General features: G+C 65.6%; 94 protein-coding genes. 44 read left to right on the top strand and 50 right to left on the bottom strand.

Going from position 1 to position 95,595, the window contains the following annotated elements; genetic code table 11:
* Window positions 1-150 precede the first annotated feature (150 nt).
* From MJ122_RS14445 to MJ122_RS14415, 7 genes are all read left to right on the top strand, one after another.
* On the top strand, window positions 151-786 hold the full coding sequence (locus tag MJ122_RS14445) for an SCO family protein (RefSeq protein ID WP_239744623.1): 636 nt from the start codon (window positions 151-153) through the stop codon (window positions 784-786).
* A 614-nt stretch (window positions 787-1,400) separates the two neighbouring features.
* Window positions 1,401-2,519, top strand: coding sequence for a Re/Si-specific NAD(P)(+) transhydrogenase subunit alpha (locus MJ122_RS14440; protein WP_088420510.1), 1,119 nt, complete (start codon window positions 1,401-1,403; stop codon window positions 2,517-2,519).
* 61 nt (window positions 2,520-2,580) lie between these two features.
* Window positions 2,581-2,895: an NAD(P) transhydrogenase subunit alpha gene (locus tag MJ122_RS14435; RefSeq protein ID WP_015474896.1), complete on the top strand. Its 315-nt coding sequence runs from the start codon at window positions 2,581-2,583 to the stop codon at window positions 2,893-2,895.
* 1 nt (window position 2,896) lies between these two features.
* Complete coding sequence (locus MJ122_RS14430) at window positions 2,897-4,333, top strand: NAD(P)(+) transhydrogenase (Re/Si-specific) subunit beta (protein WP_239744622.1); 1,437 nt, start codon at window positions 2,897-2,899, stop codon at window positions 4,331-4,333.
* A gap of 185 nt (window positions 4,334-4,518) precedes the next feature.
* Window positions 4,519-6,015 carry an acetyl-CoA hydrolase/transferase family protein gene (locus tag MJ122_RS14425; protein ID WP_239744621.1) on the top strand — a complete coding sequence of 499 codons (1,497 nt, stop codon included), beginning with the start codon at window positions 4,519-4,521 and terminating at the stop codon, window positions 6,013-6,015.
* A 32-nt stretch (window positions 6,016-6,047) separates the two neighbouring features.
* Entirely contained in the window at window positions 6,048-6,341 is a 294-nt protein-coding gene (locus tag MJ122_RS14420) for a hypothetical protein (RefSeq protein WP_239744620.1), read from the top strand.
* Between the two features lie 31 nt (window positions 6,342-6,372).
* Window positions 6,373-6,579: a DUF1127 domain-containing protein gene (locus tag MJ122_RS14415; RefSeq protein WP_015474893.1), complete on the top strand. Its 207-nt coding sequence runs from the start codon at window positions 6,373-6,375 to the stop codon at window positions 6,577-6,579.
* A gap of 72 nt (window positions 6,580-6,651) precedes the next feature.
* Here the strand turns inward: MJ122_RS14415 and MJ122_RS14410 are convergent, their stop codons facing one another.
* The 12 genes from MJ122_RS14410 to MJ122_RS14355 form a co-directional block, all read right to left on the bottom strand.
* Window positions 6,652-7,809, bottom strand: coding sequence for a glycosyltransferase family 4 protein (locus MJ122_RS14410; protein WP_239744619.1), 1,158 nt, complete (start codon window positions 7,807-7,809; stop codon window positions 6,652-6,654).
* On the bottom strand, window positions 7,810-8,940 hold the full coding sequence (locus tag MJ122_RS14405) for a glycosyltransferase family 1 protein (protein WP_239744629.1): 1,131 nt from the start codon (window positions 8,938-8,940) through the stop codon (window positions 7,810-7,812). It lies immediately after the preceding gene.
* Window positions 8,924-10,315 (bottom strand): glycosyltransferase family 1 protein, encoded by a 1,392-nt coding sequence (locus MJ122_RS14400; RefSeq protein WP_239744618.1) that lies wholly within the window; start codon window positions 10,313-10,315, stop codon window positions 8,924-8,926. The genes MJ122_RS14405 and MJ122_RS14400 overlap by 17 nt, the downstream gene beginning before the upstream one ends.
* On the bottom strand, window positions 10,312-11,574 hold the full coding sequence (locus tag MJ122_RS14395) for an ABC transporter ATP-binding protein (RefSeq protein ID WP_088420522.1): 1,263 nt from the start codon (window positions 11,572-11,574) through the stop codon (window positions 10,312-10,314). The genes MJ122_RS14400 and MJ122_RS14395 overlap by 4 nt, the downstream gene beginning before the upstream one ends.
* The gene (locus tag MJ122_RS14390; RefSeq protein WP_088420524.1) at window positions 11,574-12,371 is read right to left on the bottom strand and encodes an ABC transporter permease; all 798 of its coding nucleotides are present in this window, start codon (window positions 12,369-12,371) and stop codon (window positions 11,574-11,576) included. Before MJ122_RS14390 ends, MJ122_RS14395 begins: the two co-directional genes overlap by 1 nt.
* Window positions 12,371-13,807, bottom strand: coding sequence for a mannose-1-phosphate guanylyltransferase/mannose-6-phosphate isomerase (locus tag MJ122_RS14385; RefSeq protein ID WP_088420526.1), 1,437 nt, complete (start codon window positions 13,805-13,807; stop codon window positions 12,371-12,373). Before MJ122_RS14385 ends, MJ122_RS14390 begins: the two co-directional genes overlap by 1 nt.
* Window positions 13,808-13,810: 3 nt before the next feature.
* Window positions 13,811-14,782 (bottom strand): GDP-mannose 4,6-dehydratase, encoded by a 972-nt coding sequence (locus MJ122_RS14380; RefSeq protein WP_239744617.1) that lies wholly within the window; start codon window positions 14,780-14,782, stop codon window positions 13,811-13,813.
* A gap of 175 nt (window positions 14,783-14,957) precedes the next feature.
* Complete coding sequence (locus MJ122_RS14375; protein ID WP_239744616.1) at window positions 14,958-15,863, bottom strand: GDP-mannose 4,6-dehydratase; 906 nt, start codon at window positions 15,861-15,863, stop codon at window positions 14,958-14,960.
* A gap of 507 nt (window positions 15,864-16,370) precedes the next feature.
* On the bottom strand, window positions 16,371-17,207 hold the full coding sequence (locus tag MJ122_RS14370; protein WP_239744615.1) for a class I SAM-dependent methyltransferase: 837 nt from the start codon (window positions 17,205-17,207) through the stop codon (window positions 16,371-16,373).
* Window positions 17,208-17,228: 21 nt separating this feature from the next.
* Window positions 17,229-18,386, bottom strand: a complete 1,158-nt coding sequence (locus MJ122_RS14365; protein WP_088420534.1) for an acyltransferase — start codon at window positions 18,384-18,386, stop codon at window positions 17,229-17,231.
* The gene (locus MJ122_RS14360; protein ID WP_239744614.1) at window positions 18,383-19,987 is read right to left on the bottom strand and encodes a glycosyltransferase; all 1,605 of its coding nucleotides are present in this window, start codon (window positions 19,985-19,987) and stop codon (window positions 18,383-18,385) included. Before MJ122_RS14360 ends, MJ122_RS14365 begins: the two co-directional genes overlap by 4 nt.
* Complete coding sequence (locus MJ122_RS14355; protein WP_239744613.1) at window positions 19,984-21,507, bottom strand: glycosyltransferase; 1,524 nt, start codon at window positions 21,505-21,507, stop codon at window positions 19,984-19,986. Before MJ122_RS14355 ends, MJ122_RS14360 begins: the two co-directional genes overlap by 4 nt.
* A gap of 287 nt (window positions 21,508-21,794) precedes the next feature.
* Between MJ122_RS14355 and MJ122_RS14350 the strand changes: the two genes are divergently transcribed.
* From MJ122_RS14350 to MJ122_RS14330, 5 genes are all read left to right on the top strand, one after another.
* Window positions 21,795-21,992 carry a DUF1127 domain-containing protein gene (locus MJ122_RS14350; protein ID WP_088420540.1) on the top strand — a complete coding sequence of 66 codons (198 nt, stop codon included), beginning with the start codon at window positions 21,795-21,797 and terminating at the stop codon, window positions 21,990-21,992.
* A 92-nt stretch (window positions 21,993-22,084) separates the two neighbouring features.
* A complete protein-coding gene (locus MJ122_RS14345; protein ID WP_088420542.1) occupies window positions 22,085-22,405 on the top strand; it encodes a DUF2388 domain-containing protein in 321 nt (106 codons plus the stop codon).
* A 115-nt stretch (window positions 22,406-22,520) separates the two neighbouring features.
* Window positions 22,521-22,814 carry a DUF2388 domain-containing protein gene (locus MJ122_RS14340; RefSeq protein ID WP_088420544.1) on the top strand — a complete coding sequence of 98 codons (294 nt, stop codon included), beginning with the start codon at window positions 22,521-22,523 and terminating at the stop codon, window positions 22,812-22,814.
* A 37-nt stretch (window positions 22,815-22,851) separates the two neighbouring features.
* Window positions 22,852-23,187 (top strand): DUF2388 domain-containing protein, encoded by a 336-nt coding sequence (locus MJ122_RS14335; RefSeq protein WP_017517696.1) that lies wholly within the window; start codon window positions 22,852-22,854, stop codon window positions 23,185-23,187.
* Window positions 23,184-25,142: a DUF4105 domain-containing protein gene (locus MJ122_RS14330; protein ID WP_239744612.1), complete on the top strand. Its 1,959-nt coding sequence runs from the start codon at window positions 23,184-23,186 to the stop codon at window positions 25,140-25,142. The genes MJ122_RS14335 and MJ122_RS14330 overlap by 4 nt, the downstream gene beginning before the upstream one ends.
* A gap of 138 nt (window positions 25,143-25,280) precedes the next feature.
* On the opposite strand, the gene MJ122_RS14325 is transcribed toward MJ122_RS14330, so the two are convergent.
* From MJ122_RS14325 to speB, 4 genes are all read right to left on the bottom strand, one after another.
* Entirely contained in the window at window positions 25,281-25,682 is a 402-nt protein-coding gene (locus MJ122_RS14325) for a GFA family protein (RefSeq protein ID WP_239744611.1), read from the bottom strand.
* Window positions 25,683-25,698: 16 nt separating this feature from the next.
* The gene (locus MJ122_RS14320) at window positions 25,699-26,421 is read right to left on the bottom strand and encodes a phytanoyl-CoA dioxygenase family protein (RefSeq protein WP_239744610.1); all 723 of its coding nucleotides are present in this window, start codon (window positions 26,419-26,421) and stop codon (window positions 25,699-25,701) included.
* Entirely contained in the window at window positions 26,418-27,341 is a 924-nt protein-coding gene (locus MJ122_RS14315) for a LysR family transcriptional regulator (protein ID WP_239744609.1), read from the bottom strand. Before MJ122_RS14315 ends, MJ122_RS14320 begins: the two co-directional genes overlap by 4 nt.
* 75 nt (window positions 27,342-27,416) lie before the next feature.
* Window positions 27,417-28,373 carry an agmatinase gene (speB, locus tag MJ122_RS14310; protein ID WP_239744608.1) on the bottom strand — a complete coding sequence of 319 codons (957 nt, stop codon included), beginning with the start codon at window positions 28,371-28,373 and terminating at the stop codon, window positions 27,417-27,419.
* 250 nt (window positions 28,374-28,623) lie between these two features.
* Here speB and MJ122_RS14305 point away from each other — a divergent pair, with 250 nt between their 5' ends.
* On the top strand, window positions 28,624-28,851 hold the full coding sequence (locus tag MJ122_RS14305) for a CopG family ribbon-helix-helix protein (RefSeq protein ID WP_088420556.1): 228 nt from the start codon (window positions 28,624-28,626) through the stop codon (window positions 28,849-28,851).
* Window positions 28,848-29,129 (top strand): type II toxin-antitoxin system RelE/ParE family toxin, encoded by a 282-nt coding sequence (locus tag MJ122_RS14300; RefSeq protein ID WP_017517689.1) that lies wholly within the window; start codon window positions 28,848-28,850, stop codon window positions 29,127-29,129. Before MJ122_RS14305 ends, MJ122_RS14300 begins: the two co-directional genes overlap by 4 nt.
* Window positions 29,130-29,372: 243 nt before the next feature.
* On the opposite strand, the gene MJ122_RS14295 is transcribed toward MJ122_RS14300, so the two are convergent.
* Window positions 29,373-29,660 carry a DUF2218 domain-containing protein gene (locus MJ122_RS14295; protein ID WP_239744607.1) on the bottom strand — a complete coding sequence of 96 codons (288 nt, stop codon included), beginning with the start codon at window positions 29,658-29,660 and terminating at the stop codon, window positions 29,373-29,375.
* Between the two features lie 98 nt (window positions 29,661-29,758).
* Between MJ122_RS14295 and MJ122_RS14290 the strand changes: the two genes are divergently transcribed.
* Window positions 29,759-30,676 (top strand): LysR family transcriptional regulator, encoded by a 918-nt coding sequence (locus MJ122_RS14290; RefSeq protein WP_239744606.1) that lies wholly within the window; start codon window positions 29,759-29,761, stop codon window positions 30,674-30,676.
* 43 nt (window positions 30,677-30,719) lie between these two features.
* Entirely contained in the window at window positions 30,720-31,175 is a 456-nt protein-coding gene (locus tag MJ122_RS14285; protein WP_239744605.1) for a GNAT family N-acetyltransferase, read from the top strand.
* Window position 31,176: 1 nt separating this feature from the next.
* On the opposite strand, the gene MJ122_RS14280 is transcribed toward MJ122_RS14285, so the two are convergent.
* Complete coding sequence (locus MJ122_RS14280; RefSeq protein ID WP_239744604.1) at window positions 31,177-32,127, bottom strand: alpha/beta hydrolase; 951 nt, start codon at window positions 32,125-32,127, stop codon at window positions 31,177-31,179.
* A gap of 179 nt (window positions 32,128-32,306) precedes the next feature.
* Between MJ122_RS14280 and MJ122_RS14275 the strand changes: the two genes are divergently transcribed.
* The 4 genes from MJ122_RS14275 (at window position 32,307) to MJ122_RS14260 (ending at window position 37,228) form a co-directional block, all read left to right on the top strand.
* Entirely contained in the window at window positions 32,307-32,591 is a 285-nt protein-coding gene (locus tag MJ122_RS14275; protein WP_088420566.1) for a hypothetical protein, read from the top strand.
* A 201-nt stretch (window positions 32,592-32,792) separates the two neighbouring features.
* On the top strand, window positions 32,793-34,886 hold the full coding sequence (locus MJ122_RS14270) for a 3-hydroxyacyl-CoA dehydrogenase NAD-binding domain-containing protein (protein ID WP_239744603.1): 2,094 nt from the start codon (window positions 32,793-32,795) through the stop codon (window positions 34,884-34,886).
* Window positions 34,887-34,896: 10 nt separating this feature from the next.
* Window positions 34,897-36,087 (top strand): acyl-CoA dehydrogenase family protein, encoded by a 1,191-nt coding sequence (locus MJ122_RS14265; protein WP_239744602.1) that lies wholly within the window; start codon window positions 34,897-34,899, stop codon window positions 36,085-36,087.
* A gap of 10 nt (window positions 36,088-36,097) precedes the next feature.
* Window positions 36,098-37,228 (top strand): acyl-CoA dehydrogenase, encoded by a 1,131-nt coding sequence (locus MJ122_RS14260; RefSeq protein ID WP_239744601.1) that lies wholly within the window; start codon window positions 36,098-36,100, stop codon window positions 37,226-37,228.
* Window positions 37,229-37,711: 483 nt separating this feature from the next.
* On the opposite strand, the gene MJ122_RS14255 is transcribed toward MJ122_RS14260, so the two are convergent.
* On the bottom strand, window positions 37,712-38,497 hold the full coding sequence (locus tag MJ122_RS14255; RefSeq protein ID WP_088420576.1) for an IclR family transcriptional regulator: 786 nt from the start codon (window positions 38,495-38,497) through the stop codon (window positions 37,712-37,714).
* 209 nt (window positions 38,498-38,706) lie between these two features.
* On the opposite strand from MJ122_RS14255, the gene MJ122_RS14250 reads away from it, so the two are divergent.
* Both MJ122_RS14250 and MJ122_RS14245 read left to right on the top strand, forming a co-directional pair.
* Window positions 38,707-40,338 (top strand): AMP-binding protein, encoded by a 1,632-nt coding sequence (locus MJ122_RS14250; RefSeq protein WP_239744600.1) that lies wholly within the window; start codon window positions 38,707-38,709, stop codon window positions 40,336-40,338.
* A gap of 47 nt (window positions 40,339-40,385) precedes the next feature.
* Window positions 40,386-41,909 (top strand): 3-hydroxyacyl-CoA dehydrogenase, encoded by a 1,524-nt coding sequence (locus MJ122_RS14245; protein ID WP_239744599.1) that lies wholly within the window; start codon window positions 40,386-40,388, stop codon window positions 41,907-41,909.
* Between the two features lie 25 nt (window positions 41,910-41,934).
* On the opposite strand, the gene MJ122_RS14240 is transcribed toward MJ122_RS14245, so the two are convergent.
* Window positions 41,935-43,026 carry an aminopeptidase gene (locus MJ122_RS14240; RefSeq protein ID WP_239744598.1) on the bottom strand — a complete coding sequence of 364 codons (1,092 nt, stop codon included), beginning with the start codon at window positions 43,024-43,026 and terminating at the stop codon, window positions 41,935-41,937.
* A gap of 64 nt (window positions 43,027-43,090) precedes the next feature.
* On the opposite strand from MJ122_RS14240, the gene MJ122_RS14235 reads away from it, so the two are divergent.
* Together MJ122_RS14235 and MJ122_RS14230 are read left to right on the top strand one after the other, a co-directional pair.
* Window positions 43,091-43,507, top strand: a complete 417-nt coding sequence (locus MJ122_RS14235; protein WP_239744597.1) for a hypothetical protein — start codon at window positions 43,091-43,093, stop codon at window positions 43,505-43,507.
* 43 nt (window positions 43,508-43,550) lie between these two features.
* On the top strand, window positions 43,551-43,991 hold the full coding sequence (locus tag MJ122_RS14230; protein WP_088420582.1) for a hypothetical protein: 441 nt from the start codon (window positions 43,551-43,553) through the stop codon (window positions 43,989-43,991).
* A gap of 114 nt (window positions 43,992-44,105) precedes the next feature.
* Here the strand turns inward: MJ122_RS14230 and MJ122_RS14225 are convergent, their stop codons facing one another.
* The 5 genes from MJ122_RS14225 to MJ122_RS14205 form a co-directional block, all read right to left on the bottom strand.
* The gene (locus MJ122_RS14225) at window positions 44,106-44,342 is read right to left on the bottom strand and encodes a DUF1161 domain-containing protein (RefSeq protein WP_239744628.1); all 237 of its coding nucleotides are present in this window, start codon (window positions 44,340-44,342) and stop codon (window positions 44,106-44,108) included.
* A gap of 91 nt (window positions 44,343-44,433) precedes the next feature.
* Window positions 44,434-44,856, bottom strand: coding sequence for an OsmC family protein (locus tag MJ122_RS14220; RefSeq protein WP_239744596.1), 423 nt, complete (start codon window positions 44,854-44,856; stop codon window positions 44,434-44,436).
* Between the two features lie 217 nt (window positions 44,857-45,073).
* Window positions 45,074-45,295 carry a DUF1161 domain-containing protein gene (locus MJ122_RS14215; protein WP_017518906.1) on the bottom strand — a complete coding sequence of 74 codons (222 nt, stop codon included), beginning with the start codon at window positions 45,293-45,295 and terminating at the stop codon, window positions 45,074-45,076.
* A 133-nt stretch (window positions 45,296-45,428) separates the two neighbouring features.
* Complete coding sequence (locus MJ122_RS14210) at window positions 45,429-45,644, bottom strand: dodecin (protein ID WP_017518905.1); 216 nt, start codon at window positions 45,642-45,644, stop codon at window positions 45,429-45,431.
* A gap of 99 nt (window positions 45,645-45,743) precedes the next feature.
* On the bottom strand, window positions 45,744-46,640 hold the full coding sequence (locus MJ122_RS14205) for a LysR family transcriptional regulator (RefSeq protein ID WP_239744595.1): 897 nt from the start codon (window positions 46,638-46,640) through the stop codon (window positions 45,744-45,746).
* A 157-nt stretch (window positions 46,641-46,797) separates the two neighbouring features.
* Here MJ122_RS14205 and trpB point away from each other — a divergent pair, with 157 nt between their 5' ends.
* Window positions 46,798-48,006, top strand: coding sequence for a tryptophan synthase subunit beta (gene trpB, locus MJ122_RS14200; protein WP_088420590.1), 1,209 nt, complete (start codon window positions 46,798-46,800; stop codon window positions 48,004-48,006).
* Complete coding sequence (trpA, locus tag MJ122_RS14195) at window positions 48,003-48,809, top strand: tryptophan synthase subunit alpha (RefSeq protein WP_088420592.1); 807 nt, start codon at window positions 48,003-48,005, stop codon at window positions 48,807-48,809. Before trpB ends, trpA begins: the two co-directional genes overlap by 4 nt.
* Window positions 48,810-48,907: 98 nt before the next feature.
* Here the strand turns inward: trpA and MJ122_RS14190 are convergent, their stop codons facing one another.
* Window positions 48,908-50,416, bottom strand: a complete 1,509-nt coding sequence (locus MJ122_RS14190) for a YdgA family protein (protein WP_239744594.1) — start codon at window positions 50,414-50,416, stop codon at window positions 48,908-48,910.
* A 188-nt stretch (window positions 50,417-50,604) separates the two neighbouring features.
* On the opposite strand from MJ122_RS14190, the gene MJ122_RS14185 reads away from it, so the two are divergent.
* Window positions 50,605-50,991 (top strand): VOC family protein, encoded by a 387-nt coding sequence (locus tag MJ122_RS14185; protein WP_239744593.1) that lies wholly within the window; start codon window positions 50,605-50,607, stop codon window positions 50,989-50,991.
* Between the two features lie 135 nt (window positions 50,992-51,126).
* Here MJ122_RS14185 and MJ122_RS14180 read toward each other — a convergent pair whose 3' ends face one another.
* Window positions 51,127-52,068: an AraC family transcriptional regulator gene (locus MJ122_RS14180; protein ID WP_017518899.1), complete on the bottom strand. Its 942-nt coding sequence runs from the start codon at window positions 52,066-52,068 to the stop codon at window positions 51,127-51,129.
* A 322-nt stretch (window positions 52,069-52,390) separates the two neighbouring features.
* Between MJ122_RS14180 and MJ122_RS14175 the strand changes: the two genes are divergently transcribed.
* Window positions 52,391-52,705 carry an antibiotic biosynthesis monooxygenase gene (locus MJ122_RS14175; protein ID WP_239744592.1) on the top strand — a complete coding sequence of 105 codons (315 nt, stop codon included), beginning with the start codon at window positions 52,391-52,393 and terminating at the stop codon, window positions 52,703-52,705.
* 31 nt (window positions 52,706-52,736) lie between these two features.
* Here the strand turns inward: MJ122_RS14175 and MJ122_RS14170 are convergent, their stop codons facing one another.
* The 5 genes from MJ122_RS14170 to MJ122_RS14150 form a co-directional block, all read right to left on the bottom strand.
* Window positions 52,737-55,121: a TonB-dependent receptor gene (locus MJ122_RS14170; protein WP_239744591.1), complete on the bottom strand. Its 2,385-nt coding sequence runs from the start codon at window positions 55,119-55,121 to the stop codon at window positions 52,737-52,739.
* A gap of 206 nt (window positions 55,122-55,327) precedes the next feature.
* A complete protein-coding gene (locus MJ122_RS14165) occupies window positions 55,328-56,266 on the bottom strand; it encodes a FecR family protein (protein WP_239744590.1) in 939 nt (312 codons plus the stop codon).
* Window positions 56,263-56,784: a sigma-70 family RNA polymerase sigma factor gene (locus MJ122_RS14160; RefSeq protein ID WP_088420601.1), complete on the bottom strand. Its 522-nt coding sequence runs from the start codon at window positions 56,782-56,784 to the stop codon at window positions 56,263-56,265. Before MJ122_RS14160 ends, MJ122_RS14165 begins: the two co-directional genes overlap by 4 nt.
* Window positions 56,785-56,887: 103 nt before the next feature.
* Window positions 56,888-57,220: a DOPA 4,5-dioxygenase family protein gene (locus MJ122_RS14155; RefSeq protein WP_239744589.1), complete on the bottom strand. Its 333-nt coding sequence runs from the start codon at window positions 57,218-57,220 to the stop codon at window positions 56,888-56,890.
* Window positions 57,217-58,128, bottom strand: a complete 912-nt coding sequence (locus MJ122_RS14150) for a LysR family transcriptional regulator (RefSeq protein WP_239744588.1) — start codon at window positions 58,126-58,128, stop codon at window positions 57,217-57,219. The genes MJ122_RS14155 and MJ122_RS14150 overlap by 4 nt, the downstream gene beginning before the upstream one ends.
* Before the next feature lie 114 nt (window positions 58,129-58,242).
* Between MJ122_RS14150 and betC the strand changes: the two genes are divergently transcribed.
* Genes betC through MJ122_RS14135 form a run of 3 tightly spaced genes read left to right on the top strand, consistent with a single transcriptional unit; the run spans window position 58,243 to window position 62,299 of the window.
* Entirely contained in the window at window positions 58,243-59,760 is a 1,518-nt protein-coding gene (gene betC / locus MJ122_RS14145) for a choline-sulfatase (RefSeq protein WP_239744587.1), read from the top strand.
* Window positions 59,761-59,790: 30 nt separating this feature from the next.
* Entirely contained in the window at window positions 59,791-60,732 is a 942-nt protein-coding gene (gene choX / locus MJ122_RS14140; protein ID WP_239744586.1) for a choline ABC transporter substrate-binding protein, read from the top strand.
* 7 nt (window positions 60,733-60,739) lie between these two features.
* On the top strand, window positions 60,740-62,299 hold the full coding sequence (locus MJ122_RS14135) for a SulP family inorganic anion transporter (protein ID WP_239744585.1): 1,560 nt from the start codon (window positions 60,740-60,742) through the stop codon (window positions 62,297-62,299).
* Window positions 62,300-62,419: 120 nt separating this feature from the next.
* On the opposite strand, the gene aroE is transcribed toward MJ122_RS14135, so the two are convergent.
* On the bottom strand, window positions 62,420-63,241 hold the full coding sequence (aroE, locus tag MJ122_RS14130; RefSeq protein WP_239744584.1) for a shikimate dehydrogenase: 822 nt from the start codon (window positions 63,239-63,241) through the stop codon (window positions 62,420-62,422).
* Window positions 63,242-63,367: 126 nt separating this feature from the next.
* Window positions 63,368-64,282 carry an oxygen-dependent coproporphyrinogen oxidase gene (hemF, locus tag MJ122_RS14125; RefSeq protein WP_088420861.1) on the bottom strand — a complete coding sequence of 305 codons (915 nt, stop codon included), beginning with the start codon at window positions 64,280-64,282 and terminating at the stop codon, window positions 63,368-63,370.
* A gap of 182 nt (window positions 64,283-64,464) precedes the next feature.
* On the opposite strand from hemF, the gene MJ122_RS14120 reads away from it, so the two are divergent.
* The gene (locus MJ122_RS14120; protein WP_239744583.1) at window positions 64,465-65,442 is read left to right on the top strand and encodes an NADPH:quinone reductase; all 978 of its coding nucleotides are present in this window, start codon (window positions 64,465-64,467) and stop codon (window positions 65,440-65,442) included.
* 123 nt (window positions 65,443-65,565) lie between these two features.
* On the opposite strand, the gene MJ122_RS14115 is transcribed toward MJ122_RS14120, so the two are convergent.
* The 3 genes from MJ122_RS14115 to MJ122_RS14105 form a co-directional block, all read right to left on the bottom strand.
* Window positions 65,566-66,123: an L-threonylcarbamoyladenylate synthase gene (locus MJ122_RS14115; RefSeq protein WP_239744582.1), complete on the bottom strand. Its 558-nt coding sequence runs from the start codon at window positions 66,121-66,123 to the stop codon at window positions 65,566-65,568.
* 41 nt (window positions 66,124-66,164) lie between these two features.
* Window positions 66,165-67,265 carry a DNA-processing protein DprA gene (gene dprA, locus MJ122_RS14110; RefSeq protein WP_239744581.1) on the bottom strand — a complete coding sequence of 367 codons (1,101 nt, stop codon included), beginning with the start codon at window positions 67,263-67,265 and terminating at the stop codon, window positions 66,165-66,167.
* A 131-nt stretch (window positions 67,266-67,396) separates the two neighbouring features.
* A complete protein-coding gene (locus tag MJ122_RS14105; protein ID WP_017518884.1) occupies window positions 67,397-68,422 on the bottom strand; it encodes a LysM peptidoglycan-binding domain-containing protein in 1,026 nt (341 codons plus the stop codon).
* Between the two features lie 137 nt (window positions 68,423-68,559).
* Between MJ122_RS14105 and def the strand changes: the two genes are divergently transcribed.
* From def to MJ122_RS14075, 6 genes are all read left to right on the top strand, one after another.
* A complete protein-coding gene (gene def / locus MJ122_RS14100; RefSeq protein ID WP_017518883.1) occupies window positions 68,560-69,066 on the top strand; it encodes a peptide deformylase in 507 nt (168 codons plus the stop codon).
* 52 nt (window positions 69,067-69,118) lie between these two features.
* Window positions 69,119-70,063 (top strand): methionyl-tRNA formyltransferase, encoded by a 945-nt coding sequence (gene fmt / locus MJ122_RS14095; protein ID WP_239744580.1) that lies wholly within the window; start codon window positions 69,119-69,121, stop codon window positions 70,061-70,063.
* The gene (gene rsmB, locus MJ122_RS14090) at window positions 70,060-71,370 is read left to right on the top strand and encodes a 16S rRNA (cytosine(967)-C(5))-methyltransferase RsmB (RefSeq protein ID WP_239744579.1); all 1,311 of its coding nucleotides are present in this window, start codon (window positions 70,060-70,062) and stop codon (window positions 71,368-71,370) included. Before fmt ends, rsmB begins: the two co-directional genes overlap by 4 nt.
* 45 nt (window positions 71,371-71,415) lie before the next feature.
* Window positions 71,416-72,789 carry a Trk system potassium transporter TrkA gene (trkA, locus tag MJ122_RS14085; protein ID WP_017518880.1) on the top strand — a complete coding sequence of 458 codons (1,374 nt, stop codon included), beginning with the start codon at window positions 71,416-71,418 and terminating at the stop codon, window positions 72,787-72,789.
* Window positions 72,790-72,914: 125 nt separating this feature from the next.
* Window positions 72,915-74,366: a TrkH family potassium uptake protein gene (locus MJ122_RS14080; RefSeq protein ID WP_088420625.1), complete on the top strand. Its 1,452-nt coding sequence runs from the start codon at window positions 72,915-72,917 to the stop codon at window positions 74,364-74,366.
* A 47-nt stretch (window positions 74,367-74,413) separates the two neighbouring features.
* The gene (locus MJ122_RS14075) at window positions 74,414-74,731 is read left to right on the top strand and encodes a tetratricopeptide repeat protein (RefSeq protein WP_088420627.1); all 318 of its coding nucleotides are present in this window, start codon (window positions 74,414-74,416) and stop codon (window positions 74,729-74,731) included.
* A 129-nt stretch (window positions 74,732-74,860) separates the two neighbouring features.
* Here the strand turns inward: MJ122_RS14075 and MJ122_RS14070 are convergent, their stop codons facing one another.
* The 9 genes from MJ122_RS14070 to MJ122_RS14030 all read right to left on the bottom strand — a co-directional run bounded on the left by MJ122_RS14070 (window position 74,861) and on the right by MJ122_RS14030 (window position 85,272).
* The gene (locus MJ122_RS14070) at window positions 74,861-76,240 is read right to left on the bottom strand and encodes an aspartate aminotransferase family protein (protein WP_239744578.1); all 1,380 of its coding nucleotides are present in this window, start codon (window positions 76,238-76,240) and stop codon (window positions 74,861-74,863) included.
* A 16-nt stretch (window positions 76,241-76,256) separates the two neighbouring features.
* Window positions 76,257-77,714 (bottom strand): NAD-dependent succinate-semialdehyde dehydrogenase, encoded by a 1,458-nt coding sequence (locus MJ122_RS14065; protein ID WP_239744577.1) that lies wholly within the window; start codon window positions 77,712-77,714, stop codon window positions 76,257-76,259.
* A gap of 134 nt (window positions 77,715-77,848) precedes the next feature.
* Window positions 77,849-78,499, bottom strand: a complete 651-nt coding sequence (locus tag MJ122_RS14060) for a 7-cyano-7-deazaguanine/7-aminomethyl-7-deazaguanine transporter (RefSeq protein WP_088420633.1) — start codon at window positions 78,497-78,499, stop codon at window positions 77,849-77,851.
* A 337-nt stretch (window positions 78,500-78,836) separates the two neighbouring features.
* Window positions 78,837-79,325 carry an Lrp/AsnC family transcriptional regulator gene (locus MJ122_RS14055; RefSeq protein WP_239744576.1) on the bottom strand — a complete coding sequence of 163 codons (489 nt, stop codon included), beginning with the start codon at window positions 79,323-79,325 and terminating at the stop codon, window positions 78,837-78,839.
* 13 nt (window positions 79,326-79,338) lie between these two features.
* The gene (gene doeB / locus MJ122_RS14050) at window positions 79,339-80,355 is read right to left on the bottom strand and encodes a N(2)-acetyl-L-2,4-diaminobutanoate deacetylase DoeB (protein ID WP_239744575.1); all 1,017 of its coding nucleotides are present in this window, start codon (window positions 80,353-80,355) and stop codon (window positions 79,339-79,341) included.
* Between the two features lie 4 nt (window positions 80,356-80,359).
* Window positions 80,360-81,550 (bottom strand): ectoine hydrolase DoeA, encoded by a 1,191-nt coding sequence (doeA, locus tag MJ122_RS14045; RefSeq protein ID WP_239744574.1) that lies wholly within the window; start codon window positions 81,548-81,550, stop codon window positions 80,360-80,362.
* A gap of 186 nt (window positions 81,551-81,736) precedes the next feature.
* Window positions 81,737-82,729 carry an ectoine utilization protein EutC gene (eutC, locus tag MJ122_RS14040; RefSeq protein ID WP_239744573.1) on the bottom strand — a complete coding sequence of 331 codons (993 nt, stop codon included), beginning with the start codon at window positions 82,727-82,729 and terminating at the stop codon, window positions 81,737-81,739.
* Complete coding sequence (gene eutB / locus MJ122_RS14035; RefSeq protein ID WP_239744572.1) at window positions 82,722-83,696, bottom strand: hydroxyectoine utilization dehydratase EutB; 975 nt, start codon at window positions 83,694-83,696, stop codon at window positions 82,722-82,724. The genes eutC and eutB overlap by 8 nt, the downstream gene beginning before the upstream one ends.
* Before the next feature lie 181 nt (window positions 83,697-83,877).
* Window positions 83,878-85,272 (bottom strand): PLP-dependent aminotransferase family protein, encoded by a 1,395-nt coding sequence (locus tag MJ122_RS14030; protein WP_239744571.1) that lies wholly within the window; start codon window positions 85,270-85,272, stop codon window positions 83,878-83,880.
* A gap of 385 nt (window positions 85,273-85,657) precedes the next feature.
* Here MJ122_RS14030 and ehuB point away from each other — a divergent pair, with 385 nt between their 5' ends.
* The 4 genes from ehuB to ehuA all read left to right on the top strand — a co-directional run bounded on the left by ehuB (window position 85,658) and on the right by ehuA (window position 88,771).
* On the top strand, window positions 85,658-86,512 hold the full coding sequence (ehuB, locus tag MJ122_RS14025) for an ectoine/hydroxyectoine ABC transporter substrate-binding protein EhuB (RefSeq protein ID WP_239744570.1): 855 nt from the start codon (window positions 85,658-85,660) through the stop codon (window positions 86,510-86,512).
* 77 nt (window positions 86,513-86,589) lie between these two features.
* Window positions 86,590-87,246, top strand: coding sequence for an ectoine/hydroxyectoine ABC transporter permease subunit EhuC (gene ehuC, locus MJ122_RS14020; protein WP_239744569.1), 657 nt, complete (start codon window positions 86,590-86,592; stop codon window positions 87,244-87,246).
* Window positions 87,246-87,902, top strand: coding sequence for an ectoine/hydroxyectoine ABC transporter permease subunit EhuD (gene ehuD / locus MJ122_RS14015; RefSeq protein WP_088420651.1), 657 nt, complete (start codon window positions 87,246-87,248; stop codon window positions 87,900-87,902). The genes ehuC and ehuD overlap by 1 nt, the downstream gene beginning before the upstream one ends.
* A 56-nt stretch (window positions 87,903-87,958) precedes the next feature.
* Window positions 87,959-88,771, top strand: coding sequence for an ectoine/hydroxyectoine ABC transporter ATP-binding protein EhuA (gene ehuA / locus MJ122_RS14010; RefSeq protein ID WP_275590697.1), 813 nt, complete (start codon window positions 87,959-87,961; stop codon window positions 88,769-88,771).
* A 43-nt stretch (window positions 88,772-88,814) separates the two neighbouring features.
* Here ehuA and MJ122_RS14005 read toward each other — a convergent pair whose 3' ends face one another.
* From MJ122_RS14005 to MJ122_RS13995, 3 genes are all read right to left on the bottom strand, one after another.
* Window positions 88,815-89,081 carry a PilZ domain-containing protein gene (locus tag MJ122_RS14005; protein WP_026079032.1) on the bottom strand — a complete coding sequence of 89 codons (267 nt, stop codon included), beginning with the start codon at window positions 89,079-89,081 and terminating at the stop codon, window positions 88,815-88,817.
* A gap of 57 nt (window positions 89,082-89,138) precedes the next feature.
* Entirely contained in the window at window positions 89,139-90,452 is a 1,314-nt protein-coding gene (locus tag MJ122_RS14000) for an Nramp family divalent metal transporter (RefSeq protein ID WP_239744568.1), read from the bottom strand.
* 97 nt (window positions 90,453-90,549) lie between these two features.
* Window positions 90,550-91,437, bottom strand: coding sequence for a lysophospholipid acyltransferase (locus tag MJ122_RS13995; protein ID WP_088420863.1), 888 nt, complete (start codon window positions 91,435-91,437; stop codon window positions 90,550-90,552).
* Window positions 91,438-91,594: 157 nt separating this feature from the next.
* Here MJ122_RS13995 and MJ122_RS13990 point away from each other — a divergent pair, with 157 nt between their 5' ends.
* Window positions 91,595-93,586, top strand: coding sequence for a VIT domain-containing protein (locus MJ122_RS13990; RefSeq protein ID WP_239744567.1), 1,992 nt, complete (start codon window positions 91,595-91,597; stop codon window positions 93,584-93,586).
* Window positions 93,583-94,923 (top strand): exosortase Q, encoded by a 1,341-nt coding sequence (xrtQ, locus tag MJ122_RS13985; protein WP_239744566.1) that lies wholly within the window; start codon window positions 93,583-93,585, stop codon window positions 94,921-94,923. The genes MJ122_RS13990 and xrtQ overlap by 4 nt, the downstream gene beginning before the upstream one ends.
* Here xrtQ and MJ122_RS13980 read toward each other — a convergent pair.
* Window positions 94,920-95,474, bottom strand: a complete 555-nt coding sequence (locus MJ122_RS13980; RefSeq protein WP_088420659.1) for a DNA-3-methyladenine glycosylase I — start codon at window positions 95,472-95,474, stop codon at window positions 94,920-94,922. The genes xrtQ and MJ122_RS13980 overlap by 4 nt on opposite strands.
* Window positions 95,475-95,595 lie beyond the last annotated feature (121 nt).

Below are 95,595 nucleotides of genomic sequence, written 5' to 3'. Positions count from 1 at the left end.
CACCTGAACTACTGTGGCGGGTTCGCGAGCAAGCTCGCTCCTACAGTGGAGTTACCTGTAGGAGCGAGCTTGCTCGCGAACATCGCCGCTCCCATGCCAAAGGTAGGAACAGCAGTTCAAAGCCCAGACGTCCCGACCCACGAGAACCCCATGTCCCGAGTCAACAAGACCGTCTTCATCCTCGTCGCCATCGTCGCCCTGATCCTCGGCCTCACCGTCCAGAAGGTACTCAACCAGCGCCACCAGCTCGATCCGACCGTACTGCTCGACGCCGGCATCGTGATCCTGCCGCAGACCCGCAGCGTCCCCGACCTCGCCTTCACCGGCCAGGACGGCCAGCCGTTCCAGACCGCCAGCCTGAAGGACAAGTGGTCCCTGCTGTTCTTCGGCTACACCTTCTGCCCGGACGTCTGCCCCACCACCCTGGCGCAACTGCGCGAGCTGCAGACCAAGCTGCCGCCGGAAGTGGCGAAGAACCTGCAGGTGGTGTTCGTCAGCGTCGACCCGCACCGCGATACCGCACCGCGCATCAAGGAATACCTCGGCTTCTTCAATGCCGGCTTCAAGGGCATCACCGGGTCGGAAGAAAACGTACAGAAGCTGGCCAACGCCATGAGCATCCCCTACATCCCGGCGGATACCAGCAAGCCCAACTACACCGTCGACCACAGCGGCAACCTGGTCATCATCGGCCCGGACAATACCCAGCACGGCTTCATCCGCGCCCCGCTGCATAACGACAAGCTGGTCGCCCAGCTGCCCGGCGTGGTCAGCGCGAACCACTGAACCGCGACACCGTGTCTCACCCCTAACGGCCACCCGATAACGGTGGCCGTTGTTTTTTCCGTGTCATTCGCGCTTTACCCGGACAAATCCGAAGTTTCTGCTAAACCTCCTCTCAGGGCTCTGGCGCGGTGTAACACGCGGCCTTGAAGCTTTCCTGTGAAATTCCTGACCCCGTAGTCAATGTAAAAAATCTGCTACAGGAAGCCAGGCATCAGGAATGACTCATACTCCATATTAGAAACATTAATTAACACCTATGCCTGAGCCTGTTGCAGGATTACCGGGCCTTTCGGTGGGCATGGGGAGCCTCTGATGGGTGGTCATTCACGGCGAGGATGACATTTCCGTCCGGTCACAATAGGCAATTAGGCTAAACGCCAGGGTCCACGCGGCCTCGGTGGCGACCGGAAAACTGCGGGTCCGAATGTGACTTGTAGTTATCGCTTCGTACCACTCCAGAACTTCTTGATGCCCTCCAGGTTCGATTGCACAATGCCGCGGCCACCGGGTCACAGCCCGGACAGAGAATAAGAACTAGACCGTTGCCAGTTCGACAACCCGGGTCGCCGACGTAGTAGCCCGGACAATCCCAGGATCACGCAGGAGATTTGCAAGTGCAGATCGGTGTACCCCTCGAGACCCAAGGCGGTGAGACGCGGGTCGCAGCAACGCCGGAGACGGTCAAGAAACTGATCGGGCAGGGCCATCAGGTGGTCATTCAGAGCGGTGCGGGCGTCAGCGCCAGCCAGCCGGATGCCGCCTATGAGGCCGTTGGCGCGAAGATCGGCACTGCCGCCGATGCCTTCGGTTCGGAGCTCGTACTGAAGGTTGTCGCACCCAGCGAAAGCGAGCTGGCGCAGATGAAGCCGGGTACCGTACTGATCGGCATGCTCAATCCCTTCAATAACGAGAACATCGCGCGCATGGCCGAACGCGGCGTCACCGCCTTCGCCCTCGAGGCCGCGCCGCGTACTTCCCGCGCGCAGAGCCTGGACGTGCTCTCCTCCCAGGCCAACATCGCCGGCTACAAGGCCGTGATGCTCGCTGCCAACCACTACCCGCGCTTCATGCCCATGCTGATGACCGCCGCCGGCACCGTTAAGGCCGCCCGCGTACTGATCCTCGGCGCCGGCGTCGCCGGCCTGCAGGCCATCGCCACGGCCAAGCGCCTGGGTGCGGTGATCGAGGCGTCGGACGTTCGCCCGGCGGTGAAGGAGCAGATCGAGTCCCTGGGCGCCAAGTTCGTCGACGTACCCTACGAGACCGATGAAGAGCGCGAGTGCGCCGAAGGTGTTGGCGGTTACGCCCGCCCGATGCCGGCCTCATGGATGGAGCGCCAGGCCAAGGCCGTGCACGAGCGCGCCAAGCAGTCGGATATCGTCATCACCACTGCACTGATTCCGGGCCGCAAGGCGCCGACCCTGCTGCACGAGGCGACCGTCGCCGAAATGAAGCCGGGCTCGGTGGTCATCGACCTCGCGGCATCGCAAGGCGGCAACTGCCCGCTGACCGAAGCCGACCAGGTGGTGGTCAAGCACGGCGTCACCATCGTCGGCCTGAGCAACCTGGCCGCGCTGGTGCCGGCGGATGCCTCCGCACTCTACGCACGCAACCTGCTCGACTTCCTCAAGCTCACCCTGACCGCCGAAGGTTTCACGGTGAACCTGGAAGACGACATCGTCGCCGCGTGCCTGATGTGCCGTGACGGCCAGATCGTGCGCAAGAACGGCTGAGCCCTTCTTATATAAGAACGCGCCGGACCCCGCGTCCGGCCCTGAAGACCGGTGAGAAACTATGGAAGACATGCTGATCTCCCACGGCATCTACAACCTGATCATCTTCGTGCTGGCGATCTACGTCGGCTACCACGTGGTCTGGAACGTCACCCCTGCCCTGCACACCCCGCTGATGGCGGTGACCAACGCCATCTCGGCGATCGTGATCGTCGGCGCCATGCTGGCTGCCGCCCTGACCGTCACCCCGCTGGGCAAGGCCATGGGCACCCTGGCCGTGGCCCTCGCTGCAGTGAATGTGTTCGGTGGCTTCCTGGTCACCCGCCGCATGCTGGAAATGTTCAAGAAGAAAGCGCCGAAGGCGGAGAAGCACTGACATGAGCATGAACCTCGTCACCCTCCTCTACCTCATCGCCTCGGTCTGCTTCATCCAGGCGCTGAAAGGCCTGTCGCACCCGACCACCTCGCGCCGCGGCAACCTGTTCGGCATGATCGGCATGGCCATCGCCGCGCTGACCACCGTCGCCCTGGTGTTCAAGATCAGCAGCGAGATCGCCACCACCGGCATCGTCTACGTGATCATCGGCCTGCTGGTCGGCGGCACCGCCGGCTCGATCATGGCCAAGCGCGTCGAGATGACCAAGATGCCGGAACTGGTCGCCTTCATGCACAGCATGATCGGCCTGGCTGCCGTGTTCATCGCCATCGCTGCCGTGGTCGAACCGCAGTCGCTGGGCATCGTGCAGAACCTGGGCGACACCATCCCGACCGGTAACCGCCTGGAGCTGTTCCTCGGCGCGGCCATCGGTGCCATCACCTTCTCCGGATCGGTGATTGCCTTCGGCAAGCTGTCGGGCAAGTACAAGTTCCGCCTGTTCCAGGGCGCTCCGGTACAGTTCTCCGGCCAGCACATGCTGAACCTGGTGCTGGGCCTGACTACCCTGGGCCTGGGCCTGCTGTTCATGTTCACCGGCAACCTGACCGCCTTCGTCGTGATGCTGGCCCTGGCCTTCGTCCTCGGCGTGCTGATCATCATCCCGATCGGCGGCGCGGACATGCCGGTGGTCGTGTCGATGCTGAACTCCTACTCCGGCTGGGCCGCGGCAGGTATCGGCTTCTCGCTGAACAACTCGATGCTGATCATCGCCGGCTCCCTGGTGGGCTCCTCGGGTGCGATCCTCTCCTACATCATGTGCAAGGCGATGAACCGCTCGTTCTTCAACGTCATCCTCGGTGGCTTCGGCGCCGAAGCCGACGCTGGCGGCCCGGCGGGTGCGAAGGAAGCCCGCCCGGTGAAATCCGGTTCGGCCGACGACGCCTCCTTCCTGCTCACCAACGCCGACAGCGTGATCATCGTTCCCGGCTACGGCCTGGCGGTGGCCCGTGCCCAGCACGCGCTGATGGAACTGGCCGAGAAGCTGACCCATCGCGGCGTCAACGTGAAGTTCGCCATCCACCCGGTTGCCGGCCGTATGCCGGGCCACATGAACGTCCTGCTGGCCGAGGCCGAAGTGCCCTACGAGCAGGTGTTCGAGATGGAAGACATCAACTCCGAGTTCGGCCAGACCGACGTGGTGCTGGTATTGGGCGCCAACGACGTGGTGAACCCGGCTGCGAAGAACGATCCGAAGTCGCCGATCGCCGGCATGCCGATCCTCGAGGCCTACAAAGCCAAGACCGTGATCGTCAACAAGCGCTCGATGGCCAGCGGCTACGCCGGCCTGGACAACGAACTGTTCTACCTGGACAAGACCATGATGGTCTTCGGCGACGCCAAGAAAGTCATCGAAGACATGGTCAAGGCCGTCGAATAAGACGACCGCAGGTCCCAAGACACCGGCCTCGCGCCGGTGTCTTGCTTTCGGGCAACACGAAAATCGCTGGACATTGGTAGTAAGAAGGCCCCGGCCGGGCGATTTTTCGACCTTGGTATAAGAGCCAAAAATCGCCGAGTCCCTAGACTGGCGGCCTCGCACTTCCTACTGCCCGAGGTTTTCCCATGTTCCGTGATCGCGTGCGTATGTCCTCCCTGTTGGACAAGGTGATGACTGCCGACCAGGCCGCGGCCCTTATCAAGGACGGCATGACCGTCGGCATGAGCGGTTTCACCCGCGCCGGCGAAGCCAAGGCCGTTCCCAAGGCCCTGGCGGAGCGCGCCAAGCAGGAGCCGCTGCGCATCAGCCTGATGACCGGCGCCAGCCTGGGCAACGACCTCGACAAGCAGCTCACCGAAGCCGGCGTGCTGGCCCGTCGCATGCCCTTCCAGGTCGACAGCACCCTGCGCAAGGCGATCAACGCCGGCGAGGTGATGTTCATCGACCAGCACCTCTCCGAAACCGTCGAGCAACTGCGCAACCACCAGCTCAAGCTGCCGGACATCGCCGTCATCGAAGCCGTCGCCATTACCGAGGAAGGCCACATCGTGCCGACCACCTCGGTGGGCAACTCGGCCAGCTTCGCGATCTTCGCCAAGCAGGTGATCGTCGAGATCAACATCGCGCACAACACCAACCTGGAAGGCCTGCACGACATCTACATCCCGACCTACCGTCCTACTCGTACGCCGATCCCGCTGACCAGGGTCGATGACCGCATCGGCAGCACCGCGATCCCGATCCCGCCGGAAAAGATCGTCGCCATCGTCGTCAACGACCAGCCGGACTCCCCGTCCACCGTGCTGCCGCCGGACGACGAGACCCAGGGCATCGCCAACCACCTGATCGACTTCTTCAAGCGTGAAGTGGACGCCGGCCGCATGAGCAACAGTCTCGGCCCGCTGCAGGCCGGTATCGGCAGCATCGCCAACGCAGTGATGTGCGGCCTGATCGAGTCGCCCTTCGAGAACCTGACCATGTACTCCGAAGTACTGCAGGACTCGACCTTCGACCTGATCGACGCCGGCAAGCTGCGCTTCGCCTCGGGCAGCTCCATCACCCTGTCGAGCCGCCGCAACGCCGACGTGTTCGGCAACCTGGAGCGCTACAAGGACAAGCTGGTGCTGCGCCCGCAGGAGATCTCCAACCACCCCGAAGTGGTCCGTCGCCTGGGCATCATCGGCATCAACACGGCGCTGGAGTTCGACATCTACGGCAACGTGAACTCCACCCATGTGGGCGGCACCAAGATGATGAACGGCATCGGCGGCTCGGGCGACTTCGCCCGCAACGCGCACCTGGCCATCTTCGTCACCAAGTCCATCGCCAAGGGCGGCAACATCTCCAGCGTGGTGCCGATGGTCAGCCACGTCGACCACACCGAGCACGACGTGGACATCCTCGTCACCGAAGTGGGCCTGGCCGACCTGCGCGGCCTGGCGCCGCGCGAGCGCGCCCGGGTGATCATCGACAACTGTGTACACCCGTCCTACCGCGACGCCCTGAACAGTTACTTCGCAGCCGCCTGCGAGCGCGGCGGCCATACCCCGCACATCCTGCGCGAAGCCCTGGAGTGGCATATCAATCTGGAGGAACGCGGCCACATGCTGGCGGCGAGCTGATTCCACACGCATTGCGGGCCATTCAGCAATGAATGGCCCGCAAGGGTTTACAGCCGGAAAAAAACCACGTAAAAACACTCCTGAACAGATTTTTATCCCGCTCCAACTGTTCAGCTTCCCCCGCCGCCAGCTTGGCCGGCACCCTTGAAAAACCTCAGACGCCCGCCCTTTGTGCACCAGAATGGAGCGCAACGATACAGTTCACCCCGAAAAAGACCATTACAGTTCAAAATTACAATCGCCTGACCAGCCGCAATACCGTGCAACTGTACCTGTCATCCCTGACCAAAAAGTCAGATCATATGCTCAATCCATTCAGCAACTGACTACTCGCCACAAGCGAGAAGGATGACCACCATGGAACGTACCCTCGGTTCCGCAGCTCTGAGCACCACCCGTAGCACCTCCAGCGCCCACCGTGGCCTCGTCGGCACCGTTCGCCTGTGGCAGCGCCGCATGGAAAGCCGCCGTCAGCTGGCCCGCCTGGACTCCCGCCTGCTGGCCGACGCCGGTATCAGCGAAGCCCAGCGTTACGCCGAACTGAACAAGCCGTTCTGGCGCTGATTCAACAGTACAACTGAGCCACACTCTCCAGGCTCGCCGTAACTGTACTGGTAAGTTCGTTGCCCCGGCCGCTCAGCCAGAGCGGCCCTCGGGCAACAACCCCTCCTTCTCCGCCCTTTCGTCCAGCAGGTTGCGATACAGATCTGCCCAGACGCGCCCCATCGCCTCAGCCGTGAACAGCTCCTGATAGCGAGCTTCCGCGTGCCGCCCCATTTCCGCTGCTGCTTGCGGATTTTCCCAACACCATTTCATCGCCTGACGGAACGCCGGGGGATCGCTCGGTGGCACCACCAGGCCGGTCAGCCCGTTGGCATTGATGAAGCTGGTACCGGTGCCAATCTCGCTCGAGATCATGGGCTTGCCGTACATGGCGCCTTCCAGCAGGGAAATGCCGAAGGCTTCCGAGCGCAGGTGCGAGGGGAAGACGATCGCCCGCGACAACTGCAGCAGGGCAACCTTGTCCTCCTCGCTGACACGCCCGACGAAACGCACGTGGGACTCGACGCCCAGCGCTGCCGCCTGAGCCTTCAACTGCTGTTCCAGGGGGCCAGCACCGACAATCACCACCGGGTACCCGGTGCCCTGCACGGCTTCCAGCAGGATGTGCAGCCCCTTGTAGTAGCGCATTACGCCGACGAACAGGAAGAACTGCTCCCCTACCTCACGGCGCCAGCGTGCCGTGCACTCCTCGGACGGAACGGGGTAAGCCTGCTTGTCCAGCCCATAGGGAATGACTTCCGCCTTGTGCTGGTAACGACGCAGGGTCTCGCTGGAGCCCAGGTAGTTGGGCGAGGCGGCGACGATGCGGTCGGCGTTACCTAGGAAGCGGTGCATCAGTGGCTGATACAGTTTCACTAGATACTTCTGACGAACGATATCGGAGTGATAAGTGACCACGGTCGGCTTGTTCACTCCGGCGACCAGGTCCACCAGGTCCATGAACGGCCAGGGGAAATGGAAGTTGACGATGTCCGCCTCGGTGGCCAGCCTTCGAAATTGCGGTATGACGCTGTAGGAGAAACCGGTCGACGCCAATTGAAGATCCAGGCGCGCACGGAACACCTGGTGCCCGTCAACGATCAATTCGCCTGGCTCCGGGTTGGCGCTGAGGGTCAGCACCTGATTCTCGATGCCGTGCTTGTGCCCGGTCCGGCAGAGCTGGTTGATTACCTGCTCGATGCCGCCCACCGAGTCCGGCAGATAAGTCTTGAAGAAGTGCAGTACGCGCATTCAGCCTCCCACAGCTTTTTGGTAGGCATCGCGGGTGATATGGGCGCAACGCTGCCAGCTGAATTGCCTGGCGCGCTCGAGTCCCAGCTCCCGGCAACGCTGGTGCAACACCGGGTCTTCCACCAGTTTTCTAATGGCCTCACACATGCCCTGGGGCTCCTGGGCATCGACGTACACCCCGGCCTCTCCAGCCACTTCCGGTAGAGAGGAGGTGCGCGTCAGCACCACGGGAACGCCACTGGCCATGGCTTCGAGCACGGGCAGGCCAAAGCCTTCGTACAGTGAGGGGAACAGCAGAGCCCGAGCGCCCGCCAGCAATTTCGCCAGCGCCTCGTCGCTTTGGTAGCCCAGCACTTTTACCCAGCCCTCGCGCATAGCCGAGGCCAGGGTCTCATCCAGCGCAGCGTGCCGCCAGCCTGGCATTCCGGCTATCACCAAAGGCAGGCGGGAGCGCAGATTGCGGGGCAGCAGCGTGTGAGCGCGCAGGGCCAGTTCCAGGTTCTTGCGTGGTTCCAGGGTGCCGACGCAGATCAGGTATTGCCCGGCCACCAGATCGAGCGCGGCCAGCGTTGCATGCAGTGCCTGCTCCTCACGAGGATGAAAGCGCGGCGCGCAGCCCAGGGGCGCAACTATCACTCGTTCTGCAGGCAGGCCGAAGTGTCGGCGAATTTCCCCCGCGACATGCTCGGAGTCTGTCAGCACGCACTGCGCCCGCTCCACGCCACGGCCGACATGCCGCTCGATCTCGGCGAGTCGGTCGGCGGGCTGGGTTTGCGGGAAGTGCACATGGGTCAGGTCATGCAGGGTCATGACCATCGGGCCGTCGAACTCCAGGGGCCACAGGCTGGGCTCGTGGTACAGATCGATCGAACGTTGCCGCAGCCCACGGTCAAAGCTGCTCTGCTCCAGCCAACGGCGAATGCGGTAGGCGCCCGGCACGCGCTTGGCCAGCGCCACCGCCCGGGAGTAGCCCGGCAGGACGTTGGGCAACTCCATCCCCCAACGATCTCCCAGGAAGTACTCCACTGACAGGTCCGGTCGTTCCACCAGTGCCTGCGCCAAAGCGGCCGTGTATTGCCCGATACCGGTCCTCGGCGCTTTCAGCACCCCCGCGTTAAACGCAATCCGCATCAGCACGCTCAAGCTTCGGAAGCCCGGATCGGCGGCGAGTCACTTCCACCATGATTCGGTCAAGCAGTTGATGGCTCGCTTCGCGCCAGCCGATCCACTGCCACAGGGCCAGGTCGGCGGAGGCAGGGAAGCGGCCACTGGCTTCATATTCGTCAATCAGGCTCGCGAGGGAATCCGGGGCTTCCAGATCGAAGTAGGCCATGTAATCGCGACCGATCTCACGGAACACCGGAATATCGCTCGCCATGACCGGCAGCGAACGCTGCATGGCCTCCACCAGCGGCAGGCCGAAACCTTCGGCATGGGACGGGAAGACCAATGCTCGCGCACACGCGTAGGCATATTCCAGGCCGGCATCGTTGAGCTGGTTGAACATGAACAGGCGCTTTCCTAGCTCAGGGTGCCGGTGGATGCTGCCAATCAGGCCCTCGCTCTTCCAGCCGATCTTGCCGATGATGCACAGGCGTGCGTCCGATCCTTTGGCCCAGAGTTGTGCAAAGGCATCGAGCAGATACTGGTGATTCTTCCGCGGCTCGATGGTGCTGACCATCAGGTAGACCGGTGCCGCATCGTCGAAGAGCTTCACCAGCTTAGGATCCAGCACGCTGTCGCGGCGGCTAAGGTCCAGTTCAGAGCCCAGGTAGAAGTAGTCGAACAGGCGCTTCTCGGCTTCGGCCGGCCCCAGTCGGCGGACTACCTCGTTTCGCACTTCATCACGCACCGTCTGCGAGATGGCCATGAAGCCGTCGGCGGTGCTGGCCACCCAGCCGAACCAGCGGTCGAAGACCTTGGTCAGCCCAGCATCACAGAACTGCGAGTGCGTCAGGGGAATAAGGTCATAGATCACCGAGACAATCACTACCCCCTGCTGCTTGAGTTTGTCGGCCAGGGCGTAGAAATCCACATGCCAGGAGGAGTCCAGCATCAGGAAAACGTCGCCTGGCCTGGTCTCGAGGTCAACACTGCGTTGCCGGGTGAGACCCAGGCGACGCTCCAGCCAGAGCAGCAGGCGGATCGGCACCGTCAGGCTGAGGCCTGCGATGCGCCAGCTCCAGAACAGCGCTTTGCGCCCGACTCCCTCATCACGAATGCGCAGTAGCGCAACCACCCGCGCATAGAGTCCCCAGAACAGAAGACGGGCGTGATCCAGACGATGGATCCAGCGACGGATCGCACTGGGCTCGTCACTCCTGGCCGTTGGGATGAGCTCCAGCACGCGTCTGAGCTGGCCATCTTGCATAACCACCGGGATGCACTCCACCTTGCCTTGGCGCCCTTCAAGGTGGCGGATGACGTTGCGCACGACTCGCTGGATGCCGGAGTTGAGGTCCGGGTGCTCGTAAACGTAAGTGCATTCGATCAACAGACGCGTCATGACAGACTCCTGCTCAGGCCTGCGGGCTGAGTGTGGCCCTGCCGTTCAATGGACAACTGGGCTCCCAGCCAGGAGTAACCGATGAAGTTCTCTCGGCTGTTGTTGATGACATGGAAGATCATGGCGCAATCGCGCCACTCGTAATTGCCATCCAGGTGGGAGTCGAATCGGGAAAGACTCAGGGAGACGGAGTAGTTGCCTGACCCGAGTCGCATCGGAAACGCGTAGCGATAGATCACCAGTTCGCCAGCCCTCAGGTTTTCCTGGGCCTGTTCCAGGCGGTGCGAGTTGATGCCGTACATGGCCTGACCGAGCCGGTCCTTGAGCATGAAGCCCAGCACCAGTCGGTCGATGTCCTGCTTCACACGGATACCCACTTCGAGGACGACCGGACGGCCAACCTCCACGACATCGAGTTGCTCGCCGTCGCCCCCGACGATCCTTACGAACTCGGTCTCCGCTTCGCCGGTGCCGGAGATCGTCCGGGTCTTGCCGTTCTCCAGCATTTCCTGGCGCGCCATCTGGTTCAGGCCATTGCCCATGCGGGCGTGGTAGTAGTCCATGACCATTTCCGGCTCGCCCTGCATGATCATCCTGCCGAACTCCAGCAGTACCGCCCGATCACAGATGGACTGGATTGCATAACGGTCGTGGGACACGATCAACAGCGTGGTACCCGCCTCCCGGAAACTACGAATGCGCTCGAAGCTCTTGTGCTGGAAGTAGGCGTCACCCACCGACAGCGCTTCGTCGATGATCAGCACATCGGGGCGGCGGGCTGTGGCAACACTGAACGCCAGGCGCATCTGCATGCCGCTGGAATAGGTGCGCACGGGCCGGTCGATGGCATCGCCGATTTCCGCGAATTCCTCGATGGCCGGCATCAGCCGTTCGATCTCGTCACGTTGCAGACCCAGCAGCTGGGAAGCCATGTAGACGTTCTGGCGACCGGTGAAATCGTGGTGGAACCCCATACCCAGCTCCAGCAATGCCGAAACCAGCCCCCCCACACTGCAGGTGCCACTGGTGGGCATGGTGGTGCCAGTGATGATCTTGAGCAATGTACTTTTGCCGGCACCGTTGGATCCCACGATACCTACCGCCTCGCCCGGCCTGATATCCAGGCTGACGTCCTGCAGCACCCAGTTCTGCTGATGCCGCAGCGGGCCTCCAGGAATGATCCACTCCGCCAGACGTGACCAGCGCGTCGGGTACTGCCGATAGGCCTTGCCCAACTGTTCGATGCGTATATGTCCCATCAGAGTTCGTCCACCATCTCACCGGATCTTGCGCGGAAGAGGGCCAATGCCAGAACGCATAGAACGCAACTGACGATGACCAGCGGCAGCAGACTCGACCAGTCCGGCCAGCGCCCATTGAGGAACAGATTCTGGTAGGCCTCGATGAGCGCACTCAGCGGATTGAGCTGGACCAGTCGGCGAATCTGCTCGGGGAGAATGCTCAGCGGGTAAACGATGGGCGTAAACCAGAACCAGAACTGCAGGGCGATGCCGAAGATCTGCCCGACGTCGCGAAAAAATACGTTGAGCAGCCCCAACAACATCCCCAGCCCCATGGCAAACAGCAGCTGCAGCCCCACCAGCAGCGGGAACGCAAGCAAGGCGATGCCCGGCAAGCGGCCGGTGATGAGCAGAAAGCCGCAGAACAGGCCGAAGATGATGGCGAAGTTGATCAGCGAACTGCAGGCGCTGATCACGGGCAAACAGATACGCGGAAAGCTGAGCTTCTTCAGCAGATTGGCGTTATCGAGAAACATCGTCAGACAACGGGAAACAACTTCGGAAAACAACCCCCACGTCAGCAGACCGGAGCACAGGAAGACGCTGTAGGCCAGCTTGTCATCCACACCGGGCAGTCGGGCACGCATCACCTCGGAAAAGATCACCGTGTACACCACGATCATCGCCAGGGGATTGAGTACCGTCCAGGCCGCGCCCAGCAACGACCCCCTGTAGCGCGACTCAAACTCTCTGCGCACACTGCCTGCGATAAAGCCGCGGTAGTGCCACACACCTCTCAACATACTCAGCGACATCAAACGATCCTGCCGTAAATATCCTCAAAGCGGACGATATCGTCCTCGCCCAGGTATTCCCCGCTCTGCACCTCGATCATCACCAGATCGATCACGCCCGGATTCTCCAGGCGATGACGGTGGCCCGCAGGGATATAGGTGGACTCGTTGCTGTTCACCAGCCGCACGGATTCGCCGTTGGTGACCTTGGCCATGCCCTGCACCACGACCCAGTGCTCGCTGCGGTGGTGATGCATTTGCAGCGACAGGGCGGCACCAGCCTTGACCACGATGCGCTTGATCTTGAAGCGCGGGCCTTCTTCCAGAACGGTGTAGGTGCCCCACGGGCGGCTCACCGTCCGGTGCAGACGGTAGGCTTCGTTGTCGCTGTCCTTGAGTTGCTTGACCACCTTGCGCACGTCCTGCGCACGGTCAGCCCGCGCCACCAGAATCGCATCGGCAGTCTCGACCACGACCAACCCTTCGACGCCCACGGTGGCAATCAGCCGACCTTCGCTCTGTACGTAGTTGTCACGGCTATCGACGAATATGGCGTTGCCGGCAGCGCGGTTGTTGTCGACATCGGCATCCACCAGGGCGCTCATGGCGGTCCAGGAGCCGATGTCGCTCCAGTCGAACGCCGCCGGAATCACCGCAACGCGGTCCGAGTGCTCCATCAGCGCATAGTCGATGGAGATGTCCTCCAGAGCGCAGAAGTGATCCGAAGGCAGCTCCTGCTGCACCAGGTTGCCGAACTCGGCCGGCTGGCTGGCCATCTGGCAGGCGATGGCCATTTCCAGCATCTGCGGCGCGTGCTTTTCCAGCTCGCTGATGAAGGTGCCGACGGTGAAGCAGAACATGCCGGAATTCCACAGGAAGGTACCGGCCTGCAGGAACCCTTTGGCGGTATCCAGGTCCGGCTTCTCGACAAAGCGCTTCACTCGGCTGCCACCCTTGGCGTCGAGGGCATCGCCCATCTCGATGTAGCCGAAGCCGGTTTCCGGTGCATTGGGTACGACACCGAACGTCACCAGCTGTCCTGCCTCCGCCAGCTCCACCGCGTGCTCGACGCAACGGGAAAAAGTCTCGACATCACGGATCAGGTGATCCGCTGGCATCACCACCATGGTGACGTCATCGCCGTGCAAGGCGCGCAGTGCCAATGCAGCAACTGCAATGGCCGGAGCAGTGTTGCGGCCAGCCGGTTCGAGGATGAAATGTCCCCGCTGACGCAGCTTGGTCGACTGGAAATGGTCCTTGCTCTGGAAGTAATAGTCACGGTTGGTCACCGTGACGATGTGTCCTTCCGAGCCCAGCAAACTGGCTGCGCGGCGGTAGGTCTTGCTCAGCAGCGACTGGCCGTCGGGCATCGCCATGAACGGTTTGGGCTGGCCTTCACGGGAAACCGGCCACAAGCGGGTGCCAGCACCACCGGAAAGGATGACGGGGACGAGCATGGATCACTCCTTGTCAACGCGACGCAGGTCGGCGTCAACCATCATGTGAATGAGGTTCTCCAGACTGGTTTTCGGGCTCCAGCCCAGTACGCGCTCGGCCTTTCCAGGGTTTCCCAGCAGCACGTCCACTTCCGCCGGGCGGAAGAAGGCCGGGTCGATCACCACATGATCCTGGTACTTCAGACCTACGTAGTCGAAGGCGATGCGGCACATCTCGCGGACGGTGGTGGTCACCCCGGTGGCGACGACGTAATCATCCGGATTTTCCTGCTGCAGCATCAGCCACATGGCTTCGACGTAGTCGCCGGCGAAGCCCCAGTCGCGCTTGGCGTCGATGTTGCCCAGGCGCAGTTCGCTCTGCTTGCCCAGCTTGATGCGGGCCACCGCGTCAGTGACCTTGCGGGTCACGAACTCGATGCCGCGCAGGGGCGACTCGTGGTTGAACAGGATGCCGCTAGAAGCGTGGAGCTTGAAGCTCTCGCGGTAGTTCACGGTGATCCAGTGACCATAGAGCTTGGCCACGCCGTAGGGGCTGCGCGGGTAGAACGGGGTGTTCTCATCCTGCCGCTCTGCCTGGATCAGGCCGAACATCTCGCTGGTGGATGCCTGGTAGAAGCGGGTTTCCGGGCTGAACTGGCGGATGCCTTCCAGCAGGTGGGTTACCCCGAGACCATCGACGATGCCGGTGGTCACCGGTTGGTCCCAGGAACTGCCAACGAAACTCTGGGCACCGAGGTTGTACAACTCGTTTGGACGCGACTTGATGATGGCGCGCTGGGTCGAGCAGGCATCAGCCAGATCGCCCTCCAGGTACGTCAGCTCGCTCTCGATACCCAGCTCACGCAGACGCCAGCGCGTATCGGTACTGCGACGCGCAACCAGTCCGTGGACCTTGTAGCCCTTTTCCAGCAGCAGTTTCGCAAGGTAGGCGCCGTCCTGACCGGTGACGCCGGTGATCAGAGCACTTTTTGTCATTGTTCTAGCATCCGTGAAGGCCTGCGGTGCAAATACCAGGCAGGCTCGTTGTAGTTATTTCGGATCCACATCCGGGTGTAGCGCTGTTGCAGGGCTCCCACTCGCGCCATGGCTGGCTGACCGAGTTGACCGAAGACCCTTCTTGCCTTGCGGCGGATTACTCCACCCATTCCCCTCACTCCCGCAGCACGCGAGCATCCCAATCATCCAGCACATCCCGGAGCGTCTGCTCCATGGCGTAGACCGGTCTCCACCCTGTCTGCTCCTGCAACTTGGCGGGGCTGCCACAGACCCGGCGCTGTTCCGCACGCCGCAGTCGTTGCTGATCCTGACGGATCTCCAGCTCGGCAGCGACCAGCGAAGCCATCTGCTCGATCAAATCACGGACGCGGTACTCACGCCCCGAGCAGACGTTGTAGACCTCCCCCGACTGCCCCTTTTCCAGCAGGTCGAAATAGGCTGCGAGCACATCGCGCACATCCAGGAAATCACGGGTGACATCGATGTCTCCCACCTCGATAAACGCATCCTGCAAACCGTGACGAATCCGGGCAATCTGGCGCGCCACCGCGGGCAGGACGAAGTCGGCCTTCTGTCCGGCCCCCACATGGTTGAACGGGCGTGCCACCATCATGCGCCATGGCTCGTTGAAGCTCCACTGTTGGCACAGCAACTCGGCAGAAAGCTTGCTCACCCCATAGGGATTGCGTGGCCTGGGCAACTGCAACTCGGTGATCGGCAACTGCTCCTCGCCTACTTGTCCGTAGACATCGCCGGAGCTGACGTAAAGAAATGCTCCGGAGAATCCGCAACGCTTGAGCGACTCCAGCAGGTTCAGAGTGCCCATCAGGTTGACCTGCAGGGTCCCGGCCGGATCGCGAAACGACTGCGGCACGAAGGTCTGCCCGGCAAGGTGAATCACCGCGTCCGGCACGGCCTCGCGCAGGTAGTCATCGAAGGCTCCAGGCTGGCAGAGATCGACGCGCGGCGTATCCATGAGTTGCCACCCATCACGGGGTGTTGCGCGCAACCTCGAGCCCACAAAACCGGAAAGTCCCGTTACCAGCAGTCGTTTGTCCAATGGCCAGTCTCTCTGATTGTTCTGGAAGAAAAAAACCGGCAAGGGCTGACCGGTCAGTCATCTATCTCAGCGTCGCAGGCCCAGTGTGGCATTCACTGGAATGCCATCTCCTTCGAGGCGCGCCGCTTTCCCGTCTGACACTACCCAATCCATCGCAGTTCGCGCTCTGGCGAATGGACATTCTGGCGCCACCGAATGACAACGCCTGCTCCGGGCAGCCACTTCTCCTGGCCTGCAGCGAAAGTGAATCACCAAGGCCGCCGTATCTCCTTCTCGCTGCGCACGTCCTTCCCGAGCATCTGCCGTGACGGGCGCCAGCCACCCACCCTGGCGCCTCTCCGGATACTCTCTTTCACCAAACCCTGTGCCTTGCGGATTCAGGTGAAACTCCACCTCACGTGCGGAGCAACAGGAGCGAAGGTGAACCCGATGAGTCGCAGTCTATCGACCCACGGCATGACCACGCCGCCGAGCAACCACTCTTGGCATGACGCATTGCCGTCGACTCTAAGGCTTGCGAGCGATGATCACCTGGCTCTTGGGAAGCACCTCATCCAGTGCCCGCTTGATCTGCTTCCCTTTGGGCATCGACAGAATCGCCCCCCAGGTATCGCGCCACTTCTCGATCATCGGATGGGAGTCCGCGGTTGCGAGGTCGGCATGCTCCACGGCCCAGTACAGCATCCACCAGATGGTCCGATAGAAACCGTAATGCAAGCGGCGCTCGATAATCAGCCCGGCATCGGCAACCAACTGGTCGAACTCCTCCCGCTCGAAGATGCGGATGTGGTTGGGCTTGCGGTAATAGCTCTGCGGCGCCAAGCCCTTCTGGGCGTGCTCGCTGGCAGCGTCGGGAACCGTCAGCAGGAACAGTGCACCCGGCTGGGCAATTCGCGTCAGCTCAGCCATGAATTTCGCGGGGTCGTCAACGTGTTCCAGCACTTCCATCGCAATGACGCGGGAGACCCGGCCATCAGGGAGCGGGATCGGATCTGCGTCGGTGACCAGCGGATGCACAGCACGCGCAATGGTCTCCTTCACCCGAAGCACAGCCTTGCTGACATTGTCCTGGCTGATGTCGGCCACGAAGATTTCCGCACCCTGGCGTCCGGCAAAGGTGGTGAATCCTCCGTCGCCGCAACCGATATCGAGAACGGAATCTTCGGCGGAGATGGGAAACCCCTCGATCAGCTCGCCGGTTTCATTGCGGAACCAGCCGCTGAGCGACATATCGATCAGCCCCAGCTCCGGCAGAACCTCCGCCGGCTCCGGCTCTCCATTTCTAGCCGGATCGGCTGGGGCAACCGTGGGTGCCTGCAACGCTCTTTTCAGTCGAGAAAACATTCGATCCTCTGGTGCAACGGATTAGTCCGGCTGACCCAATGGCGCCTGCGACAAAGCCTGCGGACGACGGGTGATGTCATCGGCAATTCGGGCTCCCCTGCGGCGCAAGGGCATTTCGACAAAACGGTAGTTGAGCTCCGCCAGCGCAGCGATCAGCACCAACGCCAAGGCAAATGCCCCGATGACGTAAGTGCCGGTATCGGCAGCCGCCTGCGGGAACATCTGGAAATGCAGCTCGCGAACGAAGAAATAGATCGGCACGTGAATGAGATAGACGCCATACGAGCGAGCGCCGAGCCAGAGCATGAACCGCCGCAACGGTGCACTCCGGCAAAACCAGTCCTGATCGTACGAAGCCAGCCAGACCAGCAGCGCCGATACCAGCGCGATCGCCCCCACCCGGTAGACCAACCCTTGGGCATAGGTCGACGCCAGATAGGTCAGAGTGGCCACTCCCGCCAGCAGCAGCGCAGGGGCCAGCAGGGGAATCCGAGAAACAAATGCCGGCTTCCACGCCATGAACGACGGCCTGCGGCTCCAGATCGCCAGTAGAACCCCCATGGCCAGGGCGTCGGTACGGAAGGCCATCAGCAACGGCGTTCGGGCCTGCAGTACCTGTACCGCGATAAGCAGCAATAGCACGACCGGCAGATAGCGGCGTGACAGGAAGATCAGCAGCGGGAAGATCAGATAAAACTGCTCTTCGAGCGACAGGCTCCAGTACACGAAGGTCGCCCCGTACTCACAGCGCATGAAGCAATGGGCGAACCGCACGTTGGCAAAATTCAGGATACCGGCAAGGGTGGCCTGGAGGTTGTCCTGCAAAAGCCCGAACACACCGCTCTTGTTGAAGGCCACTACCGCCAACAGCGTCAGGGCCAGCCAGAGCCATGCCGACGGCAGTAAGCGCCAGATACGCCTGACCCAGAATGCCTGGGCCACTGACAGCGACTCGCGCCAGCCCCCACAGGCATTCATGCGGGGAATCAGGTCCCGCGCGATGACGAAGCCGGAGATGGCGAAGAACAGATCCACGCCGAACCAGCCCCCCAGCTGAATGAGCGGCCACGGCAGGCCCGACGCCTGGAAGGACGTCAGATTGCCGTTGATGTGGTGCACAACGACGGCGAGTACCGCCAGCGCACGCAGCACTTCAATGTCACCGATGCGCCGACTCATGCTCCCGACCGCGCCATCTGGGGCACCGATGCCCGGCCAAGCACCATCCGCAGGAAAGGATCGAGTTGCTCGATCACTGCCTGCCGCGAGCAATAGCCGCGCATCCGTTCGATCGCCCTCTCCCCCATATCCCGGTAGGCCTCCGGATGGTCCCGGTAAAGCGACCAGGCCTGCAGGTAGGCAAGGCGCAAGGACTCCCAGTCGATCTGCTGCCGACAGGTTCTGAAGGCATTGCGTGGATCGTGCGGCCAGCTAGCCGCTTCCGGCCAGCTCTCCACAACGAACGCCACCTGCTCGTCGATGTAATCACTCATGCCTGAGTGGGACGGAGCGATGGCCGGCTTGCCACAAGACAGGAACTCCATCAGGGGCAGGCACTGCCCTTCTCCATACGAGGCGTTGACCACATAAGCCGTAGCCTGCATCAGAGCCTGATAGTTCTCGTCCTCCAGATAGCCGTGCATCAGCAGGACACGGCAACGGAACGCCGGCAGGCGCGCCATGAAGCGCAACATTTCGGTGATGGCCGAGCAGTACTCGCGATGGGTCAGCTTGAAGACCAGGACCGCGTCGGGCTGGTCGGAGAAGGTCGAGCAGAATGCGCTGATCAGGTCCGGCCAGTTCTTGCGGCCATCATACGGATTGAAAACCGTCGCGAAGACCACGCCCTCCAGATCAACGGAAAACTCCGCCGGCGTGAACAACGCGCGCTGCGGGAATGGATCTTCCGGGATCGGCGCCTCACCGGGCGTCACACTGACCTCCGGCATCGGATCGCCAGGTACCGGCGCACTTCGGCGCAAACGGCGAAGCCTTCCTCTGAAGGACTCCGGCAACAGGTCAGCCAGCACCATCTGGTACCACGCGCCCAGATAACGACGCGTGATCCTCAGATAGTCCGCGAAGTGCTCAGGCGCCGGATGAACCGGTGCCGCCGGGGGTTCCTGCTCAGAGGCGGATGCAAGCTCAGGTTCGGGTTCTGGTTCGCCAACCACACCGGGGACGGCCTCGCCCCTGAACATCAGATGCCAGACTTCCGGTACGGCGTGCAGAAACTGCTGCAAATCCAACGCAGACGTATCGAACACCACACCCTTTCCATTGATGCGATGACGGCCTGCCGACAGCCTGGACTGGCGCAAGGTATCGAAGGCGTCCCAGACCGGAGAGGGAACCGAAAGCAATGGATAGGCCGACGGGACAACCTTGCGTACGGCATCGATCGTGGAGCGCGAATGGGTGATGGCCTGGCCGAACTGGCGCAACATGAAAGACCAATCCTGGGCCGCATCGTTTAGCCAGATTTCGTCGGGAACGGTGTCGAATTCCCAGGCAAACACTGGCAAAGTCGGACACTCCAGCGTCGCCAGAGTCTTGTGCGGCGGAGAAAAACTCAGGAATACGCAGGCTTCCCCACGTTGTCGGCAATCGTGATAGATCGCGTCGACCTGGTTGGCAGGATCCTCGATTACCACGACCTCACCCAACGCCTGCAGAGCCGGCAGAAACTCCTTCAGGACGAAGTAGTAGCTGTATTCCGGAGCGCCAAGGCTGGTACGGATGGTCGCCGCATTGGTGGCGGAGTAGACCAGGATCTTCATGTGCCGGCCCTCAGCGCCTGAGCTGAAACCTGCCGGACTTGCGGCTCGCCCTTGAGGCGGGTGAAAAATTCGCGCCACCGCTCCTGCAACCGGCTTTCGGAGGCCAGGTCACGAGCTCGCGCGCTCGCGCGAGCGGACAGGGCCTGATACTGCGCCGCTCCACGGGTGGCCAGGTCGAAACTGTCCTGAAACACTTCGCACATCGACTGCCACTGCAAGCGGTGATCCTGGTAGCGCATACGCTTGTCGGGATCACCTGCCCAGTGCGTCGGCTGACAGCTGCTGCGAATGATCAAAGGATGCTCCGGCTCCAGCCAGTCGCTCAGGGCGCTGTGGCGTGGGGCGATAACTGGTCTGCCCGCGCTCATGAACTCTTGCGCAGTGATGGCGGACGACTCGCTGTGAGCGGGATGCACCAGGTAGTGACTGGCCGCGATCAGGTTCTGGTACTGCTGCTCATCCAGATGGCCATTCATGATGACAACGCGGCACTTGAACGGCGCGAGGCGTGAAAGGTTGCTCAACATCCCGATACGGCCGGACGTGAGATTTTCGTGGGTGAACTTGAAGACCAGGGTGACATCGGGCTGATCACGGAAGGTGCGACAGAAGGCGGTCAGCATCTCCGTCCAGCAACGGGTCTCGTCTTCCGCGCGCATCACGCAGGCATACACCACGCCGTACAGCGTGATGCGCTGCGGCTCCGCCGGCAGAGCGGAGACGGAACTCGGAGCATCAGTGGCCGGCTCGGGTTCTTCCTGCACAGCTCCCGGCGCGGGTTGTTGTCTCAGGTGTCGGTCCGCATCCGTGACCTCTCTCCACCAGCCGCGCAGCAAGGCGCCGGTAACATACAGTCGCTGCTGCAGGGACAGAGGCTGCGCCTCGATCTCTACCGCGCTCTCCGCTTCGACGATGACCGCTTCGGGTTCTGGCTCGAGATCGGGCAGAGCGATCGGCTCAGGTCTGGCCAAGGCATCAACCGACAGACCGATGGAAGGACTGTCCAGCAGTTGCCCCGAAAAGTGAATGACGCGTGGCCCCAACGAAGGCCATGCACCCTCGCGCGGGCAAAGCGCGCCGAAACGCTCCCAAGGCTGGGCGGCACTCACCAATACCGCAAAGCGCTCCCCCATCAGCTGATGGATGGCCCGCGCCGTCTGCTGGCTGAAGGTGATAGCACCTGCGCAACCCAGCAGGCGCTCACGCCAACACTCAGGGGAATCGAGCGGGAGGACATCAAATGGCCAGGCAATAGCAGCGACGACCGGGCAGCAAACGGAGACCTCAGCTTCATCAGGAAGACCGAAGACGCAGTAAAAAGGCTCTTTGCCGCTTTCCCGCAAGGAACGACAGAGTTCCTGCAAGTCAGTATTGGCGTCGACTTCTAGTAAGTCACCCAGAGTGTGCAGCAGGGGCAGCAAGCTACGGTACAGCACGCTCAGGCCAGGACCCGGCCCATTCTCAACCAGTACATAGCCCGGCTCTGCGGCTCTATTCCTGACAATAATCGTCATCGTCATTATTCAGCCCTAGAAAGCAGGGTCATTATTGTTTTTCCGCCAATTCGGCTCTCGAGCGCCTAGCCTTCCGTGTCGAGAACGTCAGCTAGAAAGCCACTTAACCCAGCTCTTTGCAAGGAGAACGACACTTACGGAACAGTTGAGCACCAGGCGACCATTACAGCCGTAAAAATAAATGGATTGTGGCTAAACAATCACATCCAGCTGTGACTGGCGAGTCAACCCGACGACGCGGAATCATGTCCTCCCATACCACTTGCTCCCCAAAGGAGCCGGAGGACACCGTCATGGAACGCCCCCTCACCCGATCGGCAACCAACCCGTTTGCCGGGACACAGCAGACCCTCTGGCACCTGCTGCACCAATGGCACCAGAACGCCCGCACCCGCCGCCAGCTTGCCGAACTCACCAGCCTGCAACTGGCCGACCTGGGCATCAGCCCCAGCGAGCGTGTGAGAGAAATCTCGAAACCATTCTGGCGCTGAATGCTGGTGACGCCGGTCAGTCTTGGCTAGTCTGAGCACAGTTAGAGTGGCCGCCCCGGCCACCTTTGCTTGGTCTTATCCGGAGCCACTCCATGAAGAACAGCCTTCGCCTGATCGCCGCCGCTGCCCTGATCGGCTGCACCACTGGCGCCTTTGCCACCAGCTTCGTCTACACCACCGACCTGTCGGTACGCGCCACCGGCGCTACTTCCGACGGCACCTCGGACATCAGCAACTCCTTCAAGGACGACAAGATCGTCCTCGAAGCCCGTGACGACGCAGCCACCTTCGTTGCCAGCCAAGGCCAGATCCGCGGCGCACACCTGGAAGCCGCCCTCGCCCACATCCGCGGCAAGCTGCCGACCCTGGCCGCCGACGACCAGCAGCTGGCCCAGGCAATCCTCACCATCTGAGTGCTTCGCTGCTGAATCCCTCCCGCGCCGGGCGCTCCGCCCGGCGCTCTGCGCTGGCTCTCCACAGCGCATTCCGTTAGCCTTGTCGGCCGTGCTTTCCTGATCGTCCGAGCCCATGCGTACCCTGCTGTTCCTGTTGCCGCTACTGACCTGTTCCCTGCCCACCCAGGCATTCGACCAGACCACCCAGTTCCCGGTAGGGACCAGCTACGCCACCAGCCAGGTCACCAGCGCGCCCTTCGATAACAAACTGTTGCGCGGCGCCCGCGACGACGCGGCGCAGTTCGTGGCGACCGATGGAGCCCTGCGCGGTGCCCGCCTGGAGGCTGCGCTGCACTGGTTGCGCCAGCAGCATCCGGAACTGGCGGCGAACGATCGGGAACTGGCCGAAGCCATTCTTGCCAAGTAAGTCGTGAGCAGCCCCCGCTGCCCTTTCGGAGACATCCATGCGCCTCAGCTCGCTTTCCAAGAGCCCCCTGATCCTCGGCCTGCTGCTCGCTGCCTGCGCGTCCACCGCCCAGGCCCAATCGGTGGTCCGCGTGTTCAACATCACCACCAACGCCTTCGCCCGCAGCATCGACTTCACCTCGGACACCACCACCTCGGTGCGCGACATGAAGGTCGTCCGCGAAGCCCGTGACGATGCCGCCAGCTATGTCGGCAGCGACGGCGCGATCCGTGGTGCGCAGCTGGAAGCCGCGTTCAAGGTACTGCGCGAGCAGGTGCCACAGGCGCGCGAAGCCTCCGACCAGGACCTGGCCGAAGCCATCCTCGCTCTGTGAGACTCCGGGCTGGCCGCTGGCTGGCGGCCCTGGCACTGATAGTCGCCGCCAGCAGCCACGCCGCGCTGCGCCTGGAGCTGGACACCGACGGCCTGAGCGCCGCCCAGCGCCAGGCTAGCCAGCAACTGCTGGACGAAGCCCTGCACACCCTGCCGGACAGCTTCGTGCAGCGCCTGGACCGCAGCGTCCAGGTGCAATGGCGCGACGACCTGCCCAGCAATGGCATGGGGCGCACCCTACGCCCCGGCGCCATCGCCCTGAATACCCGCTATCTCGGCCCGCTCACCGACGGCAGCGCCGCCACCGAGCAGACCGGCCGTACCCATGGCACCCTGCGCCGCGAACTGCTGGCCACCCTGCTCCATGAGCTGACCCACCTCTACGACCGCGCCCGCCTCTGGGATACCGACGAAGGCCGGGTGATCCGCCGCTGCACGATGCGCGACAAGAGTCTCGGCCGCGTCGGCGCGCCGGACGATTGCCGTGGCCAGACTGGCCGCCGCTTCAGCCTCTCGGACGATCCACGCCTGCTCGACCTCGCTGGCTGGCCGCAATACGCCGGCAAGCATGGCGAACGCGAGCAGCACAACCGCTTCCTGCTGCGCAGCCCGGACAAGTACGAACTGACCAACCCGCGCGAGTATGTCGCGGTGAATATGGAGTACTTCCTCCTCGACCGCAGCTTCGCCTGCCGTCGCCCGGCGCTGTACCGCTACTACGCGGAACGCTTCGGCGAGCGCCCGCACGATGAATGCTCGACGCAATACGCCTACCTCAACGCCGGCCGCGACTTCGGTCGCCAGCCACTGGGTTACCTGGACCCTGAGCGCGTCTATGAGGTCGACTACCTGATCGCCGAGGCGAACAACGAGATCGCCAGCCGCTGGGGCCACACCATGCTGCGCCTGGTGGTCTGCGCGCCGGGACGCCCGCGCGGCCCGGCCTGCCGGCTGGACCTGGATCAACACCTGGTGCTGTCCTATCGAGCCTTCGTCGGCGACCTGCAGCTTTCCAGCTGGGACGGCCTGACCGGCGCCTACCCGTCGCGCCTGTTCGTGCTGCCGCTGTCCCAGGTCATCGAGGAGTACACCAAGGTCGAGCTGCGCAGCCTCGCCTCGATCCCGCTCAAGCTCAGCCGCGACGAAGTCGCCAGCCTGGTGGAGCGCGCTGCGCAGAGCCATTGGAGCTATGACGGCAACTACTACTTCCTGTCCAACAACTGCGCGGTGGAGACGCTCAAGCTGCTGCGCAGCGGCATCCAGCGCCAGAGCCTGCAGACCATGGACAGCATCACGCCCTACGGCGTGCTCGGCCTGCTGGAGAACAAGGGCATTGCCGACGCCAGCGTGCTGGACAACCCCAAGGAAGCGCTGCGTCTGGGCTATCGCTTCGACTCCTTCCGCGACCGCTACCAGGCCATGTTCGAGGTGTTGAAAAAACGCATGAACGTGCCGCAGGACAAGGTCGAAGACTGGCTCGCCCTCCCCGCCGTCGACCGCCGCCCGTGGTTCGACAAGGCCGACCTGCGCTCGAGCGCCGCCCTGCTGCTGCTCGAACAGGCCTCGCTGCGCCGCCAGCTGCTGCTGGCCCAGGACGAACTCAAGCGCCTCTACCTGAGCAACCCGGACGCCATGAAGAGCAAGCCGGACCTCGCGGCAGCCGGCAAGACGTTGCAGCAGATCCTCGACGACAGCGGCTTCCTCAGCCGCCCGGCCGAGCTGCTCGACGGCGGCTACGGCCTGCCCCAGGTGTCGGACACCGCGACCCTGGAAAAGCAGACCCAGCAGCGCCAGCAGCGCCTGCGCCAGCTCAGCGATAACCTCGACCGCGAAGTCCGCGCCCTGCTCACTCCGGAGCGTCGTGACGAGCTGGCCGCGCTGGAAGCCAACACCAAGCAGATCGGCGCGCACCTGCGCGAGCTGCACAAGGCGTCGGGCGGACTGGAGCTGCCTTAGCTGAAATGGCTTTCTGCAGGATGGGTCGAGCGAAGCGATAGCCACGCAGAGCCAGCGCCCGGCCGGTGATGGGTATCGCTTCGCTCCACACCATCCTACGTTGGCTTCCCCGACGAAGCCCGCTCGGGTCCTGCCACTCTAGAACCGCTCTTCCCACTCCTCTTCCAGCTGCTCGTCCAGGTGAATCCACGGCAGCCGGCTGTTCACCCAGATATGCCGGTTCGGCAGCACCGTGGCGACCTCATCCAGCGTCGCGGTGGTGACATCCAGCGTCTCCGGAGCCTGGTCCGTGAACAGGGCCAACTGGGCACCGCAGTGGTGGCAGAAGTAACGCACACAGGGCGGCGAGGAGCGGTACTCGGCAGGCTCGCCGTGAGTCCAGCGAAAACTCTTCAGCGGCACTGTCGCCCAGGTCGTGACGATACCGCCGGTGGTACGCCGGCAGATCGAGCAATGGCAATGGGCGACGTCCGTCAGTTCGGCATCGCATTCGTAACGCAGTTGGCCGCAATGGCAGCCGCCGGTATGCACGGCACTCATCGTTGATCCTCCCTTTTCAGTCGTACTCGGCTGCCTCATGGTCCCCCAGCAGACGCCGCTGGCGAGGTGTGCAGGCGGCGAGCACCTCGGGATTGAAGGTCCAGTCCAGGTAAGGCGAGAACTTCTGCGCGACCATCCGACGGCCATAGTGCACTTGAAGCAGGTAGCGCGTGTGCTCGCTCAGGTTGCGGCTGCCGGCGTGCCACAGGTCACTGCGAAACAACAGGCAATCGCCTGCGCTACAGAGCACCGGTTCGGCCACCCTGCCTGCCCATTCGCGCTCGTCGGGCGCAGGCGCGCGCCCCGCGCGGTGGCTGCCGGGGATCACCCAAGTGGGGCACAGCGCTTCGTCGATGTCATCGAGATAGACCTGCGCAGTGCAGACGAACATGGGCAGATCGATACCAGATCCCGGCAGCGCGACCGGCAGGTAGTCCTGGTGCATGTCGGCGCCGATGAAGCCGGGATGGCAGCGCCAGGCGGTCTGGCCGATCACGTGGCAATCAGTGCCCAATGCGGCCTCTGCCAGTTCGATCAGGCCCGGAGGGTCGAGATAGGGCAACCAGAGCGGCGAGCGGTTGAACACGCACTTGTAGTGATCGACCAAACCTTCGTAGTCCCAGTGATATGGCTTAAGCCCATCGATCAATCCGCGGACCCTTGCCACCTGCTGCGCATTGAGCACGCCGCGCAGCAGGACGAAGCCGTCCTCATGCAGGGCCTGCAGGCTGCCAGTCACGCCGGCTCTCCGGCGCCCAACCGGATCTGCGCACTCTCCAGCGCCGCGAGAAAGGTCCGCAGCATTTGCCCCGGCTCCACGCCCTGCCGGGTCACGCAGTGGAATTCCGAGACAAATGCCAGCTGCGCCGGCCGGATCGCCCGCAGTCGTTGCTGTGCGACCCATTCGGCTGCGTAGTGGGTGGGCAGATAGCCGATGAAGGTCCCGCTGAACACCAGGTTGGCGATGGCTTCCATGCTGTACGCGATGGTGGAGCGACGGAAGTCCAGCCCATGGGGCAGGCGGCTTTCGTTCATGTAGCCGCGCCCGACGTATTCGGCGGCGGCGATCTGATCCAGCGAAGGTTCGTCCTGCGCGCAATCGAAGAACGGATGTCCCGGGGCGCAATAGAGATTCTGCTCTTCTCGGAACAGCGGCTGATAACACAATCCCGACAGCCGATGGTGGAAGGCGCCGACGGCCAGCTGCAGGCGCTCCTCCAGCACGGCGTTTTCCAGCTCGTCCGGGCGCTGGGTATGCAGGTTCAGGCGGACCCGCGGAAAGCTCTCGCGGAACAGCCGGATCGCCAGGGGCAGCGGCCAGCACTGCTGGCCGAGCACGCCGTCGACGCAGCCCAGGTGCAGAATCTCCCGATCGCGCCCGCCCAGGCCCGTCACCTGTTCGCGGAAGCGGCCGATATCGGCGAACAACCCGAGCGCCGCTTCGTACAGCTGCTGCCCTTCCTCGGTGAGCTGGAAGCCGCTGCTGCCGCGGCGGCAGAGCGAATAGCCCAGGCGCAGTTCGAGGTCGCGCACCAGCACGCTCAGCCGCGACAGGCTGGTGTTCAGGCGCACCTGAGCGGCGGTGAAGCCGCCTGCTTCGACTATGGTGCAGAAGGTGCGCAGCAGGCGCAGGTCGATATCGGAAAGATTGCCCAGCATGGGAGTTCTCGTGGCGACGGCCGCAGGCCTTTCGTTATAGCCCCGAGCGCGCCGCCCCGTGAACCCCCAGGGCAGTCAGCGGCGCGCGGCGACCGAATCGGCCAGGACGCAGAGCAGCTCGAACATCAGGGTGGCGCCCACCAGCGCGGTCGCCCCGCCCTGGTCGAACGGCGGCGAAACCTCCACCACGTCGGCGCCGATCAGGTTCAGCCCCTGCAGCCCGCGGATCATGTGCTGAGCCTCCAGCGTCGTCATGCCGCCGATCTCCGGCGTTCCGGTGCCCGGGGCGAAGGCCGGGTCGAGTACGTCGACGTCGAAGGTGACGTAGGTTGGCTCCTGTCCCACCACCCGGCGCACTTCGGCCAGCGTAGCGGCGACGCCCAGATCGGCGAACTCTTCCATGTGGATCACCCGGATGCCCTGCTCGTTGGCAAAGGCCTCGTCGTCGGCGTCATAGATCGAGCCGCGGATGCCGATCTGCACGGTGCGTTTCGGGTCCAGCAGTCCTTCCTCGATGGCACGGCGGAATGGCGTGCCATGGGTGTAGGGGTTGTCGCCGAAGTAGCGGTCGTTGGTATCGGAGTGGGCGTCGAAATGCACCATGCCGACGGGCCGCTCGGCGGCCAGCGCACGGAAGATCGGCAGGGTCACCAGGTGATCGCCGCCCACCGACAGCGGGATGGTGCCCGCGGCGTGAATGCGCCGGTAGAAGCCTTCGATCTGCTTGAGCGAATCGAGCAGGTCGATGGGGTTCACCGGGGCGTCGCCGATGTCGCCGATGCGCAGCAGGTCATAGGGCGCGATGTGGCTGACGTGGTGCACCTTGCGCATCAGGCTCGACTGGTTGCGCACCTCGCGCGGGCCATGCCGGGCGCCGGCGCGGTTGGTGGTGCCGCCATCCCAGGGCACGCCAATCAGGGCGATATCCACCTGCGCCGGGTCCTCGAAGATGGGCAGGCGCATGAAGCTGGGGATGCCGGCGAAACGCGGTACCTGCGCAGCATCCAGGGGCTGCGGGAAATCCTTGGGCATTGTCGGTTCCTTGTAATGAGGTAATCAGTCAGTGCCTCGCCAGCTTCGAATGCCCCCTTCCTCGATCAAATCCCCAAGTTCGCAAGCCAGCTTTCGCTCCCGCGAAAGTCACCACCAAAGCCGCGGCGGCCCGGGTTGCGGCCTTGTACGGCTTTTTGGGGAAAAACTTCGTCCTCGCCAAGTGCTTGATTGGTATACGTATGTTATCGTTGTCTACTCTGTATACAGCGTAAACGGAGCTGTTCAAAAAGTGACCACTGTTGTTTCGTTCCGCGCCGATGACGCCCTCGTGGCGGCGCTGGACCAACTGGCCCGCGCCACCCACCGGGACCGGCCCTACCACCTGCGCCAGGCGCTGGCGCAGTACCTGGAGCGCCAGAGCTGGCACGTAGCGGCAATCGATGAAGGAGTGGCGGACGCCGATGCCGGCCACCTGCTGGATCACGCAGCCATCGAAGCCAAGTGGGCGCTGGCATGAGCCTGCAATGGACGCACAAGGCCGCAGCAGACCTGGACGCCATCTACGACCACTACGTCGTGCTGATCGGCCCGGAAAAGGCGCTGCGCGCCATCCAGGACATCGTCGAGCAGGTGCGCCCACTGGCGAACCTGGAGAAGAGCAGCAGCGGCGTGCCCAGCGAGGTACCCGGCGTGCGCGAGCTACCGGTGGAGCGCTGGCCGTACCAGGCCGCTTTTCGGCTGAAAGGGCGTTCTGTACAGATTTTGCGCATCGACCGTGTGGATAACTCGGGGTAAAAGTGGCCACACGGTTACAAGATGTTTCAAACTATTGACTTTCGGTTTTTGTACGAAAAATGTATAAGCGACCTAAATTCAATAAATTGGTCGATTTTCCGACTTGAAATGTAGCTTTGGATTTTTAATGACCATTTATTAACCAATGGTCATTAGGCCTGAGTGACGTTTGGTTTTTTTCAGGCAATAAAAAACCCGGCCTTGGCCGGGTTTTTCGTTTTCGCGTTTTCTCCGCCAGCGCTATCAGGCGACTTGCCAGTTCACCGGCAGTTGGCCTTCTTTCCAGGCAAAACGGTCGAGGTGGCTGACCACCACGTTCTGCAGGCGCTCGAGGCTTTCTGCATCAGTGGACTCGGCATCCATCAGCAGCGCTGATGGCGTGGCGTGCAGGCGGCAGGTGCCGAAATCGAAGGGCAGTAAGCCACGGTCGTCGGTCAGTTCGACCGGCAGCTTGTGGGCAAAGTGGTTGCACAGGCGCTTGAGATAGCGCGCGGCATCGGGGGTGGGGACGTGGGCGCGGCTCGAAGGCATCTTTTCTCTTCTCCATTTTTGGGAGCTGACATCCTAGGCGCCGGCAATCAAGGGAAAAACCCGCTATTTTGCCTTTCACTCTTTAGCGGAGCTTCACAATGGACAATCTTCGCGGCATGGCGGTGTTCGCCACCGTGGTCGCTCGCGGTTCCATGGCCGCGGCGGCCGAGGCGCTGGGCATGACGCCTTCGGCAATCAGCCAGCAGATCCGCAAGCTCGAAGCGCATGCCCAGGTCACGCTGCTGCACCGCACAACCCGCAAGCTGACGCTGACCGAAGCCGGCGAAGCCTTCTATCGGAGTTGCGCGCAGATGCTGGCCATCGCCGAGGAAGCAGAGCAGCGCCTGGGCGAATGGCGCGAAGCGCCGGTGGGGGAATTGCGCCTGGCGGCGCCAGTGGGGTTCTCCGGCAAGCTGATCACCGAGGCGCTGCGCCCGCTGCTGGAAAACCACCGCCAGCTGCGCCTGCAACTGTTCTTCCACGATGAACAGATCGACATGATCGAGCAGCGCATCGACCTCGCCATCCGCGTGGGCAGCCTGTCCGATTCCAGCCTGGTGGCGCGGCACCTGGCCGAGTGGAACAACGTCATCTGCGCTGCGCCTGGCTACCTGCGACGACTACCGGTCATTGACCATCCGCAGCAGTTGCAAGGCGTCGACTGGCTCGCCCTGAACACCATGGCACACCAGGGCTACCTGAATTTCAGCGGGCCGGGCGGGGAGAGCTGCAAGCTGCGGCTCGAAGCGCGAGTCGCCGCCAACAGCATGATCGCCCTGCGCCAGTTCACCCTCGACGGCCTTGGCGTTTCCGCCCAGCCGGAGCCGGAAGTCCGCGAGGCGCTGGAGGAGGGCAGGCTGGTGCGGCTGCTGCCGGAATGGACACTGCCGCCGTTCGGCATCTATGCCGTCACCCCGCGCCGCGATGCCCAGCCGGCCAAGGTGAAGGTCGCCATCGAGGCACTGCGCCGGCACCTGGGCGGCTCCACTACGCTGCGCTTCCACGCACCGGTCTGAGGCGCGCTACCATGGTTGTCCTGATGACCGGAGTGAATACGACATGGCCCTGAACTGGACCTGCAAGCACCATCGCGACCTGACCAAGGAAGAGCTCTACGCCATCCTGCAACTGCGCACCGAAGTCTTCGTGGTGGAGCAGAAATGCCCCTACCAGGAAGTCGATGGCCTGGACCTGGTCGGCGACACCTGCCACCTGATGGTGGAAGAAGACGGCCAGCTGATCGGCTACCTGCGCCTGCTGGACCCTCAACGCCACGACGGCGACGCGGTGATCGGCCGCGTGGTGATCGCCCCGCAGGGCCGCGGCACCGGCCTCGGGCACCAGCTCATGGAGCAGGCGCTGCGGGCCATCGCCCAGCGCTGGCCAGGACTGCCGGTGTACCTCTCGGCCCAGGCGCACCTGCAGGGCTACTACGGTCGATATGGCTTCTCGCCGGTGACCGAGGTTTATCTGGAAGACGACATCCCGCACATCGGTATGCGCCGCGAGGCGTGATTCAGACCGGATAATGCCGGCCAAGGAAATCCCCCAGCAGCGCGTTGACCCGCTCCGGCTGCTGGTTCTGGATCCAGTGGCCGCAGTGCTCCAGCACATGCTGTTCAAGGTTGGGCACATGCTCGGGCATGCGCTGCACGGTGTAGGCCTCGAAACGGCCGACCGGGTCACGGTCGCCGATCAGGAACAGCGTCGGTTGCTCGACCTTGCGCCCGGCCAGCGGCTCGGTCCGCTGCCAGCTGCGCTCGAAGTTGCGGTACCAGTTCAGCGCGCCGTAGAAACCACGCCCCTCGAAGGTCCGCACATACCACTGGAAGTCCTCGGCGCTGCACCAGTCCGGGTGCGCCGGCGGTTGCGACAGGCCGTCGAACAGGCGACCGTCGGGTGACTGATCCGGGGCGAGGCGCACGTTGTCGCCGAGGAAGTGGCGCAGGCTCTGGGCGATGTCCGCGTCCAGCTCCGCCTCGGCGCGGCCGGGCTGCTGGAAGTAAAGGATGTAGAAGAACTTGCCGGCGAATACCTCGCGCATGATCTCCACCGGCGGGCGTTTTGCGCGGCCAGCGAAGGGCACCGATAGCGTCGCCAGCACCTCCACGCGCTGTGGCTCCAGCAGCGCCAGGTGCCACGCCACCGGTGCGCCCCAGTCATGCCCGACCATCGCCACGCGCTCATGTCCCAGCGCATCCATGGCGCCCTGGATGTCCGCGCAGAGCGTGAGCACGTCGTAGGCGTCCACCTCCTGCGGCGCGCTGGTCTGGCCGTAGCCACGCATTTCCGGGACGAACACGCGGTAGCCGGCAGCCGCGAGGGCGCGCATCTGGTGCTGCCAGGAATGCCAGCACTCAGGGAAGCCGTGCAGCAACCACACCGGCTTGCCGTCCGCCGGCCCGCAACTGTAGAGGCTGAGCTGGATGCCGTTGACCGCCAGCACCTGGTGCTCGAACTCGTTCATGGCGCACGCTCCGTAAAAGGTGAGGTTCACTATGCCAATCCCGGCGCGCCGGCCGAACCCCATTCACCAGACGAATGAACGGACCTGGCCCGGGCAAGCGACCCACTCGGCAAAGCGGCGCGGGAAAACGGCGGATAATGCACGGCACCTTTACCGACCCCGTTTCAGGAAGGACCTCCATGAGAAGCCAGCCCAACGCCGAGCTCTGTCCGGAACTCGACGCCATCCTGCGGGCCGAACTGCGCGCCGGCAACCAACTTGGCGAAGGCCCCGTGCGCACCGACTGGCCGCAGCCCGGCTCGATCTACGCGGCCCTTCGCGACAGCCTGAAGACACGCAAACCGAGCGAATCCGGCCCCGTGCGCCATTCGATCTGCCGCGACCCGCACTATGGCTGGAACGACGAATGCTACTGCGAGCTGCATGGCGATCTGCTGGTCGCCGGCAGCACGCAAAAGCCATGATTCGGAAGCGTAGGAGCGGACTCTGTCCGCGACAGGCGTCCAGCGCGAAGTGCGCCAGCCTCGCAGCGGTTTCGCTCACGAGCAACGAGCCGGGCCCCCTTGACGCTACGAAAAGCCTTGCAATCCCCCACTAAAAAACAGCATCGTATTCTGCACAGCGAAACATCATTCCGTTAAAACAACAGAAAAACGGAGCAACGCATGTCAGAAGCGGTACAGCTCGAACGCCGGGGCGAGATAGCCCTGGTAACGGTCGACAACCCACCGGTGAACGCCCTCGGACATGCCGTCCGCGCCGGGCTGCTCGCTGCCTTCCAGCAGGCCGAGGCCGATCCGCAGGTGCGGGCGGTGGTGCTGCTGTGCTCTGGGCGCACCTTCATGGCTGGCGCCGATATCCGCGAGTTCGGCAAGCCGCCGCAAGCGCCCTCCCTGCCCGAAGTGGTCGATGTTCTCGAAGGCGCCAGCAAACCCAGCGTCGCCGTGATCCACGGCACCGCCCTGGGCGGCGGGCTGGAAGTCGCCCTGGCCTGCCATTACCGCATCGCCCGGCGTGACGCCCAGGTCGGCCTGCCGGAAGTGAAGCTCGGCCTGCTGCCCGGCGCCGGAGGCACCCAGCGCCTGCCGCGCCTGGCCGGCGTCGAGAAGGCCCTGGACATGATCGTCTCCGGCACGCCGATCCGCGCGCCAGAAGCCTTCGAATTCACCGTCGTCGACGAGTTGTTCGACGGCGACCCGATCGAAGCCGGGCTCGCCTACGCCCAGCGCCTACTGGCGGACGGCAAGGGCCCGCGCCGCACCGGCGAATGCAACGGGCGCGTACAGCAAAGCGGCCTGGCCGAGCTGATCGCCCACAAGCGCGGCGAAGTGCAGAAGCGCCTTCCCGGTCAGTTCTCGCCGCAACGCTGCATCGACGCCGTGGAAGCCGCCACCCAGCTGCCGCTGCGCGACGGCCTGGTGCGCGAGCGCGAGTTGTTCATGCAGTGCATGGAATCGCCGCAGCGCGCCGCGCTGATCCACGCCTTCTTCGCCGAGCGCGAAGCGGCGCGGGTCGAAGGGCTGCCGGCCGATGTACAACCACGGGAAATTCGCCGCGCCGCCGTTGTGGGCGGCGGCACCATGGGCATTGGCATCGCCCTGTGCTTCGCCAACGCCGGCCTCCCGGTGCAACTGCTGGAAGTGAGCGAAGAGGCCCTGCAACGCGGCCTCGACCGCGCCCGAAGCCTGTACGCCGCCAGCGTGGCACGCGGCAGCCTGGGCGCTGAAGAGATGGAACGGCGCATGGGCCTGATCAGTGGCGTGCTCGACTACGCCGCGCTGGGCGATGCCGACGTGGTGGTCGAGGCCGTGTTCGAGAGCCTCGACGTGAAGCGCCAGGTCTTCGAACGACTGGACGCGGTCTGCAAACCCGGCGCGATCCTCGCCAGCAATACGTCCTCGCTGGACCTCGATGAGATCGCCGCCTTTACCCAACGCCCGCAGGACGTGGTCGGCCTGCATTTCTTCAGCCCGGCCAACGTCATGCGCCTGCTCGAAGTGGTACGCGGCAAGGCCACCTCGGACGTCGTGCTGGCCACCGCCATGCAGTTGGGCAAGCGCCTGAAGAAGGTTGCGGTGGCGGTCGGCGTGTGCGATGGCTTCGTCGGCAACCGCATGATCTTCCAGTACGGCCGGCAGGCCGAGTTCCTGCTGGAGGAGGGCGCCACACCGGCGCAGGTGGACCGCGCGCTACGCAGCTTCGGCATGGCCATGGGGCCATTGGCAGTGCGCGACCTGTCCGGCCTGGACATCAGTCACGCGATCCGCTCGCGCCAGCGGCCGAACCTCAAGCCCGGCCAGACGCTGCCCACCGTGCTCGATCACCTGATCGCCGCCGGCATGCTCGGGCAGAAGACCGGCACCGGCTTCTACCGCTACGCCGAAGGCGGCCGCGCCCCGCAGGACAACCCGGCGCTGCCGGCCATGCTGGAACAGGCCGCGGCCGAACGCGGTATTACCCGCGCGCCAGTGACTGACGAGGAGATCGTCGAGCGCTGTATCTACTCACTGGTCAACGAGGCCGCCAACATCCTCGACGAAGGCATCGCCCAGCGCGCCAGCGACGTCGATGTGATCTTCCTCAACGGCTACGGCTTCCCCAGCTGGCGCGGCGGCCCGTTGTTCCATGCCGACAGCGTGGGCCTGTCGCACGTGCTCGAAAGAATCCGCGAGTTCCACCAGCGCCTCGGCGGGTGGTGGAAGCCCGCACCGCTGCTCGAACGCCTGGTGGCCGAAGGCCGCCGCTTCGCCGATCTGTAGAGGACCCGCCATGGATATCCATTTCACCCCTGAAGAACTGGCGTTCCGCGATGACGTACGCCACTTCCTGGAAACCAAGCTGCCCAAGGACATCGCCACCAAGGTGCGCCTGGGCAAGCACCTGAACAAGGGCGACCACCAGCGCTGGCAGCGCGTGCTCGCCGAGCAGGGCTGGTACGCGACGCACTGGCCGGAGGCGTTCGGCGGCACGGGCTGGAACGCCGTGCAGAAGCACATCTTCGAAGAGGAATGCGCCGCGTTCGGCGCGCCGCGCACCATCCCCTTCGGCGTCAACATGGTCGCCCCGGTGATCATCAGGTTCGGCACGCCCGAGCAGCAGGCACACTACCTGCCGCGCATCCTCGACGGCACCGACTGGTGGTGCCAGGGCTATTCCGAGCCGGGCGCGGGTTCCGACCTCGCTTCGCTGAAGACCCGCGCCGTGCGCGACGGCGATCACTACGTGGTGAACGGCCAGAAGACCTGGACCACGCTCGGCCAGCATGCCGACTGGATCTTCTGCCTGGTCCGCACCGACCCCGAGGCGCAGCAGCAGCGCGGCATCAGCTTCCTGCTGATCGACATGCAGACCCCCGGTATCACCGTGCGGCCGATCATCACCCTGGACGGCGAGCACGAGGTCAACGAAGTCTTCTTCGATAACGTGCGCGTGCCGGTCGAAAATCTCGTCGGCCGCGAGAACGAAGGCTGGACCTGCGCCAAGTACCTGCTCACTTACGAGCGCACCGGCCTGGCCGGCATCGGCGCGTCCAAGGCGGTGCTCGGGCACCTCAAGCGCGTGGCCAGTCGTGAGCTTTGCGACGGCAAGCCGATGCTCGAAGACCCTCTGTTCCGCGCCCAGGTAGCGGAAGTGGAAATGCAGCTGATGGCCATCGAGATGAGCACCCTGCGCATCCTCGCCGCCGCCCGCGAAGGCGGCGTGCCGGGCGCGGAAAGCTCGATCCTGAAGGTGAAGGGCACGGAAATCCGCCAGGCGATCAGCCACCTGCTGCGCAAGGTCCTCGGCCCCTACGCGCTGCCCTTCATCGAGGACGAATTCGAGCTGGGCGCCGAGCCGCTGCACGCCGACTATTCGGCGGCCCCCGCCAGCCAGTACTTCAACCTGCGCAAGCTGTCGATCTTCGGCGGCTCCAATGAAATCCAGAAGAACATCGTCTCGAAGATGATTCTCGAGCTGTGAGGGCCTGACCATGGACTTCAAACTGAGCGAAGAGCAGCAGATGCTGCAGGACACCGCGGCGCGCCTGGTGCGCGACGAATATCCGTTCGACAAGCGCGAAGGCTTCAGCCGCTCCGAACTGGGCTACAGCGCTGACTTCTGGCGCCAGCTCGGCGAACTGGGGCTGACCTCGGTGTCGCTACCCGAGGCGTACGGCGGCTTCGGCGGCGGTGTCGAGAGCATGCTGGTACTCACCGAACTGGGCCGCGGCCTGTGCCTGGAGCCGTACCTGCAATCGGTGGTGCACGGCGGCGGCCTGATCGCCCAACTGGGCAGCGACGCGCAGAAGGATAATTGGTTGCCGCGCATCGCCAGCGGCGAAGCTCAGCTGGCGGTCGCGCTGGAAGAGCCGCAGAGCCATTACCAGCTGCACGACGTGCAGACCCGCGCGGAGCAGGCCGGCAGCGGCTGGAAGCTGAGCGGACGCAAGGCGGTGGTGATCGGCGGGCAGAGCGCCACGGCGATCCTGGTTTCGGCTCGCGTAAGCGGCAATGCGCGGGACGAGGCGGGCATCGGCCTGTTCCTCATCGATCCGCAGCAAGCGGGCGTCCGCCGCCGCGAGTACCCGACAGTGGACGGCCAGCGCGCCTGCGAGCTGTTCCTCGATGGTGCTCTTGGCGAAGCCCTCGGCGTGCCGGGCGAGGCGCTGCCGGCCCTGCGTTACCAACAGGGCCGCGCCATCGCCGCGCAGTGCGCCGAAGCCCTCGGCAGCCTGCAGGAAGCCTGCGCGCTGACCCTGGACTACCTGAAGACCCGCAAGCAGTTCGGCATCTCCATCGGCAAGTTCCAGGTGCTGCAGCACCGCATGGTGGACATGCGCAGCGAGCTGGAGCAGGCCACCAGCATGGCGATCCTCGCCGCCTGCGTCGCCGACCAGCCCGACAGCGCCGAGCGCAGCCGCACCCTGGCCGCCGCCAAGTTCATCGTCACCCGCGCCGCGCGCTACGTGGCGGAACAGGCGATCCAGCTGCACGGCGGCATCGGCATGACCTGGGAATACGTGCTGGCGCACCACGCCAAGCGCCTGGTGATGCTCAGCCACCAGCTGGGTGACGACGATCATCACCTGAAGGCCTATGCGAGCCTGATGGAAGTGGCGTAGCGGGGTATTGCCCATGTAGGAGCGAGGGGGCGCCTAGCTCTTGCTCGCGAAAGACTTCACCGGCAGCTCCGGCGCTGGGCGGTTCGCGAGCAAGCTCGCTGCTACAGCCGCCCGCTACACCCCGGCTCAGTTCTGGCTCTGGCTCTGGCTCTTGAAGACTTCCAGAGAAACCGCCGCGCACTCCGAACCGCCCCTTTCAGGAGGCCTCGTTGAAGCGGAGTTTCAGGGGTTGAGCGACATGGATGTCGCGAGAGCCACGATGGGCCAGGGATGGCCCGTCGTGGCGTGCCCCTGAAACTTCGCTTCAACGAGGGAATTTTTCGCCTAGGCGAAAAACCGGATGGAGGGGCAAGCCTTTTGGTTACTTTTCGGCGTTTGGAAAAGTAACTCGCCCGAGGGGGCGAAACAGGAAATCCCATCGCACGCCGAAGCGGCGCAGAAACACCCAAACAAAAAGCGCTCCTACGAAAGCGCGGAAAAAAATCAGGCCCCGAGGCTCTCGATATCCCGCGCCAGGATTTCCAGCTCGTGGGCCAGCGACCCGCGCAGGGTCTCTTCACTGAGCTGGAACGACGGCGCCCCGCAGGTCAGCGCCATCAGCCCGCCGTCGGCCAGGCGCAGCGGTACGCCGGCAGCGCGCACGTTGCGGTCCCAGTCGCCCAGCGACAGGCAGAAGCCGTGCTCGTAGTACTCCTCGAAGGACGCATCCAGCGAAGCGCGCATCACCGCCCAATCCCCCTCATGCCGCTCCTGCAGTGCCGACAGCAGGTGTTCGCGCTCCTGCTGCGGGGTTGCCGCGAGGTAGGCGCGGCCGGCGGCAGTGGTCGCCAGCGGCAGGCGCACGCCGGCGTCCATACGCAGGGAAGTGGCTTCCGGCGGGCGGCAGTTTTCCACGTAGATCATCGACAGCCAGTCGCGGCAGGTGAGGCCGACCGTGGTGTTGGTACGGCGGGCGAAGGCATCCATGTACGGCTTGGCCAGCTGGCGGACGCGCAGGTTGGAGACATAGGCGTAACCCAGCGCCAGCACGCCGGAATCCAGCTGGTACTTCTCGTGCTGCTGCGAATAGCAGAGGTAGCCCAGCTGGGTCAGGGTGTAGGTCATGCGCGACACCGTCGCCTTGGGCAGGCCGGTGATCCGCGAGATTTCCTGGTTGCCGAGCACCACCGAGCCGTGGGTGAAGGCGCGCAGCACGTCCAGTCCGCGGGCGAGCGCCTCGACGTACTTGCGGTCCTTGGGGTTGCTGCTGTCTTCGACGTCGTCGCTCATGGGGCCTCGGCGGGGGATTGCTGTTGCGGCGCCACGCGCGGCGCGGGCGAACGATAGCAGATCGCCCCGTCGCCACGCAGCGGTCCGCGTGTACTCGTTGCGCCGGGCTAGCCTATCGCATACCATCGATTTCGACACGATGTTTCGCTGTGCAGAACAACAATTCGAATCCAGGGCCAACACAGGCTCGAGAAAGAACGGAGAAGTCGATGTCTGCTCAACCCTCCGGTCACGTGGCCCGCGAGATCGCCCGTCACGACTACCAGAACCTCCACGACCTGCTGCGCGACGCCTGCCGCGAATTCCCCGAGCGCCTCGCGTTCTCCTGCGGCGACAGCCACCTGAGCTTCGCCGAGCTGGAGCTCCAGGCCGACGCCTTCGCCCGCTACCTGCGCCACCATGCCGGCCTGCAACCGGGCGAGCGCCTGGCGCTGATGCTGCCCAATTCCCTGCAGTACCCCATCGCCACCTTCGGCGCGCTGAAGGCCGGCGTGGTCCTGGTGAACACCAACCCGCAGTACACCGCCAGCGAGCTGCGCCACCAGTTGGCCGACTCCGGCGCCAGCGCCGTGCTGCTGCTCGACCGCCTGCTGCCGCTGCTGCGCGGTGTGCAGGCACAGACCGATGTGCGACAGGTGCTGCTGACCTCGATCGACGATATTGAACACCCGCATTTCGATAGCGACGAGGCTGACTGCACCCGCTTCCAGCAGGCCCTGCGCCTGGGCGCCGAGGCGCCGCCGGTGGACGCCGAGCCGGGCCTGGATCGCCTCGCCCTGCTGCAGTACACCGGCGGCACCACGGGGGTGTCCAAGGGCGCCATGCTCAGCCACCGCAGCCTGATCGCCAACGTCATCCAGACCCTGGAGCTGTTCCTGCGTCCCGGCCTGCTGGACCCGGCCACCGACGTGCGCATCGCGCCGCTGCCGCTCTACCACATCATGGCCTTCGCGACGAATTGCCTGTCCTCGGTGGGCATGGGCCTGCACACGGTGTTCATCCGCGACGGCCGCAACCTCGACGAGATCCTCGGTGCCATGCGCCGCTACCCCTTCACCCTGATGAGCGGGATCAACACCCTGTTCGTCGGCCTGATGAACCACCCGGACTTTCCCGGCATCGATTTCAGCCACCTGAAGTGGGTGACCTCCGGCGGCGCGCCGCTGAACCGCGAAGTAGGCCGGCGGTGGGAAACGCTGACCGGTGCGCCGGTGCGCGAGGGCTTCGGCCTCACCGAGGCATCTCCCGTGGTTTCCACCGGCACGCTGCTGAGCCCGTACCGTGAGGGCTACGTCGGCCAGGCGCTGGTGGATACCGAGTTGCGTACGGTGGACAAGGAGGGCAACGACACCGGCCCCGACCAGCCGGGCGAGCTGTGGTTGCGCGGCCCGCAGGTGATGCAGGGCTACTGGCAGCGTCCGGAGGAGAGCGCCCAGGTGCTGACCGCCGATGGCTGGCTGAAGACCGGCGACATCGCCGAGCTGGATGCCGACGGCATGCTGAAAATCGTCGACCGCAAGAAGGACATGATCCTGGTCTCCGGCTTCAACGTGTTTCCCAACGAGGTGGAAGATGCGGTGATGCGCCACCCCGGTGTGCGCGAGTGCGTGGCCATCGGCGTGCCGGACGAGCGCAAGGGCGAGTCGGTGAAGCTGTTCGTCAGCCTCAGGGACGAGACGCTGGCGCCGGCGCAGATCATCGCCCACTGCCGCGAGCACCTCACCGGCTACAAGGTGCCGAGCTTCGTCGAGGTGCTCGACGAACTGCCCAAGACCAGCGTCGGCAAGCTGCTGCGCCGGCAACTGCGCGACCTGGAACTGGCCAAAAGGACCACCGCGTGAGCACAGCGTCTATGGTTGATGCAGGTGCGCACGACGAGACCCGCAGCATGACCGAGTCCTTCCACCGTATCGGCGTGATCGGCGCCGGGGCCATGGGCCGCGGCATCGCCCAGCTGTTCGCCAGTGCCGGGTTGCCCGTACGCCTGTACGACAGCAACCCGCAGACCGTGGAGCAGGCCCTGGCCTTCAACCGCGAGCTGCTGGAGCGCGCGGTTGCCAAGGGCAAGCTCGCCGCGGACGGCCTCGCGGCGACGATGCAGCGCCTGCTGCCGACCCACAGCCTGGATGAGCTGGCCGACTGCGACCTGCTGATCGAGGCCATCATCGAGGACCTCGGCGCCAAGCAGGCGCTGCTCGCCGAGCTGGAAAAACGCGTGGCGCCGGACGCCGTGCTGGCGAGCAACACCTCGTCGCTCTCGGTGACCCGCATCGCCGCGCGCTGCCTGCATCCGGAGCGGGTCGCCGGCTTCCACTTCTTCAATCCGGTGACGCTGATGCGCATCGTCGAAGTCGTGCGCGGCCAGCGCACCAGCGAGTCGGTGGTGCGCCGCCTGAGCCGGCTGGCGGAGCAGGCCGGGCATTACCCGGCGGTTTCGCCGGACAGCCCCGGCTTCATCGTCAACCACGCCGGCCGCGCCTTCAGCACCGAAGCGCTGCGCATCCTCGGCGAGGGCATCGCCAGCCCGGCGCAGATCGACCGCATCCTGCGCGACGGCGTGGGCTTTCGCATGGGGCCCTTCGAGCTGCTCGACCTGACCGGCCTGGATGTTTCCCAGGCAGTGATGGAATCGCTCTACCAGCAGTTCTACCAGGACCCGCGCTATACCCCCTCGCCGCTGGCCGCGCAGCGCGTCGCCGGCGGCCTGCTGGGGCGCAAGAGTGGCGAGGGCTTCTACCGCTACCGCGACGGCCAACCCGTGCGCGAACCCGAGGAGCAGCACGAGGCCGTGCTGCTCAATCGCCCTTACTGGCTCGACAGCCAGGACCCGGAATTGCGCCACCGCGTGGCGGCGATCCTTACCCTCGGCGGCGTGGTGCTGGAGACCAGCGAAGCGCCGTCATCACGGGCCATCTGCCTGGTCACCCCGCTGGGGACGGACGCCAGCACGCGCATCGACGCCCTCGGCCTGCCGCCGGAGCGCAGCCTGGCGCTGGAGACCTTCACCGAGCTGGACCGCCGCCGTGTGCTGATGCGCCAGCCGGCGCTCGACCCCAAGCTCGAAGCCCAGGCGCGCCAGGCGCTGGGCAGCGACGGCGTGCCGGTGGAAGTGATCAACGATTCGCCTGGTTTCATCAGCCAGCGGGTGGTCGCCGGGATCGTCAACCTGGGTTGCGAGATCACCCAGCGCGGCATCGCCACCCCGGTGACGCTGGACCGCGCGGTGCAACTGGCGCTGGGTTATCCCCTGGGCCCGCTGGCCTTCGGCGAGCACTACGGGGCTGCGCGCATCCTCACCATCCTGCAGGGCCTGCAGGCCTGCTACGGCGAGGCGCGCTACCGGCCCAGCCCATGGCTGCGCCGCCGCGTGCAACTGGACTTGCCGCTGCACAGCCCGGACAGGCCGGAGTGAGGCTCAACCTGCAGCCGCGCAGACTTCAGCGGAAGCTGACGAACTCCCCAGCCTCCAGCTTCTCCAGCGCGGCCTTGCGCTCAGCAGGTGGCAGCGCTCCAAGCTTTTCCACCCGCGCATAGAACGCCGGCCAGTTGCCGCCGACCTGGGCAAACAGCGCGGCGAACGACGGCACCCACTGGTCGTAGAGGCCGAAGGGCAGCAGCTTGGCGTTGTTCAGCGGGCCGTTGACCCAGGCGTCGAAAGGCGCCTTGCCGCCCCAGTCCTGATCACGCATCTGCGCGTAGTCGCGCCGCAGGCGCTCGAATTCGGCCTGCTTGCCGGCACGCTTCTGTGCCTCGCTGCGCGGGCTGGCGTAGAGCGCCTGCAGGCGCTCGCGGGTATCGAGTACCAGCTGGGTGAAGCGCTTGCGTTGCTCGGCCAGCAGCGGCGATTCGTCCGGTAGGTGGCGTGCCTCGCGCCAGCGACGGCCGCCCTCGGCCTCGACGAAGGAGGCATAGGACTCGTTGAACGCCGTGTCGCCCGGCAGGTAGAACTTCTGGTGAGCCAGCTCGTGGAAGATCGTCTCGGCCAGGCGCTGGTCACCCCAGCGCAGCATGCTGCTGAGGATCGGGTCGTCGAACCAGCCGAGGGTCGAATAGGCCTCCACGCCGCCGACATAGACGTCCAGCCCCCGTTCCTTCAAACGCTTCGCCTCGGCCTGCGCGCCCTTGTCGCCGTAATAGCCGCGGTAGGCCACGCAGCCGGCGATGGGGAAGCAGTGGGTCAGCGGCTGCAATGACAGCTCGGGTGTGGCGAACACGTTCCACACCACGTTGGGCCGATGGATGTCGGCGTAGAGGCGGTAGCTCTGGTTGTCCGGCAGGCCCAGCTCGGCGCTGGCGAAGGCGCGGGCTTCCTGGGACAGCTCAAGACGCTGGCGCAAGGCGGGGTCGCGGGTCGGGTCGGCGACCACTTCGGCCACCGGTTTGCGGGCGGCGAGCAGGCGTATCTGGCCATCCGCCAACTGGCCGTAGTAGCCCACGGTGGAACAACCGCTCAGCGCCCAGATGGCCAGCCAGGGAACCCAGCGGCACAGGCGGCGGTCGAGTGTCGGGATAAGAAGGCGGAAGGGCATGGGCGGAACATAGCACAGCGCCTGTTCCGCCCGCTGCCGACCCTTTCGACCAGGAGCACCACCGATGCGCGCCCTTCTCATACCTGCCGGCCTGCTCGCCCTGAGCGGCTGTTCGTTGCTGATGCCCCAGCCGGACCCGAACCGCGCCTGGGTCGACCTGGACACCAACAGCCAGAGTGACCTGGCGGCCATGGAAGTGGACAACAAGGAATGGTCCAGCACCCGCTACTTCGAGGTCGACCCAGGCTCCCACGAATTGCGCGTGCGCTTCCAGTTCCAGGTCGAGCCTGTGGACATCGGCCCGGTGGACGAGGCGCTGTGGCGCGACTGCGAGATGACCGTGCAATACAAGGAGTTCAGCGCCGGTCAGCGCTACCGCCTGGAGACCGGCAGCATCGGCTTCCGCCCCTGGGCCAAGCTCTACGACGCCCAGGGCGGCGAAATCGCCCGCGGCCGCGAACGGGGCTGCGCCAAGGCCTGAGCGGGGTATGCTGTGGGATAAGCCCATTCCACGGTGAACTTGCATGCGCCCGCGTTACCTGTCCGGATTCCTCCCCCTGGGCTTCGCCCTGCTCGCCGGCTGCGCCAGCCCGCTGCCGGCCCACGATCCGCAGATGGCCTGGATCGATCTCTACACCACGCCGGGCAAGACGCTGATGGCCGAGCGCCTGGATGGCCAATCGGTGAGCGACGGCCGCTTCTATCAGGTGTCGCCGGGACGCCACGAGCTGGTGGTGCGCTTCCAGTACGAAGTCTCCAGCGGCGGCGGCATGGGCCAGATGACCGACCCCTCGGAGCTGACCTGCCGGGTCAAGGTGACCTACGACGACTTCGCCGCCGGTGAACGCTACCGCCTGGAGCTGCGCCCGCAGTTGCGCAGCGCGCTGGCGCTGCTGACGGACGCCAACGGCAGGCTGGTGGCGAAGACGGATTTCCAGGGGGCGGTGCGCTGCGGGCCGTTCTAGCGCAATCGCAGGCTTCGTAGGAGCGGATTCTATCCGCGACGTTATCCGCCCGCGCCGGGTGCCAATCGCGGGCAGAGTCCGCTCCTAGATCGCCCCGTTAGGCGCGGAGGACACTCAGCTGTCGTTCTTCTGGTAGATGATCCGCCGCTGCCCGTTGTCGCAGGTGCCGACCACCATGTTCGGATCCTTCACCTCGGACTTGTCCACGATCTCCAGGGTGTAGGAGGTCACCCCGGCGGCCTGGATCTTGGTCTCGATCTCGGCCTTGAGCTCCTCGCAGGGCTTCACTGCCGCCCAGCTTGCGCCGCTGCCCAGCAGCAGCGCCACACCGGCCACTGCGGCCCATTTCATCGTCGTCATCACAGTCCCTCGTCATAGCCCCACGGCGGGGCACCCTATCCTAACGGTGGACCTCCACCCTGCAACAGAGTGCCCCGCTGGCTCATTCGAGGCTGGCGTCGAGGGTGATGCGCGCGTTGAGCACCCGCGAAACAGGGCAGCCGGCCTTGGCCTTGTCGGCGATGGCCTGGAAGGTCTGCGCGTCGGTACCCGGCACCTTCGCCTTCAACGTCAAGTGCACGGCGGTGATGGCGAAACCGTCGGTGAGCTTTTCCAGACTGACCTCTGCCGTCGTGTCGATACGCTCGGCCGTCAGGCCGGCTTCGCCGAGCATCATCGACAGCGCCATGGAGAAGCAGCCGGCGTGAGCCGCGCCGATCAGTTCTTCCGGATTGGTCCCCGGCGCGCCCTCGAAGCGGGTGTTGAAGCCGTAGGGCTGCTCCTTGAGCGCGCCGCTTTCGGTGGAGATCGTGCCCTTGCCGTCCTTCAGACCACCCTGCCAGTGGGCCGATGCCGATTTCTTCATGTCGCGTCCTCCGCGTGGGTTGCAGTCAGGACTTTCGAGGCCGGCGACGCGCACAGGGTTCAGCTTTTCGCGCTGTACCTTGCAGGAGCGAGCTTGCTCGCGAGCCTGCACCGCACGGTGCCATCCCGTTCGCGAGCAAGCTCGCTCCCACGCAAAACCGGAGCATGAAAAAGGCCGGGGCCCTCACGGACCCCGGCCTCGATTCACATCCAGGCGCTTACTTGGAGTAAACGATTTCCTTGGTGCCGCCTTCGCAGGTGCCGACGACTTGCTTGCCGCCCGCGCTGCCCTTGTCGACGACTTCCAGGCTGTACGAAGCAACACCCTTGGCCTTGAGCTTCGCATCGATTTCCGACTTCAGCTCTTCGCACGGCTTGCCGGCGGCAAGGACGTTGCCAGCCAGGGCGAAGACCCCCACAGCGATCAGGAACTTCTTCATCGGTAACGCTCCCTCGTCGTTCACAGGAAAAGGCCCGAACGGGCCGGAAAACCGGGACACCCCGGTGCGCACATCCACGCGCCACGCCAGCATGGCAGCGGTGCGTGACAAAAAAGGCGAAGCCGTTCGCGGACTAGCTGTTGGCGATGCGGAAACCGACCTTGATGGTCACCTGGTAGTGTCCCACCGCGCCGTTCTCGATGTGCCCGCGGGTATCCACCACCTCGAACCACTCCAGGAAGTCGATGCTCTTGGCCGCCTCGGCCAGGGCGTTATTGATCGCATCCTCGATGCTGGTGCGCGAGGAGCCGACCAGCTCGATCTTCTTGTAGGTATGGTGATTGGACATGGCGTTTCTCCCGGGTCGTCACGCAGCACGGCAAAGTGCCAGCGCCTCAATGGACAGTAGTAGAGGGGTGGACCCAGGGCAAACGCGCGGGTTCAGACTTTAGGCCGGACCGTTGAGCTCGACCTGCAGCCAGCGCGCCAGGCGTTCGGCCCGTGGATCGGCACGCCGCTCAGGCACCCACAGCGCCAGCCTCGCGGTGGTGTCGACAAAGACCCAGGGCGCAGCGAGGCGGCCGGCGGCGAGGTCATCGGCCACCAGCTGTTGCGGCGCGATGGCCACGCCCAGGCCGGCCACGGCGGCTTCCAGCAGGTAGTAGAGGTGCTCGAAGCCCTGGCCGAGTTTCAGCCGCGCCGGGTCCAGGCCATGGCGCGCCGCCCATTCCGGCCACGCCTGCGGGCGCGAGACGGTGTGCAGCAGCGTTTCATCGAGCAGCACTGCGGCCGGCGCAGCGCGCAGTTGCTCGAAGCGCGGAGAGCGCGGGCTGAGCACCGGACCGATACTTTCCACCGCCAGCTCCAGCACGCGCATGTCCGCCGGCCAGGGCGGGGCAGCGAAGCACAGGGTGGCGTCGAGGCCGCCACGGCGCGGGTCAAGGTCGCCGTCGCTGGCGGAAAGCTGCAGGCGCAGGTCCGGCAGGTCCCGGTTCAGGCGGTCCAGGCGTGGGATGAACCAGCGGGCAAGCAGACTGCCGGGACAACCGAGAACGAAGGGCGCATCGCCGCCGGCCTGGCGGCGCAGTTCGGCGCAGACGCTGCGCAGGCGCTCGAAGGAGTCGCTGGCCACTTCGCTCAGGCGAACGCCGGCATCGGTGAGTTTTACGCCGCGCCCATCCTTGAGGAACAGCGGCACGCCCAGCTCTTCTTCCAGCAGGCGGACCTGCCGGCTGATCGCCCCGTGGGTGACGCTCAGCTCATCAGCCGCCGCACTCATGCCGCGCAGGCGGGCTGCAGCTTCGAAGGCGCGCAGGGCGTTGAGCGGCGGAAGGTCTCGGCTCATGGCGATCAATCCGTGAGTTTTTCTGACAGGTCGTGGCGATCTTATCGCTTTTCCCCGTCATCACACAGCCGTATCCTGATGACCATTCGTAGGAGCGGACTCCGTCCGCGATCGCCCCAGCCGGCACCTACCTTTCGACAGACAAAGGAGCCTTCCCATGTCCACACTGCGCACCGGTCCAGACGCCAAGGGCCTGTTCGGCCACTTCGGCGGCCAGTACGTCGCCGAGACCCTGATGCCGCTGATCCACGACCTGGCCCGCGAATACGAGGAGGCCAAGGAAGATCCGCAGTTCCAGAAGGAGCTGGCCTACTTCCAGAGCGACTACGTTGGCCGTCCGAGCCCGCTGTATTTCGCCGAGCGCCTGACCGAGCACTGCGGCGGCGCGAAGATCTACCTCAAGCGCGAAGAGCTGAACCACACCGGCGCGCACAAGATCAACAACTGCATCGGCCAGATCCTGCTGGCCAAGCGCATGGGCAAGAAACGCATCATCGCCGAGACCGGCGCCGGCATGCACGGCGTGGCCACCGCCACCGTGGCCGCGCGCTTCGGCATGGAATGCGTGATCTTCATGGGCACCACAGACATCGATCGCCAGCAGGCCAACGTGTTCCGCATGAAGTTGCTGGGCGCCGAGGTGATCCCGGTCACCGCCGGCACCGGCACCCTGAAGGACGCGATGAACGAGGCGCTGCGCGACTGGGTGACCAACGTCCATAACACCTTCTACCTGATCGGCACCGTGGCCGGCCCGCACCCGTACCCGGCGATGGTCCGCGACTTCCAGGCGGTGATCGGCAAGGAAACCCGCGAGCAGCTGGCCGAGAAGGAAGGGCGCCTGCCCGATTCCCTGGTCGCCTGCATCGGCGGCGGCTCCAACGCCATGGGCCTGTTCCACCCGTTCCTCGATGATGCCAGCGTCAAGATCATCGGCGTCGAAGCCGCCGGTCACGGCATCGAGACCGGCAAGCACGCGGCCAGCCTGAACGGCGGCGTGCCGGGCGTGCTGCACGGCAACCGTACCTTCCTGCTGCAGGACGAGGACGGCCAGATCATCGACGCGCATTCCATCTCCGCCGGCCTGGACTACCCCGGCATCGGCCCGGAACACGCCTGGCTGCATGACATCGGCCGCGTCGAGTACACCTCGATCACCGACCACGAGGCGCTGGAAGCCTTCCACCAGTGCTGCCGCCTGGAAGGCATCATCCCCGCGCTGGAGTCCTCCCACGCGCTGGCCGAAGTCTTCAAGCGCGCGCCGAACCTGCCCAAGGACCACATCATGGTGGTGAACCTGTCCGGTCGTGGCGACAAGGACATGCAGACCGTCATGCACCACATGCAACAGGAGCCGCAAGCATGAGCCGCCTGCAGACCCGCTTCGCCGAACTCAAGGAACAGAACCGCGCCGCCCTGGTGACCTTCATCACCGCTGGCGATCCGGGCTACTCGACCTCGCTGGATATCCTCAAGGGCCTGCCCGAAGCCGGCGCCGACGTGATCGAGCTGGGCATGCCCTTCACCGACCCGATGGCCGACGGCCCGGCGATCCAGCTGGCCAACATCCGCGCCCTGGGCAACGGCCAGAACCTGGCCAAGACCCTGAAGATGGTCCGCGAATTCCGCGCCGGCAACACCACCACTCCGCTGGTACTGATGGGCTACTTCAACCCGATCCACTACTACGGTGTGGACAAGTTCATCGCCGATGCGAAAGAGGCCGGCGTCGACGGCCTGATCGTGGTGGACCTGCCGCCGGAGCACAACGAAGACCTCTGCCACCCGGCCCAGGCCGCGGGCATCGACTTCATCCGCCTGACCACCCCGACCACCGACGATAAACGCCTGCCCACCGTGCTCGAGGGCAGCTCGGGCTTCGTCTACTACGTCTCGGTGGCCGGCGTGACCGGTGCCGGCGCGGCAACCCTGGACCATGTCGAGGAAGCCGTGGCGCGCCTGCGTCGCCACACCGACCTGCCGGTATCCATCGGCTTCGGCATCCGCACCCCGGAGCACGCGGCGAGCATCGCCCGCCTGGCCGATGGCGTGGTGGTGGGCTCGGCGCTGATCGACAAGATCGCCGAAGCCACCAGCTCCGCCGATGCGGTGCAGAGCGTGCTCGGCCTGTGCCGTCAGCTGGCCGAGGGTGTGCGTAACGCCCGTTGAGGGCTTGCATACGGCTCTGCTACGCAATGCGTTGCCTGCAACAGCAGCACGCAGAAAAAAGCCCGGCGAATGCCGGGCTTTTTCATTTCAGGCGAAGCTTACTGCAGGCTTTCTTCCTGCGGCTCTTCTTCACCACCAGCAGCCGGGCCACCCAGGCCCAGGCCCTGCGCGGAGCCCATGGCGAAGGCCATGAATTCCGGCACGCTCATGTCCTTGCCGTTGAACTTCACCTGGTCGTTGGCGTAGGCCAGCGAGCTGGACAGTGCGTTGCCGTCGAGTACCGCCCACTGCGAGTTCAGCGCCATGCCGCTGAAGAGGTCGGTCATGGCGTCGGACTGCTGCTTGAGCGCCACGGGGTCGACACTGCCGGCAGCCTCGCCACCCAGCGAACCCTGCAGGGCGACGATGTCGCCGATCACGGCCTTGTCCACCTTCAGGTCGGCCTTGAGCGCAGCCAGGATGCTGCGGGCCATCTCGTCAGGAGTCGCAGCGGCAGCGTTGGGCTTGCGCAGGTCGACCGACAGGGAAGCCTTGGCCACACCATGGCTGGTCTGCAGGGACAGTTCGTCCAGCGACAGCACCGGCGAGCCTTCCAGCAGGGCCAGGCCCAGGCGCTTGAGTTCCTCTTCCTGCGCCGGGGTCAGCTCGGTGCTTTCCAGGCTGTCCAGCGCCATCTTGTTGTAGGACTCCTTGAAGGTCTTGAGCACGCCTTCGTCGAGGTTGCGCAGGCTCAGGTCCAGCTTCATGCCGCCGATTTCCTGGCCCTGCACCACGACCTTGCCGATGCGGTAGGAAACGCTCTGGTCCAGGCCCTTGCCGCCCTGCTTGAGGGTTTCCTCGACCACGGCTTCGCGCAGTTCGACTTCCGGCGCGCCCGGCGACTTGATGTTCAGGCTCTTGATGGTGGCGGAGCTGGGGCCCAGGGCGAAGCCATTGGCGTTTTCCTTCTTGTCGCCCTGCATGCCCAGGTCACGCAGTTGCACGCGAGCCGGCTGGCCGGTGTTCTCGTCAGTGAAGTCCAGGTCAACCTCGGCGAGGTTGCCCACGGCGCTCACGTCCTTCTTGTCGGCGGAAACGCTGAAAGTCACCTTGGCCGGAGACAGGCGCAGCTTGTCGCTGTCCTTGGCGAACTCCAGGGCGGCGGTTTCGACGCGGCCTTCCTGCTTCTGGTCGTAGTGGATGGTCAGCTCGCCGGACAGCGGGGCCTTGCCGCCGGCGGCGGTGAACAGCGGGGCGGTGAGTTCGTTCTGCTCGAGGGCGAAATGGCTCTGCGCCATGACCGGCGCCAGCTGGCCGGCAGCCAGGCGCGAGGCCGGGAAGGGACCATGTTCCAGGCGGTCGGTGAAGACCAGGACCTGCGGCTCTTCGCCTTCCTTGCCGGTGAAGGACAGGTTGTAGCGCGCGGTGCTGGAGAGCACGCCACGCTGGATATCCACCAGCGTCAGGTGAGCGCCCAGGCCGGGGGCTTCCTGCTCGAACAGTTGGTTGGCTTCGGTGATGCCACGGTTCACTTCCTGCTCGACACGGCTGCCGGTGTACCAGGCACCGGCAACGGCGGCGCCAACGATGGCAACGGGAATGGCGATGGCCAGGGCGGTCTTCTTCATGCTGAGTCCTTTCAATGAGGCCGTACGGGGACGTCCTGTCGACCGTTTATGGGAGTGGGCGGCGCGATGCTAGCAGGCGCACTGCCATCACTCCAGTACCGTTGGCGACCGACTTCACAGCGCCAGCATTGACCGTCGGGGCGCGGCTGTCAGGATAAAGGGCTCCATCGGTTCGAGAGGCCCTAGCCATGGCCGTGCTGCACAGCCTTCATCACGTCGCCCTGATCTGTTCGGATTATCCGCGCTCCAAGCACTTCTACGTGGATATCCTCGGCCTGAAGGTGATTGCCGAGACCTACCGCACCGCCCGCGACTCCTGGAAGCTCGACCTGGAACTGGGCGATGCGCGACTGGAGCTGTTCTCCTTCCCCGGCGCGCCGGTGCGGCCTTCCTATCCCGAGGCGCAGGGCCTGCGCCACCTGGCGTTCGCCGTGGACGACCTGGAGGCAGCGGTCGCCCATCTGCAAAGCCATGGCGTGGCCTGCGAGCCGATCCGCATGGATGACCTGACCGACAAGCGCTTCACCTTCTTCGCCGACCCGGACGATTTGCCGCTGGAGCTTTACGAGCGCTGAGGCCTGGCAATCGATGGGCGGCTGCACTACCTGTAGGAGCGGACTCTGTCCGCGATGTGCAACCGGCTAGCTCGGAGCGGCCGGCAAGCGATCGCGGACGAAGTCCGCTCCTACGCGACGGATCTGACCTGTGGATTACGCCGGCACGGCCTCGCTGCCCAACGCACCGCGCAGGCTCGCCAGGTCGCGCAGCGGCGGCGCGCCGAACAGGCGGCTGTACTCGCGGCTGAACTGCGACGGGCTCTCGTAGCCGACGCGATGGCCGGCGACCGCCACTTCCAGCCCTTCGGAGAGCATCAGCCGCCGCGCTTCCTGCAGGCGCAGCTGCTTCTGGTATTGCAGCGGGCTCAACGCGGTCACTTCCTTGAAGCGGTGGTGCAGGGTGGACACGCTGAGGTTCACCTCGCGGGCCAGGTCCTCGATGCGCAGGGACTTGTCGTAGTTGCGGTTGAGCCACTCGATGGCTCGGGTGACGCGATGGGTCTGGCTGTCGGTCATCGCCAGATCGTGCAGCAGATGCCCCTGCGGTCCGCGCAACAGGCGGTAGAGGATTTCGCGGACGAACAGCGGCGCCAGCATCTCGATGTCGCGCGGGGTGTCCAGCAGGCGCATCAGGCGCAGCAGGGCATCGAGCACGGTGCAATCCACGCGCTGCAGGTAGATGCCGCGGCTGGCCGGGCGCGGCGCGCTGCCGGCAAGGCCGGCCTCGGCGATCAGCCGGGTCAGCTCGCCGGGGTCGATGTCCAGGCGGATGGACAGGTAGGGTTTGTCCGGGGAGGCCTCGATCACCTGGCCGGACACCGGCAGCGTCACCGACACCACCAGAAGATTGAGTTCGTCGTAGCGATAGACCTCGCTGCCCAGGCGCACTTCCTTGCAGCCCTGGGCGATCACGCACAGGGCCGGACGGTAGAGCGTCGGCATGCGGCCTTCGCTGGGGCTGTCGTTGCGCGCGACCAGCAGCGAATCGATGGCGGTTTCGAAGACGCCTTCACCCTGGCAATGGCGCTGGATGATGTCGGCCAGTTCCTGGCGGCCGGCAGCAATGGGATCAAAGGCGGGAACGGACTGGGACATGCACGGGACCTCCAGTGGCGGCGCACGAAGCTTACGCCCACGGCACATGCGCGCGTGTGACAGTAAGGCAGCCGCTGGAGGATCAGGCAAGCAATCGGCAGGAATGGACAAGCCATGTCGACATCGCGTCGCGCACCGTGGCGGTGCAAGGGCTGGAAATAGCGCGCAGACGCCCTTTTTCAGAGCGTGGAGAACGCCCCGCAGGATCAGGCAAGAAGGCGACAGCATCCGGATAACGCCCGGCCCTGGCTGCGCCGTAATCTTCCTGTCAGTCGTCCGAGGAGCCACCTCGGGCTTCTTCCTGGAACGCGGAGGACAGGACATGCACTGGCAACCCATCGAACACGAATTGCAGATCCATCCCCGGCGGGGTCACGAGGCGGAACTGGGCGCATTGATCGACAACCTGGTCGACGGCGCATGCCGAGCACCGGGATGCCTGCGCTGCCAATTGGTGACCCGCGAGAATGGCCAGCCGTGGCTGCTGCAGGGCAGTTGGAAGAACGAGGAGGCGCTGCTGGCGTACTTCGCCACACCCTCGTTGCAGCTGCTCGGCGAAGTGCTTCTATGCCACTGCCGGAGCCTTGGCGGCGGCATAGTGGAAACCCTCGATCAGGCCACCGGAAAGGTGGCCTGAGTCTTTCCAGCTGGAGAGCTTTTCAGCCCCTTCAGTATTCCAGGCTCCAGCCCAGCGTGAAGGTGCGGCCGCGGCCCTGGTAGTCATACAGGTAGGCCGGCCCGTAGGTCGGCGAATAGAACAGCGCGGCGCGCTGGCCCCAGACGGTGCTGTACTGCTTGTCCAGCAGGTTCTGGATACCGGCGCTGAAGGTGCCGAAACCGGTCTTCTGCTCGCCCATCAGGTCGAAGGTGGTGTAGCCGTCGATCTCATGATCCGCGTCGTCCTTCAGGTTGAACGCATGCTGGGCCTGCAGGCGGGCACTGCGTTCGCCATCGCCCCAGCCAACGAAGGCGGTGGACTTGGACAGCGACGCATAGCGCGCATCGCGCTTGATCCAGTCGCCGTCGGCATCTTCCTCTTCCGAGCGCACCAGGTGCAGCGTGGTGCCGCCCTGCCAACCGCTGTCGAAGTAGCGGGTGACCGCGCCCTCGAAGCCGAAGTCGCGGCTCTTCTGGTCCTGCACGTCGATGGTCAGGGTCGCCTGGTCGGTGGTGATGATCTTGTCCGACCAGATGTAGTAGACCGCCGCCTGGGCCTGCCACTGCAGGTCGCTGTAGCGCCAGCCGGTCTCGACCTGGCGGCTCTTGATGCCGGCCAGCGGGTTGTCGTCCACCGACAGGCCGGCCTTGCCGTAGTACTTGGCCGGGTCGGGCAGGTCGAAGCCTTCGCTGTAGTTGGTCCACAGCTGATGGCCGTTCTTGAAGTCGTAGATCGCACCGAGGTTGAACAGGTTGACCTGGTAGTCGTTGCTGCCGCCGGGCACGCCTTTGAAGTCGTCCACCTCGACATCCATCTTCTGGTGGCGGGCGCCGCCGGAGAGGGTGAGGTTGTCGGTGGCCTTCCAGTCCAGCTGGCCGTAGAACGACAGCCCGTCGACGATGTAGCTGGGGTAGCGCGGTGCGCTGCTGGCGGTTTCCAGGTCCAGCCCGCCGCTTTCGGAGGACAGGCGCTGGTCGAAGACTTTCTGCTCGGCGTTGAAGCGCTCGTGGTCGAAGTCCACGCCATAGGTGAGTTTCAGCGAATCCCACTGCTTGCTGAACAGGCCCTTCAGGCCGCTGACCTCGAAGTTCTGCTGCGAGGCGGCGAAGTACACGCCTTTCGAGCCGGTGGGCTTGCCGGTGTTGTAGTAGGGGAAGGGGTAGAAGTTGTCGTCTTCCTTGCGGTAGTAGGCCTGCAGGTAGAAGTCCTGCTCCAGCAGGTTGCTGTGGTGGTAGTTGGCGTTGAGCAGCACACGGCGCGTGCGCGGTTCGAGGTCGGTGTCCATGCCGCTGCGGATCTGCGCATCTTCCAGGTCCGATGGCGCCCGGTACTTCAGGTTGGGAAAGTAGATTCCGGTGCTGCCGTCGTTGCCCGAGTCGTAGTACTGCGCCAGCAGGTCGAGGCTCTGCTCGTCGGTGAACTGCGCGGTGAGGTTGCCCATCACGTCGACGGTGCGGTTGTACTGCAGGTCGGTCTGGGTGTTGTCGATGAAGATCTGGTTGCCGCCGCCATCGTAGAAGGCTTCGTTCTTCTCCGCCGAGACGCCCAGGCGGCCCACGACGCGGTCGTTACCGCCGCTGATGGACTGCGCGGCGCGGGTCGAGAGGTCGTCGCTGTTGTTGAAGCCGCTGCTGGCGCCCAGCTGCGTCTCGAAGCGCGTATCGCCGGCGGCGCCCTTCTTGGTAATGATGTTGATGATGCCGCCGGTGGCGCCGCCGCCGTAGATGGCGCTGGCGCCGGAAAGCACCTCGATGCGCTCGACGTTGAACGGCGAGACGCTGTCGAACTGGCGCGACAGGCCGCGCGAGCTGTTCTGGCTGACGCCATCGATCATCACCAGCACGTTGCGCCCGCGCATGTTCTGGCCGTAGTTGGTGCGGCCCTCGGGCGCCAGGTCAAGGCCGGGAACCAGCTTGCCCACGGCTTCCTTGAGGCTGACGCCGGTGTCCAGCTGTTCGCGCAACTGGGTCTGGTCCACGACCCAGACGGTACCGGGAATCGAGCTGATGTCGGTGGGCGTGCGTGCCGCCACGCTGATCTGCATCGGCGCCAGGCTCAGGGCGGCGGAATCGTCCTTTTCGCGCTTGAGCAGCACGGTGCGCTCGTCGGTGAAGCGCCAGCTCACGCCACTGCCGGAGAGCAACTGGTTGAGCGCTTCCTCGGTGCTGTAGGTGCCGTCCAGCCCTTCGCTCTGCAAACCCTGGATGTCCTCGGAGTTGAACAGCAGGTGCAGCCCGGCCTGGTCGGCGAACTGGGTCAGCGCACTGTCCAGGCTGCGCGGGGCGATATGCAGCTCGACGGTGGCCGCGTTCGCGGCGTGGACGACGGGCGCAGCGGCACCGAGCAGGGAAGCGAGCAGGATCGCGCGGTGCAGCGGAGAAGGACGGTATGGCATGCGGGTGAAATCCGTTCTTGTGGAGTCAGGGTCGCGTAGTGAGAATTCTTCGCGTTCCTGCCTACGACGAAACGGTCATGCAAACCTTGCAGTGCTGAATGAAAAATATTTTCATTTCTTGCGCTGCCGCTCCGGACCCTGTGCCGTCAGTAACCTCGCAGGATGGTGTGGAGCGCAGCGATACCCATCCTACAAAGCGACTTCTATCAGGCTCTGGGCGCGGGACGGATCAGCACCAGCCAGGGCAGATGGGTGACGGTCACCGGCTGCAAGCGCTCCAGGGTCTTGAGCAGTGCGTCCGGGTCCTTGAGGTCGAACACGCCACTGACCTTGTGCTGCCGCAGCGCGCCGTCGGTCAGTACGATGCGGCCGGGCAGGTAGCGCTCCAGCTCATCGAGCACCTCGCCCAGCGGGCGCTGGTTGAAGATCAGCTTGCCGCGCTGCCAGGCGCTGGCGCTGGACAGGTCCAGCGGCTGCACCGGTTCGGGCGCAGCGGCCTCGCGGTAGCTCAGGCGCTCGCCGGCGGACAAGCGAACCGGCGCGCTGCCGGCGCTGTTCACCTGCACCACGCCCTCGGTCACGTCCACGCGCACCTGCGGCCCACGGCTGTCGACATCGAAGCGCGTGCCCACGGCGCGCACTTCGCCACCGCGGGCCTCGACAATGAAGGGCCGCGCCGCATCCTTGGCCACTTCGAACAGGGCTTCGCCGCTGTGCAGGCGCAGGCGCCGCTGCTGCGGGCCGAAGTCCACGGACAGCGCGCTGTCGCTGTTGAGCCAGATACGGCTGCCGTCGGCCAGCTCCAGCATGCGCCGCTCGCCGGTGCGGGTGGCGTAATCGGCGTACAGCGCGGCCAGCGGTTCGGGCAGGACAATGGTGACGGCGATCGCCGCGACACAGGCCGACGCGGCCAGCGCCAACCAGCGACGTGGGCGGCGCACGCGACGGCGGTAATCTTCGGCATGGCGGGTTTCCGGCAACGCGCCCCACAACGCTTCGGCCTCGCGGGCGGCACGCTCATGTTCCACGCTCAGCCCACGCCAGCGCAGGAAATCCATGCGCTCAGCCGCTCCGGTACTGCCCGAATGCAGCCGTACCAGGCGCTCGATGGCCTCATCGGAAAGCGACGGCTCGACGCGGCTCATGGCGTTCCCTCCTGGCGCTGCGCCCAGTCGCGGCAGTGCCGCATCGCCTGGACGATGTACTTGCCCACCATGCTCTCGGAGACACCCAGGCGCTGGGCGATCTGCGCGTGGGTGAGGCCGTCGAGGCGGTTCATCAGCAGCGCCTCGCGGGCGTTCGACGGCAACTGGTCAAGGGCGGCGTCCAGATGTTCCAGCGCCTCATGGGCGAGCAGGCGGTGCTCCAGCCCGGAAGCGGGATCGCTCAGGTCGTTGGCGGCGGTTTCATCGACATGCAGCTCGGCCAGCCGGCCTTCGCGGCGCAGGTTGTCGATGGCGATGTTGCCGGCGACGCGGAACAGGTAGGCGCGCGGGTCCTGCACTTCGGCTTCGGCAGGGTGGTCGGCCAGGCGCAGCCAGGTGTCCTGGGCAACGTCGGCGGCGCGCTGGTTGTCCCCCAGCCTGCGGGCGAGGAAGCGCATCAGGTCCGCGTAGTGCGCCTGGAAGCTCTGCAGCAGGGAGGAGGAAGCGAAGCGCCGCATGATGGCCGAAATACCCTGAAAAACCGGCCAACGTCTGTCAGGCCGGAGCGAAGGGTCGGCAGCATACACCGAATCGAGAATTATTATCGAATGCAAAAAAGTGTCAGCTCGTGAACAACGAAAGGTCCAGCGGCCGTACTTCGCCCAGCCACATACCGTAGTCCCGGTGATCGCGCAGATCGTTGCCGGTGTTGGGATGGACGAACACCACCAGGCCGTCGCGGTTCAGCGCCAGCCAGGGCACCAGGGTCGCGAAGGTGGCGTTGTCGAAGGCCAGCTGGCAGCTCCAGTCCGGGTGCGGGCCGACCGGGCGTTCGTGGACGCGGCCCATCTTCGCGCCGAAACGGCGCGCTGCTTCCTCGCACAGCGCACGGGCGCGTTCGAGGGTGGTCGCGTCGAAATAGACGTGGGCGTGGAAGTCTTGAATCTCGGTCATCGGTCCTGCTCCAGTTCCGCCTGCAGCCAGTCGACGAAGCGCTGCACCAGGCGCATGCGCCGTTTGCGCTCGGGCAGCACGGCGTAATAACCGAACCGCGATTCCACGGCTTCGGCAACGGGCCGGCACAGTAACCCCTGTTCCAGCAGTTCGTCGACCAGATGCCGCCAGCCGATGGCCACGCCCTGCCCGGCGATTGCCGCCTGGATCAGCAGGGTGTAGTTGTCGAAGCGTAGCCCGGCGGGCGCTGGGGAGCCGTCGATGCCCAGCGCGCGATAGACACCGCCCCAGTCGAACCAGCGACTGGACGCTTCGGGCTTGAGGTGCAGCAGCGGCAATTCGGTGAGCGCCTGAGGCGCCAACGGCAGCTTGCGTCCTTCCAGCAGACGCGGGCTGCACACCGGGAAGACTTCCTCGCTGAACAGGCGCAGCGCCTCGCCGTGCTTGAAGCGCCCATCGCCGAAAGCGATGGCCACGTCGATGTCGCTGCGCAGGGAAATCGGGCTGCGGTCGCTGCTGATCAGGCCGACATCCAGTTCCGGGTGCGCCTGGCGAAAGCGCGGCAGGCGCGGCATCAGCCAGTAGGCGGCAAAGGCGAAGTCAGTGGCGACCTGCAGCACTTCGTGAGGATGTTGTGCAGTCACCGCAGCGATGCCGGCGTCGATGCTCTCCAACCCGGCCTGCACGTGCTGCTGCAGCACCTGTCCACTTTCGGTGAGGGCGATGCCCCGGTGGATGCGGTCGAACAGGCGCACGGCGAGGAGTTTCTCCAGCCGCTTGATCTGCTGGCTGACCGCCGGCTGGGTGGTACCCAGCTCTCCGGCGGCGGCGGTGAAGCTGAGCAGCCGGGCGGCGGACTCGAATACCCGCAGCAGTTCCAGCGGCACGCTCAAGGCTGGCTCTCGCATAAGCACGCGTTATCCGAAGCATGCGGCGCCATGCGCTTTACCCCCTATCCAGTAGCCAACAGACTCATACCGCACAGCATCCCATAACAGCGCCAACAGGATAAGCCCAACGCCATGAAGCGCCAGCGCCCGAACATCCTCTTCATCATGGCCGACCAGATGGCCGCGCCGCTCCTGCCCTTCTACGACGCCCAGTCGCCGATCAAGCTGCCCAACCTCTCGCGCCTCGCCGGCGAGGGCGTGGTGTTCGACTCGGCCTACTGCAACAGCCCGCTCTGCGCGCCCTCGCGCTTCACCCTGGTGAGCGGCCAGCTGCCGACCAGGATCGGCGCCTGGGACAACGCCGCCGACTTCGCCGCCGACATCCCCACCTACGCGCACTACCTGCGGCGCCTGGGCTACCGCACCGCGCTGTCGGGCAAGATGCACTTCTGCGGCCCGGACCAGTTGCACGGCTACGAGGAACGCCTGACCAGCGACATCTACCCCGCCGACTACGGCTGGGCGGTGAACTGGGACGAGCCGGACGTGCGCCCAAGCTGGTACCACAACATGTCTTCAGTGCTGCAGGCCGGCCCGTGCGTGCGCACCAATCAGCTCGATTTCGACGAGGAAGTGGTGTTCAAGGCGCGCCAGTACCTCTACGACCACGTCCGCGAGCATCCCGAGCAGCCGTTCTGCCTCACCGTGTCCATGACCCACCCGCACGATCCCTACACCATCCCGCGCGAGTACTGGGACCTGTACCGCGACGAGGACATCCCGCTGCCTTCGGTACAGATCGCCCAGAACGAGCAGGACCCGCACTCGCAGCGACTTCTGAAGGTGATCGATCTGTGGGACCAGGAAATGCCCGAGGAGAAAATCCGCGCCGCGCGCCGCGCCTACTTCGGCGCCTGCAGCTATGTCGACGCGCAGATCGGCGCGCTGCTGCGCACCCTGGAAGAATGCGGCCTGAGTGAAGACACGCTGATCGTGTTCTCCGGCGACCACGGCGACATGCTGGGCGAGCGCGGCCTCTGGTACAAGATGCACTGGTTCGAGATGGCCGCCCGCGTCCCGCTGCTGGTGCACGCACCCAGGCGTTTCGCCCCGCATCGGGTCAGCCAGTCGGTGTCCACCGTCGACCTCTTGCCCACACTGGTGGAGCTTGCCGGCGGTTCCGTGGAGCCGGGCATCCACCTCGATGGCCGCTCGCTGCTGCCGCACTTGCAGGGCACCGGCGGCCACGACGAAGTGATCGGCGAATACACTGCCGAAGGCACCGTCAGTCCGCTGATGATGATCCGCCGCGGCGACTTCAAGTTCGTCTATTCCGAGCAGGACCCTTGCCTGCTGTTCGATGTGAAGAACGACCCGCGCGAGCTGGAAAACCTCGTCGATTCGCCCGCCCACGCCAACCTGGTGCGCGACCTGCTGGGCGAAGCCCGCGCGCGCTGGGATATCTCCGCCATCACCAGACAGGTCCTCGCCAGCCAGCGCCGCCGCCGGCTGGTGGCCGACGCGCTGACCCACGGGACGCTGAAAAGCTGGGATCACCAGCCCATGGTCGATGCCAGCCAGCAGTACATGCGCAACCACATCGACCTCGACGATCTGGAGCGCCGCGCCCGCTATCCGCAACCGAAATAACAACCACAATGAGCCGAAGGGGAAGGGAGCATGACCCAGCTATTCACCGCACGACATGCATCGACGCTATTGCTTGCCAGCGCACTCGCGCTGAGCGGCCCGCTGGCCTGGGCCGAGGATGAAGCCTGCGGTACGGTGAAGCTGGCCGATCCGGGCTGGACCGACATCGCGGTCACCAACGGCATCGCCGCCTTCCTCCTCGAAGGCCTGGGCTACCAGGTGAAGATCGACACCCTGTCGGTGCCCATCACCTACGGCGGCCTGCGCGACGGCCAGGTGGACGCCTTCCTCGGCAACTGGATGCCGGCGCAACAGGGCTTCTACGACCAGTTCATCGCCAGCAAGCAGGTCACCCAGCTGGCGAAGAACCTCCAGGGCACCGAGTTCACCCTGGCCGTTCCGACCTATGTCTGGAACGCCGGCGTGAAGACATTCGCCGACCTGGACCCGCACGCCGAGCAGTTCAACAGGAAGGTCTACGGCATCGGCTCCGGCGCGCCGGCCAACCAGTCGATCCAGAAGATGATCAGCGGCGACGAATTCGGCCTGGGCGACTGGAAGCTGGTGGAGTCCAGCGAACAGGCGATGCTCGCCGAAGTGGGTCGCGCGGTGAAGCGCCAGCGCTGGGTGGTATTCCTCGGCTGGACGCCGCACCCGATGAACGTCAAATACGACATGAAATACCTCACCGGTGGCGAGAAGTACTTCGGCAGCACCGGCAGCGTCTTCACCGTGACCCGCAACGGCTACGCCGAGCAATGCCCGAACAGCGGCAAGCTGCTGGCCAACCTGTCCTTCGACCTACCGATGGAGAACGCCATCATGGCCGAGGTGCTGGAGAAGAATGTGAAGAACCCCGACGCGGTGAAAGCCTGGATCAAGGCCAACCCACAGAGCCTCGACACCTGGCTGCAGGGCGTGAAGACCCGCGACGGCGGCGACGCGCTGGCGGCGGTGAAGGCGAAGCTGTAGACCATCGATGGAGCGTCTGATCCGCCTGCTGCCGTTCCTCGCCTGGCTGCCCCAGGTCAGCGGTCGCGACCTGCGCCGTGATCTGGGCGTCGGCCTCTCCGGCGCGGTGCTGGCATTGCCGCAGTCCATGGCCTACGCACTGATCGCCGGGTTGCCGGCGGAGTACGGGCTCTACGCGGCGATGCTGCCGGTGCTGATTGCCTGCCTTTGGGGTTCGTCGAAGCACATGGTCGGCGGGCCGACGGCGGCGATCTCGGTGGTGCTGTTCACCGCCATCGCCCCGCTGGCGCCACCGGGCAGCACTCAGTTCATCCAGTACGCGCTGCTGCTGACTTTCCTCGCCGGGCTGTTCCAGTGGCTGCTGGGCCTGCTGCGCTTCGGCGTGCTGGTGAACTTCGTTTCGCACTCGGTGCTGCTCGGCTTCACCTGCGGCGCCGCGCTGGTGATCGTGATCGGCCAGTTGCCGTACCTGCTCGGCATCGCCGCAGGAGGGCAGGACACGGCGCTGAGCAGCGCTGCCGCGCTCTGGTGGAAGCTGCCGCAGTTTCATGGGCCTTCGCTGCTGGTGGGACTGTTCAGCCTGGCCTTGAGCCTGATCGTGAAGCGCCTGTGGCGGCGCGGGCCGGCGTTGCTGGTCGGCCTGATCGGCGCCAGCGCGCTGGTCTGGGCGATGCCGGCGACCTTCGCCGGAGTCGCCAGGGTCGCGGCGTTCCACAGTGCATTACCGCCGTTCAGCCCGCTATCGCTCGATCTTTCCGCCATCGCCCAGCTGCTCCCCGCTGCCGTGGCCTGCGGCATGCTCGGGCTGGTCACCAGCCTGTCGATTGCCCGCGTGCTGGCCGCGCGCTCGCACCAGGCGCTGGATGCCAACCAGGAAGTGCGCGCACAGGGGCTGTCCAACCTGATCGGGCCGTGGCTGTCGGGCACGCTGTCCGCCGGCTCCTTCACCCGCTCCGGGCTGAATCAGGACGCCGGAGCCCGCACGCCGCTGGCCGGGGTTTTCTCGGCGCTATGGGTGGCGCTGCTGGCGGTGGTCGGCGCAGGTCTGATCACCCACATCCCGCTGCCGGCCATGGCCGCCGGCATCCTGCTGATCTGCTGGCACCTGGTGGATCGCCCAGCCCTGCGCGCGCTATGGAAAGGCAGTCGCGCCGAGTCGCTGGTCATGCTGCTGACCCTCGCCGCCACCTTGCTGCTGCCGCTGCAGAACGCTATCTACGCGGGCGTGCTGGCTTCGCTGTTCTTCTACCTCAAGCGCACCTCGCAGCCGCGCGTGCAGCAGTGGCAGAAGGAAGACGAGGAAGTGCTGCGCATCGAAGGCTCGATCTTCTTCGGCGCCTGCGACTACCTGCAGAAGCTGATGCAACGCAGCCGCGGCGAGCGCCTGGTGCTGGATGCGCACCACGTGAACTTCATCGACTTCGCCGGCGCGCAGATGCTCCAGCAGGAAGCCCGCCGCCTCGCCAGCGAGGGCCGCAGCCTGGTGCTGCGCAATGCGCGGCCACGGGTGCGTGCGGAGCTGGAGAAGCAGATGGGGAAGGGTGGGGTATTGCAGGTCGAGGAATAGAACCGGGGGCAGTTGTAGGAGCGAGCTTGCTCGCGAACCAGCGCCCAGCAGCGGAGCAGCCTGGAAACTCTGTTCGCGAGCAAGCTCGCTCCTACAGGAAGCCGGTCCGTACCGCGGGTGTCAGCCCTTGAGCTGACGGCGCAACTCCTCGAGGACCGGCGCCGAATCCGGCCGCACGCCGCGCCACAGCAGGAAGGCTTCCGCCGCCTGCTCCACCAGCATCCCCAGACCGTCGATGCAGCGCGCCGCGCCGTGCTCGGCGGCCCAGCGGTTGAACGCGGTCGCGTCCTTGCCGTACATCATGTCGTAGCAGACGGTATGGCCCGGCGCGATCAGCGCGGAATCGATTGGCGGCAGCTCACCGGCCAGCGAGGCCGAGGTGCCGTTGACGATCAGGTCGAAGGGCTGGTCCTTCAAGTCGAAACCGCCGCCGCGCAGACTCCCCAAGTCCTTGAACTCTTCCGCCAGTTGCTCGGCCTTCGACGCCGTGCGGTTGGCAATGACGATGCAGGCCGGCTGCTGGCCGAGGAAGGGTTCGAGGATACCGCGCACCGCACCACCGGCGCCCAGCACCAGGATGCGCGCAGCACGCAGGACGACGCCGTAGTTCACCGTCAGGTCGCGGGTCAGCCCGGCGCCGTCGGTGTTGTCTCCCAGCAATCCGCCGCCTTCCAGCTTCTTCAGGGTATTCACCGCACCGGCCCGGCGCGCGCGCTCGGTGAGCTCGGTAGCCAGGCGGTAGGCGTCTTCCTTGAACGGCACGGTGACGTTGCCGCCCAGGCCCTGTTCGAAGAACTCGCGGGCGTTCCCGGCGAAATCGTCCAGCGGCGCCAGCCGCGCGTCATAGCTCAGCGTCTGGCCGGTCTGCTCGGCGAACAGACGGTGGATCTGCGGCGACTTGCTGTGGCCGATGGGGTTGCCGAAGACGCAGTAGCGGTCCATGGGAAGTCCTGGAGATTTTCTGGTCGTGGAAGATTCGAGGGGGAGGTGATGGGTATCGCTGCGCTCCACGCCATCCTACGCATACCGGTCAGCCTCGCAGGATGGGTGGACCCTAGACGATACCCATCAGGCGCCAGCCAGCCAGTCCCGGTCGGTGAGGAAGTACTCGGTCAGGCGCGCTTCCGCGCTGCCCGGCTCCGGCTTCCAGTCGTAACCCCAGCGCACCTGCGGGGGCAGCGACATGAGGATCGACTCGGTGCGCCCGCCCGACTGCAGGCCGAACAGGGTGCCGCGGTCGTAGACCAGGTTGAACTCGACGTAGCGGCCACGGCGGAAAGCCTGGAACTCGCGCTGCTGCTCGGTATAGGGAGTGTCCTTGCGCTTGCGCACGATGGGCAGGTAGGCGTCGATGTAGGCATCGCCGATGGCGCGCAGGAAGGCGAAGCTGGTGTCGAAGTCCCACTGGTTCAGGTCGTCGAAGAACAGGCCGCCGACACCGCGCGGTTCGTTGCGGTGCTTGATGTGGAAGTAGCGGTCGCACCACTCCTTGTAGCGCGGGTAGACATCCGCGCCGAAGGGCGCGCAGGCATCGCGGGCGACCTGGTGCCAGAGCACGCAGTCTTCCTCATGGGCGTAGTAGGGTGTGAGGTCGAAACCGCCACCGAACCACCAGACCGCTTCCTCGCCTTCCTTCTCGGCGATGAAGAAGCGCACGTTGGCGTGGGAGGTCGGCACGTGGGGGTTGGTCGGGTGGATCACCAGCGACACGCCCAGCGCCTGGAACCCACGCCCGGCCAGTTCCGGGCGGTGCGCGCTGGCGCTCGGCGGCAAGCCGGCACCGAAGACGTGGGAGAAGTTCACACCGCCCTTTTCGATCAGCGCGCCGTCACCGATCACCCGCGTCCGACCGCCGCCGCCCGCCGGCCGCTGCCAGGCGTCCTCGACGAAACGGGCACTGCCGTCCTCGGCTTCGAGTGCGGCGCAGATGCGGTCTTGCAGGTCGAGCAGGTAGGCCTTCACGGCCTCGATGCGGTCGGTCACGAGAATCACCTTGGAGCGGGAAAGCCACGCGTGGCGCGGGCCGGAGCGGGGTTCAGGGTCGAAAACGGGCGCCAGCATACCATCGTCGCCGGCAAAGCTGGTCTTGACGCCCGTCCGGCGTGCGGCTTGGATGAAAGTCTTTTCCCCGGCGAGGCAGGACCTCGCGCCATCAGGAGAGCGACATGGCCAAGCGTGTTCAATTTGCCAAGACCGGCGGCCCGGAAGTCCTCGAGATCGTCGACTACACCCCGGCCGAACCCGGCCCGAACGAGGTGCGGGTGCGCAACCGCGCCATCGGCCTGAACTTCATCGACACCTACTACCGCAGCGGCCTGTACCCCGCGCCGAGCCTGCCCTCCGGCGTCGGAACCGAAGGCGCCGGCGAGGTGGAAGCAGTGGGCAGCGCAGTGACCAGCGTGAAGGTCGGCGACCGCGTCGGCTACGCCACCGGCCCGCTGGGCGCCTACAGCGAGCAGCACGTGCTGCCGGCCGCCAGCGTGGTGAAACTGCCGGATGCGATCACCTTCGAGCAGGCCGCCGCCGTCATGCTCAAGGGCCTCACCGTGCAGTACCTGCTGCGCCAGACCTACAACGTACAGCCGGGCCAGACCATCCTCTGGCACGCGGCCGCTGGCGGCGTCGGGCTGATCGCCTGCCAGTGGGCGAAGGCCATCGGCGCGCACCTGATCGGCACCGTGAGCTCGGCCGCCAAGGCGGAGCTGGCGAAAGCCCACGGCGCCTGGGCAACCATCGACTACAGCCATGAGAACGTGGTCGAGCGCGTGCTGGCACTCACCGATGGCAGGAAGTGCCCGGTGGTCTACGACTCGGTGGGCAAGGACACCTGGCTGACTTCGCTGGACTGCACCGCCCAGCGCGGGCTGGTGGTGAGCTTCGGCAACGCCTCCGGCCCGGTGGACGGGGTCAACCTGGGCATCCTGTCGCAGAAGGGCTCGCTCTACGTCACCCGGCCGACGCTGTTCGGCTACGCCAGCACGCCGGAGCGCCTGCAGGCCATGGCCGACGACCTGTTCGGCATGATCACCAGCGGCAAGGTAAAAGTGGAGATCAACCAGCGCTTCGCCCTGGCCGACGCGGCAAAGGCCCAGACCGAGCTGGCGGCGCGGCGCACCACCGGGTCGACGATTCTGTTGCCCTGACTGGGCGGGGAACTTTCGCCCGCGCCGGGGCACCATTGTAGGAGCGGACTCTGTCCGCGATGTCCAGCGGGCCAGCTCGGAGCCGTCGCAAATCGATCGCGGACGAAGTCCGCACCTACAGGGTCAGGACGGACGCACCGTCTCGCCAGTGCGCAGGTCGCGGATCAGGCTGGGATTGCGGCGCCCGCCCAGGGCGCCGCCCAGCACGCCGTCCAGCTCGCCATGGAAGTACTGTTCCACGCGCAGACGGCTGCGGGCGGGCGGCCGGCCGGCGGGATTGGCGGACGTGGAGATCAGCGGGCCGGTGAAGCGGCACAGATCGCGCACCAGCGGATGGTCGGTGACGCGCAGGGCGACGGTGTCGTGCTCGCCGGTCACCCACTCGGGCAGACGGCCCTGGTGCGGCACCAGCCAGGTGTTCGGGCCGGGCCAGCTGGCGGCGAGCTTGTCCTGCCAGGCTTCGGGCAGGTCCTCGAGAAGGAAGTCGAACTGGCGGATGTCGCCAGCCACCACGATCATGCCCTTCTCCACCGGGCGCGCCTTGATCGCCAGCAGGCGGTACACGGCGTCAGCGCTCCACGGGTCGCAGCCCAGGCCCCAGACGGCTTCGGTGGGGTAGGCGATCACACCGCCATCGCGCACGACCTGGGCCATGCGCTGGGTACGCCAGTTGCTGTACATCGAAAACTCCTCGGATCTGCGATGCGCGGCAGTTTACGTGCTCAGGGGGCGCGATGCACCCAGACCCCGGCCTCGCAGGCGACCCGTCCGTCCAGCTCCAGTTCGGTGAGCTGGACCAGCACCTGGGGCAGGTCCAGGCCGCTGTGCAGCGCCAGTTGCTCGCTGCTCTGCGGCGCGGCGCGGAGCAGGTCGACCAGCGGGTGGGAAGGCAACGATGCCGCCGCCTCGACGGCAGGTGCTCCCTGCGTCCAGCCCTGCAGGCCTTCGAGAATGTGCTCGACCGTTTCCACCAGGGTTGCGCCCTGGCGGATCAGCTCGTGGCAGCCGCGCGCGCCGGGGTGGTGGATCGAGCCGGGGATCGCATAGACCTCGCGGCCCTGCTCGGCAGCCAGTCGCGCTGTGATCAGCGACCCGCTGGACGGACTGGCTTCCACGACCAGGGTGCCCAGGGACAGACCGCTGATGATCCGGTTGCGCCGGGGAAAGTTCGACGCCTGCGGCGCACAGTTCAGCGGCAGCTCGGAGATCACCGCGCCGCCCTGCTCGACGATGCGTGTGGCCAGCCCGAGATGGCGCCGCGGATAGAGGTGCTCCAGCCCCGTCCCCAGCACGGCGACCGTCTTGCCGCCAGCCTCCAGCGCCCCTTCATGGGCCGCTCCGTCGATGCCCAGCGCCAACCCGCTGGTGATCACGAAGCCGCCGCCAGCCAGGCTGCGAGCGAAGGCACGCGCCGTATCCAGGCCCGGTTTGCTGGCTCGCCGGCTGCCGACCATCGCCAGTTGCGGGCGCTCCAGCAGGCCCGGCTCACCTGCCACGAACAGCACTGGCGGGGCATCCACCAGTTCCGCCAGCAGCGCAGGATATTCCGGCGCGTCCCACATCAGCAGATGGTGCTCGGGCGCTTCCAGCCAGCGCATCGCGTCGGCCGCCTGTTCGCGGATGGCGGCTTCGCGGCGCGGTTGCGCGCAGCTGGCGGGCAACCCCAGGGATCGCCAGGCCGCTGCCGGCGCGCTGAGGGCGGCGGAAGCCGAGCCGAAGGCTTCCATAAGGCGGCGAAAGCGCCTCGGGCCCAGGTCAGGAAGGCCATGCAGGCGCAGCCGCGCCTCGATTTCGGCCGGAGAAAGGCTTGGGACGGCGGTCATGGAGCAATCCTTGGCGTGCGGATGACGCCAGGACTATGCAGCGCTGGCCGGCGCGCCCGCTGTCGGACCCTTCCGGATTACGCCCACAAAAAACCCCGCCGAAGCGGGGTTTTCTTCAAGTCATGCGCGGCTCAGGGATTCTGGACGCGGTCATTGACTTCCAGCGAACGGGTGGCGGTCAGCACCAGGCCGTAGCTCAGGCGGTTGTAGGTGCGGAACACCATCACCAGGCCCGAGCGCTCGTCCGGGATCTTCACCATTTCATCGGTGACGCGATCGCGCACGGTTTCGCCCAGCTTGTAGATGGCCAGCACGTTGCCTTCGGCCAGGCCGTCGTGGGTGCCCTTGTCGATGGTCACCACGTCGTACTTGCCGATCTGGGTCACACCGCGCGGTACGTCGATGATGGTGCCCTTGATCGGGGAGGTCGGCTCGCTGGGCATGAAGGTCGAGGTGATCGCGCGTTCCTCAGTGGGGAACAGGCGGTCGCCGGGGCGCACTTCCTGGGTGGTGCGGGTCAGGGTCAGGGTGGCGACGTCGCCTTCCTTCGCAGTGACGTTGGCACCGCCGACATCCATGGCGTCGATGCCCAGCAGCTCGTTGGTTTCCGGGTCGGTATAGACCTTGGCCTGGCGGAAGATGCCGTAGCTGTTCTCTTCCGACAGCGAGGTGCCGCGGGCATAGGCACGGTCGCCGGCACCGCTGATCACGCTCTCCTGGTCACCCGCCACCACGTAGGGCGCGTTGGTGAAGACGTCGGCGTTATCGACGATGCGGTTGGAGAGCAGGAAGGCGTTGATCTTTTCCAGCGGGATGGTCGGGATCGCCTCGGCGATCGGGGTGCTGCGCACCCGCGGCGACAGCTTGATGGTCCCGCGCGAGGCGCCGCGGTTGAGCATCAGGCGCGGCTGGCCATCGATGTACACAAGGCTCAGCTCGTCCCCCGGATAGATCAGGTGCGGGTTCTGAATCTGCGGATTCACCTGCCAGATTTCCGGCCACTTCCACGGCTTGCTGAGGAACTTGCCGGAGATGTCCCAGAGGGTGTCGCCCTTCACTACGGTATAGCGATCCGGATGGCCTTCCTTGAGCTGCACGGCAGCCTGCGCCACCCCGCCTGCCGCGAGCAGCAGCAGGGCGAGTAGTGTTTTCCTCATGCGGTGAATCCCTTTATTATGTGTACACATGAAACGCCTGGAAGCCGCCCCTACCGCGCTTTCCAGCGTTTTTCGATGCTGCTCAGCATATTAGCAGCCGATTTTGACTTTATTCCACAAGTGCATCACAAACGTATATGGCCATTCTGAACATTCTCGAATTCCCCGATCCGCGCCTGCGGACCATCGCCAAGCCGGTCACGGTCTTCGATGACGCCCTGCGTACGCTGATCGACGATATGTTCGAGACCATGTACGAGGCGCCGGGCATTGGACTTGCGGCAACGCAGATCAACGTGCACAAGCGCGTCGTGGTGATGGACCTGTCCGAGGACAAATCCGAGCCCCGCGTCTATATCAACCCGGAGTTCGAATACCTCACCGAGGAAATGGACCAGTACCAGGAAGGCTGCCTGTCGGTGCCCGGCTTCTATGAAAATGTAGACCGTCCGCAGAAAGTGCGGATCAAGGCCCAGGACCGTGACGGCAATCCGTTCGAGGAAGTGGCCGAGGGCCTGCTCGCGGTGTGCATCCAGCACGAGTGCGATCACCTCAACGGCAAGCTGTTCGTCGACTACCTGTCGAACCTCAAGCGCGACCGCATCCGCAAGAAGCTGGAAAAGCAGCACCGGCAACAGGCGTGACCCCATCCCCAAAGGCTTGCCCCGGCAAGCCTTTCTTTTTTGTGAGCCCGATATGAGCCAAGCACTGCGCATCGTCTTCGCCGGCACTCCGGAATTCGCCGCCGAGCACCTGAAGGCCCTGCTGGACGGTCCCCATGAGCTGGTGGCCGTCTACACCCAGCCGGACCGCCCGGCCGGCCGCGGCCAGAAGCTGATGCCCAGCCCGGTCAAGCAGCTTGCCCTGGAGAATGGCCTGCAGGTGCTGCAGCCGCCGACCCTGCGCGACACCGCCGCCCAGGCCGAACTGGCCGCGCTCAAGCCGGACCTGATGGTGGTGGTGGCCTACGGGCTGATCCTGCCGCAGGCGGTGCTGGATATCCCGCGGCTGGGCTGCATCAACAGCCACGCCTCCCTGCTGCCGCGCTGGCGCGGCGCCGCGCCGATCCAGCGCGCAGTGGAAGCCGGCGATGCCGAGAGCGGCGTGACCGTGATGCAGATGGAAGCGGGACTGGACACCGGGCCGATGCTGCTCAAGGTCAGCACGCCGATTTCCGCTGACGACACCGGCGGCAGCCTGCACGACCGCCTGGCCCAGTTGGGCCCGAAAGCCGTTGTCGAGGCCATCGCCGGCCTCGCCGCCGGCACGCTCAAGGGCGAGGTGCAGGACGACGCCCTGGCCACCTACGCGCACAAGCTGAACAAGGAAGAGGCGCGCATCGACTGGTCGCTCCCGGCCCACGTGCTGGAGCGCCGCATCCGCGCCTTCACGCCCTGGCCGGTGTGCCACAGCACCCTGGGCGAAGCTGCGCTCAAGGTGCTCGGCGCCAGGTTGGCGCAGGGCAAGGGCGAGCCGGGCAAGATCCTCGATGCCAGCCGCGACGGCCTGCTGGTGGCCTGCGGCGAAGGCGCACTGCTGTTGACTCGCCTGCAACTGCCTGGCGGCAAGCCGCTGGCCTTCGCCGACCTGTTCAACAGCCGTCGCGAGCAGTTCACGCCAGGACAGGTGCTGGGCGCATGAGTAGCAATCCCCGCCTCGCCGCCGCTCGCGCGCTGGCCGCCGTGCTCGCCGGGCGCGCTTCGCTGGGCAGCTCGCTGCCAACCCAGCTGGAGAACGTCGAGCCGCGTGATCGTGGTCTGGTGCAGGAGCTGGCCTTCGGCGCTGCCCGCTGGCAGCCGCGTCTGTCCACACTCGCCGCGCGCCTGCTGCAGAAGCCGTTCAAGGCCGGCGACCGCGACGTCGAGGCGCTGCTGCTGGTCGGCCTCTACCAGTTGCTCTACACCCGCATTCCGCCGCACGCGGCCATCGGCGAGACCGTCGGCTGCGCGGACAAGCTGAAGAAGCCCTGGGCCAAGGGCCTGCTCAACGCCGTGCTGCGCCGTGCCCAGCGCGAAAGCGAAACGCTGCTCGCCGAGGTCGACAAAGACCCCGCCGCACGCCTGGCGCACCCGCGCTGGCTGCAGAAGGCACTGAAGAAGTCCTGGCCGGAGCAGTTCGAAGCGATCTGCGCCGCCAACAACGCGCACCCGCCGATGACCCTGCGGGTGAACCGTCGCCGCGGCAGCCGCGATGCCTACCTGGATGAGCTCACCCGCGTCGGCTTCGAGGCCACGGCCTGCGAATTCAGCCGCGATGGCATCAACCTCGTGCAACCGTGCGATGTGCGCGAGCTGCCGGGCTTTGCCGAAGGCCGCGTCAGCGTGCAGGACGAGGCCGCGCAACTGGCCGCCGATCTGCTGGAACTGGCGCCGAACCAGCGCGTGCTGGACGCCTGCTGCGCGCCCGGCGGCAAGACCTGCCACCTGATGGAAGCCGAGCCCGAGCTGGCCGGCGTGGTCGCCGTGGACCTGGAGGAAAGCCGCCTGGTGCGCGTACGAGAAAACCTCGCGCGCCTGCAGCTTTCAGCCGAGCTGTTCGCCGCCGACGCCCGCGACACCGCCAGATGGTGGGATGGCAAGCCGTTCCAACGCATCCTGCTGGACGCGCCGTGCTCCGCCACCGGCGTGATACGCCGCCACCCGGACATCAAGCTGACCCGCACCGCCGAGGACATCGAGGCGCTGGCGCAGCTGCAGGGCGAACTGCTCGACGCGCTGTGGGCGACCCTCGAAGTGGGCGGTGTGATGGTCTACGCGACCTGCTCGGTGATGCCGCAGGAGAACAGCGAGCAGATTGCCGCGTTCCTCGGTCGCACCCCCGGCGCCCGCGAGCTGGATTTGCCCGGCCCCTTTGGCATCAAGCAGCCCCATGGCCGCCAGTTGCTGCCGCAGCAAGGCGGGCACGACGGTTTCTACTATGCCAAGCTGATCAAGATCTCGGCGAAGTAACAGGCGCCGACTCCCAACGGATCGAAACGGAAAGCACCCCGCTCCATGAAGATCATCATCCTCGGTGCCGGCCAGGTCGGCGGCACTCTGGCCGAGCACCTGGCCAGCGAAGCCAACGACATCACCGTCGTCGACACCGACGGCGAACGCCTGCGCGACCTCAACGACCGCCTGGACATCCGCACCGTCCACGGCAAGGCCTCGTTCCCCACGGTACTGCGCCAGGCCGGCGCCGACGACGCCGACATGCTGGTGGCAGTAACCAACAGCGACGAGGTGAACATGGTGGCCTGCCAGGTCGCCTACACCCTGTTCAACACCCCGACGCGCATAGCCCGTGTGCGCGAGGCGGCGTACCTGACCCGCGCCGGGCTGTTCGACAACGAGGCGATCCCGGTCGACGTGCTGATCAGCCCCGAGCAGGTGGTCACCAACTACATCAAGCGCCTGGTGGAGTATCCCGGCGCCCTGCAGGTGATCGACTTCGCCGAGGGCAAGGCCCAGCTGGTCGGCATCCGCGCCTACTACGGCGGCCCGCTGGTGGGCCAGGAGCTGCGCCAGCTGCGCGAGCACATGCCCAACGCCGACACCCGCGTGGCGGCGATCTACCGGCGCAACCGACCGATCATTCCCCAGGGCGACACGGTGATCGAGGCCGACGACGAGGTGTTCTTCATCGCCGCCAAGGCCCACATCCGCGCGGTGATGGGTGAGATGCGCCGGCTCGAGGACAGCTACAAGCGGATCATCATCGCCGGCGGCGGCAACATCGGCGAGCGCCTGGCCGAGGCCATCGAGAGCCGTTACCAAGTGAAGATCATCGAGATGAACCCGGCGCGCTGCCGGCACCTCTCCGACAGCCTGGACAGCTCCATCGTGCTGCAGGGCAGCGCCTCGGACCGCGACCTGCTGCTGGAGGAGAACATCGGCGACACCGACCTGTTCCTCGCGCTGACCAACGACGACGAGGCCAACATCATGTCCTCGCTGCTGGCCAAGCGCCTGGGCGCGCGCAAGGTGATGACGCTGATCAACAACCCCGCCTACGTCGACCTGGTGCAGGGCGGCGAGATCGACATCGCCATCAGCCCGCAGCTGGCCACCATCGGCACCCTGCTGACCCACGTGCGCCGCGGCGATATCGAGAGCGTGCACTCCCTGCGCCGCGGCGCCGCCGAGGCCATCGAAGTGGTCGCCCACGGCGACGCCAAGTCGAGCAAGGTGATCGGCCGCAAGATCAACGAAGTGCAGCTGCCGCCGGGCACCACCATCGGCGCGGTGATCCGCGACGACGACGTGCTGATCGCCCACGGCGAGACGAAGATCGAATCCGGCGACCACGTGATTCTCTTCGTGGTGGACAAGAAGCGCATCCGCGACGTCGAGCGTCTGTTCCAGGCCGGCCTGACGTTCTTCTGATCGACGGTGGGCCGCCGTTGGGCGGCCCGCCAGATCAATCCGAGTCGGTTTCAGACAGGTCCTACTGCGCCAACCCGCTTCCCTTGTCACGCTGCGCGGCCTGTTCCAGCTTGCCTGCCTCGGTCATGCGCTACTCCTCCATCGGTCGAATCCTCGGCGTGCTGCTGATGCTGTTCAGCGCCACGCACCTGCCGCCGCTGCTCGTGGACCTTCACTACGCCGAGCATTCCTGGCAACCCTTCGCCTCTTCGTTCCTGGTCACGCTGCTGACCGGCTTCGCCATCTGGTGGCCGTGCCGCCAGCACAAGCAGGACTTGCGCATCCGCGACGGCTACCTGGTGACGGCGCTGTTCTGGATCGTGCTGGGCTCGTTCGGCGCCTTGCCCTTCGCCCTGTCGGACGCGCCGCACATGGGCGTGGTCGACTCGCTGTTCGAATCCTTCTCCGGCCTGTCCACCACGGGTGCCACCGTGCTCACCGGGCTCGATACGCTGCCCCACGCGATCCTCTACTACCGCCAGCAGCTGCAATGGCTCGGCGGCATGGGCATCGTGGTGCTGGCGGTGGCAGTGATGCCGATGCTGGGCATCGGCGGCATGCAGCTGTACCGCGCGGAAATGCCCGGCCCGCTGAAGGAGCACAAGCTCTCGCCGCGTATCGCCGATACCGCCAAGACCCTGTGGTTCCTCTACTGCGGCCTGACCCTGGCCTGCGCGCTGGCCTACTGGGCGGCCGGCATGAGCCTGTTCGACGCGGTCGGCCACAGTTTCTCCACCATCGCCATCGGTGGCTTTTCCACCCATGACGCGAGCATCGGCTACTTCGACAGCCCGTTGATCGAGCTGATCTGCATGACCTTCCTGGTGATCTCCGGGATCAACTTCAGCCTGCACTTTCTTGCCTGGCGCCAGCGCAGCCTGCATCACTACCTGAAGGACACCGAGTGCCGGGCCTACCTGGGCATTCTGCTGGTGCTGTTCCTGATCACCGCGACGACACTGATCCTCAAGCACCACTATGACTCGCCGCTGCAGGCGATCCGCTACGCCGCGTTCATGGTGATCTCGGTGGCGACCACCACCGGCTTCGGTCTCGCCGACTTCAGCAGCTGGCCGACCCTGCTGCCCTATCTGCTGCTGTACAGCACCTTCATTGGCGCCTGCGCCGGCTCCACCGGCGGCGGCATGAAGGTGATGCGCATGTTGCTGGTGTACCGCCAGGGCATGCGCGAATTCCTGCGCCTGCTGCATCCCAACGGAGTATTCCTGGTGAAACTCGGGCGGCGCACCGTGCCCGACCGCGTGGTGGAATCGGTGTGGGCGTTCTTCTCGATCTACCTGCTGACCTTCGTCAGCCTGATGCTGGTGCTGCTGGCGTTGGGCGTGGACCAACTCACGGCGTTCTCCACGCTGGCCTCCTGCCTGAACAACCTCGGCCCCGCGCTGGGCGACGCAGCGGCGCACTACGGCAACCTGCCGGGCAGCGCCAAGCTGGTGCTGAGCCTGGCGATGGTGCTGGGGCGGCTGGAGGTGTTCTCCCTGCTGATCCTGCTGACGCCCGCCTTCTGGCGCGCATGAGGCACTGATCCTGGGGCAGAATGGCGACCTGCTGACGGAGGCTCGCCATGATCGATTCGCTGGAAAAAATGCTCGCCAAGGGCGTGGACAACCCGCTGCTGCGCTTCGGCCTGGGCAAGGGCTACCTGGACGCCGGCGATGCCGTGAAGGCGACCGAGCACCTGCGCCGCTGCGTGGAGCAGGACCCGAAGTACTCCGCCGCCTGGAAGCTGCTGGGCAAGGCGCTGCAGGCCCTGGGCGACCTGGACGGCGCGCGCGCCGCCTGGACCGACGGCCTCGCCGCCGCGCAAGCCCATGGCGACAAGCAGGCGGAGAAAGAGATGACGGTGTTCCTGCGCAAGCTGGACAAGGCAAAGGGCGCGTAAGCGCCCTGTTTATCGCCACTCACCGACCTTGAAGGTTACGTAGGAGCGGACTCCGTCCGCGATCGATTGCCGGCCGCTCCGAGCTGGCCGGAGGCACATCGCGGATGAATCCGCTCCTCCGAAGAGCCGCTACAGCACCTGCGCCGCCACCGCATCCACCGCCGCCCTGGCGATGCCGACGATCTCGTCCGCCTCGGCGCGGGTCAGCACCAGCGGCGGCGCGAAGCCGAGGATGTCGCCGTGGGGCATGGCGCGAGCGATCATGCCGCGCTCCAGGCAGGCCGCCGAAACCTTCGGGCCGACCTTCAGCGCGGGGTCGAATGGCGTGCGCGCCTCGCGGTCAGCCATGAACTCCAGCGCCGCCAGCATGCCGTCGCCGCGCACCTCGCCCACCAGCGGATGGCCCTCAAAGGTCTGGCGCAGCTGCTGATTGAGGTAGCCGCCAACTTCCGCCGCATTGGCGGTGATGTTTTCCCGTTCGAGGATGTTCAGGTTGGCCAGTGCCGCCGCCGCGCAAATCGGGTGGCCGGAGTAGGTCCAGCCGTGGCCCATGGCGCCCTCGCGGCTGGAGGCGCTGTCGATCACGTCCCAGACCCTCTCGCCGACTATTACTGCCGACAGGGGCGCGTAGGCGCTGGTCAGGCCCTTGGCGGTGGTGATCAGGTCCGGGCGCATGCCGTAACGCTGGCTGCCCATCTTGTCGCCCACGCGACCAAAGGCGCAGACCACCTCGTCGGCAATCAGCAGCACGTCGTATTTCGCCAGCACCGCCTGGATCGCCTCCCAGTAGCCCTTGGGCGGGACGATGATGCCGCCGGTGCCCATTACCGGTTCGCCGATGAAGGCCGCCACGCTGTCCGGACCTTCGGCGAGGATCAGGTTCTCCAGCTCCTGGGCGCAGTGGCGGACGAAGGTGGCTTCGTCCATGCCAGCCGGGGCCTTGTAGAAGTGCGGGCAGAGGGTGTGCTTGACGCCTTCCACCGGCAGGTCGAAATGCTGGTGGAAGCCCGCCAGACCCGTGAGGCTGCCGGTAACGATGCCCGAACCGTGGTAGCCGCGCTGGCGGGAGATGATCTTTTTCTTCTGCGGCCGGCCCAGCACGTTGTTGTAGTAGCGCACCAGCTTGACCTGGGTTTCGTTGGCGTCGGAGCCGGAGAGGCCGTAGTAGACCTTCTTCATGCCCGCCGGTGCCCAGTCGCGGATGATCCGCGCGGACAGCTCGATGATCGCCTCGGAGGAGTGGCCCACGTAGGTGTGGTAGTAGGCCAGCTGCGTGGCCTGTGCATGGATGGCGTCGGCGACTTCGGTGCGGCCGTAGCCGATGTTCACGCAGTAGAGGCCGGCAAAGGCATCGAGCAACTCGCGGCCCTGGTGGTCACGGATTCGCACGCCGGCGGCTCCGGTGATGATCCGCCCCGGCAGCGCGCCGCTGGCATGGTCGTGGGCGTGGGTCGAGGGGTGCATGAAATGTGCGCGGTCTTCCTCGAACAGCTTGGCGTAGTCGGTCATGGCGGTGGTCTCCCGGTCAGATGGCGCCGTGGTGCAGGGCGAAGTACTTGGTTTCGACGAAGGGCTCCAGGCCCTCGCTGCCGCCCTCGCGACCGAGGCCCGAAGCCTTCATGCCGCCGAAGGGAATGGGGTGGCCGGTGAACTTGGCGCCGTTGACCGCCACCATGGCGAACTCCAGGCGCCGCATCAGCGGCCAGATGTGATCCAGGCGTTGCCCACAAAGGTAGGCGGCCAGGCCGTACTCGGTGTCGTTGGCCAGCCGGACGGCTTCGTCCAGGTCGTCATAGGCGCTCACGCCGGCGATGGGGGCGAAGTTTTCCTCGCGCCAGATGCGCATCTGCGGCGTGACGTCGGCCAGTACGGTGGGCTGGTGGAACCAACCGCCCAGGGCATGCGGCTCGCCGCCGGCGAGCAGGCGCGCGCCCTGGGCGATGGCGTCCTGCACACGTTCACAGGTGACGTCGAACGCGCCCTGGTGCATCAGCGGACCGATCTGGCTGCGTGAATCGCTGGCCGGGCCGACGCGCAGCTCACGCACCGCGCGAGCAAAATGCCGCAGGAAGGGTTCGTAGAGCTCACGGGCGACCAGGATGCGGTTGGCCGCGCAGCAGTCCTGCCCGGAGGTCTGGAACTTGGCGTCGATGGCGAACTGCACCGCCTGCTCCAGATCGGCGTCGGGCAGGACGATGAAGGGCGCGTTGCCGCCCAGCTCCAGGGCAACTTTCTTCACATCCCGAGCGGCGGCCTGCAGTACCAGCTTGCCCACGCGGGTCGAGCCGGTAAAGCTCACGGCGCGCACGCGGCTATCGCTGACCAGGGTTTCCATGGCCATCTGCGGCTCGCCCAGCACGACGTTGAAGACACCGGCGGGGAAGCCGGCTTCTTCCGCCAGTTGCGCCAGGGCGAAGGCGGAGTAGGGCGTCTCGTGGGCCGGTTTGACCACCACGCTGCAACCGGCGGCCAGGGCGGCAGCGGCCTTGCGGGTGATCATCGCCGAAGGGAAGTTCCACGGTGTCAGCAGGGCGGCGACGCCGACCGGCTCAACCACCGTACCCAGGTGCGCGCCGGGGATGTGGCTGGGGATGTTGCGGCCGTTCAGCCGCCGCGCCTCCTCGGCGAACCAGGGAATGAAGCTGGCGGCATAGTCGATCTCGCCGAGGGCCTCGGCCAGTGGCTTGCCCTGTTCCAGGCTGAGGATCTGTGCCAGGTCCTCGCGGTGCTGGCGAATCAGATCGGCCCAGCGGCGCAACAGCGCGCCCCGGTCATCCAGGCTGCGCGCGCGCCAGGCAGGGAAGGCGGCAGCGGCGGCGTCGATGGCACTCACGATCTGCTCGCGGTCGAGCAGCGGCACGTGGCCGATGGCTTCGCGGGTGGCGGGGTTGTCGACGGCGATGCTGGTGCCGCTGGCGCTGTGCAGCCAGTGGCCATTCACATAGCAGAGCGACTTGAACAGCAGCGGATGGGCAAAGGACATGGCGGCAGCTCCCGGTCGGTTGGCATGGAGACCATGCTAGGGGCCAGGAGCGCGCGTTTTTTTCCTAAGCGGGGGATGGCGGCGGCAAATCTTTTCGCAGTTATGCCGCCGCTGTTGGGCTTTTTCCGGTGGCGTCAGACGACGGCGGGCTGGCGACGCAGGTTGCGGGTGATGGCGCTGAGGAGCATGCCGTAGAGCGGCACGAAGAGCATCAGCATGACCGCCAGCTTCACGCCGTAGTCGACCCAGGCGATTTCCACCCAGTGCTCGGCCATGAAGGCGTTGTCGCTGTGCCAGAAGGCGATGGAGAAGAAGGTGAAGGTGTCCAGCAGGTTGCCGAACAGGGTCGAGACCACCGGGGCGATCCACCACTGGCGCATGCGCCGCAGGCGGTCGAAGACCTGGATGTCGAGGATCTGGCCGAACACGTAGGCGAGGAAGCTGGCCAGGGAAATCCGCGCGACGAAGGTGTTGAATTCGCCCAGGGAAGCGAAGCCTCGGAAGGCGCCTTCCTGGAAGATCACCGAGATCACGTAGGAAGCCAGCAGCGCGGGGATCATCACCCGCGCGATGACCAGCCGCGCCGGGCGCTTGCCGAGCAGGCGGACGGTGAGGTCGGTGGCCAGGAAGATGAACGGGAAGCTGAACGCGCCCCAGGTGGTGTGCCAGCCGAACAGGGTCATTGGCAGCTGCACCAGGTAGTTGCTGGCGATGATGATCAGGATGTGGAACGCGACAAGGCCGGCGAGTGCGCCGCGCCGTGCCGCCGGAAGGGATGCCGACATGCTCAGGGCCTTTTTCGTCGATGGGGTGAGGGAACCCATGCCCGGCACCCTGCCGAGCGGCGCACAGTGTATACGAATCGGACCTGGAAGTCAGGATTTGTTGAGCGATTTTTGTGCAGCGTCGACGTTTGCATATTCGTAGGAGCGGACTCCGTCCGCGATCGGCCCCGCATCGCGCCGGAAATCATCGCGGACGGAGTCCGCTCCTACGCACAGCCCTACACCGGCGCAAATCAGGAGCTCGCTCCTACAAAGAAGGCACGTTGTAGGGCGCATAACCCGCCAGCGTTATCCGCCACAAGGGCAACGGCGGATAACCTGTTCCAGGTTATTCGCCCTACGCAGAGCCCACTTCCAGCGCCTCGGCGGGGATTGCCGCCTCCTGCGTCTTGATCACCTTGGTGACGATGTAGGTGAAGTACCGCTCGATGCCCACGTCCTCCAGCAGCAGTTGGTCGATGAAGCGCTGGTAGTGGTCGATGTCGCGCGCCTGGATCATCGCGATGTAGTCGACCCCGCCGCCGGTGGCGTAGCAGAAGCCCACCTCCGGCGCCTGCTGCAGGCGCTGCTCAAAGCGCTTCATGTCCTGCGCGGTGTGGCGCGCGAGGGTAATTTCCACCAGTACCTGCTGCTGCCTGAACAGCGCCGGCCAGTCGATCAGCGCGCGATAGCCCTTGATCAGCCCGGCCTCCTCCAGCTTGCGCACGCGCTCCCAGGCCGGGCTGACCGAGAGGTTGATCGCCTCGGCCAGGCTCGACTTGGTGATGCGCCCGTCGCCGGCGAGGATGCGCAGGATCTTCAGGTCATAGCGGTCGAGCTTGATCATGACGGGCTCCCGTTCAGTCCAGTACCTCGGCGACCACGGCGAGGGTGTCGCCGCTCTGCACCAGGCCCGGGAAGTGCCGCGCGGCGAGGATGCCGCTGCGCCTGGCTCGGTACTCCACCGGTGCGGCGCCGGTGCGCAGCACATCATGCACCCGCGCCAGCACTTCGCCGCGTTCGACCTTATCGCCCAGGTCACGGCACATCTCCAGCAGGCCACCATGCTGGCTGGCGACGAAGCAGTCGCCATCGGGCATGTCGAGCATCACTGACTCCGCCGGCTCCACTTTGCCGTGCAGGATGCCGGCCTGCACCAGCACGTTGCGCACGCCGCGCCGGGCGATGGCCACGCTGCGCGCGCTGCTGCTGCCACCGCCACCCAGTTCGGTGGTGACGAACAGCTTGCCCTGCTCCTCGGCCGCCGTGTCGTACATGCCCACCGCATCCAGCTCCAGCATGCGCATGGAATAGGGCGCGGCAAAGGCCCGCATCAGCGCCTCGCTGGCTTCCTGCTGGGCCTTGTCCGGCAGCACGTGGCAGGCCGCGAAGGGCAGGAAATCCAGCGTCCGGCCGCCAGAGTGGATATCCAGCACCACGTCCGCCAGCGGCAGCAGGGTGCGCTGGAAGTAGTCGGCGATCTTCTGCGTCACCGTGCCGTCGGGACGGCCGGGGAAGCTGCGGTTGAGGTTGCCGGAATCGATGGGCGAGGTGCGCTTGCCGGCGAGGAACGCCGGGGTGTTCATGAACGGCACGATGATCACCCGGCCGCGCACCTCTTCGGCGCGCAGTTCCTGGGCCAGGCGGCTGAGCGCCACCGGGCCTTCGTACTCGTCGCCGTGGTTGCCGCCGGTGAGCAGCGCGGTGGGGCCGTTGCCGTTCTTCACTACGCACACCGGGATCATCACCGCGCCCCAGGCCGAGTCGTCGCGCGAGTAGGGCAGCTTGAGGTGGCCGTGCTGCACGCCGTCACGCTGGAAATCGACGCTGGCGGAGATGGGGTTCTCGCGAAGCGGCATGTCGAGAGCTTGGGTCATTGCCTCACTCCTTCACGAACAGCTGGCGCGGGTAGTCGCAGAAGGTCTCCACGCCGCGCTCGGTGATGAGGATGCTTTCGGTAATCTCCAGCCCCCAGTCGTCCATCCACAGCCCGGGCATGAAGTGGAAGGTCATGCCCGGTTCGAGCACGCTGGTGTCGCTCGGGCGCAGGCTCATGGTGCGTTCGCCCCAGTCCGGCGGGTAGCTGATGCCGATGGGGTAGCCGCAGCGGCTGTCCTTGTGAATGCCGAATTTCTCCAGCACGCGGAAGAAGGCGCGGGCGATGTCGCCGGTGGTGTTGCCGGGTTTGGCCGCATCCAGCCCGGCGGCGATGCCTTCGACCACGGCCTTCTCCGCGTCGAGGAAGTGCTGCGGCGGCTTGCCGAGGAACACAGTGCGCGACAGCGGACAGTGGTAGCGCTTGTAGCAGCCGGCAATCTCGAAGAAGGTGCCGGCGCCACGCTCGAACGGCGCGTCGTCCCAGGTCAGGTGCGGCGCGCTGGCATCGGCGCCGGTGGGCAGCAACGGGACGATGGCCGGGTAGTCGCCGCCGTGGCCGTCGACGCCGAGGATGCCGGCACTGTAGATATCCGCCACCAGCTCGTTCTTGCGCATGCCCGGTTCGATGCACTCGACGATGTGCGCATGCATCCTTTCGACGATACGCGCGGCGACGCGCATGTACTCGATCTCGCGCGGGGACTTCACCGCGCGCTGCCAGTTCACCAGCGCGGTGGCGTCGACGAATTTCGCGTTCGGCAGGTTCGCCTGCAGCGAGCGGAAGGCGGCGGCGCTGAAGTAGTAGTTGTCCATCTCAACGCCGATGGCCCGGTCCGCCCAGCCGCGCGCGGCTATGACCTCGCGGGACAGGTAGTCCATCGGGTGGCGCTCGGTGGATTGCACGTAGTGGTCGGGGTAGCCGACGATGTTGTCCGCCTGCATGAACACCGTGCGCCGCGCGCCGTTGGCGTCCTGGCCGCGGCCGAACCAGACCGGCTCGCCGTCCAGCGCCAGCAGCACGCACTGGTGCACGTAGAACGACCAGCCGTCGTAGCCGGTGAGCCAGGCCATGTTCGACGGGTCGGTGACCAGCAGCAGTTCGATGCCACGCTCCTGCATGCTGGCGCGGACCCTGGCGATCCGCTGGGCATATTCCTCCCGGTTGAAGGGGAGGTTGACGACGATTTCGGACATGCGGAAATCCTCTCTCGGGTTTTCTTGTTCTGGAACGCAGATGCCTTCGGTGAACCCGTAGGATGGGTGGAGCTTGCGATACCCATCAGCAGTGCTCGACAACCATTGATGGGTATCGCTTCGCTCCACGCCCTCCTACGAATGGTGTTTTCCTGCACCGCCGGTGGCCGGCGATGGCGTGCTACCTCAGCTGTGGAACTTGAATCCCTTGCCCATCCGCTGTGCCCGCTGGAAGGCCAGGCCGGCGATGGCGGTGTCCTGCGCGCCGGTGCCGGTGAGGTCGCAGAGGGTGATGTCTTCGGCGCGGCGGCGGCCCTCCAGCTGCCCGGCGATGACCTGGCCCAACTCGGCGAAGTCGGCATCCTGGCCGACGGCACCGGCCTCCAGCGCATGGCGCAATTCGCCCAACACGCGGGTCTGGCTGAGGCGGTCGGCAACGTAGCTGTCCACCGCCGCCAGGGCTTCGGCGGCGATCTCGTTCTTGTGCTCGGCATCCGAGCCCATGGCAGTGATATGCAGGCCGGGGCGCAGGTGATGTCTGCGGATCAGCGGCTCACGGCTGGGTGTGGTGGTGATGGCGATGTCGGCGCCCTCCAGCGCTTCGTCGATGCTGGTGCAGGCGCTGACGGCAATGCCCAGGCTGGTGCTCAGTTCTGCCGCACACTGGCGCGCCTTCGCGATATCCCGCGCCCAGACGCTGGCCGCCTCGATGGGCCGCACCAGGCACAGCGCCTTGAGCTGCAGCCGCGCCTGTTCGCCGGCGCCGAGCAGCGCAACCTGCCGCGAGTCCTCGCGCGACAGCCATCTGGCCGCCACCGCGCCGGCACAGGCGGTGCGCACGGCGGTGAGGTAGCCGTTGTCCAGCAGCAGCGCATCAAGCAGGCCGGTGCGCGAGGAGAGCAGCATCATCATGCCGTTGAGACTGGGCAGGCCGAGCTTGGGGTTGTCGAAGAAGCCGGGGCTGACCTTGATGGCGAAGCGCGGCAGGCCGGGCAGGTAGGCGGTCTTCACGTCCACTTCGCCGTTGTGCTCAGGCACGTCCAGGCGAAGGATCGGCGGCATCGCCACCGGCGCGGTGGCGAGCAGGCGGAAGGCCTGTTCGACCGCGTCGAGGCTCTCCCGGTCTATCGCCACGCAGGCGCGCAGGTCGGCTTCGCTGAGCAGGGTGACGTCAGCCATGGGCGGTTTCCTCGAGGAGTTGCTGGTGTTGTTCGATGGCGATGTTGCGGCCGCTGACGATCACCACCACCGGGCCGACCGGGGCGATCAGGCCGTCCAGCAGCGCGGCGATGCCGACCGCGGCGGCGCCTTCCACCACCTGCCGTTCCTCGCGGTAGGCGTGGCGGATTCCGGCGGCAATGGAGTCTTCGTCCAGCAGGTGCAGCTGGTCGCAGTAGTCGCGGGCCAGGGCGAAGGTGTGGCGGTTGGCAAGGCCGATGCCACCGCCGAGGGAGTCGGCCAGGGTCGGCAGTTCTTCCACTTCCACCGGGTGCCCGGCAGCGAGGCTGGCGGCCATGGCGGCGCCACGGCGCATGCTGATGCCGTGCACGCGGATGTTCGGATCGGCGTGCTTGAGCGCCAGGGCCACGCCGCCGAACAGGCCGCCGCCGGACAGCGGTATCAGCACCTGGCGCACGTCCGGCAGCTGTTCGAGGATTTCCAGGCCGAGGGTGCCCTGGCCCGCGATGATCTGCGGGTGGTCGAAGGGCGGCAGCAGCGCCGCACCGTGGGCGCGGGCGATGCGTTCGGCTTCGGCCTGGGCATCGTCCTGGCTATTGCCGACGATGCGCACTTCGGCGCCGAGTGCGCGGATCCCCTGGACCTTGTTCGCCGGCACCAACTGCGACAGGCAGATGGTCGCCGGCACGCCGAGTACACGGGCGGCATGGGCCAGCGCCCGGCCATGGTTGCCGGTGGAGGCGGCGACCACGCCCCTGGTCTTCTGCTCATCACTGAGCTGGGCAATCGCATTGCTCGCGCCGCGCAGCTTGAAGCTGCCGGTGATCTGTTGCGATTCGAGCTTGAGGTACACCGGCGCACCGAGCAGGCGCGACAGGCTGGCCGAGTGCTCCAGTGGTGTCTGTCGCACCAGGCCCTGGATGCGCTGGCGTGCGCGGTACAGCTCGACGAGGGGAATCGGCTCCATCTCGGCCTCCGGGTTGCAGTTGGGACCGAGTGTAGGGGCGGGGAATTGTCGCGATGAATGTACTAGGACGATGTCATTCGGGAAGGGTCCGCTCCTACGGTAAAGCTGAGTGCAGACCGTAGGGCGGATAACCTGGAACAGGTTATCCGCCGTTCACCATGCGGCGGATAACGCTGGCGCGTCAGAAGTCGTGAATCTTCGGGTACTGCCCGAACAGTTCGCACATGTTTTCCAATGCAGAGGCCATGCGCTCGTCACTGCACTCCGCCCCCATGCACAGGCGTATCGCATTCGGGCGGGGCGTGCCGCGCACCATGAAGGGATCGGGCGGCGTCACGGCGATGTGCCGGTGGCGCAGCTCGCGCACCAGGCTGTCCAGCTCCCAGTGCTCGGGAATGCCGATCCAGGCGCTCAAGGAATGCGGATCGCAGCCGCGCAGGTGCTCGCCCAGAAACTCGCGCACCAGGTTCTGGCGCTTTTCCAGCACGCGACGTTGCAAACCGATCAGCGTCTGGGCGTTGCCGTTGTGGATCCAACGGCACGCCACCTCCGCCAGCAACGGCGTGGCCATCCAGCTGTTCACCCGCAGGATGCTTTCGGTACGCAGCGCCAGGCGGCGCGGCATGGCCAGGTAACCGATGCGCAGGCCGGTGAGCACGCTCTTGGTGAAGCTGGTGCAGTAGAACGACAGGTCCGGCAGGTAATGGCTGAGCGGTGGCGGGCGGCGCTCGCCGAGCAGCGGGCCGTAGACGTCGTCCTCGATCACATGCACGCCGTAACGCTGGGCGATGGCGGCGATCTCGCGGCGGCGCGTGTCGGGCATCAGGCAGGAAGTCGGGTTGTTCAGGTTGGGCGTGCACACCAGCGCGGTAATGCGCTCGTTGGCGCAGAGGTCCTCGAAGTGCTCCGGGTCGATGCCTTCCTTGTCGATTTCAACGCCCTTGAGGGTGAAGCCGAGCACCTGGGAATTGCCGATCACGCCGTGGTCGGTGAGCTGTTCGCAGAGCACCACGTCATCCGGCCCGGCGAGAGAGGCGAGAGCAAGGAAGATGCCGTGGGCCGCGCCATTGGTGATCAGCACATCGTCGCGCTCGCGCTTGAGGCCCAGCTGCGCCAGCCATTTCACGCCGGCGTCGCGGTGCGCGTCGAAGCCGGCCACCGGGCGGCAGGCGCGCATCCACGGCTGGTCTGTCTCCTGCGCCAGCTCGCGGCAGCTGTCCTGCCACAGGCGGTCGTGCTCGCGGCTGTGGACGATGCTGGCAATGGAGAAGTCCACCAGCGCGCGCTCGGGGTGGTCGACCATGTAGTGGGCCATGCCCTCGGTCATCCGCCGCGAAACGAAGCTGCCGCGACCGACCTCGCAACGCACCAGGCCCTGGCGTTCCAGTTCCTTGTAGGCGTTGGTCACGGTCTGCACGCTGATCGCCAGGCCATCGGCCACGTGGCGCTGCGGCGGCAGGCGCTGGCCGTCGCTCAGGCGGCCCTGCTCGATGTCTCCGGCAATGGCCTGCACGAGGGTCTTGTACTTGGATTCGCCGGCCCGCAGGTCGGCCAGGGCGCGACGCCAGGCTTCCATCTTCAGCGCTCCGTCTGGTCAGGCGTCCAGAGTGACGGACCGGCACACCGGCGGCAATTGTCCTAGTGCAATGTCGGCACTTCGACCCCTTTTGTATCCTCGGGTGCAGGACACCGAACCGCATTGTCAGGCCCGCGCAGAAAAAACCTTCGGCTGCGTTCATCGCGACGGTGGCTTTTTCCCGCCGCGGGGTTGTCGATCAGGAACAGCCGCAAGGCCCGTCGACTTAGTCTGGCGTCCAGCTGGTGTTTCCCGCCGGCGAGAGAACTTCGGAAGGCCCTACCGGGGCCCGACCTACAAGAACAACAGTCGTACGACATTGCTACCTGCCATCCATCGCCGCGCGCCCACCGCGTTCGGCAAGCGAAGATCAGGAGATCCGAAGATGAGTACCGCCCCTGTTTTCCTGCGCCGCCTGAGCCTTGCCTGCACCCTCGCCGCCTGCGCGCTGGCCAGTGCCGGCAGTTACGCCGAGACCTCCCTTGAGCGCATCAAGAGCACCGGCACGGTGCGCATCGGCTACGCCAACGAAGCGCCGTTCGCCTACACCGAGACCTCCGGCAGAGTCACCGGTGAGTCCCCGGAAATCGCCACGCAGATCTTCACGAAAATGGGTGTGAAGAAGATCGAGCCGGTGCTGACCGAATGGGGCGCACTGATCCCCGGCCTGCGCGCCGGGCGCTTCGATGTGATTGCCGCCGGCATGTACATCACCCCGCCGCGTTGCCAGCAGGTGATCTTCACCGACCCGCACTACCAGATTCCCGATTCGCTGCTGGTGAAGAAGGGCAACCCGAAGAACCTGCACAGCTACGCCGACGTGAAGAACAATCCGGACGTGAAGCTGGCGATCATGTCCGGCACCGCCGAGCTGGGTTATGCCCGCGCCGAGGGTGTGGCGGAAGAGCAGATCGTCCAGGTGCCCGACACCACCGCCCAGTTGCAAGCCGTTCGCGCCGGCCGCGCCGACGCCAGCGTCGGCACTGCGCTGACCATGAAGGGCCTCGCGGCGAAGGGCGGCGATTCGGTGGAAGCCATCACCGACTTCAAGGACGACCCTTCGCACATCGGCTACGGCGCCCTGGCCTTCCGCCCCGAGGACAAGGACCTGCGCGATGCCGTCAATGCGCAGCTCAAGCAGTGGCTGGGCAGCGCCGAGCACCTGGCGACGGTCAAGCCGTTCGGCTTCGACAAGTCCAACGTCACCGACAAGACCGCCACCGAGCTCTGCAAACAGTGACCGGACGGGGCGCGTCGCTGGCATGGCGCGCGCCTGCCCGGCCGTTTGGTTGAACCTGTCACAACGGGATACGCACCATGGGTGAATTACTTCCTCTGCTGCTGGAGGGCGCCTGGATCACCGTCCAGGTGACCGTCTTCGGCTCCCTGCTGGCGGTTGCAGCCGCCATCATCGCCGCGCTCGGGCGCCTCTCGCCGTGGCCGGCGGTGCGCTGGGTATCCATCGCCTACATCGAGCTGTTCCGCGGCACCTCGCTACTGGTGCAGCTGTTCTGGCTGTACTTCGTGCTGCCGCTGCCACCCTTCAATCTGGAGATGAGCGCCTACAGCGTGGCGATCATCGGCCTGGGCCTGCACATCGGCGCCTATGGCGCCGAGGTGATGCGCGGCGCCATAGGCTCGGTGCCCAAGGGGCAGTACGAAGCCGCGCTGGCGTTGAACATGACGCCCTTCACGCGCTTTCGCCGGATCATCCTGCCGCAGGCGCTGCTGTGCGCGATTCCGCCGGGCACCAACCTGTTGATCGAGCTGCTGAAGAACACCTCGCTGGTGTCGCTGATCACCCTCTCGGACCTGACCTTCCGCGCCCGCCAGCTGGACCAGGCGACCTTCGAGACCATGAAGATCTTCCTGCTCACCCTGGTGCTGTACTTCGTCATGGCCCAGGTCATCGTCTTCCTCATGCGCCGCCTCGAACGCTGGCTGGGGCACGGCCGAATCCGCGGAGGCCTGTAATGAAGCTTTTCGACTGGGACTTCGCCTGGCAGATTCTCCCGCAGTTGCTGCACGCCTCGCTGCGCACCATCGCCATCACCCTGGTGGGCTTTGCCCTGGCGGTCGTGTTCGGCTTGCTGTTCGCCATCGCCCGGCGCAGCCGGCACATCTGGCTGTCGTGGCCGGCGGCCTGGCTGATCGAGTTCATCCGCAGCACGCCGCTGCTGATCCAGGTGTACTTCCTGTTCTACGTCCTGCCGACCTACGGCCTGAGCATGACCGCCCTGGTGGCCGGCACCCTCGGCATCGCCCTGCACTACGCCTGCTACACCGCCGAGGTGTACCGCGCCGGGCTCGAAGCGGTGCCGCGCGGGCAGTGGGAGGCGGTCACCGCGCTGAACTTCTCGCCCCTCAAGGCCTACCGCGAAGTGATCCTGCCCCAGGCCATCCGCCCGGTGCTGCCGGCACTGGGCAACTACCTGATCGCCATGTTCAAGGACACCCCGGTGCTCTCCGCGATCACCGTGGTTGAAATCATGCAGCAGGCGAAGAACATCGGCTCCGACAGCTTCCGCTACCTGGAGCCCATCACCCTGGTCGGTGTGTTCTTCCTGCTCATCTCCCTCGGCCTGGCGGGTGTCGTGCGCCAGGTGGAAAAACGTACGGCGCTGCCATGACTGACTCTTCTGGAGGTACTCCGATGTCCGTTCACTCCCTACAGGCCGCTCCCCGCATGACCAGCCAGGATGCCCCGGCCGCGCGCGCCGAGACGGCCCAGCCGATGGTCAGCTTCCGCAACGTGTGCAAGAGCTATGGCAGCTTCAGCGTGCTCAAGGACCTCAACCTGGAAGTCGGCGCCAACGAGAAGGTCGCCATCATCGGCCCCAGCGGTTCCGGCAAGTCCACCCTGTTGCGTGCGCTGATGACCCTGGAGACCATCGACAGCGGCCTGATCGAGGTCGATGGCGAGCCGCTCACCCACCTCAAGCGCAACGACACCCTGGTACGCGCGCCGGAGAGCCACGTGCGCAAGGTGCGCAGCAAGATCGGCATGGTCTTCCAGAGCTTCAACCTGTTCCCGCACATGAGTGCGCTGCGAAACGTGATGGAGGCGCCAGTGCAGGTGCTCGGCATGCGCCGTGACGAAGCCAGCGAGCGTGCGGTGGAGTTGCTGGAAATGGTCGGACTGGGCAACAAGCTCGACCATTACCCGTCACAGCTCTCCGGCGGCCAGCAGCAGCGCGTGGCCATCGCCCGGGCGCTGGCGATGCGGCCCAAGGTGATGCTGTTCGACGAGGTGACCTCGGCGTTGGACCCGGAGCTGTGCGGCGAGGTGCTCAACGTGGTGCGCAAGCTGGGCGCCGAGCACAACCTGACCATGCTCATGGTTACCCACCAGATGGGCTTCGCCCGGGAGTTCGCAGACCGGGTCTGCTTCTTCCACCAGGGCAGCATCCTGGAGCAGGGCAGCCCGCAGCAGTTCTTCGGCCATCCGCAGCATGAACGGACGCGGGCCTTCCTGAGTGCGGTGAACGAGGCGAACTGATAACGCGGGGGCTTTGCCTTACTGGTGGAAGAAACGGTTCGAATCAGGCATTGCCGACGAAGCGGAAGCCCGCGCCCTCGGCGTCGGTGCGCATGACTTCCATCTCCAGGATCGGCGCATCGAAGGGCATGTCCTGCACCTGACCGGTAACCCGGGTACCGGCGGGCAGCGCGGCGAGCACTTCGTGGCGCACGTAGACACCGCCATCGGACAGATCACGGGTATGGCCGAACACATCGCCGAAGCTGGAATGGCTGACCTTGATCCGGCATTTCATCGGGGTACGCGGGTACTGCCTTTGATTCGACATGAATGGCATCCGTCCTGAATGTCAGCGCACTAATGGGCCTGAAACCCGTGAGTCAGGTCAAGCCAGCAGTTGCGCGAGCAGCCAGAGATTGGCGGCGCTGATGACGCAGAACAAGCCCCAGGCCAGCACACGGGTCAGCAGGGAATTGGCGAACTCGCCCATCAGCGCGCGATCGCTGGTGAAGCGGATCAGCGGCCAGAGCGCGAAGGGCAGTTGCAGGCTGAGCACCACCTGGCTGAACACCAGAAGCTTGCCTACGGCCTTGTCGCCCAGCATCACCACACCGATCAGCGCCGGGATCAGGGCCAGGGCGCGGGTGATCAGGCGGCGCTGCCAGCAGGGGATTTTCATCTGCAGGAAGCCATCCATGATCACCTGCCCGGCGATGGTGCCGGTGAAGGTGGAACTCTGCCCGGAGGCGAGCAGCGCAACGCCGAAGAGGATCGCCGCAAGGCCGGTGCCCACCAGCGGCTCGAGCAGGCGATAGGCGTCCTGGATTTCGGTGACGCCGGTATTGCCGGTCTCGTGGAAGGCTGCGGCGGCAAGGATCAGGATCGCCGCGTTGACCATCAGAGCGAGGCTCAGCGACACCACGGTGTCCATGCGCGTCAGGCGGATCGCCGCGGCCTTGCCGTTGCTGCCGCTGACCTGCCGCGTCTGCACGATGGAGGAGTGCAGGTAAAGGTTGTGCGGCATCACCGTGGCGCCGAGGATGCCGATCGCCAGGTACAGCGGCTCGCGCTGGGTTACCGTGTCCCAGCTGGGCAGGAAGCCGGCGGCGACGTCGGGCCAGTAGGGCTTGATGAGGATCAGCTCGACCAGGTAGCAGCCACTGATGGTGACGATCAGGCCGAGCATGATCGCTTCCAGGTGACGGAAGCGCTGGCCCTTGAGGCCGAGCACGATGAGCGTGTCGAAAGCGGTGAGGATGACGCCGGTGACCAGGTCGACGCCCAGCAGGAGGTGGAAGGCCAGGGCGCAGCCGAGCACTTCGGCGAGGTCCGTGGCGACGATGGAGAGTTCCGCCAGCAGCCATTGCAGGCGCGCCGTGCCCAGGCTGTAGCGGCTGCGCGAGAGCTGCGCCAGGTCCTGGCCGGTGACGATGCCCAGGCGCATCGCCAGGCATTGCAGGACCATCCCGGCGAGGCTGGACAGCAACACCACGAACAGCAACTGGTAGCCGAAGCCGGAGCCGGCTTCGATGGCGGTGGCCCAGTTGCCCGGGTCCATGTAGCCGATGGAGACCAGCAGGCCGGGGCCGGCGAACTGCAGGATGCGCTTCCACAGCGGCGCGCCGGCCGCGACCTGGATGCTGCCTTTGACTTCCGAGGGACAGAACGGCGCGGTGGCGGTGGTCGGCAGGCCGAGCATGTGAGTGGATTCCGGGAAGCGATGAGGTTCAGCCTGACGCCCCCGGCATCAACAATCCAGGGGCGCCGAGCCTATCGGGTCGATTGAGCGGGACGGGTCAGTACCAGCGAGCCTCGCCTTCGGGGCGCTTCTTGAAGCGCTTCATGGTCCACATGTACTGACTGGGGTAGGCGCGCACGTACTTGGCCAGCTCGCGGCTGAGCGCCGCCACCGACACTTCCATGTCCTTGTCGTACATGTCCGCCGGCGCGGCTTCCAGGATCACCTTGTAGCCACTGCCATCGGGCAGGCGCACGGCATGGAAGAACACACCACGGGCCTTGCCGCGCGACAGCAGCGAGGGCACGAACTTGCTGGTCAGCGCCGTGGTGCCCAGGTAGGGCACGAACAGGCCCGAGCCCAGGTCCGGCTCCGGGTCGCAGGGAATGCCGACGCAGCCGCCGTTCTTCACTTCCTTGATCACGCTCTTGATGCCTTCGGGCGTCGAGGGCGCGACGCGGTTGCCCAGCTGCACGCGTTGCTTCTTCAGCAGGTCATCCACCGCCTTGAGCTTGGGCGGGCGGTAGAAAATGATCGGCTTGGCATAGGAGCAGTAGAAGTGGTTGAGCACTTCCCAGTTGCCCAGGTGGCTGGTGATGCCGACCAGGCCGTCGCCGGAGGCCAGCGCTTCTTCCAGCACTTCCATGCCTTCCACTTCGCGGATGTACTGCAGCGACTTCTGCGGCGACCACATCCAGGCACAGGCGCTCTCGGTCAGCGTGCGGCCGATGTCCATCAGGCTCTGGCCGACCAGCTTCTCCAGTTCCGCCTCGGACAGCTCGGGGAAGCAGTGCGACAGGTTGATCCGCACGATCTCGCGGGACCGGTTCGGCAGCTTCCACATCAGCCAGCCGATACCGGCGCCCAATGCGCCCACCGCGCGCCACGGCAGCATGGCGAACAACCGCAGGAAGCCCACCACCAGTGCGCCCTTGAATTTCTCCACGGAAAACTCCTTCAAGCAGATGGCGGCCATTGTAGCCGCTCGCGCCGGCATTTCGGGCGCCATCGAGGCTCCACACAATCTCCACCCTGCGAGCACATTGCGCCCACGGCGCGCGCGCAACCTGCGGCCATCCGATCCACTGGCCCGGAGGCCCGCGATGCGCACCCCCACCTTCCTTGCACGGCTGTGCTGGCTGCTGCTGGCCATGAGCGCCAGCCTGGCGGCGCTGGCCGCTGACGACCGCCCCCTGAATGACAGCAGCTCCAGCCCCTATTTCTTCGTCGAGAATGCCGACCCGGCGGTCGATGCGCTGCCGCTCAAGGCAACCCGCGTGGATGCCCGTGTGCTGGGCAACATCGCCGAAGTCACGGTGACCCAGGAGTACCGCAACCAGGGCAAGACTCCGCTGGAGGCGCGCTATGTGTTCCCCGCCTCGACCCGCGCCGCCGTCCACGGCATGACCGTGCACCTGGGCGAGCGCGTGATCCAGGCGCAGATCCGCGAGAAGCAGAAGGCCAAGGCCGAATACCAGCAGGCCAAGCAGGACGGCAAGACCGCCGCGCTGCTGGAGCAGGAGCGCGAGAACGTGTTCCAGATGAACGTCGCCAACATCCTCCCCGGCGACGTGGTGCAGGTGGAGCTGCGCTACAGCGAGCTGCTGGTGCCCACCGACGGGAAATTCCAGTTCGTCTTCCCCACGGTGGTCGGGCCGCGCTACAACGGTCGCGATGAATCCGGCAGCGGCCAGCAGCAGTGGATCGAGTCGCCGTACCTGCCGGCAGGGCAGCCTTCGGCCACGAAGTTCGCCCTGCAGGTCGAACTGCTGGCGCCGGTGCAGATCGGCGAGATCAGCTCGCCCTCCCATCGCCTGGCTATCCAGAGGGATGGCCAGCGCGCCACCGCTCGCATAGCGGCTGATGAGGCCACCGCCAGCAACCGCGACTTCATCCTCGACTACCAGCTCGGCGGCGATGCCGTGCAGAGCGGCCTGCTGCTCTCGCGCGGCGAGCAGGAGAACTTCTTCCTCGCCATGGTCGCCCCGCCACGCGCGCCGGACTCCCGGCTCATCGTGCCGCGCGACTACGTCTTCGTGGTCGACGTCTCCGGCTCCATGAACGGCTTCCCGCTGGACACCACGAAAACCCTGCTGCGCGACCTGATCGGGCGACTGCGCCCCAGCGATACCTTCAACCTGCTGCTGTTCGCCGGCGACAACCGCAAGCTGGCGGAGCGTTCGCTGGCCGCCACGCCGGAAAACGTCCGCCTGGCTATCGACCTGCTGGACAGCCAGGTCGGCGCCGGCGGCACCGAGCTGATGCCAGCGCTGCGCGAGGCACTGGCGATGCCCACCGACCCGGAGCGCTCGCGCAGCTTCGTGGTGGTGACCGACGGCTACGTCACCATCGAGAGCAGCGCCTACCAGCTGGTGCGCGAAAACCTGAGCAAGGCCAACCTGTTCGCCTTCGGCATCGGCAGCGCGGTGAACCGCAGCCTGATCGAAGGCCTGGCGCGGGCGGGGCAGGGCGAGCCCTTCGTGGTGACCGATGGTGCGCAGGCGAGCGAGGCGGCGCAGCGCTTCCGGCGGATGATCGACAGCCCGTTGCTCAAGGGCATCCAGGCCCGCTTCGAAGGCCTCGATGTCTACGACGTGGAACCGCTGCAAATGCCCGACCTGTTCGCCAATCGCCCGCTGGTGCTGTTCGGCAAGTGGAAGGGCGAGCCGCGCGGCGAGCTGCGCCTCGAGGCCCACGCTGCCGACGGCCCGTTCCAGGTGCGGCTGCCGATCAGCGCCGGCAACCTGACCGACAACGGCGGTGCGCTCGCCCACCTGTGGGCACGCCAGCGCCTTGCCAGCCTGATAGACCAGGAGGCGCTCGACGGCGGCTACGAGTTCAGCTCGCAGATCCTCGACCTCGGCCTGAAATACCAGCTGCTCACGCCCTACACCTCGTTCATCGCCGTCGACCAGCAGGTGCGCAATCCCGACCCACAGGCGAGCAAGGCGGTCGATCAGCCGCTGCCTATGCCCCAGGGCGTGAGCAACAACGCCATCGGCAGCACGGTGCCCGGTACGCCGGAGCCGGGCGTATGGGGCATGTTGTTGCTCGCTGCCCTGGGCGGCTGGTGGTGGCGGAGGAAGGCCGCATGAACAGCCGCCTGCCCGGGTGGAGCTGGCTGCTGTTCGCCGCGCTGGCGGCCTGGCCGAGCTGGCTTTGGGCGGCGCGGCGCCTGGGCGATGGCTCGGACGATCCGCTGGGAATCGTTGCGCTGGCGGCGCTCGGACTGCTGCTTTGGCGCGACCGCTCCAGCCTGCGCGCGCCACCGCGTCTGCGCTGGCTGGCCGTCGCAACAGTGCTGCTGATGGCCGGGGCGCTCTGCCAGTCGATCCTTCCACCGCTGCTGCGCGGGCTGATCTCGGTGCTCGCCCTGCTGTTGGTGATCCTCAGCCTGCGCATCCCCGGCCAACCCTGGCTGGCGTGGCTGGGGCTGGGCGTGCTGTCGCTGCCGCTGCTGTCTTCGCTGCAGTTCTTCGTCGGTTATCCGCTGCGAATCATCACCGCCGAGGTCAGCGCCTGGCTGTTGCGCCTGGGCAGCTGGTCGGTGGAACGGCAGGGCAGTGCATTGCTGGTGGACGGCCAATGGGTGATGGTCGATGCGCCCTGCTCGGGCATCCAGATGGCCTGGGTCGGCTATTTCATCGCCTGCACGCTGGCGGCCTGGCAGCGCCTGCCGGACCGTCTGCTGCTGCGATGCCTGCCGCTGGTGGGACTGCTGGTGCTGGGCGGCAATATCCTGCGCAATACACTGCTGGTGTGGGGCGAGAGCGGCGCGAGCGGGTTCCCCGGCTGGGCCCACGAGGCGGTCGGGCTGCTGGTGTTCGTCGTGGTCTGCGGGATGATTTTCCGGGTGGTCGGGCGGCGCACCTTTACGCTGCCGGCTTCGGTCGAAGCTGCGCTGCCTGGCGCTTCGACGCGCATCACCGGCAGCCTGTTTGGCGCCCTGCTGCTGGCGACACTCTGGCCTTTCGTGGCGCCGGCTAGCAGCGCGTCGGAGCGCGCTCGGGTCGCCCGTGAATGGCCGCTGCAGTTCGAAGGTCGCGCCTTGCGGCCGCTGGCGCTTTCGCCGGTGGAGCAGCGCTTCGCCGAGGACTTTCCCGGCCAGCTCGGTCGCTTCACCGATGGCCAGCGCAGCATCGTCCTGCGCCAGGTACTGCGGCCAACGCGCAAGCTGCACCCGGCGGAGGATTGCTTCCGCGCGCTGGGCTATCGCATCGAGCAGACGCAACTGCGCGAGCGGATAGGGGCGACAGGTTTGCAGCGCTGCTTCGTGGCCTCGCGCAACGGCGGACGCCTGCAGGTCTGCGATTACATCGAGGACGCTGCGGGCCAGTCCTTCTCCGATACCTCGGCCTGGTACTGGTCGGCGCTGTCCGGCCGCTCCACCGGGCCATGGCAGGCCGTCACGCTGGCCAGCCCGCTACCTTAGGCGCCGGTCAGCTGGGTGTAGCGGTCGCAATCGACGGTGTGGTCCATCACCATGCCGGTGGCCTGCATGAAGGCGTAGCAGATGGTCGGGCCGACGAAGTTGAACCCGGCCTTGCGCAGGGCCTTGCTCATCGCCTCGGCCTCGGGTGTCACCGCCGGCACGTCGCCGTGGCCGTTGAAGTGGTTGACCTTGGGCTGGCCGCCGACGAAGGACCAGAGAAAGGTCACCGGGTCCTCGAGCTTCAGCCAGGCCTGGGCGTTCTGCCGCGCCGCCTTGAGCTTGGCAAGGTTGCGGATGATGCCCGGGTCTTGCATGCGCTCTTCGATTTCCTCGTCGGTCATGCGGGCCAGGCGCTCGGGGTCGAAGCCGAACAGCACCTCGCGGTAACGCTCGCGCTTCTTCAGCACGGTGATCCACGACAGGCCGGCCTGGGCGCCCTCAAGGATGATCATCTCGAACAGCGCGCGGGCATCGCGCTGGGGCACGCCCCACTCGGCATCGTGGTAGGCGATGTACAGCGGGTCGTGGTTACACCAGGAGCAGCGGGGCATGGCGGTCGTCCTTGAAAAGGGGAAGGCCTGACTATAGACGCAGGACTGTACAAAAATACAGTCATAGGGCCGAATTTTCGTGCTTTGCCGGGGTGTAAACGGTCGCGCAAAAAACGCTGTG

Source organism: Pseudomonas sp. DP-17 (assembly GCF_022380625.1).
Taxonomy (GTDB): domain Bacteria; phylum Pseudomonadota; class Gammaproteobacteria; order Pseudomonadales; family Pseudomonadaceae; genus Pseudomonas; species Pseudomonas nitroreducens_A.
The sequence above is the reverse complement of the archived record's forward strand: the minus strand, read 5'-3'. Positions and strand labels throughout refer to the sequence as shown.

Excerpts from the sequence above, each read along its gene's own strand:
- MJ122_RS14115 (WP_239744582.1), bottom strand. The coding sequence starts at position 66,123 with ATGTACAGCAACTGGCGTACCCAGCGCATGGCCCAGGTCGTGCGCGAT.
- MJ122_RS14160 (WP_088420601.1), bottom strand. The coding sequence starts at position 56,784 with ATGCGGCGCTTCGCTTCCTCCTCCCTGCTGCAGAGCTTCCAGGCGCAC.
- MJ122_RS14295 (WP_239744607.1), bottom strand. The coding sequence starts at position 29,660 with ATGCCTTCGAGCCGCGCCCACGTCCCCACCCCCGATGCCGCGCGCTAT.
- MJ122_RS14250 (WP_239744600.1), top strand. The coding sequence starts at position 38,707 with ATGTCTGCTCAACCCTCCGGTCACGTGGCCCGCGAGATCGCCCGTCAC.
- MJ122_RS14230 (WP_088420582.1), top strand. The coding sequence starts at position 43,551 with ATGCGCCCGCGTTACCTGTCCGGATTCCTCCCCCTGGGCTTCGCCCTG.
- MJ122_RS14380 (WP_239744617.1), bottom strand. The coding sequence starts at position 14,782 with ATGACAAAAAGTGCTCTGATCACCGGCGTCACCGGTCAGGACGGCGCC.
- MJ122_RS14005 (WP_026079032.1), bottom strand. The coding sequence starts at position 89,081 with ATGTCGAATCAAAGGCAGTACCCGCGTACCCCGATGAAATGCCGGATC.
- MJ122_RS14210 (WP_017518905.1), bottom strand. The coding sequence starts at position 45,644 with ATGTCCAATCACCATACCTACAAGAAGATCGAGCTGGTCGGCTCCTCG.
- MJ122_RS14415 (WP_015474893.1), top strand. The coding sequence starts at position 6,373 with ATGGAACGTACCCTCGGTTCCGCAGCTCTGAGCACCACCCGTAGCACC.
- MJ122_RS14385 (WP_088420526.1), bottom strand. The coding sequence starts at position 13,807 with ATGCTCGTCCCCGTCATCCTTTCCGGTGGTGCTGGCACCCGCTTGTGG.
- MJ122_RS14000 (WP_239744568.1), bottom strand. The coding sequence starts at position 90,452 with ATGCTCGGCCTGCCGACCACCGCCACCGCGCCGTTCTGTCCCTCGGAA.
- MJ122_RS14170 (WP_239744591.1), bottom strand. The coding sequence starts at position 55,121 with ATGCCATACCGTCCTTCTCCGCTGCACCGCGCGATCCTGCTCGCTTCC.
- MJ122_RS14240 (WP_239744598.1), bottom strand. The coding sequence starts at position 43,026 with ATGCCCTTCCGCCTTCTTATCCCGACACTCGACCGCCGCCTGTGCCGC.
- MJ122_RS14220 (WP_239744596.1), bottom strand. The coding sequence starts at position 44,856 with ATGAAGAAATCGGCATCGGCCCACTGGCAGGGTGGTCTGAAGGACGGC.
- MJ122_RS14370 (WP_239744615.1), bottom strand. The coding sequence starts at position 17,207 with ATGTTTTCTCGACTGAAAAGAGCGTTGCAGGCACCCACGGTTGCCCCA.
- MJ122_RS14290 (WP_239744606.1), top strand. The coding sequence starts at position 29,759 with ATGGACAATCTTCGCGGCATGGCGGTGTTCGCCACCGTGGTCGCTCGC.
- MJ122_RS14185 (WP_239744593.1), top strand. The coding sequence starts at position 50,605 with ATGGCCGTGCTGCACAGCCTTCATCACGTCGCCCTGATCTGTTCGGAT.
- xrtQ (WP_239744566.1), top strand. The coding sequence starts at position 93,583 with ATGAACAGCCGCCTGCCCGGGTGGAGCTGGCTGCTGTTCGCCGCGCTG.
- MJ122_RS14365 (WP_088420534.1), bottom strand. The coding sequence starts at position 18,386 with ATGAGTCGGCGCATCGGTGACATTGAAGTGCTGCGTGCGCTGGCGGTA.
- MJ122_RS14300 (WP_017517689.1), top strand. The coding sequence starts at position 28,848 with ATGAGCCTGCAATGGACGCACAAGGCCGCAGCAGACCTGGACGCCATC.
- MJ122_RS14435 (WP_015474896.1), top strand. The coding sequence starts at position 2,581 with ATGGAAGACATGCTGATCTCCCACGGCATCTACAACCTGATCATCTTC.
- MJ122_RS14190 (WP_239744594.1), bottom strand. The coding sequence starts at position 50,416 with ATGAAGAAGACCGCCCTGGCCATCGCCATTCCCGTTGCCATCGTTGGC.
- aroE (WP_239744584.1), bottom strand. The coding sequence starts at position 63,241 with ATGGACCGCTACTGCGTCTTCGGCAACCCCATCGGCCACAGCAAGTCG.
- MJ122_RS14235 (WP_239744597.1), top strand. The coding sequence starts at position 43,091 with ATGCGCGCCCTTCTCATACCTGCCGGCCTGCTCGCCCTGAGCGGCTGT.
- MJ122_RS14060 (WP_088420633.1), bottom strand. The coding sequence starts at position 78,499 with ATGTCGGCATCCCTTCCGGCGGCACGGCGCGGCGCACTCGCCGGCCTT.
- ehuB (WP_239744570.1), top strand. The coding sequence starts at position 85,658 with ATGAGTACCGCCCCTGTTTTCCTGCGCCGCCTGAGCCTTGCCTGCACC.
- fmt (WP_239744580.1), top strand. The coding sequence starts at position 69,119 with ATGAGCCAAGCACTGCGCATCGTCTTCGCCGGCACTCCGGAATTCGCC.
- MJ122_RS14350 (WP_088420540.1), top strand. The coding sequence starts at position 21,795 with ATGGAACGCCCCCTCACCCGATCGGCAACCAACCCGTTTGCCGGGACA.
- MJ122_RS14410 (WP_239744619.1), bottom strand. The coding sequence starts at position 7,809 with ATGCGCGTACTGCACTTCTTCAAGACTTATCTGCCGGACTCGGTGGGC.
- MJ122_RS14180 (WP_017518899.1), bottom strand. The coding sequence starts at position 52,068 with ATGTCCCAGTCCGTTCCCGCCTTTGATCCCATTGCTGCCGGCCGCCAG.
- eutC (WP_239744573.1), bottom strand. The coding sequence starts at position 82,729 with ATGGCTGACGTCACCCTGCTCAGCGAAGCCGACCTGCGCGCCTGCGTG.
- MJ122_RS14055 (WP_239744576.1), bottom strand. The coding sequence starts at position 79,325 with ATGATCAAGCTCGACCGCTATGACCTGAAGATCCTGCGCATCCTCGCC.
- MJ122_RS14445 (WP_239744623.1), top strand. The coding sequence starts at position 151 with ATGTCCCGAGTCAACAAGACCGTCTTCATCCTCGTCGCCATCGTCGCC.
- MJ122_RS14425 (WP_239744621.1), top strand. The coding sequence starts at position 4,519 with ATGTTCCGTGATCGCGTGCGTATGTCCTCCCTGTTGGACAAGGTGATG.
- MJ122_RS14340 (WP_088420544.1), top strand. The coding sequence starts at position 22,521 with ATGCGTACCCTGCTGTTCCTGTTGCCGCTACTGACCTGTTCCCTGCCC.
- eutB (WP_239744572.1), bottom strand. The coding sequence starts at position 83,696 with ATGGAGCCGATTCCCCTCGTCGAGCTGTACCGCGCACGCCAGCGCATC.
- MJ122_RS14135 (WP_239744585.1), top strand. The coding sequence starts at position 60,740 with ATGGAGCGTCTGATCCGCCTGCTGCCGTTCCTCGCCTGGCTGCCCCAG.
- MJ122_RS14420 (WP_239744620.1), top strand. The coding sequence starts at position 6,048 with ATGGCCCGCAAGGGTTTACAGCCGGAAAAAAACCACGTAAAAACACTC.
- MJ122_RS14335 (WP_017517696.1), top strand. The coding sequence starts at position 22,852 with ATGCGCCTCAGCTCGCTTTCCAAGAGCCCCCTGATCCTCGGCCTGCTG.
- MJ122_RS14065 (WP_239744577.1), bottom strand. The coding sequence starts at position 77,714 with ATGTCCTTTGCCCATCCGCTGCTGTTCAAGTCGCTCTGCTATGTGAAT.
- MJ122_RS14325 (WP_239744611.1), bottom strand. The coding sequence starts at position 25,682 with ATGAGTGCCGTGCATACCGGCGGCTGCCATTGCGGCCAACTGCGTTAC.
- dprA (WP_239744581.1), bottom strand. The coding sequence starts at position 67,265 with ATGACCGCCGTCCCAAGCCTTTCTCCGGCCGAAATCGAGGCGCGGCTG.
- rsmB (WP_239744579.1), top strand. The coding sequence starts at position 70,060 with ATGAGTAGCAATCCCCGCCTCGCCGCCGCTCGCGCGCTGGCCGCCGTG.
- MJ122_RS14355 (WP_239744613.1), bottom strand. The coding sequence starts at position 21,507 with ATGACGATGACGATTATTGTCAGGAATAGAGCCGCAGAGCCGGGCTAT.
- MJ122_RS14070 (WP_239744578.1), bottom strand. The coding sequence starts at position 76,240 with ATGACCGACTACGCCAAGCTGTTCGAGGAAGACCGCGCACATTTCATG.
- trpB (WP_088420590.1), top strand. The coding sequence starts at position 46,798 with ATGTCCACACTGCGCACCGGTCCAGACGCCAAGGGCCTGTTCGGCCAC.
- MJ122_RS14080 (WP_088420625.1), top strand. The coding sequence starts at position 72,915 with ATGCGCTACTCCTCCATCGGTCGAATCCTCGGCGTGCTGCTGATGCTG.
- MJ122_RS14150 (WP_239744588.1), bottom strand. The coding sequence starts at position 58,128 with ATGCGAGAGCCAGCCTTGAGCGTGCCGCTGGAACTGCTGCGGGTATTC.
- MJ122_RS14075 (WP_088420627.1), top strand. The coding sequence starts at position 74,414 with ATGATCGATTCGCTGGAAAAAATGCTCGCCAAGGGCGTGGACAACCCG.
- MJ122_RS14395 (WP_088420522.1), bottom strand. The coding sequence starts at position 11,574 with ATGGGACATATACGCATCGAACAGTTGGGCAAGGCCTATCGGCAGTAC.
- MJ122_RS14030 (WP_239744571.1), bottom strand. The coding sequence starts at position 85,272 with ATGGAAGCCTGGCGTCGCGCCCTGGCCGACCTGCGGGCCGGCGAATCC.
- ehuA (WP_275590697.1), top strand. The coding sequence starts at position 87,959 with ATGACCAGCCAGGATGCCCCGGCCGCGCGCGCCGAGACGGCCCAGCCG.
- MJ122_RS14255 (WP_088420576.1), bottom strand. The coding sequence starts at position 38,497 with ATGAGCGACGACGTCGAAGACAGCAGCAACCCCAAGGACCGCAAGTAC.
- ehuD (WP_088420651.1), top strand. The coding sequence starts at position 87,246 with ATGAAGCTTTTCGACTGGGACTTCGCCTGGCAGATTCTCCCGCAGTTG.
- MJ122_RS14405 (WP_239744629.1), bottom strand. The coding sequence starts at position 8,940 with ATGCGGATTGCGTTTAACGCGGGGGTGCTGAAAGCGCCGAGGACCGGT.
- MJ122_RS14225 (WP_239744628.1), bottom strand. The coding sequence starts at position 44,342 with ATGAAATGGGCCGCAGTGGCCGGTGTGGCGCTGCTGCTGGGCAGCGGC.
- MJ122_RS14315 (WP_239744609.1), bottom strand. The coding sequence starts at position 27,341 with ATGCTGGGCAATCTTTCCGATATCGACCTGCGCCTGCTGCGCACCTTC.
- betC (WP_239744587.1), top strand. The coding sequence starts at position 58,243 with ATGAAGCGCCAGCGCCCGAACATCCTCTTCATCATGGCCGACCAGATG.
- MJ122_RS14275 (WP_088420566.1), top strand. The coding sequence starts at position 32,307 with ATGAGAAGCCAGCCCAACGCCGAGCTCTGTCCGGAACTCGACGCCATC.
- MJ122_RS14260 (WP_239744601.1), top strand. The coding sequence starts at position 36,098 with ATGGACTTCAAACTGAGCGAAGAGCAGCAGATGCTGCAGGACACCGCG.
- def (WP_017518883.1), top strand. The coding sequence starts at position 68,560 with ATGGCCATTCTGAACATTCTCGAATTCCCCGATCCGCGCCTGCGGACC.
- MJ122_RS14205 (WP_239744595.1), bottom strand. The coding sequence starts at position 46,640 with ATGAGCCGAGACCTTCCGCCGCTCAACGCCCTGCGCGCCTTCGAAGCT.
- ehuC (WP_239744569.1), top strand. The coding sequence starts at position 86,590 with ATGGGTGAATTACTTCCTCTGCTGCTGGAGGGCGCCTGGATCACCGTC.
- choX (WP_239744586.1), top strand. The coding sequence starts at position 59,791 with ATGACCCAGCTATTCACCGCACGACATGCATCGACGCTATTGCTTGCC.
- doeA (WP_239744574.1), bottom strand. The coding sequence starts at position 81,550 with ATGTCCGAAATCGTCGTCAACCTCCCCTTCAACCGGGAGGAATATGCC.
- MJ122_RS14165 (WP_239744590.1), bottom strand. The coding sequence starts at position 56,266 with ATGAGCCGCGTCGAGCCGTCGCTTTCCGATGAGGCCATCGAGCGCCTG.
- MJ122_RS13990 (WP_239744567.1), top strand. The coding sequence starts at position 91,595 with ATGCGCACCCCCACCTTCCTTGCACGGCTGTGCTGGCTGCTGCTGGCC.
- MJ122_RS14270 (WP_239744603.1), top strand. The coding sequence starts at position 32,793 with ATGTCAGAAGCGGTACAGCTCGAACGCCGGGGCGAGATAGCCCTGGTA.
- doeB (WP_239744575.1), bottom strand. The coding sequence starts at position 80,355 with ATGACCCAAGCTCTCGACATGCCGCTTCGCGAGAACCCCATCTCCGCC.
- MJ122_RS14285 (WP_239744605.1), top strand. The coding sequence starts at position 30,720 with ATGGCCCTGAACTGGACCTGCAAGCACCATCGCGACCTGACCAAGGAA.
- MJ122_RS14215 (WP_017518906.1), bottom strand. The coding sequence starts at position 45,295 with ATGAAGAAGTTCCTGATCGCTGTGGGGGTCTTCGCCCTGGCTGGCAAC.
- MJ122_RS14155 (WP_239744589.1), bottom strand. The coding sequence starts at position 57,220 with ATGACCGAGATTCAAGACTTCCACGCCCACGTCTATTTCGACGCGACC.
- MJ122_RS14105 (WP_017518884.1), bottom strand. The coding sequence starts at position 68,422 with ATGAGGAAAACACTACTCGCCCTGCTGCTGCTCGCGGCAGGCGGGGTG.
- MJ122_RS14245 (WP_239744599.1), top strand. The coding sequence starts at position 40,386 with ATGACCGAGTCCTTCCACCGTATCGGCGTGATCGGCGCCGGGGCCATG.
- trpA (WP_088420592.1), top strand. The coding sequence starts at position 48,003 with ATGAGCCGCCTGCAGACCCGCTTCGCCGAACTCAAGGAACAGAACCGC.
- MJ122_RS14430 (WP_239744622.1), top strand. The coding sequence starts at position 2,897 with ATGAGCATGAACCTCGTCACCCTCCTCTACCTCATCGCCTCGGTCTGC.
- MJ122_RS14175 (WP_239744592.1), top strand. The coding sequence starts at position 52,391 with ATGCACTGGCAACCCATCGAACACGAATTGCAGATCCATCCCCGGCGG.
- trkA (WP_017518880.1), top strand. The coding sequence starts at position 71,416 with ATGAAGATCATCATCCTCGGTGCCGGCCAGGTCGGCGGCACTCTGGCC.
- speB (WP_239744608.1), bottom strand. The coding sequence starts at position 28,373 with ATGCCCAAGGATTTCCCGCAGCCCCTGGATGCTGCGCAGGTACCGCGT.
- MJ122_RS14280 (WP_239744604.1), bottom strand. The coding sequence starts at position 32,127 with ATGAACGAGTTCGAGCACCAGGTGCTGGCGGTCAACGGCATCCAGCTC.
- MJ122_RS13980 (WP_088420659.1), bottom strand. The coding sequence starts at position 95,474 with ATGCCCCGCTGCTCCTGGTGTAACCACGACCCGCTGTACATCGCCTAC.
- MJ122_RS14120 (WP_239744583.1), top strand. The coding sequence starts at position 64,465 with ATGGCCAAGCGTGTTCAATTTGCCAAGACCGGCGGCCCGGAAGTCCTC.
- MJ122_RS14360 (WP_239744614.1), bottom strand. The coding sequence starts at position 19,987 with ATGAAGATCCTGGTCTACTCCGCCACCAATGCGGCGACCATCCGTACC.
- MJ122_RS14400 (WP_239744618.1), bottom strand. The coding sequence starts at position 10,315 with ATGACGCGTCTGTTGATCGAATGCACTTACGTTTACGAGCACCCGGAC.
- MJ122_RS14390 (WP_088420524.1), bottom strand. The coding sequence starts at position 12,371 with ATGTCGCTGAGTATGTTGAGAGGTGTGTGGCACTACCGCGGCTTTATC.
- MJ122_RS14265 (WP_239744602.1), top strand. The coding sequence starts at position 34,897 with ATGGATATCCATTTCACCCCTGAAGAACTGGCGTTCCGCGATGACGTA.
- MJ122_RS14345 (WP_088420542.1), top strand. The coding sequence starts at position 22,085 with ATGAAGAACAGCCTTCGCCTGATCGCCGCCGCTGCCCTGATCGGCTGC.